Genomic DNA, 115,343 nt, shown 5'->3' on the forward strand with positions numbered 1-115,343 from the left:
GGCGTGGTGGAGCCGTTGTTGAAATACCGGCCTTTGTTTACGTGATATCTAACCCGTTAGACGGGGACAGTGTGTGGTGGGTAGTTTGACTGGGGTGGTCGCCTCCAAAAAAGTATCGGAGGCTTCCAAAGGTACCCTCAGCACGGTTGGTAATCGTGCGTAGAGCGCAATAGCATAAGGGTGCTTGACTGTGAGACCTACAAGTCGATCAGGAACGAAAGTTGGGTATAGTGATCCGGTGGTTCCGCATGGAAGGGCCATCGCTCAAAGGATAAAAGGTACTCTGGGGATAACAGGCTGATCTCCCCCAAGAGCTCACATCGACGGGGAGGTTTGGCACCTCGATGTCGGCTCGTCACATCCTGGGGCTGGAGAAGGTCCCAAGGGTTGGGCTGTTCGCCCATTAAAGTGGCACGCGAGCTGGGTTCAGAACGTCGTGAGACAGTTCGGTCCCTATCTACTGTGGGCGTTAGAAGCTTGAGAGGACCTGACCTTAGTACGAGAGGACCGGGTTGGACGAACCTCTGGTGTATCGGTTGTGGCGCCAGCTGCAGTGCCGAGTAGCTATGTTCGGAAGAGATAAGCGCTGAAAGCATCTAAGCGCGAAACTCCCCTCAAGATGAGGCTTCTTTTAAAGGACGTCAGAGACGATGACGTTGATAGGCTGCAGGTGTAAAGTTAGAGATAGCATAGCCGAGCAGTACTAATTACCTGTAACTTTCCAGGGATCTCCTAAGGATCCAGTCTTAATGTACTTATGATTATTTTAAATCTGAAGTTTACTTGTGTGTTTGATATGTCAAAAGATATTGGTGTCAGTAAAAGAACTGACCAAGAGTTTATGGTGACTATAGCGAGGGGGATCACCTTTCCCCATTTCGAACAAAGAAGTTAAGCCCCTCAGCGCTGATGGTACTGCAGTTAAATGTGGGAGAGTAGGTCATCGCCATTTTATTATTTAGAACCCTGACAACTAAAGTAGTCAGGGTTTTTTTATTATAGTTCAAAGAAAGACCAGACCCTGACATTTATCGTCATGGGTCATCGCCATTTTATTATTAAGGAGCCTTGTCTAAACAGATGAGGCTCTTTTTTTTGCTCTATCCTACCAAGACGACTGATCTCCACTCTCGCTCTCACACCCACTCTCCAATCTACGCCCTCCGTTCTCCTACCTTTATTCACTCTCACACTGTTCTCCACTCTTCGTCCTCTGTTCTCCTTCCTTCTTCCGCTCTCACTCTGTTCTTCACTCTTTGTCCTCTGTTCTCCTTCCTTCTTTTATTCCTTCCTGTTTTCAAATAAATTTTTAATGCTTCCTTTCTTCTTAATAGAAATTTAGTTTTATTCTAAATTCTAACTAATAAACTATTATGAGATTACTATTATTCATAGCCTTTTTGTCTTTAGTGTCATCCTGTAAACCCGGATCATCTGAGGAGAAGCAAACGAATTCTTCCGATATAGAATTTTCTGCAGATAAGTTTGCCAAGGATATATTAATAATTGACACGCATATAGATTTACCATATAGGATATCAAATGAGTCTAAAGAAATAGATGTTTCTAAGGATTTTAATACCGGTCATTTTGATTACCCGAAAGCAATTAATGGGGGATTAAATGTTGCTTTTATGTCTATTTATACACCCCCCTCTCTTGATGGTAATGAGGCATTTCAAGCTGCAAATTCACTAATTAATCTTGTAGATAGCATTTCGGAAAAATTTCCTGGCAAATTTCAACTGATTTATGGCCCGGATGATATAGTTAATAAATTTGATAATGAAATTATTTATCTGCCTCTGGGAATGGAAAATGGTTCTCCGATTAACAATGATCTAGAGAACCTTGTGCATTTTTATAATAAAGGGATAAGATACATTACCCTTTGTCACTTTAAATCAAATGAAATTTGCGACAGTAGTACAGATGATATACAGCCTCATGGAGGGTTAAGTGAGTTCGGGTATAATGTAGTTAAAAAAATGAATCAGCTTGGCATTTTAGTAGATGTGAGTCATGTATCAGATGAAACGGTAGAAGATGTCCTTGAAATTACAAAAGATCCGGTTATTGCATCGCATTCAGGGTGCAGGCAGTTAACTCCTGGTTTTCCACGAAATCTTCCTGATCATCTGATAAAAAGAATAGGAGAGAATGATGGAGTTATAATGGTTAATTTTGGTTCTATGTTTCTGAACAGCAGTTCTGCAAGTAACGCCAATAAAATGTTATCTATTCTTAATGAAAGGTCAGTTGAAGTTGGTTCTGACGAAGGAAACAAACTAATGAAAGAATTAGAGAAAGAATTACCTATTCAAAGTTCAGTGGATGATATTGTGGATCATATAGATCATATAGTTAAAATAGCCGGGATTGATCATGTTGGGTTCGGATCTGATTTTGATGGTGTTTCTTATTTGCCTGAAGAAGTTAAAAATGTATCGGATTATCCGGTAATAATTGAAGCATTGAAAACCAGAGGATATTCTAATACTGATATAGAGAAAATCTGTGGTAAAAATTTCCTAAGAGTATGGGAAAAAGTAGCTAATAAATAGTGGAGTCTTTTTTATTGATTAAATTAATATAAACGCCTTCTCAAATGTCAGAATTCAATTTGTTGTCTAGTTTATTTTACAGGATTATTTCTATTAAAAGTTTATTTGTTATTGTTTTTAGTCTTAATTCAATTGTCGGATTCAGTCAGGGCAGTAATGGGTCTGATGATTCCAGCTCAGCTCTTTTAGACATAAAACTTCTCAAAGACAGTAATCTTGGAATTTTCGTAGAAACAAATGTCAATAGTTTTGTTTGTGAGTTTAGTGATGAGGACACTTATAAAGGCACCCTGTTTAAGGGCACAATGGAAAATAGTGATGAAGTCGAAGTATTATTTAAAAAAGGGGGAATAAAGCTCCCTGTTAATAAGTTTGACTGTGGTAAAAATATGATGAATAATGACTTCAGAGAATTATTGAAGTCTGATAAGTATCCCAATATTAAATTAGAATTTATAAAGGCTTTTTGGTATGACCAGGATAACCTAAATTCCAAAACTGATCGTAATAAAGAAATAGGTTATTTTATCATTAACCTCACAGTAGCTGGTAAAACACAAAAGGAAAAAGTTCCCATTTATACAACCGAAACTCAAGCAGGCCAGTTGAAATGTACGGGTAGAGTAAGAATAAATATGAAGGAATTTGGACTGAAACCACCGGTCAAGTTTTTAGGGACAGTTAAAGTAAAGGAACATATAGAAGTTCGATTTAACCTTCACTTTATCAGATTGTAAAAACCGTAACTGATTATCTTTTTCTCCGGAAATCTTCCTTTTTAAATTTTATGATAATAAATCTTTATTGTTAATTGACTTTTGAATAATAAAAGGTTTATTTCGTGTCTGATTTTTTTAAGGAGTATCAAACTATGAAGAATTTTTTAAGAGTAAGTCCTTTAACAGGATTATTATTCCTATTGCTGATTTTTACCAGCTGTACTGAGGAAAATATAATTGTTCAAGAGCAACCGCAATCTGAAAGCCCTTTAGTAGGAGAATGGAAAGTTACCTCAATTGTCTATAATGAATATCAGGCAACTTATGAGAATGAGGAATTATTGTATGATTTCGAATTCTCAGGATATGCTTATGATCTTGATTATAATTTGAAATTAAATGCAGACGCAACCTATGAAAGTTGGGGCATTTATAGCTGGGCATCTTCTAATGACTTTGGAACTAGCTATCAGGAAAATATTGAATTTGAACTGGTTGGCAAATGGTTACACGAGAATGATCGTTTTACTATGTCAAATGCAGATGTAGTTACCGTTTATGATGTTATTGAATTAACTGAGACTGAATTATTTTTAAAGGTGGAGCAAACCAGGAAAGGTGCTTCGGAAGGAGTGACAAGAGAAGTTCATTCTGTTAATGAGATGACATTGGTTAGGAATTAATTTATAAAGAGAGACAATGAAATTTATAAATAAGACGCTTTTAAGTCTAATAGCAATAGTTATTATTACATCCTGTAAACAGGAAGAAATTATAACTTATCCGAGTTCTGATGAACCATTAGTTGGTCAGTGGAAGGTTACGGAAATGAATTCATTAAATACAGTTGAAATTTATTACCAGGGAGTTTTTCAAAATGGCCAGGTAGTGAATGGAGAGGGGATTAATTTAGAATATTATTTCGATATCGAAGAAAATCCGAATGATTTAATTACTTCAGGGAGTTATGGAATGCAATATTCTGATAACATTGATCAATATACTATCCAGGGGATCAGTATATTCAGTTCATCTCAATGGGAGCATGTTGGTGACTCTTTGATCTTTCGCTCTGGAAGCGAACGAAAGGCATTATTCATTGAAGAATTAAATGGAAATACCATGAAATTATTTGGAGAGGAAAATCTCTACACTAATACTTTTGGTTATGACTTTTATGAAAATGCTAAGGTCAATTACACGTTCATTAAAATTAAATAATCTTAACATGAAAAAATATATTTTACTTTTTGCTGTATTAATGGCTTTCATTTCATGTGAGAGTACAGAAGTCGTTGAAGACACAGAATTCAAGATTGTTGGTGATTGGAAATTGACAGATTTCAATTATGAAATGACCCAGATAAACATACGTGATGTATTTGGGGAGATCAGACATGATACTTCCATGGCTTTTATTGAAGTTTTTGATGATAGTCTTATAGCTGAATTTAAGTATAATCCACAATTCTTAGTAGAATCCGGTGATGCTTCGTATGTTTATACCCGAATATATTCTGATGGAGATATAACAAAAGATACGGTACATTACGAAAATATAATGGCTGGCGGAGAATGGAATTATGTAAATAATGAACTCCATTTGTGGATAGATGATGATGTGAGGATTGGTACTGTCAGTTTTAGTGGTGATAAAATGTTTATTGATGTTGATATGGAAAGTAGTACTGATATAGATGGTGACTATGAGTACAAAAGGGAAATTCTTCAATTGGAATATCAGGAACTATAAAAACATAAAAATTTAACTAATCAAAAGGCCTGAAATTGATTTCAGGCCTTTTTTATTTAACATGTGATGTGAAAAATCTCAGTTTTATTTACCTGCAAAAGTTGATTTCGAATAATGTTGTTTTTAATCCCAGGATATATTAACTAAAATGAAAGTCTGGTAAAAAATATTCGATCTTTTTATATCTTGTTGTTGATAACCAAAGGGATTTTAGATATAGTTTGTTTAAGGATTTTAGCATAATATTTCTAATACTGGCTTTTATAGCTGAAGTGATTGGTACTATCGGAGGCTTTGGTTCATCGGTATTTTTTGTGCCTATTGGAAATTTTTACTTTGATTTTTACACTGTGTTGGGTCTTACAGCAGTATTTCATTTATCGAGCAACCTATCGAAGATCGCACTTTTTAGAAAGGGCTTAAATAGACAACTACTGATTTACTTAGGTATTCCATCTGTATTATTCGTTATAATTGGAGGGGTTTTATCCGATAAATTGGATACTACGATTTTAAAAATTTTATTAGCGGTCTTTCTTATCTCTCTTTCCACTTTATTTTTAGTTAAAAAGGAATTAAAAATTGAACCTACTAAAAAATCTTCTATTGCCGGAGGTGCCATTTCAGGTTTCACTGCTGGATTAGTTGGTACAGGGGGAGCGATAAGAGGCATTACTATGAATGCATTTAATTTAAAAAAAGACGTGTTCATAGCAACCTCTACAATGATCGATCTAATGATTGATAGTACAAGAACGATAGTCTACTATAATAATGGATATATTAAAAAAGAAATATGGATTTATATTCCTTTTTTATTTGTAATAGGCTTTGCAGGAACTCACTTAGGGAAATATTTGTTAAAATTCATTCCCCAGGAAAGGTTTAAAGTTATTTCTTTAGGGTTAATTCTTTTAATCGGGATAGTAACTGGATTAAAAATAGTTCTATGACTATTTACCAACTGATTATTAATTAACTCATTGTTGTGGAATGCAATAGATATTAAAAAAGGTCCGAGTTTAAACTACCCGAACCTCACTTACACAGTTTTTTAGATACTACCCTAAGATGATAGCCAAACCTTCTATTAATTTTTAATTATATGAACATTAATTTTTCAATACGTCCTTATTAGTTTTTCTTATTTCTTTAATAGTCTCTTCAGTTTGTTTGATCTTTTCACTTGAAGTTTCACTATCGTCTGAAGATTCTTTTAAAACTTTTTTTCTTTCTTCAAGCTTTTCTTTTAAGGATCTTATTTTTTGGTCGACAGTTTTAATTTCTTCTTCTTTTTCTTCGTATTCACGATCAGAAATTTCTCTGCTACGTCTTTTCCTTTCAAGAATTTCTTTAGCTTCTTTTATATTATCTTCAGTTTCTTCTATTTCTCTTTCAGCCTCATCAATTTCTTTTAAGGCTTTCGCTCTCGCTTCTGCTGCACGTTGTTGTCCAAATTCCCTGCCGCTTAGATCTCCTTTATTTTTACCGTAAGCATTACCTTTATTAGATTTCTCTTTTTTGTCCTGTTTGTCCTGCTTTTCAGTTTTATCTTTTCCTTTTTTATTCGACTTCCCCTGGGCCAATCCATCAGAAACTGACAGGGCAGTAATTAATAATAGAAATACAAGTATTTTCTTTCTCATGATATTAGTTATTTAAATCTTCTAAAATTTCGCTCGATTTTTGTTTAAGATCCGTTGCTTCCTCAGAAATTTGAGTGGCTACCGAATCGATCTCATTAATTTCTGTTATCGAGTCCTGATCGATCGCTACAGGCTCTTCTGCTTTTACAGAATCCTCTGAGCCTTCTTCAGATTCAGTAATCGTGTTACAAGCAAAGACTAAACTCAAAAATAAAGCACTTAAAAAAATATTCTTTTTCATAAAGCTATGTTTTTATTTCAAGGTGTAAACATTTAATTTAAATTGCAAAAAGGTGTTATTTCACTTTGGTTTTATAATGTAAGATTTAATTACATAGAGCTAAATATCGCGAATCGAATATATGCAATTTTTATATCCTGCAGTCTTATGGTTTTTATTTGCCTTATCAATACCGGTGATAATTCACCTGTTTTCATTCAGGAGAGCTAAAAGATTAAAATTCAGTAGTTTAAAAAATTTAAAGCTTGTTAAAAATCATTCAGACACTAAAAATAACCTGAAGAAAATTTTAATTCTCATATCAAGGATTCTTTTCTTACTACTTTTGGTTATATGTTTCGCAGGACCATATATCCCATCAGAAACTGATAAAAAGAAAGGTGAAAGTGTCGTAATATTTGTAGATAATTCACCTTCGATGACAGTTGAAAGTGAAGATGGTATTCCCTTGATTGACAAAGCTGTAGGAATTGGTAACGAGATTGTTCAAAAATATGACCCTAACACTGAGTTTTATATTGTAACCTCCGACCATCCGTTTAACAGGTACAATAATCTTGGAAAGGAAGCGGCATTAGAATTTTTATCTTCTATACAGGTAGCAGCGAAAAGCGAAAAAATTTCTTCGCTTGTTGATTCCTTTGGTGACCCTGAGATTGGAGAATCAGATATTTATCTTATTTCTGATTTTCAGAATCAATTTTTGATACACAAGTGGAGGTTGATAATCAGAATTTTATTTTCATACCCTTGCAATATGGTCCAGTTGCCAATATTTCTATTGATAGTTTATATCTTACCGAACCTGTTTCGGGCATTGCTGATGAGATTAAGATGAATGTTGATATAACGAATTATGGAGATGAAAGTAAAGAGAATATTCCTGTAAGAGTTGAACTAAATGGTAGTCAGGTTGGTGTTACAGAAATTAACCTCAGTGCTAAGACAACTGAGACAATTACTTTTGACATTAAAACCAAATTATTGGATATTAATAAGGGTCGGATCGTAGTTGAGGATCTCCCTGTCAGTTTCGATAATGAGTTTTTCTGGTCTTTAAATAAATTATCTACAGTTAGTGTCAGTGTAATTTCTGAATATAAGAAATCCGTATTTGACGCTTTATTTGATGATAATCAGCTGTTTAATTACAATTATTATTCGTTTGGAAATATTGATTATCAGAATATAAATTATTCAGACTTACTGATTGTTAATGGATTAACTGAAATATCTACTTCTCTATTATCATCCATACGTTCGAGGTTATCAGATGGAGGCTTTGTACTGGTTATTGGAGGAGAATCCACCGGCGTGTCATCACAAGTAAGGCAATTTTTATCGCAATATGGGTTCACAGAGGTAAATATTAATGAAAAAGTATTGGTTGAAAAGCGCTCATTTGATAATCCTTTTATGGAAGGGGTCTTTGAAAATATTCCTAAAAACCTGGATGTACCATGGGTAAAACCTAAATTGAGATGGAGACCTGCTGAACCGGTAATAACTTTAAATAATGGAATGACATTATTCGGAAGAGCCGAAATCCAAAAACCATTATATTTTTTGAGCACATCTCTTGAAGATTCAATAACCAATATTCATAATCACGGATTATTTCTTCCTATGTTATATAAAACAGCATTTTATAGTAGTAATGCAATGCAGAATCTTTATTACAAAATTGAAGAAACAGATGAAGGAATATCTTTTGACTGGCAAACTGAAAGGGATGATATTATAAAATTATCCAATGACGAAAATGTTATAATTCCGGAAGTGAGATATAGTGCAAAATCTGTCTCGATCTTTCTTCCACTGGAAGCCGAGATTGGTCCAGGTCATTATAAGGTGATCTCTGGAGAAGATATTATCAGAGTATTAGCATTAAACCTGGGAGGGGACGAAAGCAATCTTGAACAGATAACTTCAGATTCATTAAAAGTTTTCTATCCCGATCAGGAGATTCTGACAGATCCGGACATGGCTAAAGTCAGAGCAACAATTGATCGAATGGATTATGGTCAGGATATCTGGCAGTGGTTTTTAATAGGATCTTTAATATTTTTGCTTATTGAAATCATATTAATAAGAATGATTTAAATTTACCTGCATGAATTGGCTTATAAAATCAGCATTTTTAGTTTTTCCGGGCCACAAGTATCACCGGAAAGAAATAGATATTTTAATTAGTAACGGAAAAATTAAAGAAATTGGGGATAAGATATCTGCGTCTTCTGAAGCAAAAGTTATCAATGCCAGAGATAAATTTCTATTTCCGGGGCTGGTCGATTTCAGAGCTGACTTATGTGATCCCGGGCTAGAGCATAAGGAAACATTAAACTCGGGAAGGGATGCTGCTGCAGCAGGCGGTTACACCCACGTCCTGGTTATTCCAAATACAAAACCTCCTGTTCAGACCAAAAATGATGTTAAATACATCCTTGGAGGAAATGATTCTTCGTTAGTTCAGTTATACCCCATGACTGGTGTCTCGAGAGATCTTGAAGGGGAGGAACTTACGGAAATGCTTGATCTGTATACTGCAGGGGCGAAAGTTTTTGGGGACGGTGATAAACCTGTATGGAATACGGATATTTTAGTTAAGTCTTTACAATATCTTCAGAAAGTTGATGCATTGTTGGTTAACAGGCCATGCGACCAATGGTTGTCAAAATTCGGGCAAATGCATGAGGGTGTTAATAGTACCCGCCTTGGGATGAAGGGAATTCCTGTTTTGGCTGAAACATTAATGGTAAGACGCGATATCGAATTACTGAAGTATGCCGGAGGGAAACTTCATTTTTCTACAATATCCAGTAAAGAAAGCGTCGATCTTATTGCTGAGGCAAAAAATCAAGGCCTTAATGTCTCCTGCGATGTAGCGATACACAACTTACTTTATACTGATGAAGAAAACATGATGTTTGATTCAAACTACAAGGTGGATCCACCTTTGAGATCAGAGGAAGACAGGAAGGCTTTAGTAAAAGGTGTTAAAGAAGGTATTATAGATTGTATTGTTACTGATCACCATCCTCATGATCCGGAATCAAAAGACCTGGAATATGATCTGGCTGACTTTGGGGTTACAGGCCTCCAAACAGCAATTTCCGAAGTATGGAAATTAAAAGAGGAGATTGAAGGGGATAAGATTATAGAAGCAATGTCACTACAGCCCAGAAAACTAATGGGGCTCGATGAAATCAAAATAGAGGAAGGAGAAGTTGCTGATCTGACTTTATTTGATCCGGAAGAGATTTGGGAATATAACGATGAAACAAATAAGAGTAATAGTAAAAATCATCCTAGATTTGGAGAAAAAATAAAGGGGAAGGTAAAAGCTGTTATTTTTGGTAACAACATTTTTCAGGATCAAAATTAAAAGATGATAAAATTAGCACTAAGATACGGGGCATTTGCTATCCTGATCACTATCATTTCATTTACTGTACTTTTTTATACAGATCAAAAGCCATTTATAAACTTTAACACCATTTTTATTGATGGTTTATCATTTTTGGTTTTGATCGGAGTTGCCACTTACGAATTTAAGAAATACAGACAAGGTGGTGAATTAAGATTCTGGCAGGGAATGTCTATGGGAATGATCATATACATTATGGCTGCAGTAGGATTCTCAGCATTTCTTTATTTGTTTATGGCATATATTGAACCTGAGGCACTAATCAATTATAAAAAGGAATCAATTGATTTTTATAATAGAACAGCTGAGATGTACCCGGATAAATATTCATCTGAGCGGAGAGCAACAGATCTGGCCAATATCAATGAAGTAACGATAAGTGGGATAGTATTTAAAGAGGGAATAAAAAAATTACTACTTGGATTGCTAGTCACCCCAATTATTGCAATTTTTATGAGAAAATAACAATCTATAAACCTAAATCAATTAAAATGAAAGACACATTTATTTCAGAAGGCGTTAAGGACGGTGTGATTATCGGACTTATTTTTACATTATTGACAGTTATAATCTATGTTGTTGATTTATCTATGTTCGGTACGATGTGGTATGGACTTGGTCTGTTCGCTTTGTATATTTTCCTCTTAATCATATTTAATTCCCGCTTTAGAAATGGAATAGGAGGGTATTGGAGCTTTGGAGAAGCGTTCAAATATAACTTTTTTTTATTATTAGTAGGAGGTATCATTAATACGATCGTAGGAATTGTATTATTTACAGTAATAGATCCAGACGCTCCAGCAATGATTGCAGAAAATACAGTTGAATCTACGATTAGCATGGTTGAAAAATTTGGTGGTGATGCCAGCCAAATGGAAGGTGAACTTGATGAAACATATAATAACACATTAGAGCAATTTACACTTTCCGGGCAACTAAAAAGTTTTGGTTATTCGATATTAGTATATGCTGTAATAGGAGCTATATTTGCTGCCATATTTAAAAAGAAAAAACCTCAGGAGGACTATATATGACAAACGGAAAGGATATCGATGTATCCTTGGTTATTCCGGCTTATAATGAATCAGAATCCCTTCCAGAACTCGTTGAGTGGATAGACAGGGTGAATGAGGAAAATAGCCTGAAATATGAAGTTATTATAATCGATGATGGCTCCAGTGATAACTCCTGGGCTGTCATCGAAGAATTATCTGATAAAAATGATTCCATTAAAGGAATTAAATTTAATAGGAATTATGGTAAATCAGCTGCCTTAGACACTGGATTTAAAGCAGCTATAGGTGAAGTAGTCATAACCATGGACGCTGACCTTCAGGATAGTCCCGATGAAATTCCCGGTCTTGTATCTATGATTCGTGATGAAGGGTATGACCTTGTATCAGGATGGAAGAAAAAGCGACATGATCCCATAACTAAAACTATCCCTTCAAAATTTTTTAATGCGGTAACTGCAAAGATCTCCAAAATTAAGCTCCATGATTTTAATTGTGGATTGAAAGCTTATAAAAACGAAGTAGTTAAATCACTTGAAGTTTATGGGGAGATGCATCGGTATATCCCAGTAATAGCTAAATGGAAAGGCTTTAATAAGATTGGTGAACGAGTGGTACAACACCGGGCCAGGAAGTACGGTGAAACAAAATTTGGGATAGAAAGATTTGTCAATGGATTTTTAGACCTTCTTTCTATCACTTTTGTGATGAAGTACAAAAAGCGACCCATGCATTTTTCGGGACAATGGGTACTTTATCGTTTATGGCTGGGTTTTTTATTACTTGTTGGGTGATTTTTGAAAAGCTATACACCGTTTGGTTTACTCATAAAGTAGCAAGAGCAGTAACCGAACAACCATTATTCTTTTTAGCATTAATAGCCCTGGTTATTGGTGTTCAGCTTTTTTTAGCTGGTTTTTTAGGAGAAATGATTACTCAAACTGATCGGTATAAAAACGATTATTTAATTTCGGAGAAAAAAGGATTTGAAGAAAGGGAAAATGTCTGATAACAGCAGGTTTTACTCTCTGATTATCCCGGTTTATAACAGGCCAGGTGAAGTTGATGAATTATTAGAAAGTTTAACAAAACAGGAATATTCTCACTTTGAGGTTCTGGTTATTGAAGATGGTTCTTCTGATCCATGCGATCACATAATAGAAAGGTATACAGATAAGCTGGATCTAAAATATTTCACCAAGGAAAATGAGGGCCAGGGCTTTACTCGAAATTATGCATATGAAAGAGCTTCGGGAGACTATTTTATAGTTTTTGATTCTGATTGCATCATTCCTTCACATTATTTAAAAACTGTGGACGACCATCTCAACACATATTGGCTTGATGCATTTGGTGGACCAGACAAATCGCACCCATCTTTTAGTGATGTTCAAAAGGCGATTTCTTATTCAATGACTTCCCCATATACAACCGGAGGGATAAGAGGAAGCAAGCAACATGCCGGAACATTCCATCCCAGAAGTTTTAATATGGGGATCTCAGCAGATGTTTGGAAGAAAACTAAAGGATATGTGATAACCAGAATGGGTGAAGACATTGAGTTTAGTATTCGAATAATTAAAGCAGGTTTTAAGGTTGGTTTGATAGAAGATGCTTATGTCTATCACAAACGCAGAACGGACTTCAGACAATTTTACAGGCAATTATTCTTTTTTGGAAGGGCAAGAATTAATATCGGTAGGTTTTATCCGGGAGAGATCAAATTTTTTCATTTATTTCCAGTGGCTTTTTATCTGGGGATACTTATTTGGTTGATCGTTTTTCCATGGTTTTTCCCCAGTCTTTTCATTTTTGGAGCGGGAATGATTTTAGCCTATTACTTAATTATCTTTATGGACTCCTACTTAAAGAATGAAAAGAGTCTGAGTATTGCATCAAAATCAGTGGTTGCTTCTTTTATTCAATTATTTGCCTATGGGAATGGATTTTTTGTTGAATGGATCAAATTCATAAAGAAACCATATAGCGGATAGTTAATCAGGTTTAGTACAGAGATAAATAATTTCTTCTTCCGGAAGAGCATATTTTTTTACAAGATCTTGATCAAGCTGTTTCGGATAGGGTATTTCTTTTACCTCAAATCCTCCTTTTTTCAACCTTTCACCATAATCTAGTCCATAAATTCTGTAATGATCTGACTGCTTGAAGTGCTCTTCGCGATCTTTGGGATCTGTAATCTCAGGATCTTCATACGTATCCTGCATGTTCATATCCTGTGGAGACTGTAAAATAGCCCATCCTCCGGGTTTTAAGACTCGGTAAACCTCCTTCATAGCATGAATGTCATCGGGAATATGTTCCATTACATGATTGCAAAAAACCATGTCAAAAGAATTCTCCTCAAATGGAATTTCATTGATATCCATTTTTACCTTAGCGAGAGGTGACTCGAGATCTCCTGTGATATATTCAAGGGATTCAATTTTTTCAAATCTATCTATGAAGCATAATTCCGGAGCGATATGTAAAAGCTTTGCTTCCTCCGAAAAAAAATCAGTTTCGTTTTTAAGATAAAGCCATAATAATCTATGTCTTTCTAAAGCAAGGCAATTAGGGCATAAGGCATTTTTTCTGGGAGGTTTTCTACCATAGGGTACAAATTCTCTAAAATTCGAATCACACACCGGGCAGGTTACATTATTTCCTATATAAAAAACCTTCATCATTCTAAGTGCAAAATGACTGAAAAGCTGAAGGTGTTTTCTTGGTACTTTCCTTATGACAAAACTGATAATGTGTTTAACCATTCTGCAAAAATATAAATCAATGAATTATTATATGGGTTTTCATTGTTATTTTTATTTCTTTTATTCTTTATTTTGTTTACAAAACAAGATCCGAATATGATAAGGGATGCAGGTATATCAAAAAGAGATAATGTAATCAAGCAAGCAACCAGGCTATTTAGAGAAAAAGGGTATGCCTCTGCTTCTATGCGTGACCTGGCCAAAAAACTTGGTATTGAAGCTGCAAGTTTGTACTCACACATCAAATCGAAAGAAGAGATTCTTCAGCATATTTGCTTCGAAAAGGCAGATGCTTTTAATGAAAAGCTAAATGAACTCGAGGAAATTAAAAATAATAACGAAAAAAGGCTCGAGCAATTTTTGATAGGTCACGTAGAAGTATTACTTTCTGATACAGATAGTAGTGCTGTATTTTTAAATGAATGGAAGCATTTAAGTGAACCGCACTATTCCAGGCTGAATAAGATGAAAGATGAATATGAGTCTAAACTGATTGATATCTATAGAGAGGGAAAGGTAGAAGGAAAATTCATCGACCTTAATGAAAAATTGAGCGTTTTAACCATGCTATCTTCTGTCAACTGGGTGATCAATTGGTACAGACCAACAGGAACTTTAAACCCACATGAACTGGCCAAAGCTTTGGCTCACCGGATCATACATGGAATAATGACAAAATAATATGGACGTAAACGAAATACTTGACTCGAGTGCAATGAAGCTTGCTAAAAAGCAGGCAACCAAAATAGCAGCTAGTAAAAATAGATCTGCGAGACTGGCAGGACTTGCTTTCACCAAAATGGATAAGGGCTTATTAAGTAAAGAGACCTTCCAGGCTATTAAGGGTGATTTTTTAGCTGCTTTGAGGATGATCAGGGCTTATGCTAAGAAAGACTATAAGAAGATACCAACGAAATCTCTAATTGGAATTTTAGCAGGAGTGGTATATTTTGTAATGCCGATAGATTTTATTCCGGATTTTATTCCTCTGATTGGATTTGCAGATGATATCGCCTTACTCGCATGGATTTTTTCTAATTTTAAAAATGATATCGATGAGTATCGTGCCTGGGAACAAGGTCATGAATACGTCGATGCAACTAATTAACCATTAATTTTCCTAACCTTTTTTACTACTTTGAGTATATAAGTTGTAAATACTTGTTTAAACAATGGAAGAGTTAAAGGTAATTAACAAGCAGCTTATAAAAAGTGCAATGTCATTTGAGGAGTATTTTGAATTATCAAAAAAGCTCGTTGATGAAAATCGAACTACCGGTAATAATCAATCTGAGGGGATGATTGAATATACCAGACTGAATTTTAGCCGGATGAAAAAGTGGATTAGAACCGGTGATTTGGATGATTCGTTAAAAGAGACTATAACAAAATTAGAAAATCCGGTAACCTGGCTAATTTTGGTTGAGCCATGGTGTGGAGATGTTGCTCAAAACCTGCCTTTTATAAAGAAAGCAGCTGAATTAAATTCGAATATTGAGCTTAAAATAATATTAAGAGATGAGAATCTTGAGGTGATGGATGAATACCTCACAAATGGAGGTAGAGCCATTCCTAAAATGATTGCTTTAAACAATGATCTGAATGAATTAGCGACCTGGGGTCCACGTCCGAAGTCCGTTCAAAAAATGCTTGAGAAAGGCAAAGCCAGTGGTGATTTCGATTACCAGGCATTTGCGATTTCTGCTCATACCTGGTACGCTCAAAATAAAGGAAAAGAATTGTCAGAGGAGCTTAATGCCTTTGTTAAAAAGCAGATAAAATAACTTTTTTAATAAAATACTTATAACCGTCATAACTCTGACGGTTTTTTTATGGATTCACTTACACAAGCATTATTAGGTGCAACAGTTGGAGAAGCTGTACTTGGAAATAAGATAGGTCGTAAAGCTTCAGTTTTAGGTATCATTGGAGGAACCTTGCCCGATCTCGATGTATTGGTCCAATCCTCCATGTCAACTGTCGAGGGAGTGCTGTTTCACAGAGGTCCATCCCACAGTATTACTTTTGCACTTATTACCTCCTTGCTTTTTGGTTGGATAGCTTTAAAATTGCAGAAAAGAACTTCAATTTCTTATCAGAATTGGTTCTTATTTTTCTTTCTGGTAATATTTACGCATCCATTACTTGATGCTTTTACTAATTATGGAACTGAAATTTTGTGGCCATTTCTAGATGCCCGGGTTGCATGGAAAACGATCTTTGTTATAGATCCATTATATTCTATTTGGTTATTGGCAGGAGTTATATTTCTGCTTTTTTATGGGAAAACAAATAATTTTAGAAAGAGGATTGCACTATGGGCGCTAGCTTTATCTTCCTCATACTTGTTGCTCACGGTTTATCATAAATACCATGTCGATAAAAAAGTAACTGAGTACCTTGAAAGTAATAGTGAGCCTTATGAACGGATTATGACTGTTCCTTCGCCTGTTTGCAATTGGTTGTGGACAGTAGTTATTGACAAAGGCGATCATTATCAGGCTGGATATTTCAGTATGCTGATCGCTGAACAGGATTTTAGAGATTCTGTTATTCCGAAAAATTCACCAGCGGAATGGATGAAGGATAAAGAAGAGTTAGCGGGACTGAAGCATTTTTCAAATGACTGGCTTCAATATAAGAAAAGCGTAGATGGTAAAACAATCGTTAATGATATCCGATTTGGACCCATGCTAGGTTGGTACAATCCTGATTCAGGATTCATTTTCTCTTTTGAATTTGAAAAAGGGGAAAACGGTATTATAGTAAAACAAAACCAAAAACAACCTGAAGGAAAAATTAAAGAAGAGTTAGGTAAATTGTGGAGTAGAATATGGTCGACTGATATAAATAAATGATTTATGACTAAAAAAACTGCTTTAATTCTCGGATCTACCGGTTTAGTTGGTGGAATATTACTTGAACAAGTACTCTCTGATGATACTTATAAAAAGGTTATCTCAATTGTCAGGAGGCCTTCTGGTAATAAACACAAGAAATTGCAGGAAGTGGTTGTTGATTTTTCAAAATTGGCGAAAGAGCTGAAAAAATATTATGCCGATGATATCTTTTGCTGCCTGGGTACAACAATTAAGAAAGCAGGGTCACAGGAAAAGTTTATTGAGGTGGATTATGATTATCCCATGGTGGCTGCAAATGCATTAAAACGATCAGGCTCTATGCAACACTATCTTATAATCACAGCATTGGGGGCAGATCCTGACTCCAGGATTTTCTATAATAGAGTTAAAGGTGAAGTTGAAAGAGACCTGAAAAGGGTTAATTATGCTTCTACATCGATATTCAGACCTTCTTTATTATTAGGAAACAGAGATGAAAACAGGCTTGGTGAAGATCTGTTCAAAGGATTTTCAAAAGTATTTGGATGGATATTTTCAGGGCCATTGAAAAAGTATAAACCGGTTAAGGCTGAGAAAGTAGCACGGTCAATGATTAGCCGTGCTCAGCAAAATGTTGATGGTATAGAAATAATAGAATCAGAACAAATACAGAAATATTAATTTTTTATGAGAGCAACAATTCAGAGAGTAAGTGAATCCAGTGTAAAAGTTAATGGAGAAATTATCGGGGAAATAGGAAGTGGACTCATGGTTCTTTTAGGAATTGAACAAGAGGATGGTACTGAAGATATTGATTGGCTTGTTAGGAAGATTTCTAATTTAAGAATTTTTGATGATGAGGATGGAGTAATGAATAAAAGCTTGCTTGATATCAGTGGAGAGTTACTCCTCATTAGTCAGTTTACATTGCATGCTTCCTACAAGAAAGGCAACAGACCATCATATATAAAAGCTGCAAAGCCAGACCAGTCTGTTCCATTATATGAAGAAAGCATAGCAGCATTTAAAAAGGCATTGGGGAATGATAAAGTAGAAACTGGTGAATTTGGAGCAGATATGAAAGTTTCTTTAGTAAATGATGGTCCGGTTACTATAAATATGGATACTAAAAATAAGGAATAGATGACTGATCAGAAAAACAATATATCCTTAAAACAAGTACAGGATGAGGTTGATTCCTGGATAAAGGAATATGGTGTCAGATATTTCAATGAGCTGACCAATATGGCAATTCTAACTGAGGAGGTAGGAGAATTGGCCAGAATTATTTCCCGGAGATATGGTGAACAATCAGAAAAAGAATCTGATAAGGATAAAGATCTTGGTGATGAGATGGCAGATATTATATGGGTTTTAGCTTGCCTTGCCAATCAAACAGGAGTAGATCTGGAGGAAGCATTCAAAAAAAACATTGTAAAAAAGACGAAAAGAGATAAAAACAGGCATAAGTCCAATCAAAAATTGTTATAACAATAATCTTTTTATCGCTAAATCTCGTTACGAAGAATTAAATAATGATTTTAATAAAGCTCGGACAGCTCAACAGTTATGAGTAAAACATTAAAGAGAACCACAGCAGTGATTATAATTATTGTACTTGCCGTGGTGTTTATAATATTCCAGAAAGATATAATTTCCGGAAATAAATCCAATCAGCCAGAATTAAAGGCCGGTTCATCCACATCCAGGGCAGCCCGAAAAATCCCGGTTAATTATATAATTGCAGAAGAAAAGCTGTTTAAAAATCAGATAGCAGTAACAGGGAAAATACTTGCTAATGAATCAGTAGAATTAAGGGTTGAAAGAGGAGGAAAGGTTGACAAAATTCTTTTTAAGGAAGGGGATTATGTAAGAAAGGGACAATTGTTATTGGCAACAAATGTTGACGATCTCAAGGCTCAACTTTCCAAAGCTCGATACAACCTTGAACTGAAGGAGCAAACTGAATATCGACAGGATGAACTTCTTAAGCGAGAGGCGATAAGTCAGGAAGAATATGATCTGGCATTAACTGAATTAAATACGGCAGTAGCTGATGTTCAATTACTTAAAGCTGAAATAGCCAAATCGGAAGTGAGAGCTCCTTTTAGTGGATATATAGGTTTAAGATATGTCAGTGAAGGAAGTTATATTTCTCCGACCACTCCAATAGCAAGTTTATATAGTTTAAATCCTGCTAAAATTGAATTCGCACTTCCCGCTAAATATATTGGAACACTTAGTAAGGGTCAAAGCGTAGATTTTACTGTTGAAGTTTCTGATAAGACATTCGAAGGAGAAGTTTATGCAATTGAGCCTGGTGTGGATCCTGCAACCGGAGCTACAACTGTGAGAGCTGTTGCAGCCAACGAAAATAAAGAATTAAGACCAGGGCAGTTCACCCGGGTAAATATAAATCTTGAAGCGAGGGAAAATGCTATTCTGGTACCAAATCAGGCTGTAATTCCAGAGCTTGACGGACATAAGGTTTATTTAGTAGAAAATGGTAAGGCATCAGTACAAAAGGTAAATATAGGTATACGAACTCCGACCGAAATCGAAATCATGTCAGGTCTGAACAAAGGAGACAGCGTGATCACTACTGGTTTATTACAGATCAATGAAGGAACTCCTTTGGAGTTGAAAAACTAAATTTTTTATGGCTAGTCTTTCGAGTATAAGTATAAACAGGCCGGTGCTCGCAATTGTGATGTCTTTGATGATCATCATTTTTGGAGTGATTGGGTTTAACCTTTTAGGAGTTCGGGAATATCCCAGTGTAGATCCACCAATCATCACAGTATCTACCAATTATGTAGGTGCAAATGCTGAAGTGATCGAATCTCAGATCACTGAACCTTTAGAGGAAGAGATAAATGGTATTTCCGGTATTAAGAAATTAACTTCAGTGAGTCGTGATGGGCGTAGTACTATCACCGTTGAATTTGAATTGGGAGAGGACCTGGAAGCTGCTGCCAATGATGTGAGGGATAGAGTAGCCAGGGCAAGAAGAAACATACCGGCAGATGCTGATCCTCCTACGGTGATTAAAGCTGATGCAGATAGCGAGCCCATCGTATTTTTAAATCTCAAAAGTGATGAGCGATCACTATTGGAACTATCTCAAATAGCTGAAACAACATTTAAAGAACGTTTCCAAACTATTCCCGGAGTCAGCCAGGTAGATATATGGGGTGAGAAAAAATACTCTATGCGTCTCTGGATGGATCCGGATAAGCTTTCTGCTTATAATATTACTCCTTTAGATGTTTATAGTGCTGTCAGCGAGCAAAACGTTGAACTTCCTTCAGGCAGGGTAGAGGGTGTTTTCTCAGAACTATCGGTTAGAACACTGGGTCGCTTAACAACCCCGGAAGATTACAATGATCTGATCGTAAAAGAAACTGAAAATTATATTATTAAGTTCCGCGATATTGGTCATGCAGAACTGGGACCTGAAAATGAAAGAACCATTTTAAAAAGAGATGGTATTCCGATGGTTGGGGTTGTATTAAGGCCACAACCAGGATCAAATAACATTGAAATTATCGACGAATTTTATGATCGGTTACAATCCCTTAGAAAAGATATTCCGGAAGATATCGAATTGGGTATTGGCTTTGATGTAACAGAGTATATTCGCGAATCGATACAGGAAGTAGAACAAACAATTGCAGTGGCCTTTACACTGGTTTTTGCAATTATATTTTTCTTTTTACGAGACTGGAGAACAACTATTATTCCGGTAATAACCATACCTATTTCTTTAATCGGGACATTTTTTGTAATGTATGCAGCCGGATTTTCTATAAATGTTCTTACCCTTCTAGGTATTGTTCTGGCCATCGGACTGGTGGTGGATGACACTATAGTTGTGCTGGAAAATATTTATAAGAAGATAGAGGATGGTAAGGCACCGCTGGAAGCAGGCTTCGATGGAGCAAAAGAAATTTTCTTTGCTGTAATTTCTACAACGGTAGCACTTGCTGCAGTATTTCTGCCTGTGATCTTTCTGCAGGGATTGACAGGAAGGTTGTTCAGAGAGTTTGGAGTTGTAGTGGCATCATCAGTTATCATCTCATCTTTTGTTGCTTTGACACTTGCTCCAATGCTCTGCACTAAACTACTCAAGAAAAGAGAGGAAAAGGGATACTTTTATCGCAAGACTGAAAAGTTTTTTGTGGGTCTTAACAGGCTATATAATCGTTCTCTGGAATGGTTTATGAATTATCGCCTGTTAGGACCAGTAGCTATTGTGTTATTGGCAGGATTAGGAGTAATTATTTACCTGGATTTACCTTCGGAATTGGCGCCATATGAAGACAGAAATGGGTTCAGGATTTTTGCTGCAGGGCCTGAAGGCACAACTTTTGAATACATGGATAATTATGTTGATGACGTGATAGACCTTGTTGAAGAAGAAATTCCTGAAACTGATGCGATTATTTCGGTAACATCTCCAGGATTTGGTGCGACATCATCGGTTAATTCAGCCTTTTGGAGAGTAATATTAGTTGATCCTGAAAACAGGGAGAGAAGTCAGCAAGAGATTGTGGATAGTTTTACTCCAAAGGTAAGTCAACTTACTGCTGCTCGTCCTTTTGTTTCTCAGGAACAATCAATCGGTGGCGGGGGAGGTGGCCAGCCAATTCAATATGTAATCCAGGCAGGAGATATCTACCAATTAAAAGAGGTAATAGGTGAATTTGTGGATAAAGCCAAGCAGCGTGAGGAGTTTGTTTATGTAGATGTGAATCTGAAATTTAATAAACCTGAATTGACTGTAAAGATAGATAGAGAAAGGGCACAAACATTAGGAGTGTCAGTCAGAGATATTGCTCAAACATTATCTTTGGCTTATTCAGGACAGCGGTTTGGTTATTTCATAATGGAAGGCAAGCAATATCAAATCATCGGCCAGATGAGTGAGCAAAACAGAAATGAACCTGTAGATCTGAGGACTTTATATATCAAAAATAATAAAGGAGAATTGATATTACTCGATAACCTGATTCATGTGGAGGAAAGTGCTACACCCCCTCAGTTATTTAGATTTAATCGATATGCATCAGCCACCGTATCAGCATCATTAGCCCCTGGAGTTACTATCGATAAAGGAATTGATGCGATGGACGAAATAAAGGGCGATGTGCTCGATGAACGTTTTACGACTAGTCTTGATGGACAGTCACTCGAGTTTATGGAAAGCTCAAATAGTTTGATTTTTGCTTTTCTATTTGCATTAATTCTGATCTATCTCGTATTGTCAGCACAGTTTGAAAGCTTTAGAGATCCTATAGTTATTATCTTAACTGTTCCTCTAGCGATGGCAGGCTCACTTGGAGCGCTGTGGTTATTTGATGAAACATTGAATATTTTCAGTCAGATCGGAATTATAATGCTAATCGGACTTGTAACTAAAAACGGTATTTTAATTGTGGAGTTTGCGAATCAGAAAAAGGCCTTAGGGATGGGAGTGAAAGAAGCCATAATTGAAGCAGCAGAAGATAGGTTCAGACCGATTCTTATGACATCACTTTCTACGATTTTGGGAATCCTGCCAATTGCACTTGCTTTAGGAGCAGGATCAGAAAGCAGGGTATCTATGGGTATTGCGGTAATCGGTGGATTGATCTTTTCAACGATTCTTACTCTTTATATTATTCCGGCAGTCTATACATATCTTACTGGTAAAGAAGCCAGAGTTTCAAGAATGTAAATTGAATGAAGATGAAAAAAGTTACATTAATCATAATACTCTCAGTCTTAGTGGGACTTTCCGGGATGATGGCTCAGGAAAGATATGCCATAATTGATTCGACAGATTTCGAAGAATTATCACTGGGTGAAGCAGTTAGAATAGGTCTGGAAAATAATTATAATCTTAAAATAGAAGATAATTTCCGGGAGATAGCTTCTAATAACGTGACTTTAGGAAATGCTGGGTTCCTGCCTACAGTTGATGGTAATGCCAGCATGAGATGGAGTAATGAAGATGTAGAACAGCAGTTTGTAAGTGGTGATTCTCAAACCAGGGATGGCGCCAGAAGTAATACGGTTGATGCCAGCATTGATGCTGAATGGATAGTTTTTGACGGGCTTGGTATGTTTAAAAGATACGAACAGCTTCAACAGCAGGAAATGACCGCAACCTATAGTTGGAAAAATAGTGTAGAATCTACCTTATACCAGATCGCAGAGTCCTATTATAATTTAAGATATTCTGCTGAACAGCTTCGGGTTTTAAAAGAAACAATGGAGATCAGTCGTGCCCGAATCAGAATTGCTTCTGATAAGTATGATGTCGGGAAAACTTCAAAAACTGAATTACTAACTGCTCAAACTGACTACAATGCTGATAGTTCGGCATATATTAATCAGCTTAACCAATTACAACAAGCAACGATCAATTTGAATCTATTACTTGGTCAGGATTCAGAACGTCAATATTATGCGTCAGATTCAATTAATGCTATTTCACTTTATTCTTATGAGAATCTGAAGGAAGAAGTTTTAAAAAACAATAGTTTGTTAAAACAGGCTGAGTCCAATAAAATAGGGACTACTTATAATGTGGAAATTGTAAGATCTGAAAGATTTCCCAGAGTAACTGCATTTGGTAGTTATGGTTATAGCAGGCTGGAATCACAAGCAGGGTTTTTATTGAGTAACCAGTCCACAGGATTTAATTATGGTTTACGAGCTACTATCCCGATTTTTAATGGGTTAAATATTAATCGCAGAGAACAAAACGCGAAAATAGAAAAAGATAATGCAGAGCTAAGTTATGAGCAGGTCAGATTAGAAGTTATTGCGGAATTTGAAAGAACCTATAGTTCCTATCAAAGAGCTTTGGGATTGATCGAACTGGAAATGGATAATACATCCATTGCTAAGGAAAATATTGAAATTGCTTTTGATCGCTATAAACTGGGGAGATCAACATTTCTGGAATTACGCGAAGCTCAAAAAAATGCAGAAGATGCAAAATTAAGACTTTTAGATGCAGCTTTCGCAGCTAAAATATTAGAAATCCAACTAAAAAGACTTAGCGGAAATATTTTGGAAGAGAGGGAGCGTATCAATTAAGAAAATTCCTGTAGAAGATTCTTTTAAACATAGATTTCAAAAATGGCATTTGCGGACTACTGAACATAATTTTAACTTCTTCTGAGATTTTAGTTCTTTCATCTAGAAAGTCGAATATTTTTACCGGGTTATTCTTTCTAAATAGCGAACTGAAAATTTCCGCTCCTTTTTCGTTGTTATCAAACAATACATCAATGAGAAGCATGTCGTAATATCTGAATCTGTTTTCATTCGTTTCAATATTATCACATTTTCCTTCCAGATACTTTATAATATTGGTTGTATCCTCATTTATACGTTTAAATGTAAAACCTGTAGAAGCTTTGGTGCTTCCACCTTGAGTACCGATGTTAATTATTTTATTATCTGTTACCTTTTCAAAAGGGAAAGTTGTCATCGGAATGGCTCCTTTTTCTTTTTCTGAAATTGTATATTCATTTATCCCTAAATCGTCGGATATATACTTTTTTATTTCATTTTCGTATTCTTCTTTTTTTAACAATTTAGGTGAAAAGAGGGTATATTCTACCAGGGCTTTATTTCTTGAGAATGGCAATACATACATGAATCGGGTATTCTCTTTTTGAGCGACAGAAAAATCCATAAAAGTTACTGAGGACTCATCAAATTTATCTTCCTCTGTTTCTATTACCCAGCCAATAAAATGTTGTAAAAGTAAAGGGTATTTTTTACTGTTTTTTACCTCTGAAAAATCAGGTATGCTATTGAAGATAATATCAGCCGTGAAAGTTGACCCATCAGAAGTGGTTGCTTTAGCCGTATTTTGATCGGTATTTAAAGATTCAATTTTTGTATTTAAAAACTCAACGTTAGCATTATTATTGATCCTCGATTTAATGTGTTGATAGAAATCAATACCACGGATCATTTTATATCTGTACGGGTTTAAATTAAACTCCATGCAGGAATGGGAATCTTTAAACATCGCTTTTCTCCAGGATTTGTATATTATTTCATCCCAGGGGCCAGTTCCTTTTTCCCAAAAGCACCACGTGCGGTCATTTTCCGATTTATCACTTTTATCAATTATTAATACAGACTTTTTATTTAAAACCGGGCTATCAAGAATGCGATTGACCAGCACAAGACCGGCTGCACCTCCACCGGCAATAATAAAATTATAATGCTTTTTCATGCGACTACATTTAGGATAACAAAAAATAGTGTTTGAATAACTAACACATTGTTCGCAACATAAAAATTCTTACTGAAATTTGATTTTTGAAAGATAATTTGGGCTAAAAAGGAAATAGAAAACCATCCAATATAATTTTGAACCTGAGCAACTCCTGCATCAAAAAACCAAAAGTCAACCTTAGGGGCGACTGGTTCAATAAACAGGTCTATACCTGTCATAATCAAGGCACCGGTAATTGCTCTGATCCATGGATTAATTATCATATAACTGGTTAAAACGGCAGTACAATAAGTTAAAATAGCCCAGTTAATGCCAATAATAGGGGGGACCCCTCCAATCTTAGGACCCAAATTAGTGCCATAATGGTAATCTCCGAAAATAAGTCCATAATTAACTCCTAAGTATTCAGCGATAAAACCAATAACAAATGCAGCACTTAGGCAAGAAAAGGTCACCCTGTCTTTACTGGGTAATGCATAAATAATTATTGCAGTGGTCAGTAATATTGTAAACGGAGTAAGGTCTAGAAATAATTCTCTCCATGGTGACATTATACCAAACACACCGGCGATGTGAACCAGGTACAAGAAATAAATGATAAACCTGATTTGATTACTGTTCTTTATTTCTTCTTTAGCTTTCATTTTTCGACCAACGATGAGACAATTTTAGCACTCTGCAAACACAAAGGAATTCCACCACCGGGATGTACGCTTCCACCACAGAAGTAAAGATTTTTGATCTTGTTGGAAAAATTAGGGTGACGCAGAAATGCCGCATTTCGGTCATTACTACCAGCACCATAAAGAGCACCCATATAAGAACTCGTTTTTGATTCAATCGTAATGGGGGTAAGCATTTCTTCTGTTTCTATTAACTTTTCGATGTCTGTATCAAGAAATTTATTTAATCGACTAATAACTTTCCTTTTTGTAATAGAAATCATTTCTTCCCAGTTCTGACCAGAATTAGGCGGGACATTTACCATTACAAACCAGTTTTCGCATCCCTCAGGAGCGTGATCAGGATCTTCTTTTGAAGTAATGTTAATGTATATCGTCGGATCATCAGGAACTTTTTTGTGATCGAAAATATCTGTGAATTCTTTCTTATAATTTCCAGAAAAGAAAATATTATGAAGGTCCAGCTCAGGGAACTGGTCCTTTATTCCCCAGTAAAAAATTAAAGCGGAGCTTGATCTTTCCTGCGACAATGTTTTTTCAGGTGCCTTTTGGTCAGGTATTAGCTTTCTATATGTTGGTACAATATCCATATTAGATACTACAAGATCTGCATTGTATTCCTGATTTTGGGTTTTAATTCCTTTTGCTAATCCTTCTTTACATATAATTCTTTCAACCGGACTATTAAACTGGAATTTGACACCTTTTTTCTTTGCTAAAGCATAAAGGGAGTCTGTGATAGAATACATTCCTCCTTCGGGATAAAAAGTTCCTACATTGAATTCTAAATGTGGGATCATCGACATGATTCCCGGTGTTTTGTAGGGAGAAGAACCATTGTAGGTGGCGTAACGATTAAATAACTGGACCAATCTTGGATCTTTAAAGTGATGCCTGTTTACTTCGTCTAATGTATCGAACAGATCCAGATTTTTTGCACTGGCTATCGCTTTAAGTGTTTTAAAGTTTAAAAAAGAGTTCACTTTATGAAGTGATCTTTCCAGGAAAAGAGGTGAGGTTAATTCGTACTTCCGTTTACTTTTATCAAGATATTCAAGAACAGATTTAGCATTTATTTTAAAAACCTCAGTTATTTCGTCAATAAATTTATCCTGGTCATCCCAGGCAGTAAATTTAGTCCCGTCATCAAAATAGTATTGACAGTGGATGTTCTTTTTATAGTATTTGAAATTTTCATCTGGCTTCTCTCCTGAAATTTCAAAAAGCTCATCAACTAAAGATGGTAAAGTAAATAAAGATGGTCCTGCATCGAATGTATAGCCATTAGATTCGAGTCTCGAAAGCTTACCTCCAGGTGAATCATTTGCTTCGAATACACTTACATCATAGTTTTTGGCCTTAAGTCTGATTGCTGTGGCCAATCCCGCGATACCCGAACCAATAATAATTGCATTTTTTGACATAATTTCGAAACGAATTTATTGACTCATTGTTTCAGGGTAGCTTTTCTGGAATATTCTTCAAGAGTAATTGAAGGTTTACCCAATTCTTTCCAGGTTATTTCAGATTCAAATTTTTCCGGGTATTTATTCAGGGCAGTCAGGATTTTATATATGTAATTCATTTTCGAAGAGAAAAGAGATAAGAACCATAATAATCTGATAGGCATTTTCTTTATGCTAAGATCTTTTTCAGATAAGTTTTTTTTGAAAATCTCAGCTGCTTGATCAGCCTTAAATGCTTCCAGACCCTGGACAGGGTAGTGTTTGTTCTCATTAAGGAGCTTTTTGAAAGAATAGGCAACTTGCTTGCCATAATCCGAACCTGCAATGAAGTACATTGGATGTTTCGATTCCCCGGCAAGCATGATCTTACCATCCTGAACATAGTCACCTTTATCAAAATTTTCCATAAACGAAGATGGATAAAAAATAGTAAAGGGAATTCCACAAGTTTTAATAGAATTAACAGCTTGCTCTTTTATATCAAACACCCACCAATGAAAACCGGATGATTTATTATGATTTTTCACTAATGAAGAGCAAAGAGCAATTCTCTGAACACCTGCGATTTTAGATTTCTTTATTATACTATTCAGGCCATCTCTTTCAGCAAGCCATTGGTTTTTCTTATCGTTGGGTTTTACACTGAGGTTTATATAAACCCCTTCAGCACCAACAAGAGTATTTTCAATGTCTTGTTCGTTTTTTAGATTTCCGGAAATGAATTCAACAGAATGAGGAAGTAATTTTTTAGCCTTTTCAATATCCCTGACTAATGCCCGAATATGAAAACCTTCATTTATTAACTCTTTTACTACCGGGACACCGAGCATGCCAGTTGCCCCGAAAACTGCGATAGTTTTGATCATGATTATAACTTTGCAGGAAGTTATCGCTAAAATATTATATTATCAAACAGGGATGTGAGTTAAGAAGAGTAAAAGAAAAAGCCTTCTGAATAATTCTGCAGTATGAAGAGAAGTTTACCAATATTTTATTACCGGGTAAGAATTTGTTTCAGAAGGCTTTCGTTAAATCTAAACCTATTTAAATGTAGAATATTTTAAAACTTCTCACATCACCTTATTAGGGGGATATTTTATTGATTTTTATCCCTTATTTGTGGGTTAAATAGGTTTTAAGGTTGTTAATACTCATATCCATGATTCTTTTTCTGGACTCATATGCGGCCCAGGCCATATGAGGGGTAATAATAATGTTGTCTAAATCTAATAGAGGATGATTTTCTTGTGGAGGCTCATTTTGGAGGACATCAAGTGCTGCCCCAGAAATAGAATTTTTATCCAGGGCTTTCTTTAAATCTTTCTCATTGATTAGTCCGCCGCGAGATGTATTTATCAGGATGGCAGATTCTTTCATTTTGTGGAAGACTTCTTTATTAAAGCATTCCTTATTCTGATGAGAAAGGGGGGCATGTAAAGAAATTACATCGCTTTGAGAGATGAGTTTATCAAAACCGACAAATTCATGATTAGTCTCCTTTTTTGACCTGGAATGGTATATAACATTCATTCCGAGTGATTCAGCTATTTTTGCTGTTTGCTGACCAATATTGCCATATCCATAAATCCCCATTGTTTTATCTTTCAATTCAATGACAGGACCGATGGTATAAGAAAAATCACTTTGAGCAGCCCATTCGTTTCTTCGGACACTAAGATTATGGCCTGCCACTTTGTTAGTTATGGCTAGCAGTAAAGCGATAGCATGTTGTGCTACACAGAACGTACCATAACCCGGAGTGTTTTTTACGGTAATATTTTTTTCTTTGCAATAGTCAAGATCTATGTTATTTACACCTGTAGCAGTTACGGCAATGAATTTAAGTTTTGGTAATTGCCTGAGAATATCTTCTGTGAGTTTTGTTTTATTGACCACAAGGACATTTGCATGTTCACACTTAGAAACAACTTCTTCATCTGGCAAGTGATCATACACGGTAATGTTTCCAAATTCTTTCCATGGATCCCAATTGAGATCGCCGGGATTTAATGCTCTTCCATCTGTCACCACAATAGTTAAGTTGTCAGTCATAAACATTATAGGAATGGAATACGAATTTACATGATCTAAAAAAGAAAAGGAGGGTCGCAAGGAAAAGAATCATCGTAGCAGCAACCAATGCCTGATGCTTTGGCTCATAATATCTGATATCATCTCTTTTTTTGATCAGCTTGAAAAAAGGTTGCTGGTCAAAAAGAAAGACATCAAAAAAGAACTTAGTTCTGTCCAGAAACTCATTGAAAAAGATCTTTGTATTGATTTTTCCCTGCACTGATATGCTTAGTGGCAAGATTTCATAATATCTTGCCATTATCACCAGTTTGTCCAGCAAATATTTATTTCCTACGAAAATCACCCGTTTATTTCTATTATGATCAATAAAGTTAATTAATCCATCATACAGGGTTTTGTCATCTCGGTTAATAGTAATATATCGTTCCCTGACTCCCGTTTGCCTGGAAATTTCTTTAGAAGCATAATTGGTAAACGTTGAATCCGTGAGGGAGTCGCTCATAATGTAAAAATATTTAACATGACCACTATCATAAACATTTACTGCTGCATTAACTATTGATCTGATATTATGCCATGTTTCTTCATCACTTTCACCGAGTCCTTTTTTTATAGTAACCACGGTAGGATATCTTCCAGCTTTTAATTCTTTATATTCATAGCTTTTTTTGACTTCATAAGCCATTAGGGTGAGATTACAAAAAATTAGAATTGCACCAAGGGTAAGTACTGAAACAGTAAGCTTATGTAAAAGCCAGAATCCAATGCGTTTCGACTTTTTATTCGTAAGGATATATTTTTTAAAAAACAATTCTGTGAAAATCGATATTAGCGACCATAGCAGAGTGATTCCACTTAATATTGCCACAATAGCAAGATGATTCCAAGAGTCAGCATATTGCGAATAATCGGCTATGCCTGACCAGATAGTAAAATCATCAACCATTTCTGCAGGAACAGTTGAAATAGTATCACTGGAATAAAGAATCACCAAAAGTAAAAACGTTGTGGTGAGGATAAATACCAGGTTGACGAAAAAATTTAAAGCTATTTTGGGCAGATCGGACATCTGACTATTAAAATTAAAAATACGTTTTCGCTAAAATATAACTTTTTATTTAAAGTGTTTAATAAATCATAGCATCTCATTTGCGAGATTGGCAAGCTCTGATCTTTCTCCTTTTTCAAGTGTAACATGAGCATACAAAGGATGATCTTTTAAGCGATCGATCAGGTAACTCATACCATTACTTTGAGAATCAAGATAAGGAGTGTCAATTTGCCTGATATCACCTGTAAAAATAATTTTGGTGTTTTCTCCGGCTCTCGTAATTATTGTTTTGATTTCATGAGGAGTCAGGTTTTGAGCTTCGTCAATAATAAAGATAATATTAGAGAAAGACCTTCCGCGTATATAAGCCAGCGGAGTGATCATCAGCTTTTCTTTGTTGACCATTTCTGTGATCCTGATAAATTCCTTATCTGTTTCATTCCATTGATTTTGAATGAATTTAAGGTTATCCCACAGGGGTTCCATATATGGGTTTAACTTACTTTTAATATCTCCCGGCAAATACCCGATGTCTTTATTAGAGAGAGGCACAATAGGTCTGGCCAGGTATATCTGTTTAAATTCGCGTCTTGATTCTAATGCTGCAGCTAATGCTAATAGCGTTTTACCGGTACCGGCAATTCCCTGGATGGAAACCAGCTTAATTTCCGGATTCAGAATAGCATGCACAGCGAAAGTTTGCTCAGCATTTCTTGGCTTGATACCATATACAGGCCTTTTTTCAACTTTTTCGAGGCATTTTGTTTCCGCATTGAAATAGCATAGTACTGAGCCGGAATCACTTTTTAAAATTGAAAATTCATTATCCACCGGTTTCTTATCAAAGATATCTTCCCAAGGGATATGTTCATTTTGATGAAGTGCATCGATATATTTATTATCTACATTTTCATAGATTTTTTTTCCGGTGTATAAAGTATTCAGATTAGATACTTTCCCGGTTTCGTAATCTTCAGCGACAAGTTCCAGTGACTTGGCTTTCAGTCTTAAATTAATATCTTTTGTAATAAATATAACCTGCTTATCGCTTTCTGATTCCTGTAGTTTTAATGCAGCATTTAATATTTGATGATCGTGTTTATTATCGTTAAAAATTCTTAGTGCGTTAACCTTGCTATCAAGGTCCATGAGTACTTTAAACTTTCCCTTTTTAGAACTCTTTCCCGGCTGGAGAGGTATCCATTCATCAAGTTTATGACCTTTGGCAAGTCGATCCAGCAACCTGATAAATTCTCTTGCTTCAAAATTCAATGAATCATTTCCTTTTTTGAAATTGTCCAGCTCCTCCAGAACAGTGATCGGAATAGCGACATCGTGTTCTTCAAAGTGCATGATAGCATCATGAGCATAAAGGATTACGGATGTATCAAGGACAAATACTTTTTTAGGGGAAGATTTCTTTTTAGCCATATGGAAAGGTTAATTGTGTAAATCAATAGCTTTCCAATTAAGATAGAAAAAGAGGTAGGAAAATTATATTAATAATATATCTTTTTTTTATTTAAGGGCTTTCTCGTTAGCCAGTTTTTGGTCAGCTAATTTGAAAACATCCTCTTTATCAGAAGGATAGACCTCCAGGACCCCTGCGAGCACAAGAGTTACTAAAATTTTGGAAGCCGGCACTTTGGGTAAACCGGCTTCTCTCATATATCCTTTAAGTGTGATTTCATTAAATTCTGCTAAATAATTCAATAAAATTCGCTCATTCTCACCATACTCAAACCATACATCTCTTTGCTGGCTTTGTTTGCGGATGATTTCGAGAACCTCTCTGCTGGCCTGTATGCTACGGTCATCAACTCTGACATATGCTCTGCCAAATTTTTGTCCTGGTTTCTCTAGGGCATAGTGGGGTTTTTTCCTGCTTTCCTGGATGTCATAGGAAAGGATTGTTTTTTGATCTCTTGTGACGATTGTCTCCAGGGTAAAAGAAAGCTGTGGGCGGATAAGCTTTTTTATAGCTCCTTCCATTTCGTAAATATCTTCATCCGGATATTTTAATCCACTGATTTCTTTTTCATCTGAGACACCAATGAGTACTTTTCCTCCTGTAGAATTAGCGAAAGCCACCATTTCCCGAACAATTTTTTCAGGATGGTTAACTTTTTTCTTGAATTCAATATGCTGACCTTCTCCCTGCCGGACAAGGTTTTTCAACGTCTTAAAGTCCATTTTTTCTAATTACCAGGTACTCAAAAAAAGAGATTGCAAATCTAAGGCAATAAGATTAATTAAATATCGTCATCTTCAAATTTATCAAAATCGTCAATGCTAAACATACTGCTAAGGAGATCTCCGAATGAATGACCACCAATAAGTTGCTTTTTGCTTAGCATACTGTATTCAGCTAAACCGTGGAGGGCAAACTCCATGAACAGATGCTTTTCTGTTTCACCAATATCTTTTATGTTGTCTTCAATTAGTTTTTTAAGACCGGGAACTTTTTCAAGTGTTTCTTTGTAATCCTTTCCGGAAGCATTGATCAATAGATCAATTTTATTTCCACCTCCAAACCATTCAGTGAGTGATTTGTAAGGATTACCTTCCTTTAATTTTCTCGTTTGTTCAGGATCTGGAAAATACTCAGTAAACTGGGTTCTGATAGCTTTGCCAATCAGGTTTTGAGCAACAATTCCGGGACCTTCCTGCTCACCTTCATAAACCAGCTCCACTTTTCCAGTGATTGATGGTATAATTCCTGAAAGATCTCCTATTCTGGCCGTGACCTGATCTTCACCCGACTTTAATCGTCTTAATTCTGCAGTACTGGCAAGGTTTTCAAATGCAGTTATTGTTAACCTTGCACTGACGCCACTTTTTACATCTACATATTCGCTTTGTCTTGCTTCAACAGCAACTTGTTCAACTAAATCTTTGATAAGCTCGGGTATAACAACTTTTTGTTGTTGATCTACCGAAAGCTTAGCTTCCTGAGCAGTAATATGTTTGCTAATATATATTGATTTAGGATAGTGAGTGATTATCTGACTACCAATTCTATCTTTTAAAGGTGTAACTATACTTCCCCTGTTAGTATAATCTTCCGGATTAGCAGTAAAAACAAATTGTATGTCGAGTGGTAATCGAAGTTTAAAACCTCTGATTTGTATGTCACCTTCCTGAAGGATGTTAAATAAAGAAACCTGTATCCTTGCCTGTAGGTCAGGGAGCTCGTTTATTACGAAGATTCCTCTGTGTGACCGTGGTATGATACCAAAATGGATTACTCGTTCATCAGAATACGGTAGTTTAAGTGAAGCTGCTTTTATAGGATCGACATCACCAATCAAATCAGCAACTGATACATCGGGTGTAGCTAATTTTTCACTATAACGTTCTTCTCTGCTTAACCAGAATATTGGAGTTTCATCACCATGCTCAGCTATTAAATCTTTTGCTTTTCGACTTAGTGGTTGCATGGGATCGTCATTCATTTCGCTACCAGCAACTACAGGGATCACCGAATCGAGTAATTTGACCATTTGCCGGGCAATTTTTGTTTTTGCCTGACCTCTTAATCCTAAAAGATTAATATTATGTCTGGATAGAATAGCCCGTTCAATCTCCGGAATAACTGTTTCTTCATATCCCCAAATACCTTCAAATACATCTTCCTTATTCCTTAGCTTTATGATTAGGTTTTCTCGTAACTCATCTTTTATTGAACGAGGTTTATAGCCGGCTTTTTTAAGTTCGCCAAGAGTATTTATTTTCAATAGCTCATCATGAGCAAGATCGAAATACGACATAGTGGATTTTTTTTAAAACTGTTTACGTTTATTTCTTCTATAATCCTCAAAAATCAGGTCACCCAATCCTTTGAGGCTCGAGTAATATGCGTTACCCTGGTTTGCCATTGTAAATTCTCTGACAAACTCCTGAAGCCATGGATCTGAAGCGATCATAAATGTGGTGATCGGAATATTTATTTTTCTACATTGTACAGCGAGGTCCAATGTTTTGTTAAGAATCTTTTTATCGAGACCAAAACTATTTTTATAGTATTTGACACCAACTTTCAGACAGGTAGGCTTACCATCGGTAATCATAAAAATCTGTTTATTCCTATTCTTCCTTCTTCTGAGAATATCCATTGCCAGCTCAAGTCCTGCAACGGTATTGGTGTGGTAGGGACCTACCTGTAGATAAGGGAGATCCTTAATTTCAATTTGCCAGGCATCATTTCCAAATACAATAATATCAAGCGTGTCTTTTTTATATTTGGTTGTGATCAGCTCGGCTAAAGCCATTGCTACTTTTTTGGCCGGTGTGATTCGATCTTCTCCATATAAAATCATTGAATGGGATATATCGATCATAAGGACTGTGGAGGTTTGAGTTTTATACTCATTTTCTACCACCTCGAGGTCACCCTCTGTTAGCATGATGTCACCGAAACCATGATTAATTTGAGCATTTCTGAATGACCCTGTAAAATCAATTTGATCAGGTGTGTCGCCAAACCGAAATTCTCTTTTGTCTGTTCCTCTTTCATCTCCCTGGCCGCTATGTGGAGTGTGATGATTTCCGCTACCACTTTTTTTCAGTTTCCCGAAAATTTCCTCAAGGGCATTTTTTCTTATGGATTGTTCAGATTTGCCTGTTAATTCAATTTTTCCTGATTGATTATCTTCCGTGATATAGCTTTTTTTCCTGAGGTCTTCTATAAAATCGCCCATACCGTATTCATCATCGGTGAGATTGTGATGCTTGTCCAGATTATTCATCCAATTAAGGGCTTCTGAAACATCACCGGAGGTATAAACCATCAATTCTAAAAAGATCTTTAAAAGCTGATCGAATTTTTTACCCCCTTGCTGAGGATCAGGTTTATAGTCAGAAAATCGATATCCTAGCATAATCAATTACTTTACTTAGATTAAACTAATAAAAATCTTAATAGTTACAACAGGATAATTAATATTCTAAAAATGTTTAAAAAGCATCAAAACCTTATATCACTTTGTAAAAAGTAGAATATTCCTTTAATTAGAATATATTTTTTAACATTTTAGCGTTTTAATTACGACGTAAATAAAAATTTTTGTTTAATTCTGGTCTCATACATTAGGATGAGACGTACGACAAATACCTTAAGAAATGAAAAGAGTTAAAAAAGTAGTAGCTTTCAGTGCAGCAGTAGCATTATTTTTTGTAAGCATGAGTTGTACTCAATATACTTGCCCTACTTATACAAAAGTAGATACTGAGAAGTCAGTAGAGAAAACTGTTGATGCTTAATTAGACCAAAATCTGTTAGGGTCAGGGTATTTGAACCCGAAATCCCATTCATTCATTAGTTTTTTACCGGAGATCGTGCGACTTTCAGGAGTTAATTTTTTACCTGATGGTGGTAGTTTGACTGATTTGCTGTGAGCGCTGTTTTGTATCACTTCGTATTTTGGAGGGTGTTCAGGCGCAACCACATTGTAAATTCCACGATGATCTTTTTGGATTCCTTCAATGACCACATCGATCACATCATCACGATGGACATAATTTACAGGAGTTGGATCGATATCAAGTATATCTTTTTTTAAGTAATATTTAGCCAGATACCTGTCATACCCCATCAAACCTCCCAGTCTCAGAATTAAATTATTTTCAAAATTTTCCTGTATTAGTTTTTCCGCAGTTCGGATGATATTTTGTTTATCTGATTCTAGCTCAAAACCACTATCTTCAGTCCATTGCCCTTCATCGTGAGGGTAAATACCAATTGAGCTAAGTAAAATCACTTTGGATAATCCGGGGCTTAATAGTTTTAACTGTTTAATTATTTCCCTGATCGATTCGAGATATAATTTTCCCTTACCCGATTTTGTCCCAGCGGGAATTGAAATTACCAGAAAATCATTCTCTGTGAAAAAGCGTTTATTTACCTCATCAGGTAAATTCATTAAGTAAGGGGTAATGCCAGCGTTATTAAGGATGGTAATTTTTTCATCATGTCTGACAGAGCCTTTAACCTGGTAATTATCTATAGATAGTTTTTTACCAAGAGGTAAGCCAGTCCAACCACAACCTGCTATCGCTACTACCGGGCTATTTTTTTTCAACTGTACCAAAAATATGATCCCAGAAGGGAGAGGTCACCCCAAAATTAACTTTGTCGTTGTAATGATGAACCAGGTGATGTTTCCACCAGATCTTCAGAAAGTTTTTTGGTGGTTTGTAAATATGGGTTATGGCATGAATAACCAGATACCCGGCATAAGCCAGTAAAAATCCTGCAAGAAACGAAAAGCTATAGTCATTTAATATCAGTCTGAATAACAAGAATAATACAATTGCTGTTATCACACTCATAATAGGGGGCATAGCCAGAAAAGATCTTTGCTTAGGGTACTCATGATGAAAAGTGTGTCCTTGTTTTAACAACGAGTCAGTTTTAGCATGATAGACTTCTTTGTGAACCACGTATTCAACCAGGGTAAAGACAAAGATACCAACAAAGAATAAACCGATAGTGGTAGTAGCTGGTATGGATGTAGTACTAGTTGCATATACCAAAAGTCCGATCGATATAATTACAAAAATCGATATTGGTACAGCAATGTGAGATTTCCTTAGTCGTTCGAGTACTGGATTTTCGAACATTTTTGCAGATTGCTGGTGCTCATCCAACTTTCTGGCGGTTTTAGCATTATCATTCATGCAGTGGTGTTTGATTGATGTATTACAAATTTATACAGCAGTTTTTTTATTCAAAAACCGTTCATAAAAAGATTCGTATTTTGGCAATATATTTTTTATTTCGAATTCCTTTGCTCTGTTAAGAGCATTCTTTTTGAAGAGACCCAGGTTTTTTGGATCAAGAATTTCGAGTGCTCTTCCGGTCATCGCCTCAATATCTCCAACATCACATGTAAATCCGGTAACGCCATTTATATTAAGCTCAGGCAATCCTCCGGCATTTGTACTTAAAACGGGTACTTCGCATGCCATTGCCTCTAATGCAGCCAGACCAAAACTTTCTTTTTCACTTGGCATTATGAAAAGGTCTGCAACAGAAAGTATTTCTTCAACTGCATCAAGTTTCCCTAAAAACCTGATGTCATTACAAGCTCCCAATTCCCGGCATAAACTTTCCGTGTTTGTCCTTTCAGGTCCGTCTCCTACTAATAATAACTTTGAAGGAACAACTTTCCTAATATTGTTGAATATTTTAACCACATCCTGTACTCTTTTTACTTTTCTGAAATTGGATGTATGAATAATTAACGCTTCGTTTTCAGGACAAATTGCCCTTCTGAAATGATCTTTTTTCTGTTTTTTAAACCTATCAAGATCGATAAAGTTAGGAATGACTTCAATTTCTTTAGAAATATTAAAATGAGCGTAGGTGTCTTCCTTCAGGTCTTGGGAAACAGCGGTAATTCCATCAGACTGGTTTATAGAAAAAGTAACCACAGGTTCGTAAGTAGGATCTTTACCCACCAACGTAATATCAGTGCCGTGTAGTGTAGTTATTACCGGAATATTGATTCCTTCAGTTGCTAAGATCTGTTTAGCCATATAAGCGGCAGAGGCATGAGGTATCGCATAGTGCACGTGTAAAATGTCTAATTTTTCATATTTAACGACATTTACAAGCTTACTGGCTAATGCAAGTTCATAAGGAGGATATTGAAATAGGGGGTATGTTTGTATATCGACTTCGTGATAAAATAAATTTTCATTGAAGAAGTCCAGACGAGTTGGTTGCGAATAAGTTATAAAGTGAACATTATGACCTTCCTGTGCCAGCGCCTTACCTAGTTCGGTAGCGACAACGCCACTTCCTCCATAGGTTGGGTAACATACAATTCCAATATTCATGTTTTATGTTTTTTTACAATAAACTTCAAAATTGACCATTAGGTTACAACAATTTTTTAGCTTTTGAACTTTTCATATGAGAATATTGACTCATAAATGACATCCTGGATGCGTGTTCGGATGTCGTTACGCATTAAGGTCCAGTTAGATGCGTCCGGATAAATCCGGTTACTTAAAAATATATAAACAAGATCAAATTCCGGGTCTACCCATACAGTTGTACCGGTAAATCCATTATGCCCGTAAGTTTCGAGTGAACAATATCTGGAGGTCGGAGAATACTTATCATCATCCGCCGGCTTGTCCCAGCCTAATCCTCTTCTGTTATCTTCAAAATGCGTGCTTGTAAATTCTTGTATCGTAGACTGACTTAAATACCGGTTGCCACCATAAATACCCCCATTTAGATTCATTTGCAGTATTACTGCCAATTCTTGTGCAGTTGAGAAGAGCCCGGCATGGCCGGCAACGCCTCCCATCAAAGCTGCTCCTTCGTCATGTACCAGCCCATGAATCTGGGTTTGCCTGAATTTACCATCATAAGCGGTTGGAGCAATTATTTCCTTATTTAGTAAAGTAGATGCTATGTACTTGGTAGTTCCCAGCCCCATTGGGGTATAAAAGTTCTGGTAAAGAAAATCCTCAATAGGTTGATTAATTATTGTCTCAACCAGCCGGTGCATGAATATGAATGTGAGGTCACTATATTTGTAATCATACCGACCATTTTTTTCTTTCTCATATCAGACTGTATAGTCCATTGCCAGACACTATCTGGTAAAGATTTATGACCATATATCCTGTCTGATATCAATAAAGGAAATTCTTCATTAGGCCGGTCTGTATAAAGTTCAGGTATCAACCTGTTATTATTCATTGTCTTTACCCAATAAGGAATATAGGATTTCAGGCCTGCCTGGTGAGAGAGCAGGTCTTTTATTATGATATTGCCTTTGTTGGTATCTTTTAATTCGGGTAAATATCTTGATAATTTCGCATTAATATCAATCAGTCCATAATCGTGAAGCAACATTACAGCCTGAAGTGTAGCGACTACCTTGGTCACAGAAGCAATATCATATACTGTTTCTGTAGTAACAGGTGTTAAGGAGTCGTAGGTCATGTATCCATATGCTTTTTCATAAACGATTTTGCCGTTTTTTGCTACAAGTACCTGGCATCCTGGAGTTGCCTGGGTTTGAATAGCTTCTTCAGCGATATCATCTATTTTTGTCAGGACCCTTGAGTCCATCCCGGCATTTTCAGGAATATCAAATCCCAGTCTGTTGAGTGTAGCGGAATTCAGACCAATTCCCTGGATAAACTTGGAAGAAGCAGTGACCGGTAATCTTCCTTCAGCCTCCATTGCTCCAAATATTATTTGTGGTGCTATTTCCTGGGTAATCGAATTGTTTTCATAAGCGCATAGCACACTTTCGAAGTCTTCAAAGAGCTTAAGTGAATAGGGTGTGCCAAAGACAGTCAGGATCACCTTTGTTTCTTTTGCAATACTTTTTATTAACTCAAGGTGGTCAGGATATACACCAAAATTTGACCGACTTCTATCGTTGATGTCGTGGTACCCGATAATTACGATATCATATTGAGTGAGTTCGTTCTTCAAACCACTAAAAAGAGTATTTCCTCTTCCATTTTCAGGTAATTGATAGTGGTCTACCTGGGCATATTTAGATAAATATTTCTGGAATGTGTTTTTTCTCGAAGGGCCGACCACCAAAGAAGCGATCTTTTTATTTTCAAGTTGTTTAACCGGGATACTTCCTTTATCATTAGAAGCTACCGTCATCGCTCCTGAATAAATTCTCCTGCGAACTTTAATTGCTTCACTACTGAAAAGTTTCTTTTCCAGATTGTCCATGTTGGCTGGTTTGTAATCATTTAAACCAACCAGGTATTTAGCCTTGAGAATTTTTTTAACACTATAATTAATTCTTTCCTCAGATAACGCTCCTTTTTTGATTGCTTCTTTGATCTTTTCAACTCCTATAGAGACATCTTCTGAGAATAAAAGAACATCATTTCCTGCTTGAAGTGCTTTAACTTCCACTTCACCGGGCTGATAAAATTTAGCGACTCCCTGCATGTTCAACGCATCGGTTATTATCAACCCATTGAATTTTAATTCTTCTTTTAGAAGGTTTGTAACCGTGTTTTTAGAAAGGGTAGTTGGTGTATTAAGAGATGCTTCCAGTTCCGGTACTTGCAAATGGGCAACCATCACACCTTGTGCACCTTCGTTAATTAGTAATTTGAAAGGAAAAAGCTCAACACTATCTAACCGATACATGTTGTGTTTAATTACAGGCAGGGTCAGATGTGAGTCTTTATCCGTATCGCCATGGCCGGGGAAGTGTTTGGCTGTAGCGATGATTTTATTATCCTGAAGACCCTTCATGTAGGTCATACTTTTAAGTGCAACATTCACCCTGTCTTCACCAAAAGCTCTTTTGCCTATCACAGGGTTAGCCGGATTGTTATTTATATCTGAAACAGGAGCAAAATTTATATGAACACCAACTGTCTGACATTGATGGGCAATTTCTGCACCCATATCGTATATATGCTGATTTTGACGTAAAGCACCAATGGTCATCTGCTTAGGGAAGGTGAAAGTCGAATCAAGACGCATGCTGAGCCCCCATTCATAATCGGCTCCTATAAGCAAAGGTACATTTGCTTTTTCCTGCAGTCTATTGAGCATATTGATTTGCCTGCCAGGACCACCTTGCATAGTTATTAGTCCACCGATATGATTTTCTTCTACCAGCTTATCCAGATATTGCTGATGACTTTGTCCTTTATTGGAATAGGCAGCAACCATGAAAAGCTGACCGATCCTCTGGTCAGGAGAAAGGCTGTTAAAAACACTGTCAACCCATTTATCCTGTGCCTGAACATCGTCGGCCGCAAGAGGATCCTGGGCTTTGGTAAAAAAAATAGTTAGCAGACTTAATAAAAAATACAATCGGAACTTTTTGCTCATGGTGGCGTTTTACAAATTATGTATTCAACAAATTAAAAACTAGATTTGTATTTTGTGAATTTAGTTAATTGAAATCGTAGAAGAGAAATCTTTTACCTAAATTTATTATCTAACGTAAGTGTTTGGAAAGGATTATGGCAAATGTCCCTTTTTTTGGTAAGAAAAAGCCGAGATATAAGCGTTTTGACTATCAGCCCCGTATATACGACCCTGTAAAGGAAAGGATAGAAAACAAACGAAAACAGTATCTGGCAGACCTTCAGAACCCTCATGTTTCTAAAGACCCTGAAGACAGAAAAGCCTTCAGACAGCAGCTAGAGGAGAATTTGCGAAGGCATAAGCGAAATGAATTGAAAGCTCAAACATTACGTTGGGTGATCGTATTGTTATTTATTGGCGTGGGTTACGCCTGGTTAGAATGGGGCAATATTGTTTTTTATTATTTAGGATGGTCAGCTATTCCTATTTATCTTATTTACAGATTTAGAAACATTTTTAAAAGTAAAGAATAAGCATGTCAGATGTAATTCAGCTGCTTCCAGATGCAATAGCAAACCAGATTGCAGCAGGAGAAGTAGTTCAGCGTCCCTCATCAGTAGTTAAAGAGCTTCTTGAAAATTCTATTGATGCCGGAGCGGATCATATCACTCTTCGTATTAAAGATGCCGGTCGGGCGCTAATCCAGGTTACCGATAATGGGTGTGGTATGACTGGGACTGACGCAAGAATGAGTTTTGAAAGACATGCTACATCGAAGATCAGACAATCTAATGATCTTTTTAATATCAAAACGATGGGTTTTCGTGGAGAAGCTATGGCATCGATTGCTGCGGTTGCACAAGTAGAGATGAAAACTCGTTGTGAAGGAGAAGAATTAGGTACTTTAATATGCATTGAGGGTTCAGAAGTTAAAAAACAAGAACCGGTGGCCTGCCCTGAAGGAACCACTACTTCAGTGAAGAATTTGTTTTTTAATGTTCCTGCCAGGAGAAATTTTCTGAAATCTAATGCGGTGGAGATGAAGCATATCATTGAAGAATTTCAACGAGTTGCTTTGGCTCATTCTGAAAAAACTTTTGTTCTATATCAAAATGATATGGAGCTGTTTAATCTTTCAGAAGGTAAGCTGTCTCAGAGAATAGTTGGTATTTTCGGTAAAAAATATCAACAACAACTGGCTGCATGCGAAGCTGAAACCGAATTTGTATCTGTAAAAGGATATATCGGAAGGCCGGAAAGTGCCAAGAAGACTCGTGGTGATCAGTATTTTTTTGTGAATAACCGGTTTATTAAAAGTGCTTATCTAAATCACGCTGTTACCAGGGCCTTTGAACAACTTATTCCCGAAGGGAGTTTTCCGTTTTTTGTGTTGTTTATGGAAATAGACCCTAAACACATTGATATAAATGTACACCCAACGAAAACAGAGATAAAACTTGACGATGAACGAGCAGTTTATGCTGTCATTCACGCGGCTGTTAAACAAGCATTAGGATTGCATAACTTCAGTCCGTCGCTGGACTTTGAAACTGATGTAAATTTTGATGCCGCTGCAGAACAGAGAAGTTCAGGAACAAGAACCTTTTCCTCAGGAATAAATAACTTTCAAGGAAACAAGCCTACTAAAAGGGAGAGTAATAATCTCAAAAACTGGGATAAATTGTTTGATTCAGCTCAATCAGAGGCTATTCCAAAGTTGACTGAGGAGGAAAGGAAGCTACAAGGAGACCTGAGAAGTTCAGCATTAAATTTTGAAGAATTTGAAGAGGAAGAACAAAGTGAAGAATCCAGTTCATTAACATTTGAAAGTAAAGCTTCTTCCAATTGGAATCAGAATGAGGAGAAGTATGAGGGCGCTTCGACCTTTCAGCTCCACAATCAATATTTAATCACACAGGTCAGATCTGGTATGATGCTGATCGATCAGCAGGCTGCTCACGAACGGATTTTATTTGAGAAATATATCGTTTCAGCTGAATCCGGAAATGCGGGGAGTCAGCAATCATTGTTTCCACAGACGATGGAGTTAAGTCCGGGTGATTTTTCTCTATATCTTGATCTTGAGGATGAAATACTAAAGCTTGGATTTGAAGTGGAGGTGTTTGGAAAGAATGCATTGATTATCAGAGGGATTCCTTCTGATCTGGCTGACAGGAGTGAAAAAGAAATTTTTGAAGGATTGCTGGAACAGTATAAACATTATCAGTCAGATCTTGATTTACCTGTTAGAGAGAAGCTTGCACGATCACTAGCTAAGAGATCTTGTGTGAAAAAAGGTAAAGTGATGCAAAAAGAAGAATGTGAATCGTTAATTAATCAGCTTTTTGCCTGTAAAAATCCTAATTTCACTCCTGATGGAAAGACAGTATTCAGACTTCTTTCACTTGAAGAAATAGCACAATTGTTAAACAGATAATTATATGTTTGGACGGTTAACACCTGTTGTTAAGAACCTGTTACTGATCAATATTTTGATCTTCATATTGGCTAATGTCATTAATTCCTATTTCGGAGCTGATATAAATAATTTCCTTGGACTTTATTATGTCAGGTCAGAGAACTTTGAGCCATTTCAGTTTGTTACTTATATGTTCACTCATGCATATGCCGATCCGAGAGGAGGATTTTATCTTTGGCACCTATTCGGAAATATGCTTGCACTTTTTATTTTCGGGCCAAATCTTGAGAGAACCTGGGGAGCAAAGAACTTTTTGATCTATTATATGGTTTGTGGTCTTGGAGCCGGATTAATACAGACTGGTGTAATGTATGCGGAAGTAAGGCCAATAGAAGAGGGATATAATGAGTTTATTAGTCAGCCGACACCTGAGAACTTTGATTATTTTGTTCAGGAACATGTGACCCTGGATTATTATGTCCAGGATATGGGGAATGGATATGGAAGGAAAATAGACCGCGTAAACATATTTGATCTAAAGAATGAATGGTCGGAAAATCCGAACAACCTGGAATTAAGAAAAACAGCGATAGATGTTGCAAGGATAGTTTATGAAAGGTATGCCAATATCCCGACTGTCGGGGCTTCAGGAGCAATTTTTGGTATCCTGTTAGCATTTGGAATGCTCTTCCCAAACGTAGTATTGATGTTGTTATTTCCACCAATACCGATAAAGGCAAAGTATTTTGTCATGTTTTATGGGGCTTATGAGTTATATTCAGTATTCCAGGCAGCACCAAATGACAATGTCGCTCACTTTGCTCACTTAGGAGGTATGCTTTTTGGGTTTATTATGATCAAATACTGGAATCGTTACGTATAAAAATATAGTTAATAAGATTAAGAATTATAATGTTAAATTCATTTGTAGATGATTTTAAAAATGCATGGAATCGGCCGAATAATGCCGTGATGCAATTGATATTCATCAATGTCATTGTGTTTTTGGCTATGGCAGTGGTGACGGTTATTACCAATTTATCAGGGTTTGGAGAATTTGGGAATACCTTTCTTGTAGAGCTTTTTTATATTCCCGGAGCATTCTCGGAATTCATTACACGCCCATGGACAATTATTACTTACGCCTTTGCACATAACCTGAGAGATATCTTTCACATTCTGTTTAATATGCTTTTCCTCTATTGGTTTGGAAGACTGATTACAGAATATTTGGGTAGTGACAGAGTAATTAGTATTTATATAAATGGTGCGATATTCGGTGCGATACTTTATCTTCTGGCCTATAATTTTGTTCCCTTTTATATTGAAAGAACCCCAATTCTGGGAATGATTGGTGCGTCAGCTGCAGTAAATGCCATAATGGTTGGAGCTGCAACACTTTTGCCTAATTATACTTTTCACCTGTTGCTTTTAGGGCCAGTAAGAATAAAGTATATAGCTGCCTTCTTTGTGGTTGTATCATTTATCGGATCGGTAGGAGATAATGCCGGAGGAAATGTTGCTCATCTCGGGGGTGCATTTATGGGATGGCTTTATGTAAGTCAATTACAAAAAGGCACCGATCTGGGAAGATGGGTTTATGCGATAATTTCCTTCTTCAGAGGTTTATTTAAACCAAAGCCGAAAATTAAGGTAACCTATAAAAAACAAAGTGCTAAATCTACCGGTAGCAAACGAAGTTCGACTACTTCTACTTCTTCAGGTAATGCATCCCAGGAAGAAATTGATAGAATTCTGGATAAGATATCCGAAAAGGGGTATAGTTCACTTTCCAAGGAAGAAAAGCAAAAGTTATTTGACGCTAGCAAGAAATAATTTTCATGTCATTTAAGTTACAATCTCAGTATGAGCCAACAGGTGATCAGCCGAAAGCCATAGAGCAACTCACCGAGGGCATTAACAATAATGAACCTGCACAGGTATTGTTGGGTGTAACCGGATCGGGTAAAACCTTTACGATGGCCAATGTAATTCAGAATGTAGACAAACCAACATTGGTACTATCACATAATAAAACTCTTGCGGCCCAGCTTTATGGAGAATTGAAGCAATTCTTTCCCGATAATGCTGTAGAATATTTTATATCCTATTATGACTATTATCAACCTGAGGCTTTTAATCCAGGAACCAATGTCTATATCGAAAAAGATCTTTCGATAAACGATGAAATTGAAAAGTTGAGATTGAGTGCAACCTCTGCTTTATTATCCGGACGCCGGGATGTTATTGTTGTAGCTTCTGTAAGCTGTATTTATGGTATTGGTAATCCGGAAGAATTCGGGAAAAATGTCATTAAAGTAGCTGTTGGTGATCGAATACCGAGGAGTCAGTTTTTATATGCATTAGTCGATATTTTATATGCCCGTTCGGAGACTGAATTCACACATGGAAAATTCAGGGTAAAAGGAGATACAGTAGATATTTTCGTGGCCTATGCTGATTTTGCCTACAGGATAATTTTCTGGGGAGATGAAATCGAGGAAATTCACCGCGTAGATCCCGAAACTGGGAAAAAGATCGCTTCAGAAAACCGAATCACAATTTTCCCGGCTAATCTGTTCGTGACCGGAAAAGATGTACTTCAACAGGCAATCAATGAGATTCAGAATGATATGGTCAAGCAGGTTAATTACTTTGAACGCGAAGGCCGGTTCCTGGAAGCTAAGAGATTAAAAGAAAGAACAGAATTTGATCTTGAGATGATCAGGGAGTTGGGGTATTGTTCGGGTATAGAAAATTATTCCAGATATTTTGACCGCCGGACCCCAGGTAGCAGGCCTTTCTGCCTTTTAGATTATTTTCCTGATGATTACATGATGGTCATTGACGAGAGCCATGTCACTGTGCCGCAGGTGAGAGCTATGTGGGGTGGAGACCGATCACGTAAAGTCAATCTTGTAGAACATGGATTCAGACTACCCTCTGCAATGGATAACAGACCATTGGATTTCAACGAGTTTGAAACCATGATAAACCAGGTAGTGTATGTTACTGCTACTCCGGGAGATTATGAATTACAAAAGTCTGAAGGGGTAATAGTCGAGCAATTAATTAGACCGACTGGGTTACTGGACCCGAAGATTGATGTCAGGCCAAGCGGTGACCAGATCGATGATCTTTTACATGAGATTATCGAGCGAATCAAGATGAAAGACAGGGTATTGGTGACTACTTTGACTAAGAGAATGGCTGAAGAGCTGACCTTATTTTTAGAAAGGGCTAATATAAAATGCCGGTACATTCATTCAGAGGTTAAACCACTTGACAGAGTAGAGATTTTAAGAGAATTAAGATTGGGTATTTTCGATGTACTTGTTGGTGTAAACCTTTTGAGAGAAGGACTTGATCTACCGGAAGTTTCATTAGTGGCAATTTTGGATGCTGACAAAGAAGGCTTTCTGAGAAATCAGCGTAGTCTGGTTCAGACTATTGGCCGTGCAGCAAGAAATGTCAATGGTAAGGTGATCATGTATGCAGATAAGATTACTGCGAGCATGCAAACGGCGATTGATGAAACCGACCGTAGAAGAACTGTTCAGCAAGAATATAATGAGAAGCATGGCATTACACCACAAACAGTAGGACGTGAGCGCGAACAAGTCTTGAGTTCTACAAAAGTTGCCGATGCTAAAAAAGGAACGAAAAAATATTATTCCGGTCCTGAAGAAACATCAGTGGCGGCTGACCCGGTTGTTCAGTATATGAATAAAGAACAGCTTGAAAAGCAAAAGACTGCGACTATGAAAAAGATGGAAAAAGCTGCCAAAGATCTGGATTTTATGGAGGCTGCCCGTCTCCGTGATGAGATGATGGAGCTTGAAAAATTACTGGCTGAAAAGAAATAATGTTGGTTGAGTTCGATTTTCTAACTATTTTAAAGAAAATCGAAATTCTAATCATGAAAAGACGTAATTTTTTAAAGAACAGCCTGTCGGGATCAGTTGCAGCCGGGGCTTTAAGTATATTGCCAGGTAGTCAAATTCTGGCTTCGGAAAACCAGCAATCAAATTCCTCAAAGAACAAGTATAATAATTTTGAATTTCTCGAATGGGATATCGCCCGTATGCGGCGGTCGATGGAAAGTGGAGACCTGACATCTTATAAGCTTACTAAGGCATACTTAAAGCGTATAGAAGAGTTAAATCATAATGGGCCGAATTTAAAAGCGGTTATCGCTGTAAATCCCAAAGCGGAAGATCAGGCCAGGCAACGAGATGCAGAAAGAGTAGCGGGAAAGACGAAAGGTCCGATGCATGGAATTCCCGTTTTGATCAAAGATAATATTAACATTTCAGGCATGCCGACAACAGCCGGGTCTCTGGCGTTAAGTAATCACACCCCTGATAATGCTTTTATAATTAATAAGCTCGAGGAGGCCGGTGCGGTGATCCTTGGTAAAGCAAATCTTAGTGAATGGGCAAATTTCAGATCAGTAAGATCCTCTTCAGGATGGAGTGGAGTAGGAGGTCAGTGTAAAAACCCATATTCTCTGGATCGTTCTCCATGTGGTTCAAGTAGTGGAAGTGGTGTTGCCGTGGCAGCAAATATGTGTGCGGTTGCTATTGGTACAGAAACCAATGGATCGATAGTTTGTCCTTCGGGAATCAATGGAATTGTAGGAATAAAGCCCACAGTTGGATTGTGGAGTCGAGAGGGAATCATACCTATTTCTCATACTCAGGATACAGCCGGACCGATGGCGAGGACAGTTTCTGATGCAGCAGTATTGCTGGCAGCATGTATGGGGAAAGATTCAAGTGATCCGGCAACCCAGGAGATGGCAGATGACATGAATTTTGATGATGCCCTGGATGAGCTTTCATTGAAAGATGCCCGCTTAGGGGTGGCAAAAAACTACATGGGTAAGCATAAAGAAGTTGATGCTGCTATGGAGAAATCGATATTAGCAATGCGGGAAGCCGGGGCACAAATAATTGAGATCGACAATATTCTGGGCGATGATATTGGAGATGCTGAAATGACAGTCTTGCTTTATGAGTTTAAAGACGGATTAAACAAATATTTGAAAACCTATGACGCTCCTTATAAATCTTTAGCTGAATTGATCGAATACAATAAGAAAAATGAATCCTCCGAATTAAAATGGTTTGGTCAGGAGATCTTCGAGATGGCTGAGAAAAAAGGATCGCTTAAGGAGCAGGAATATTTAGACGCTCTTGTAAAGATCCGGACAAATACTCAGAAAAATGGCATCGATAAATACATGAAAGAACATGATCTGGATGCGATAATCATGCCTACAAATGCTCCGTCATGGACTATTGACTTACTGCTTGGAGATCATGGGTACGCAGGATCATCAGGCGCTGCAGCAATGTCGGGATATCCGAATATAACAGTTCCTTCCGGAGATATTCATGGTATGCCTATTGGTGTTTCATTTGTTGGAAGAGCCTGGTCGGAGAAAAAACTGATTGGATTAGCCTATGCTTTTGAACAGCTAACAAATAAACGCATGATACCCCAATATCGAGCTTCCGTAAGTGCTGAATCGGAATCCTGATTATTTAAGAAGATTATAATTTCGATATTCCCAGATATGATAGCCGGTTGTTTTTCGAATGAATCGTTTAAACTTTTCTTTGAAAGATAATCGGCTATATGTTATGTCGTGTTCAAATTTCCAATTCTTTCTTTCGATCCGGTCATGCATTACTTTTGGGTGTGAACCTTCAAAATGATCAAGGGCATCAATTCTTGAATAATCATATCCTTCATCAGTGACGTGCTGTTCTTTAGCTTCCGATCCCCTGTAGAGTTTTACAAAGTTCTCTCTTTTTGCCAGCATTTTTTTTGGCTCCTTCACCCAGCCATAGTGATAGATGAAAGCATCGATCAACTTGACATTCAGCTTTTCATCGTCGTTTTTTCTAAAGCCCTGGGCATCACGGTAAGAATAAATGGATGCATCATTTTTGATCACCCTTATTTCACGGCGGTACCAATTAGAAGAAGTGCCTATATAATCGTAAGAAGCATAAAAATGCAGGTAATTAAATAGCAGGCCATCGACTTTTGGATCATCTTTCCATTTTTCCATAGCCTTTCGGACTTCCGGAATGTATTTCTCATGCATCACTTCATCACCCTGTATATAAAAACACCAATCGCTATCTTTAGATACATTTTCAAAGGCCTTATTTGTTTCAGCTGCCAGTACTTTACCTCCTGCTGCAAGTGAATGATCCCATACAGTATCAATAATCTTTATTTTCGGGTCTATATTTTCTATTAGTTTCCGGGTTTCGTCCTGCGAGTCTCCAACCGCTACGACTACTTCATCACATAAAGGAAGAATAGATTTTATTGCCTCTTCGATGGGGTAGTCAAATTTGATAGCATTTTTTATGAAGGTAAAACCCGAAACTTTCATTTTATCTCAATTTTAATTTTTTCATTGCCTTAAGTAACATTGCCGCCGAATGTCTGAAATGATGATCACGTTCAATTTTTTTCTTTGCCATGTGACCGACCATTTGTCCCATTTCGGGATCATTTTTTAATTCACGGATCATTGAAGCAATTCTCTCTGCTGAATTTTCTACTGCAAGTATATCCCTGCCGGGCGTAAATACCTCTTTTAAGGCTAATGAATTTTTAGAAATTATTGGCTTTCTGCATGCAGCATATTTAAACAGGTCTTTTGGGATGCCCAGGTTTGATTTTTTAGAATTTCCGAATATACCCAGGCAAACAGAAGAGTAGTTGATTAGGAGGTTGAGTTCCTTTTCATCTTCAAAATTGATCAGGTTAACATTTCTAATGTCATTATCAGTTATGTATTTAATTATTTTTGTTTGTTCACTATTGACACCCGTAAGATCGAACCTGATATTTTGACCTTTTAAGCTGGCAGCAGCATCTAAAATTAATAAGATACTGTCCAGGGGGTATTTTCAATAATTGTCATCACCCTAAAAAATTCATCCGGCAGCAAATCGTTAAGTGGATGATAGGTAGAAGCATCTACACCAAATGGCACAACAGAGATCTTTCTTGCTTTAACTCCCATTTTTTGCATGAAGTACCTTTTGTACTGCTTAGTTTCTGTGAATACCAGGTCAGCGTATTTAAAAGCCCGGTAATCCTTGTAATAATGTTTAGCTGCTCTTGGGTATAGGGTATAACTTCTTTCTTATCGTAGACTTTAGTGAGAAAATTTGAAATCTCCGGATCAAACAATACCGGTGCATAGCTTATTTTTTTATCTGTTTGACATTTGAATGAGTGAACCCGGGAAGAAAAACGGCATCTACATTTCTTGATAATAATGCTATCTTTTTAGCAAGATCAACTTTTAAAGATCGGTAGGGTAATTCTATAATTTTGACCCCCAGTAGTTTGAGGCCTTTAATCAGGTTTTTTGTTTTTTCATGATCTTTATGATAAGCTCCAGTTACAAGTATTTTCATTGAGTATCATTTGGGTTATAAATTCAATGATCCGGATATCGATCATAATAATATAATACTTTTATTTGACGATGACTCTTTTTAAGGAGTGCTTACGATATTTTTTCCTTAAATAATTCAATATGAATTGAGATGAGTCCTATCGAAAATTAAATCATTATTAATTACACAGAAAACTCGGACAAGAAATGTGAAATGTTAATAGTAAAATATATTTTGCGTGCGGATTAAATCAAAACAGTCATGAAAAGAATATTATTTTTTGGGTTATTTTTATTTTTAGGGTTGTCAGCGTCAAAGGCACAAAATACAGGTTCATGGATGCTCCATGGAGGGCTTGATGTCATTAAAACAGATAATTATGGATTATTTGAAAAAGCCCAGATTGGTTTAGAAGCTAATTACTTTGTCAGGAATAATTTCTCTGCTTCAGGAGGTGTTGAGATTTGGAGAAACACCACCAGAGTGGCATTGGGAATGCGATTTTACCCTGTGCAGCCGGTATATATCAGATTCAGAGGGCTGATCGGAGATAACTCTGATGCAAACCTCGGTTTTGGTTATGCGCATCCGATTGGGGGAAATTTAAAATGGGATTTTATCGGGGACTATTATTTTGACCAGGGCGAGTTTGCAATTCGAACAGGATTAAGTATTATTCTTTAAATAAGAAATTATAAAACCGGCTAACAGCCGGTTTTTTTGTGATTCTGAGATTTCTCACACCCCAATACCCATCATCCTGTCCAGTGATCGGTATTGAATGGCCTCTGCTAAATGAGCTGGTTTAATGGTTTCACTTTGATCGAGATCGGCAATCGTTCTGGCTACTTTAAGTATTCTATCATAAGCCCTGGCAGACAATCCGAGTCTTTCCATGGCAGATTTTAGTAATTCTTTGCCTGTCTCATCAACGCGACACATTTTTTTAATCAACTGGGAGGGCATCATGGCATTATTGTGAATTCCTTCCATATCCTTAAATCGTTCTAACTGGATATGCCTGGCAAGGAGTACTCTCTCACGAATCGACTGACTACTTTCCGCTTTTCTCTGGGCGGTCATTTCATCAAAAGAAACCGGCGTTACTTCAATGTGAAGATCAATTCTATCGAGTAGCGGACCACTGACCTTGTTAAGATATCGTTGCACAGCCATTTCCGAATCAGGATGTTCTTCCTCGGGATTATAAAAGTCTCCAGATGGGCTTGGGTTCATCGAAGCGATAAGCATAAAGTTTGCGGGAAAATCTACAGTTGCCCTTGCCCTTGAAATGGTTACCGTTCTTTCCTCTAAAGGCTGGCGCATCACTTCTAAAACTGTTCTTTTAAATTCAGGAAGTTCATCGAGAAACAAGACTCCGTTATGCGCCAGGGAAATTTCTCCTGGTTGAGGGTGACCACCTCCACCGACTAAGGCTACATCGCTAATTGTATGGTGGGGTGACCTGAAAGGCCGGCTATTTAGCAATGAGGTTTTTTCTCCGAGTTTACCTGCTACAGAATGAATCTTAGTTGTTTCCAGGGCTTCGCTCATGGTCATAGGTGGCAGAATCGAAGGCAACCTTTTGGCCAGCATGGTTTTTCCTGATCCCGGAGGACCAACCATCAGGACGTTATGGCCTCCTGCAGCTGCGATTTCCATTCCACGCTTTATGTTTTCCTGTCCCTGAACATCAGAAAAGTCTACGCCATATTCATTGTGGTTAGTGAAATATGCATCATTGGGATCGACTTTTATTGGTTCAATTTTTTGAAAGCCTTCAATATGGTCAATAGCCTGTTTAAGGGATTGCACTGGGAGAACTTTGATGCCTTCTACAATAGAAGCTTCGTGGGAATTAGCTTCCGGAAGCATAAAATATTTAAACCCTTCGTTTCTGGCCTGGATACATATTGGCAATGCTCCTTTGATTGGACGGAGTGAACCATCAAGAGCGAGCTCACCCATAATCAGGTAATCTTCTAATTTATCGGCAATTATCTGACCTGAAGACTTCAGCATCCCCATGGCGATGGTCAGGTCGTAAGAAGAACCCTCTTTTCGAATATCTGCAGGGGCCAGGTTTACTACTACCCGTTGTCTGGGGAAATAATAACCATTGTATTTGAGTGCCGCTTCAACTCTTTGTTCACTTTCTTTTACCGCATTGTCGGGGAGGCCGACCATAAAAAATTTATTGCCTTTCATTACGCTCACTTCGATCGTAATAGTAACGGCTTCCACGCCATGAACTGCGCTGCCATAACATCTTGATAACATGTGTATTGGTTTTGGTTGAAATAGTAAATTCCTTACTGAATGCTAATTAACAAGATATTTTTAAATAAAGAAAATAATTCTGAATAAGGTTACGGTTTGGAGTATGTTTTATGGAAGTAAGCAATATATAAATATTGCACTTGTTTAAACCTTTTAATTTAAATTGAAAATTAGTGCAAGAATCGGTAGTTTAAGAAAATTATGAAATTACTTTATCTTTGTTTTTTTATTATTTTTTAATGTTTTAAGGAATTAAATAGTCACATCGGATATTTTTAACGTCAACTATGAAAAGCCTGCTAGCTATTGTCCTGTTTATTGTAGCCTTTAAAGCTAATGCGCAACTGACTATGGAGCCTTCTGTATATTTTGATTATAGTTGGGATTTGGGCAATTATGGAGGCCGATCATTTTCATTAAATTATATAACTGAGAAGGATTTATTTTTTCAGATTTTCTACAATGAATATTACCGCTTGCCAATCTGGTATAATAATCCAAATGCAAGTATTTTCTCTTTTATCACCATTCCTCCAGAGAAGAATTTTAATAGTGGTGCTGCTTTTGGCAAAGTATTTTATTTAAATAAAATTGAAACTATCAGATTCAATCTTGTAGGAGGAATTGGGTTCTCTTTGTTAAAAGAACCAGAGTATTCTTATAATTCTTCGAGTGATGTGAGGTATTTTGAATCTTCTTCACTGGCAGTTTATTTTAATCCCCGAATTGAATTTCCAGTCTCAAGGTATATTGGTTTTGGTATAGGATCAAGAATGACCGCTACTTCAAATAGATATTATTTTGCCTTCACATCATCTGTTATTTTTGGTTCTCTCAGGGTAAAAAAGGATAAAAGAAAATTGAAATAATAGCTTGTTCTATTTCTAAACGAATAAGGTTTTTTAGTTTAGTATTTACCCGACTTTTTATTTTTCAGGTAGCGAAATCTCAAAATCAGGAAAACTACACCGAGTAGTAACGAGGCCTCAATGATCATTGCTGAGGTGGAAGAGAAAACTTCTGGCAGATAACTTAGAATATTGATATACATGGTGAATTGGTTTATGGGATATATTACTATAAAAATAAAAAAGCCTGACAATGTCAAGCTTTCTTATTCTTGTTATTTTTAATTTGACTATTGCTTTTCAGTACAGAAAGGAACTCCGAATGTTCCGTTTACAAAATTATCGTCGTCAAGTTTTACGGTAATAATGCCGGTTACCATTTGCTTACCTTCATCAATTTCGAATTTCACCTTACCATCTCTGACCATCTTATTTTTATTATTTTCCGAATCGTAAAGTGTGATATTATTGCCAGTCAAGGCAAGGTCATACTCTCCTGCTTCAGGAAGGCTAATCATCACTTTATCTGCATTAAGAAATTGGTTACATTCTTTTTCAGGGGCAACATTAAAGAGAGTAATACTAATTTTCTCTTTACCAAAAGACGTTCTTTTCTTTGCCATTCCCCCTTTTATAACCCAATCACTACCATTGATCTTACCTGAAGCAGGACTGTCAGCATATGTTAATGTTGTTGGTTTTACATACTTAGCGACTAGTGCATCAAGTGCTTCTTTTCTTTTTTCATCGGGATTTTCTGTAAAGACTTTTTTCCAGTCGAAGTAGAATTCATAGAATTCAGCGATATCTTCTTCTTTCTGCATCTTTGCCGGGATAAATTTAAGGGTGCCATTTTCTTTCCCAACAACAAACTCATATCCTGAATACATGCTTTCCTTATCTTCCTTCAATTTGAGAATTGTTTTATCATCTTTTTCAATAATTGAATATTCAGGCATTTCACCAAAAGGAGGCATGGCTTTAAACCCAAAGATTTGAAATACCATAAATGAAATTCTGTTATCACGGTGTTTTTTAAGTGCATCCTTATACTCAGCTTGAAAATTATCAAAACCGGTTGATTTAAACTCTATTATTAATTCAGCCAGGGCTTTTGTACCTTCTTCCGAATATGAGTCCTGGGTAAGTAACAGTCCCTGTAGTTTTTGGGTGTTCTGGTTTTTAACCGCTTCAGAAGCCTCGCTAAATAGTTGATTATATTGCTGTGCTTTTACACTGGTTAAACAAAGAAAAAATAGAATTAATGTTGAAATTCTGGTTTTCATTAAAGAATTATTTAATAGTCATAAAAAAATTGAATAGTTGAAATTCTAATATTAAAAAACAGGAAATCACTTACAATAATGAATCATGATCCTGCAGACATCGATTTCTCTATTTTCTGGATCAGTATATGAATGATCTTAATGTGGATTTCCTGGATTCGGTCAGCATATCCATGGTGTGGTACTCTGATTTCAATATCCGCTCCACCGGCCAGTTTTCCTCCGGTATTTCCACTTAGTATAACCACCTTCATGCCTTTGGCTTTAGCTGCTTTAGCTGCCTCAATAACATTCCTGGAATTACCGCTGGTGGAGATTCCTAAAAGGATATCATTTTGCTGACCTATTCCTTCTACGAAGCGGGAAAAAATAAACTCAAATCCAAAATCATTGCCGACACAGCTTATATGACTGGGATCTGATATAGCAATCGCAGCCATGGCCGGCCTGTTATCCCTGTATCTTCCCGATAACTCCTCGGCAAAATGCATGGCATCGCAATGAGATCCGCCATTGCCACAACTGATTATCTTTCCTCCATTTTTAAGGCTTTCAGACATCAGGTCAGCTGCTTCTGCGATTTTATTAAGTAAGTCTTCGTCAGATAATACTTTTTGTAAAGTGTGTAAAGCTTCTTCCAGCTCTTTTTTAATATCTTCGACCACCTGGAAATTATTGATTTTTTGTTTCAGAATCAGAACTTCCCTGGCTTTTTACCTGCTTGGATTCTTCAGCCAGGTCAAACATCTTGGCTTTTAATTCTGTTTTTTCTTTATCGAGTTTGGAGATCTTTTTGTGTTGATCCTGCCAGAATTTTAAGAATAAAACAATATTCACAAGGAATAAAACCAGTCCTAGATATGCTCCCGGTTTGAACAGGTAATCATATTTTAGAAGGTTTAAAAAACTATCACCTGTAGCTACTGTTGCAGCTATAATTACCGCTATATGAAATAGCAGGTAAACAATAAAAAATCCGATAGTAAATTTCTTCATCATTATTCAATGCTTCAGTTCAAGGGTCAATATACTATCATATCATTTAAGTTACCACCGATACACTAAGATTTTACGAGTTTTAGCTACTCATGAAGACTCTGCATCTCTATCAGTTTGGCATATAACCCCTTTTGTTCTAATAAGGATTCGTGATTACCCCTTTCAATTATTCGACCTCTTTCAATAACAAGAATCTCATCAGCGTGCTTGATCGTACTCAGGCGGTGAGCAATAACAAGGGATGTTCTGTTTTTCATCAGGTTTGTAAGCGCTTCCTGCACTAGTTTTTCACTTTCAGCATCAAGTGCTGATGTTGCCTCATCAAGAATTAAGACTGGAGGGTTCTTGAGAATGGCTCTTGCGATACTCAACCTTTGTCTTTGTCCGCCGGATAGCTTAGTTCCTCTCTCACCAATATTCGACTGATATCCATCATCTAATTTTTCTATGAACTCGTGGGCATTTGCAATTTTTGCTGCAGCGATAACATCCTCTTCCTTTACATTATTCATTCCGAAGGCGATGTTGTTAAACACCGTGTCATTAAACAGGATAGATTCCTGCGTCACGATACCCATTTGAGCCCTGAGGCTTTCGATCTCGATATCTTTAAGGTTGACACCATCTATTTCGAGTTTACCTTCTGTAGGGTCATAGAAGCGCGGTAAAAGATCGGCAAGCGTTGATTTACCACCCCCGATGGACCGACAAGTGCTACTGTTTTACCTTTTTTAAGTGTAAAAGATATATTGTCAATTACTTTTTCAGTATCGTATGCGAAAGATACATTATTATAGATGATCTGATCTGAAAAAGAATCTATCTCAATTGCATCAGGCTTATTTTTTACCTCATTTTCGGTGTCCATTAACTCAAAAATTCTATCCGCGGAAACCAGTCCTCTCTGAAGACCTGAGATCGCATTATTTAAGGACTTGGCCGGATTTAATATCTGACTGAAAACAGCAAGGAAACCAAAGAAATCAGATGCTTCCAGACCACTGTCGCCGTCGAGTATCAAGGTTCCTCCGATCATAATGATGATTGCAACAACGGTAACTCCCATGAATTCAGAAGACGGACCTGCCAGGTTATATCTTTTGCTAAACTTCCAGTTATAAAGGGCGTAATTATTTACTTCTGATTTGAATTTAGAGTTTATATATCCTTTGGCATTAAACGCTTTGATTACTCTCATTCCGGAGAGAGATTCATCTAAAATGTTCGCCATTCTACCCAGAGTAGTTTGAGTGCCGATTGCCTGCTTTTTTAACTGTTTTGAAATCGTACTGATAATGATACCGGATACAGGTAAAAGAATCAGACTGTATAAAGTCAGTTTAAAACTTATGCCAAACAAAGTACCGAAATAAACTAAGATGATTATCGGCTCTTTAAAGAAAACTCTTACTGAATTGACAATACTATTTTCAACCTCCTGAACATCCGAAGTGATCCTGGACATGATATCACCTTTGTGTTCACTAGTGAAAAACCTACGTGAAGGCCAGTTACAGAATTAAATATTGATGTTCTAAAGTTTTGATAACATTGACTTTAGCTTTTTCTACTGTAAGCTGAGAAATGTACCTGAACAGGTTTGAAAGAAATACCGAACCGATTAAAAGCGTGCAAATGTATTGTAGCGCCCTGAACTTACCGACATTTTCTATGTAGTTGGTCAGGTTGTAGTAAAACAATCCCTTAAAATATTCGACAACACCAACTTCACCCCATTCGGGTTTTTGCCTGAGCATTTCTAATTTATCCTGATCTATCTGGTCAAATAATACCTCCATTATGGGTATTAAAGATAACAGGTTAAACAAAGAAAATATGGTAAACAACAAGGTGCTTATTATGTAAATAGGAGTAAGCCACCCTATTGGTCTGGCATATTGAAAAAGCCTTTTTAATGTCTTCATTCAGTAATTTTGTCAATTCAGGGCTGCAAGTTACATTTTTTAAGCCGCTAAAACAGATTATTCTGTCTTGCAATGTTCCATCTTACAGCAATAGATAACCAGTTTTCGTTTAATTCACCTAAAATCTCATTTTCCTGGTTACGGATAGTATACCCTAAATCCACAAAAAGGTTGTTTTTGGGCATGTAAGTAAGTAGCGCTTCTCCGATAAACAAGGAGTTATTTACACCCTGACCGGTTTCATTATCGTAATTTTGTTCCCTGGTTATATTTGGTTTCAGGATATCACCTCCCCAGTTTCCACCATCTTCATCAGAGCCGAAATCCGAAATAATCCCTGTAAGTGTCAAGTCAAGTCTTGGAATGATTTTGTACCTGGCTATACCAATTAATTCTGTGAAATTCGCTCCTCTGGGATGAGCAAGGGGCTGGCCATAATGGCTGAAGCTTCCGTAACTATCCCTGTGTGAGTACATATATGGTCTTGCGGTATTAAATTCTCCTTGCAGATCGAGGTAAGGTATGCCGAAAGCATCGATATATTTCATACCGACCTGAACGGCATTTTTATTGGCCCACCAGCCATTATTATCTGTGTATTCGCTTAAAACAAATTCATCTAGAGATAATTGCCCATAAAATGAAAAGTGGTTCAGGAAATTCCATTTCCAGTCTAATCCGAGTAGGACATTATCCTGGCTTCCTTCGTTTTGCTCTATAGCACGGTAAAATATTATCGGATTTAAATAGCCTAATTCTATATTGGCACTAGCTGAATCTTCATAGATAACGACTGATTCAAAAAGGCCGATATTTAAAGATTTACCGATGTCGATGCCGAGTCGATGCTGAGCCAGATATTTTTTTGGATACCTTCCACTTCCGGTTAATCCACTTTGATTTCCTTCAATATCTGCGGTGAGTTCTGCGAAGATATTTGTGTAGTTAACCTTCCCAACTTCGGTTTCCAGTTTTAGAAACAGCATTGGAGCTGAAAAGTCTGATAATATCATACTGCGATAACCATTCCCAATGAAAAGCCTGTCGTGTCCAAATTGCAGATTGATCATATCTTTAACAAGATCAAAACTTATATAACCCCGGGCTTCAAAAAAATCAACACCGGTATCTTTGAATTCTTTCCAGAAACCCTGGTTGGGAACAACGATATTTTCATTAATGTATCGATGGATATATGATGGATACCTCGCCTGGTTTTCAGTCAGTGAGGTGAAAAAAGCTACTTTATCACCGATACGGCCTCTTACTTTTACTCCTCTTGTATTTATAAATAATGAACCATCAGTTTCTGTATTTTGATTCATATATGCCAGATGCAGGATAGGATTTACGTGCAGATCGTAATTTTTGCCTTTATCATGCCAAAAGTCTCCCGGAGTTTTGTAAAGAAAGTTAAACAGAGGTTTATCGGACTCTGGGGCTTCATCTGAAATATATTCCCAGTTGTTATAAAGCAACAGACTTGCTGTGACATCACTTTTTTCTGTTGAGTCAGCGACCATATCATAGTAGGCTGTATCGATTTTATCCCTTCGATAGGTTTTCATTGTCGAGTGGAAGCCCGGATATTGTTTTCCGGTTCTGATCTCAAACCGGTCTATCAGGTGGTGCTGATAGTTTCTCCGGTCAAGTCTTATGCTCTGAGCCTTAATTGATATTGATAAAAAGAGAAAAGTCAGTGAAAAGAAAAATACCTGCCTCATATTTGTTATTTTTGCGTGTGTAACGGTAATAATAGCACAATTAAAATTTAATAATACTAAATCTTTGTTTTATTTGGTAAACAAAGTTGATCTAGTTATCTTTGTGCCTCATTTTGAAAAACGAAAGTAATTTAAAGCTTATATAATAATGAAAAAAGATATTCATCCGGACTATAGAGAAGTAGTATTTCAGGACACATCGAGTGATTATTCATTCATGACGAAATCTACTATCAAGACCAACGATACGATTAAGTGGGAAGACGGTAACGAATATCCGTTGGTAAAGGTCGAAGTTTCATCCGCTTCACATCCTTTCTACACTGGTAAGAAATTGTTCGTGGATACTGCAGGACGTGTTGAGAAATTCAACAAGCGTTACAAAAAGAAATAATCTTTTTGATAAAGAAATTAAAGCCTTCGTTAGAAATAGCGAAGGCTTTTTTTATTTAAGCCCTTATGTATTGTCTTGATGTTATTATATTAAAGAAAAAAACTCTAATGAATGACTGGGCAACACAGGAATATCAAATTTATTCTAATGCAATAAGGAAAATACACGAGGCATTCACAAAATATGTTGATAATCCGGATAAGCAGGTTGAAGAACTTTTGTCAGTTGGCATTCATCTGTTTGGGATGGAAAATGCTTCGTATGTAGAGGTGATTGATGATTCTATTTATATAAGAAACATAGCTTCCATAAAAGAGGCGAATGGCAAGGCTCCTCAGAAAGTTTTGCCTTATAAAGATTCAATGGCTGAAGATTCGATGAAATCGGATGAAATTACTATCTATTCTGATTTGACTTTGGATGAAGTTCCTGACAAATATAAAATTTTCCTTGAAAACGATATCCGCTGTTTCATTCATAAACCGGTAAAAGTTTTTGGTCAGAGAAGAGGGCTAATTAGCTGGTCAGGATCACATGCTTTGAAATCTGTTTTACTCGATGATCACCTTAAGGATGTTATACTGTTAATTTCCAATGCAGTAGGAAAGGTCATTGAATTAAAAATTTCATTTGAAAGCAGGCAGCAATACCGTAAAGAACTTCAAAAGCAGATGGAGCAATACCTGGCTTCTGAGGAACTCAATCAAATGGGAGTTTGGTATAGAGATCTCAAAACAAATGTCGTTACTTCTTCCAGTGGAGCATTAAAAGCAGCAGGGATTTATAAGAAAAGTAACAAGTCTATGGATTTTGATGATGCATTAAAATTAATTCATCCTGAGGATCTGCCTGAGTTAGTTAAAAAAAGAAAAGAATCATTTAAAACCGGAAAGGCCTATAGCAGTGAATTCAGATTAATTAATAATGATGAAATTGTCTGGTTATTAATGAAAGGCGAACCTGTTTTTGATGATTCAGGAGAGGTTGTGGCGATTCGAGGAACTATTCAAAATATCGACGAAGAAAAAGCTTTAAAACAGGAGAGGGACAGATATAAATCATTATTAGAAGAATTTGTAAGAAGTAATCCTGTTCCTGTAGCCATGTTTGACACCGAGATGAACTATATCATGGTTAGCAAAAGATGGCTGGAGGATTATGATGTGGATGAGTCCATAATTGGTAAAAATCATTATGAAGTTGTGCCAGGGATTAAAGAGGGTTGGAAAAAAAGGCATCTGGAAGCATTAAAAGGGAAAAAGATGAGTAAGGATAATGATTTTTTTCAATGGCCGGATGGAAGCATCTCTTATATATCGTGGGCAGTCGGACCCTGGTATTATCCCGATAATGAAATCGGAGGTATTATTCTTTATGCTGAGGATGTAACAGAGCTTAAAAAAAATGAGTTAAAAATTGCTGAAATGGCTACTCAGCTATCCGATTATTCAAAGCAACTGGAAAAAAGTAATACTGATCTGGAAAATTTTGCTTCGCTGATAGGTCACGATCTTCAGGAACCGCTCAGGAAAATAAAGGCTTTTGGAGACATGCTTAAAAGAAATAATGAGGAGACTCTGGATGATCAAAGTAAGGATTTATTAGACAGAATGGTCAGCGCTTCTGAGCGTATGCAAAATCTGGTGAATAAACTTTTGGAGGATAGCCGGAGGTCTTCTGGGGAGAAAAGAAAAATGGTTGATCTTTCTTTTGTTATAAGCAATGTGTTGGATGATCTCGAATTAGCAATTAATGAATCAGAAGCAGAAATTAATGTAAATCTTTCAGTGAAGGTATATGCCTCATACCAGGAGTTATATCGACTTTTCCAGAATATTATTTCAAACTCATTAAAGTATCGTGAAAATAGCAGAAGGCTTATTATTGATATGATGCAGGAGGTTGTAGATGATAAACTAAAAATAAAAATTTCAGATAACGGAATTGGGATTAATGTAAGTAATAATAATGCTCTTTTTGAATTTTTTACAAGGGGTAAAAAAGACTCTGAGGTCCAGGGTTACGGAATCGGATTAGCGGCATGTGGTAAAATTATGGATAATCTTGGTGGGGAAATTAGAATTTTGCCTCATCAAAGTGAAGGGACGGCTGTTGAATTGGAGTTTAATGAATTTAAGATAAAAAAGTAGGGGTTGTTATTTTTACAATATTAATAGAAACCTTACATCAGCCTTAAATATTATATTTCCTTGGTATTTGGTACTTTATAAATCATAATATCTGATTAATTTGAGGTGGAAATCAATTAGCGTACATGTCAACTAAAATTCTTCTTATTGATGATGATTATGAAGATTTTTTAATCATTCAGGATCTTCTTCAATCATCAAAACTTAAGGACTTTGAATTATCCTGGAATGACAATTCGGAGGATGCACTCCATTCATTCTGCGATAACAGCTATGATATTTATATTCTTGATTACAGGATTGGGGATCAAAACGGGCTAACTGTTCTGAAGGATGCGATCGATTGTGGGTGTACAAACCCAATCATTTTGTTAACAGGATACTCAAATGAAACCCTGGAAAAAGATGCGATCAATGCCGGTGCTGCTGACTATTTATTAAAAAATGATATTACCGGTGATCAGTTATATCGCTCCATATGGTATTCTATTGAGCGTACGAAACTAGAGAAGCAGGTCTACCTGGTGAGAGAAAGAGCCAAAAGTCCTAATGGGATTCTGATTCTGAATAAAAATAACCAGGTTGTATATGCTAATGAAGCTGCCACAATTTTTCTCAATGCCAATATGAATGAATTGAGTAATATGCATCTTCACTTTGATTTTAAACCTAATCAGAATCACGAGGTGGAAATCACCACCAGAAATGGAGGCCTTGGAGTTGGAGAGATAAGAACGATGGATATTGATTATGAAGGTCAGAAAGCTTCATTAATAACCATCATTGATATAACTGGTCACAAGCAATTACAAAACAATTTGCTCACAGTAAACTCAAGGCTTGAAAAACAAAATAATTATCTTCGGCAATTTGCTTATATAGCTTCTCACGATCTTAAAAGTCCAGTTAATAATATTCTTTCATTATTAGATCTATTAAATATTGAAAGTAAACTTGATGACTCTGAATTAGAATTATTCAATGCATTAAAAAAAGCAAGTAATAAACTGGAGAGATCTATTCAGGAAATGATTATGCTGCTTAAAGACCATAAGGAGGATAGTGAAATTGATGAGAATAAGGTTGATATTTACGAGGTCTACGAAGATATAAAAGAATCAATTTATGAACAGATCGAGCAGTCTGGTGCCCAGATTAGTGTTGATTTTGCGGAATTTAACCAGGTAGGGTACAACCGGGTGCACCTCAGAAGCATCCTGCTAAATTTAATTACCAACGCCATAAAGTATCGAAACCCTGATAAAAATCTGAAAATTGATATTTGTACAGGAATAAAGGAAGGCAGAAAATATCTACAGGTTAAGGATAATGGAAGAGGGATTGACCTGGATAAACACGGTGCAGCGCTATTTGGATTATTCACAAGGTTTAACCGGGATATTGAAGGCTCGGGCATCGGGCTGTATTCGGTTAAATCCATTGCTGAGTCCTATGGTGGGTCAATTGCTGTAAAAAGTACCCCGGGTGAGGGAGCTACTTTCAGGATTTTTCTCCATGATAAGATCAAATCACCAATGAAGGTTTTAGAAACTTAATATTCTTTCTACATCCTTTTATTGTAATTTCTTATAGATTGCGATCAGTATTTTTATTTTTGCTATATGAATATAATACTATTCGACAATCCCACAACTCGAAAAAGGTTATTGCCTTTTACCTTTACACGACCTGTAGCAGAGATCCGCGTAGGAATTCTGACTCTGGCAGATAAATGGAGTAAAAGACTCAATGAGAATATATCCTATCTTACTGAGTCCTATCTCTCTAAAAAATTCCCACTTCTTACCAGTGAAGAAAATATTTATATTGATGGAGCAGTTTGCCCTTCAGAAGCACTTATCAGGGAAATCAAAAAGCTTGATTATAATCGAGGATTAAAAATTGGAGATTCGGTTATCGTATTTAAGAGCAAGGAAAAATTTAATACCTGGGATTCTATCAATGATCAATTAGATGCCTGTGAAGAATATGGTGAAGAAATAGAAGTGATCGATGTTTCATGGAAGATTTTTCAACGCAACAGGGCTCAACTGGAACTAGATTTTGTTTTACTTACCGAAGGAAGAACCTCAGCTGAGATAAATGATCCCCATACTGTTGTTTATGGTAAAGAAAAGATTTTTATTGAGGAGGGAGCAGATATTAAATCGGCAATCATCAATGCAGAAACCGGTCCTGTTTATATCGGAAAGAATGCAACTATTCAGGAAGGTGCAATGATCAGAGGGGCTTGTGCCATTCTTGAAAATTCTCATGTGAATATGGGAGCAAAACTCCGTGGCGATAATACCATTGGACCGTATTGTAAAGTAGGTGGTGAAGTCTCTAATTCTGTATTTATAGGGTATTCAAACAAGAGCCATGATGGGTTTCTTGGAAACTCAGTAATCGGGGAATGGTGTAATATTGGAGCAGACTCAAATAATAGTAATCTCAAAAATAATTATGCTAAAGTTAAGATCTGGAGCTACGACCGTGAAGGTTTTGTAAATACAGAACAGCAATTCTGTGGTTTGATGATGGGCGATCACACCAAATGTGCAATAAACACAATGTTTAATACCGGAACAGTAACAGGTGTTTCTGCAAACATATTTGGTGCAGGATTTCCTCGTAATTTTATCCCTTCATTTTCCTGGGGTGGACCACAGGGAGTATCTACTTTCAGTATCAAAAAAGCTTTTGAAGCAGCAAATATAGTCTATGATAGACGAGGTAAAGAATTTGATGATACTGAAAAAGAAATATTAAATCATATTTTTGAAGAGACGAGTAAGTATCGAAATTGGGAGAAATAAAATATGCAGTTTAAAGATATACCTGGTTTTAACGACGAAAAAGCGGCCTTAATTCAGGCGGTAAAGAATAACCATCTTGCCCACGCACATATGTTTGCAGGTAAACAGGGAGGTGCAAACCTGGCTTTAGCAGTAGCTTTTGGTCAGTTTATCAATTGCGAAAATCGATTAGAAGATGATAGTTGTGGAGAATGTGGCAGTTGCAGGCAATTCAGTCAGTATACACATCCTGACTTGCATTTCATTTTCCCAACAGGAGGAACAGCAAAACTGGCATCAAAAGATGCCGTAAGTAGTGCATTGATGACCGAATGGAGGTCGTTTTTGAAGGATAATCCCTTTCCGGCTCTGAATGACTGGGCCGCATTTTACGGAGGTCAGGATAAACAACTAAGTATTTCAAAAGAAGAAGCCAGAAATATTGTTAAAAGCCTTTCACTTTCTACTTTCGGCGCTGGTTATAAAGTGATGATCATATGGTTGCCCGAATTTCTGCACCCATCGGCAGCTAATGCCATATTAAAAATATTAGAAGAGCCACCGGGTAAAACAATATTTATCCTGGTATCATGTGATCTCGAGGCAATTCTACCAACTATTCTTTCAAGGACCCAGATATTAACTGTGGGTAATTTTAAAGAGGAAGAACTTAAGGAGCTTCTCGTAGCAAAAGGAGTAGGTGAGGATCAGGCACATCAGCTTGCCAGAATCTCAGAAGGAAATGTCAGTAAGGCCATATCCTATATTGGACAGGAGGATCAGGATACCCATAAACTTTTTCAGGAGTGGATGCGAACTTGTTATAAGCGAGATTACTCCGAATTGGTTTCCTGGGCTGACCGGTACCAGAAACTTGGTAAAATGAATCAGAAAAGCTTGCTGGAATATGGTTTGCACATGATGAGGGAAAGCCTTATAGGAATCAGTGGTGCAGAAGAATTATACAGGATGTCCGGTAGTGAAACTGATTTCATAAAGAACTTTCAGAAAATATTAAGTGCTAAAAAGGTAGAGCGGGTATATGAATTGCTTAGTGAATCTCTATATCATATAGAAAGAAATGTAAATGCCCGACTGATGTTTTTAAATTTATCATTAAATCTGGTTAAAGCATTAAGGTGAAAGAGGTAGTAAAGATAGTAACGAGAAAGAGTCAGCTGGCAATGTGGCAGACTAATTATATAGAAGACTTGCTAAATGAAGCCGGTTTTGAGACTGAGATTATTAAACTTGACACAATAGGGGATAAGATTCTCGATGTCGCAATAAATAAAATAGGGAGTAAGGGAGTTTTTACAGAAGAGTTAGAGGCAGCACTATATGCTGGAGAGGCACATATCGCAGTTCATTCAGCAAAAGATATGCCCAGCTCGCTACCTGATGGACTTGAGCTTATAGCTTTTACTAAGAGAGAAAAGATGCATGATGTTCTGGTTTCAGATAAGGATATTGATCTGACAGGCAAGCTGACTATTGGCACATCATCTACCAGGCGGGTTGCTATGCACAAGCGTTTCAATCCTCATTTTAACATTGTTGATATGCGAGGCAATTTGCAAACGAGAATTGGCAAGATGCGCGATGGTCATTGTGATGCCCTGCACTTAGCTTTTGCAGGGGTTCATCGAATGGGATACGAGGATTTGATCAAACATCATTTTGATCTTTCAGTTTTTACTCCAGCTGTAGGACAAGGGAGTATTGCCATTGAAGCAAGCACTTCCCTTAATCCTGAACTTAAACAAAAGATCATTGAGGCAGTAAATGATACAGATACCCATGCTTGTTTAGCTGCTGAGAGAGCTTTTCTGAAAAAATTAGAAGGGGGATGTAGTGTTCCGGTTTTTGGTTTGGCATCTCAAAATGGAGATCAGATATCTTTACGAGGAGGTATTGTCAGTCTGGATGGGCAGACCATGATAGATGATGAAGTCACCGGTAGTATGTCTGAGAGCAGGGAATTAGGTGAAAAATTGGGCGATATGCTGATAAGCAGAGGTGGTAAAGAATTATTAAACGAAATTAAAAGAGGACTCTAATATGAGGATAAGCAATCTATCTCTTATCATATTGTTTTTATTTAGCCTGTTTAGTGCTTGTGACGGACTTTATGAGCAGGAAAACCCGGTCGTTGTAATGCATACAGAGTTAGGAGATATGAAGTTTATCCTGTTTGACGAAACAGAAAAACATAAAGAGAATTTTGTCGAGCTGGCAAAGGAAGGGTTTTATGATAAAACCAGCTTTCATAGAATTATCAGTGAGCAAATGGCTCAGGGTGGTGATCCAAATACTAAAGATGAAGATCGGTTTAACGATGGTATGGGTGGGCCTGGCTATAAGTTACCTGCCGAAATATTTCCTGAGATAATTCATAGAAAAGGAGCTTTGGTTTCAGCCAGGATAATTGGTAAGGACCGCGAAGAAAGGTCAGCTCACGGATCGCAGTTTTTTATTGTATACGGGAAAAAATGGAATAATTCCATGCTGGATAGCCTTGCTACAGCGAGAACTCGTGAACAGCAAGATTACTACATAGCCAAATTTTTGGGAGATTCTGTAAACACTGAGATTCGGGACAGGTTAATAGAACTTTCAAACAAGAGAGATTCTTCCAGGTTTAAATCAGTTACAGATTCTATCAGGGAGGAAGTTATCGCTCGATATGATCTCGTACCGATAGAATATTCTACTGAAGCCAGGACAGTCTATGAAACTCATGGTGGGATGCCGGAATGGGACGGAGAATTCACTGTATTTGGACAACTGATTGATGGGTTTGATACTTTTGAAAAATTAATGAATGCCAAAACCGGACCCAATGGTAAGCCAGAAGAAGACCTGGTAATCAGTGTGGAGATTTTTAATGAAAATGAAATTGCATTACCGGAAAATTATAAGAAGTATTTACCTGATGAGAATTAATTTATTTAGTCTTTTAATCTTATTTACTTTTCTTTTATCTAATTCAGAAATCACAGCTCAAAAAAAGAAAAAGAAAGATGAGCTGGTAAGAATGCATACTCCTTACGGGGAAATGCTTATTCTTTTATATGATGATACTCCACTTCATAAAGAAAATTTTTTAAAGCTGGTAAAAGAAGGTTTTTATGATAGTACTACCTTTCACAGGGTTATTAATGACTTTATGATTCAGGGTGGGGATCCTAATTCTAAAGATTCAATTAAGGGAAATGATGGTTCCGGAGGGCCTAGATATACCATCGAATCAGAATTTGAAGCAGGACATAAACATTTTAAAGGTGCACTTGCAGCAGCGCGAAAAGGAGATAGGGCAAACCCGGAAAGAGCAAGCAGCGGTAGTCAGTTTTACATAGTTGAAGGACAAAAGGTAGATTCTCTACAGTTAATAAAGCTGGAAACAGATAAGAACATGAAAAATTTGTTCCGTATCATGTCTGAAGTGGCTAAGGAGCCGGGAGCTGACACCTTAGCTATTAAATATCAGGAATATAGAGACGCGGGGGATTATGCCGCATTTGAGGAATGGTTGCTAAGTATAAAACCGGCGCTTTTAGAATATTCTGATAAGTATTACGAGGTTGATTATTCAGAATTAGATATAAAGCGATATCAGGAGTTTGGAGGAGCACCCCATTTAGATGGTGAATACACAGTTTTTGGTCGGGTAATCGATGGATTGGAGGTAATTGATAAAATCAGTGAGGTAAAGACTAATTATAGTGACCGCCCTGAAACAGATATAAAAATAGCAGTTGAAGTAGAGGAGTGGAAAAGAAAAAAACTGATAAAAGAATACGGAGATATTTATAATTAATTAAGCATGTCATCAAAAAAAATATTGATAACCGGATCAAATGGCCTTTTGGGTCAAAAGCTTGTTGCTCTTCTGGCTGAGAATCCCGATATAGAGCTTATAGCTACCTCCCGTGGAGAAAACAGGATTAAACATATCGATTCAAGCAGTTATCAATATGAAAGCCTTGATATCACAAATGAGAGTGAGGTCGAACAGGTTATTGGTAAGTACAAACCTGATGTGGTAATCCATGGCGCAGCGATGACAAATGTAGATCAATGCGAACAAAATCCGGAAGATTGTCATAAACTGAATGTTGATGCAGTTAAATATCTCACCAGTGCCAGCTCTGAAATAAATGCATTTTTTCTATTTCTTAGTACTGACTTCATATTCGATGGATCGCATGGTCCATTACTGGAAACTGATATTCCAAATCCGATTTCTGTATATGGCCAATCAAAGCTTGATGCTGAAGAAATTGTGATGTCTTATCCCCACAAATGGGCAATAGCCAGAACTGTTCTTGTCTATGGATTAACTCCATCGATGAGCAGGTCGAATATAATATTGTGGGTTAAAAAAAGCCTTGAGAATGGTGAGAAGATTAACGTTGTTACTGACCAGTGGCGAACACCAACATTGGCAGAAGACCTGGCTAAAGGCTGTACATTGATCGCATTAAATGAAGCTGAGGGAGTGTTTAATATTAGTGGTGAAGAGATGCTTACTCCATATGATATGGCGATGAAAACAGCTGAATATTTTGCTCTTGATAAAACCCTGATTAACAAAGCAGATGCTTCAACATTTTCCCAGCCGGCTAAAAGGCCTCCAAAAACCGGTTTCATAATAAATAAAGCAAAAGATATACTAGGATATGCCCCGCATTCCTTCGAAGAAGGGATTTCTATTTTGGATAAACAATTGAATGAACTAAATTCACAGGATGGTTGATTTTTTTATTGAGGAAGGATTTGACGGTTGGTTAGATAATGTGTTAGCACCAATAACTAATAAAGTCAATGACATCGTACTTTTTAGCATACCTTTAACAGATTCTATTGAAATCCCGGTTGTTGTGGCATTGCTGCTAATATCAGCAGTGTTTTTTACAATTAACTTCAGGTTTATCAATATCGGCATGTTTAAGCATGCCATTGATGTAGTCAGGGGTAAATATGACAATCCGGATGATGAGGGTGAAGTTAGCCACTTTCAGGCTTTGACTGCTGCACTATCCGGTACTGTCGGTATCGGAAATATTGGTGGTGTGGCTATCGCCGTGTCGACCGGGGGGCCTGGAGCGACATTCTGGATGATCCTTGCAGGGATTTTTGGGATGACCACCAAATTTGTAGAGTGTACCCTGGGTGTTAAATACAGAAATATTTATCAGGACGGTACCGTTTCAGGTGGACCGATGTATTACCTTCAGAAGGGATTGGCAAAGAGAAATTTACCTAAACTAGGCCGGTTTCTGGCTGTGTTTTTTGCAATTGCATGCGCCGGAGCTGCTATTGGTAGCGGAGGTCCTGCACAGGTAAACCAGGCAACTGAACAAATGATCTCCATCACCGGTGGTGAGAATGGCTTCTTATATGGAAACGGATGGATGTTTGGCCTGGTGATGGCTGGAATCGTTGCGCTGGTAATAATAGGTGGAATTAAAAGTATTGTTAAAGTAACGGAGCGTATAGTGCCTTTTATGGTAGGTATATATTTACTTGCAGCAATTGTCGTATTATTTGCTCATGCAGGAGATATAATTGGAGCTATTGGTACGATCATATCCCAGGCCTTCACATTAAAAGCAGGAATAGGAGGGTTTGTCGGAGTGATGATCGTCGGATTAACCCGTTCCGCGTATAGCAATGAAGCAGGTCTCGGATCAGCCTCAATTGCTCACTCAGCTGTTAAAACTGATGAACCACTTTCAGAGGGCCTTGTAGCCTTGCTCGAACCCTTCATTGATACCGTTGTAGTTTGTACAATTACGGCTCTCGTTATTGTCGTGACTAATAATTATGACCCCAATGCAACTGAAGGAATAAGTCTGACAAGTAAAGCGTTTGGTAGCGTCATAACATGGTTTCCGTATGTGCTTTCCGTTGCAGTAATCCTTTTTGCCTTATCGACGATGGTTGCCTGGGCGTATTATGGATTGAAAGCGTGGACATTTTTGTTTGGAGAAAACAAAACAGCAGACCTCATTTATAAGGTGCTGTTTTGTGTTGCTGTAGTCATCGGTTCCTCCCTCAGTTTGAAAGCTATGTTCTCCCTGGCGGATGCTTTGGTCTTACTTATGGCTTTTCCAAACCTAATTGGTTTGTATTTCCTCTTCCCCGATGTGGCCAAAGAAGTGCGTTCATATAAGCAGAGGCTTCGCGATGGAATTATTAAAAAAATGAAGTAAGCTGGAGAGCTACTTCGCCGTCAGCCAGTGTTTTGCTTTTTCTGTATCAGTGAAAACCTTTACGTCTGATCCGGTAATTCGAACTAAAAAGTCAATGACATAGGCATCTAAAGTGTTTAATGCAATTATTGCCCTGGCTTTTACATGAGCCCGGTATTTAATTTTTAACAACCTGAAAAACGCATTAAAAACCGATTTTCTCGAAATGGTCGTCAAAACCAATGCTGATTTCGGATCACAATATTTTAAAAAGGCATCTCGCTCGTTGGAGCTTTCCAACCCATTGAGGTTCAGGTCTTCCTGGACGATCAATTTTCCGTTGTGTGTAATTAGTTTTATTGCTGACATAGACAGGTGGTTTTATTTCAATGTTACCCCCATTTTTTATCAATTTCCTGTCAGCAATGCGGCAAAACTTACCGATATGTGATATATTTCCTGTTTTATGAAATGTTTTTACACTTCATTTAAAAATTGTCTTTTTCTAAGGAATAGATCTTTTTGATAACTTTTAATCATGCATAAAGTATTGGTTTTCAGGTTTGTAGCTAGCTATTAAGGTCGGGAGCTTTAATTGTGTAGAGGATTGAGGCAGTATAGCAGCCATGCTTAAATTGAATAAATTTGAGAATTTTGAAGGTAAACCCCCAGGTAATAAATTTTAGAAAATTCAAAAATTTTGAGGTTTTGAATCTTTTATGAAGATGATTTGATGATAATTAAAAAATAATCTTACATGATTAATCGCACAGAATTCTTTCTGAAGAGTCAATGTCGGAGGTTTCTTCTTTTAGCAATTTCCCTTTGTTATTAACATATTTGATTAATCTGTAACCAGCATCTTCATAATCTTTATAAGCAAAAAATACTATCTCTTCTTTACTACCTCGAAATTCGATTCCCGTAAAGTCAAGTTGTTCGGTGGTTACACTGTTTATCGAGGAGGCGGCTCCATATCCATTTTCAGTTAGAAAAATAGCCAGCCGCTCATTATTATCATTATTAAGGTCATGAATTCTAATCGTTTTAGCTACCAATCCTACTGAATCATCTTGAATTATATCCCATAATGTCCATCTGAAATTATTTTTAATCCAAACTGTAGAGTCATTCCATGATTTTAAGTCTTCTGCATCAGAACGGTAAAAAAGCGATCCGTCGGTATTAAGTATATAGTGATATCTCCCGAACTGTGTGATCACCCTGGTTCCGTCTTTAACCGGAAGTTTTGAATACCTTGGCGCTACAACTTTATAATTTTTAGTATTTATCCAGCCAAATTTTCCATCTCGAACTACGACCAGGTTATTTTCATCTAGTTTTTGGAATCCATCGTAATTACCAGGAAGAAGTGTTTTACCTCCAAGGGTTTTAAGCATATAGTTTCCCGAGGTAAACATTATCGAGATAATCGAATCGCTCAGTATTGAGTAGCTCTTTCCATCTCCACTGAAAACCTGATCTCCGGCAGCATTATACACTACTTGTCTTCTGCCTTTATAAGATATCAGGGCCTGATCATTTTCTTTTTTACCGGAGGTGGAGATCAATTTAAAGCCCGTACCTGAGGCAAAAGTCATAGATTCTTTGTTGTTAAAGTAAACTACCGGTTTTTCATCTGTTAAAGTAATCAGAAAGTTTTCACCCAGAATATATGAAGAGTCTATTTCAAGATTTAAGGGAGCTGACCACTTTTTATTGTACACGACTGTGCTCGTGTCATTTTTAGCCAGTAGCCATTTCTCACTATTTACCAGTTTGTTATACGGGTCAGTATAATTTTGCATGTTATCATAAGCGAGTCTGTAGCCCTGTTTATCTTTAACTACTATACCAAAAGGAGTGTCATAGATCTTATTTTCAGCTGGCGATTTTAACCACTGCAGGTTTTCATTGAGCACACCAAATTGCCTGTTCTCATTTTCTATAATTAGCGTCGAATCATTAGCCAGTTCATAATCGTATACGTTTCTGATCCAGGGAAAAAAATCCGTTTTAATCTTAGGCAACATCGAGACGTGACTCACTCTCAGTTTGTCATCTGTTTCATGAAATATAAAGTCCTTTTCAGAGTAAAGATCTCCATCTTCGATTGTCATTAAAAGAGCACCTAGGAGGGATCTGAATTCTATTAAGCCCGATTTTCTGGCTGCAATAAAATTTTTATGAGGAAAGAAAATCTCATCGTAAATGGGAGGAAGAATGATAGAACCATCAGAAAGTAAGAGACCGCTTTTCCCATTTTGAACAAAAGAAATGTAGGCAGGCGAAAGTTCATTAATATCTTCTGAAGGCCCACGGAAAACAAAATTTCCGGAACGATTGACAACAGCTGTAGCTTCACCTATGTAACCAATAATATATTTTGATTTATACCCATTACAATTATCAGATGATTCCAGTCGATCAAAAATTGGCGGTACAGTATATACGCCTTGAGAATTGATCAACCCGATTTTTTGGTTTTGTGCTATGGGAAATAACAAATCAGATTCAGAAGCTTCGTCATAGTGTGATTTGACGATCAATTTTGCTTTTTGAGCAGATTTAAGTTCCGGATATTCATTTGCCAGATAGGCCAGCTTTTCTTTAGAACCAGAAATAGTAATTAGGTCCGTTAGTTTGTTTTCAACCTCCTGCTTATATGGACTATTCGGATTTTTTCTCAGGAAATTTGCGTATTCTTCTTCTGAAAATTCGGTAAAGTGCTGGCTAAAAGCTAGATCAGCCTGGCGTCTTTTGATATTGCTTATGTATTGGCTATTTGGGAACCACCTCTTGAAATTATTGTATGCAGAGTCGGTATGAGTAGCAATAGCAGTATTATAAGCCCAGTCTTCCCAAAGATTTTTTGCCTGTGAGGCATAGGGTTGGGTATTGTGAATAGTAAGAAAATTTAAAAACCTGTTTTGAGAATGTGGAGGGTTTAATTGCTCATAGGCCAGGGAGTCGATTCGGATTTTCAAGCTATCGGGATGAACTTCTTCACTAAGTTTAGATTCTTCAGTAGCGATGTTGAGGTACTTGCTCAACATTGATGCTGCACTATCCAGGTAATTGAGATTTTCCAGATGAACCCACTGAAGATAATAAGCTGTGGCAAGTTTAGTTTCGGGATCGTCGGGATCCTTTTCATTTATTTTCAGGACATAGTCTTTTGCCTTGGCTGTATCGGCTTTTTCGACCAGTTTGAAAATTCTGTTTTGCGCTGAAACAGAAAAAGATAGAGTAACAAGTAGTATAAAAAATAGCTGGCGTATCATCATTCTTGGTTTAAGATTCGATGAAAGGATAAAGCTAATATTTTTAAGATAATAATACGATAAATTGCAATTAAGCTTGCGAAAATGGGGTAAGAATACAGATATTTACTCCGAAAATACTATTTGAATTTGTTCGGGGCGTAGCGCAGCCCGGTTAGCGCGTTCGTCTGGGGGGCGAGAGGTCGCTGGTTCGAATCCAGTCGCCCCGACAATGAAAACCCAACATGGAAGTGTTGGGTTTAGTTGTTTAAAGGCACAAGCCAAGTTATACTTGAGCTTGTGCCTTTAAACAACTAAACATTCCCGCGGTAGCGGGAAGAGGTTTTCATTAGCAACACCCCACCCCTGGATGGCCGCCAGGCAATCCAGTCACTAAAGCTCCATTTGAGTATTTAATTCACAGAGAAATATATCGCGGTAGCGGGGATACTGGATCAAAATAATTTTCATGAAACAGCCTTAAAATTAAATATTCTTATATTCGCGTTTGAAATGAATGAAAAATTCGCTTTATGACAACTGCACAAGAGAATTCTTGCGCCAGGTAGAGAACAGGGATTAATCATTGTAGAATGACCGAGTCACAGACTCTGCATTTCATATAAAAGTTTGAAGTTGTCCTGCCGAACACTCCAAACAGCGGGGGTATAATATTTATTCTTATATTTAGATTTTAAATTAGGTGAAAAATTTAATTAAGGTCATTGGGAAAACAGGAACACTCCAAACAGCAAGGGTAGAAAAAAAGAGCTGTAGAAAAAATCAGATGGAAATTCAAAGATTGAATCATGGTAATTGGTAACCCAAATTCTTTCGCAATAAAAAGTGAGGTAACAAAAAACACTAACTTTACCTTTGGTAAGGTAGAATTAATATTAGATAATTTTAAAATAGGATATTATGATGAAGAAGTGATTATTGGTTCATTTATTCATCAATTAAACAAATTAAAATTTTTACCTGTTTTACAGCTTAAGTTTGAAAATGATCTCGAGGGTCTAATAAATAAAGTATATCAAAATGAAGATGGTGAATACGATTACACAATGTTAAGCTTAACAGAATCTTTTGATGATTTTCTAATTAGAGCATTTAGAGTTGAAGATGAAATTTGCATTATTTGGCAATTATATGAAGATCCTTTTCATAACTATCCTAATCAGGGTGAAATGTCAAAATTACATCTGAAAAAAGTTAAATTAGATGAGTTTTTAAATTTTATTGATGAATTCAGTGATTGGTATGAATCACATAATTGATATTTAAAGCTCTGATTATTAGAATAAGGTACTGAACATATATCAAGATTGTTACATCCTATAGATAGTCTTTTACTCGCATGAGTGTCTTTTTTGGGATAATGTGTCTCGATAAAAAACTATTTCCCATATCATTGAGGTAGATTCCGAAGTTGTTTGACAGGAGATTTAAGTGGAAATAAAAGGGTCATTAAAAGTGGAATGGTAATAATAGTCATACTTTTTTTGCTACACTCGCCAGGAGGAGTTTACCATAGTAATTGTCGATTAAAAGAGAATCATGAAGAAATTTTTAATAATAAGCTTAATCTCAATTTTTCTGATAAGCTCCATCCTATTAATAAGGGTTAAGCCAACATTTTACTTAGGAATTCCAAATCCATCTGAGTCAATAGATTTAACTCTTTAAATAGATGATAATATTATTTATAATGATAGTTTAAAATTTTACCCATGGAAGTATATTGTATTGGAGGAAAATATGAAAATTGGATTTCATAAATTATCAATTTCTTCTAAAGCTGCAGATTTGAAAGTTGAAGAGGAAATTTTCATTTTAGTAAATCAGCATATTGTAATTGAGTATTTCCCAAAAGAATCACTGGACTATAAAAATCGGTTCTTTATTAGAAATAGAATTTTCCCATTTCATCCAGATTAATGATTAACTGTAAATTCATAATGCCTTTTTTAAAAATATATACCACCAAAACCAGTATAATTTTTATTCTCCTTCTTTTGAGCAATTGGGTGAAAGCACAGGACTGCCAAAACCTGACTCCTCAGGATTTGAACCAGATACAAAACTATGCCGAAGCTATCGTGCCTATTGTTTTATTCAAATTACATCCTGCTCCAGCAAATGATGATGAACGCCAGGAAAGACTCGACTCTCTTAATTTCCATGATTACACGGCCTATGTAGAATTGCTCAACAATGTCGGGGCTTTTATCAATAATACTTCTCAGGAACAACAGGTTTGTTTTTATAAAATTGCTGATAATACCACCGTTAATTCATGGATTAGCTTTATTTATCGGAAGAATGCTCCGACCAGCGAGTCACTGTCACCGGAATTTCAAAAAGGAATTGGCATTCTGGCTGAAATCAACCAGGGGGTAATTGATCCGTTTCGTTCTACCGAGCAATACCTGTTGACTGTTAAAGGACTCCTGGCATACACTTTCGCAAAAGAAAAAGCAGGGGGTAGAATCCGAATGTTGCTGGGACCATCTTTATATTATTCGAAGCAGGAGGTAGATGTTTTTCTCACCACCAGGGCGGAAGTGCGTATCTTTGATATTAAGGCAGATCCGGTATCACTTGGAACTGTTAAATTCTTGTTAGAAGGAAGTACTGATCTAGATGGGCTTTGGATTGCTGGTCCGGGTATCGGACTTGAGTTTCCTCAGTTTGGTATTCAATTACTTCATCAATGGCGTACCGGATCAGCAAGTAATCAGTTAGAATTGGGTATTTCCTACCGGTTTTTAAATTAATCAGATCATGAAAAGAGCTTTAATTACAAGTGGTGGAGGGGCAAAAGGTGCTTTTACTGTCGGTGCGCTTTCTTATATCTTTGAAAATAATCTGGGTGATTTTGATATCATTAGTGGTACCAGTACTGGTTCGCTTATTGCGGTGTTTGCAGCTATAAAGGATATTGAGACACTGAAAGATGTTTATACGAATGTTGTAGATGATGATATAATTGCCAGAACAAACCTGGTACGACAGCTTCAACAAGGTGAACCATATCTATTGGAGACCTATCCACTGAAGCAACTTATTAACGAGAAAGTTACAGAAAATGTCTTTCAGCAAGTCATGAGTGGGAATACAACTCTTTGTCTGACCGCGGTTAGTCTTCAAACGGGGAAACCCTATATTTTTACTACCAAAGATATAACTGTCCCTGATGGATATGAAATGAAAATGATTGAGAGCTTATCTGAACTAAAAGATGCCATGTTAGCAAGTAGTAGTCAGGGAGGATTTTTACCGCCTGTTAATGTTGATGGCAAACAAATGGTGGATGGGGGCCATTGGACGGTTGTTCCCTCGGCAGCGGCTGTCGCACAAAATCCTGATGAAATTATAGTTCTAAGTAACAATCCTCGCGATCTGTTTCCGGGTGAATCTCAATACACCAGTGTTATAAATACAATTTTACGGGTTATTACTATTTTTCTGCATCGGGTCAAAACCAGTGATTATAAGGTCATTGAAGATTATATAGAGGAGACTGGTAAAAAAGTACATTATATTGAGCCTGACACAAACCTCGATGAAGAAAACCCCACAGGTTTACGTTTTGATAGGTTTTTGATGACGTTATGGCGAAGTCAGGGTGAGCAAAAAGCCAAAGAAGTGTTTTCAGAATCCTCTGACGGAGGTGGTCTAGTCACTTAAATAATCATATTTTGAAAAATACTCCTATCTTTTAACTTAAATAATATTGTAATTTAAAGGTCTGAAAAACCTTTAAATGATAAACCTTGAGCCTTATGCAGCTGAAATCGATATTTGTAGGAAAACCAAAGGAGGTGATGTATAATGGCAAAATCATTTCTACAGGGATATTTAAAAACGAAATTTCAGGTGCTGTCAAAGTAAATAAATACAACCTCGAAGGTGATAAGCAGGCAGACCTGACTGTTCATGGAGGTGAAAATAAGGCCGTTTATGCCTATCCTGTCGAACATTATGAGTTTTGGAAAAAAATAAGGCCTGATCTCCAATTTGAGCCAGGTGTTTTCGGTGAAAATTTGTCTGTTTCGGGCCTGTTTGAAGGAGAGGTTAATGTTGGTGATCAATATAAAATTGGTACAGCAGTTCTATCAGTAACCACGCCCAGATTACCTTGTTTTAAGCTGGGTATTAGAATGAACGATACCAAAATCATAAAGGATTTTATGGATGCTGAGCGTAGTGGATTCTACTTTAAAGTAATTAAAGAAGGTGTTATTAATCCTGGAGATAAAATCGAACTGATACATCAGGACTCATATGGCCTGACTATTTGTGACCTGGTTAAACTTCATACAACCGAAAAAACTAACAGTGAATTGTTACTAAAGGCAATTGAAGCTCCTGAACTTCAAGATGACTGGAAAGAAAAATTTGCTGAAAAGCTAAATGAGCTTAACTAAAAGGAGTTTTCATTCATTAATATTAGATTCAATGGATTTTAAAATAAAATCCATCTCCTCTAATAAAGGTTGGTAGTGAGATTCTTCGGTAGCCAGGCTCGTTAATATGAATATGAGCAGGTTATTTTCAAATTCTTTGTCAGATAAAATATCAAGGTTGCTTATGTTGTTTTTTCTTGATTGAATGCCTAAGTCTCCTTTTGAAATCCCGGAATCGTCAAAAACTCTCATAATACTATAATTTTTTCTAAAAGTGTCAAGAACACTTTTTCTTTGTTCTGCCAGATCATCTTCTTGTTTAGAGATATCTTCAATAGTTGAAAGGTAATTTGTCAATTGAATTCTCAGATTGTTATCCGAAATATCTCTTAAGCTCCCCGAATTAATCATTTCATACAAAAGAGAATTATTCGGGTTAAAAGAAATATCGTATGCAAAAGAATTAAAAAGAATTAGCGAAAAGTCTTTTTCATTTATTTTTATGGAAGAGTCATTCATCAAATTTACAAGATCACGAGCTCCCAGATAATTAATTCGATTAACCCTGATTAGTTCACTGAGTTTCCTTTTACTCGTGGTGAATTCTTTTTTTAGTCCTTTGAGATATAGTTGTTCTTTTCTGGCTTTATCATAGCTTATATTTTTGTTATTAATTGCCAAGGCGATCAAGATCCCAATTACCAATAATACAATTTCACCCAAAGCATAGGAAATATACTTTTTCAGGTTCTTACCATCGAGTAAATTTTTTCTTATCGATCTGAATATCCTCATAATAATCAATTATAATATCTAAAATTTCTTATCTGCTGACTACTGAATATATTTTTGTTTCTTTTAGTTTCCCTCTTAAAATAAGAGTGTCAACATATCGGGAATTTACTTTTTCGGGTAAGCTTGACAGTAATTCATTTGAAATCAAAAGATCTGAATCATATTCGTTACATAGCGATTGAATTCTGGCGGTGGTATTCAATACGTCCCCAGTAAAAATTATCTCTTTTTTTAAAGCACCTATCTCACCTGTGGTTACCTGACCTAAATGGATACCTGCCTTAAAGTCAGGTATTACATCAAATTTTTTTAAAAATTCGTCATGCTTAAATTGAATATGTTTTTTGATATTCTTAAAACATGTAATACAAGAATTATTAATGAGTCCTTCTTTCTTTTTCCAGGAAACTACCACTTCATCACCAACATATTGATATACCTCTCCATAAGAATTGATAATTGAGTCGCTCATGGCGTTATAGTACATATTCAGTAGATCAAAATATTTTGTATCTCCAATTTTTTCAGCAATGGTAGTTGAATTTTTCATGTCGAGGAACATAAAGATTCTTTCTTCAGCTTTTGGAGAATGATACTTACCTGTAAAAAAGTTCAGTAATACCTGGTGTCCTAGATTTTCACTAATAGCAGCATATAGCAAGCTCAAAATAAGTTGAAATGAGAGTTGTATCATTGTATTTAAAAAGACAATACTTTGGAAGAAAATTAATGTTCTAAACCATATTTTGGGATCAAATAAAGACCTTTCCATTTCAATTGCAGAGGCAATTGGATAGGCTAAGCCGATTATACCCAGCATTAAAGCCAGGTAAATGAAAAACTTATAAGTAACTTTTTTTAAGAAGCTATAATTTTTAAAACGTTTTTCAAGTAATATTAGCTCGGTAATTCCTACAAGAATTCCTGCTAAGGTGACAGCTATGCTTGCGAAAATAAAAACTGGCAAGGTTAAGTTGATAACGGAATCAGATTGAGGGTTTTGATTTTCAGTTGCAAGGCTTTCTACTAAAAGAAAAATCCAGCCAGTGATAAGCCAAATTATTCCGAAGGGGATAATTCGATGCAGGTTTCTTTGTTGCTTAGGATTCAAAGGCATCGTAATGATTATAAAATTACATGTCTAAAATACATAAAATTGCTAAAATCTTAATTAGCTTAAAAACAAAGTGTTACAGTATATGTGGGGTAGTAATAGAGCTATTTATGTAACACTACTTATCAGATGATCATATTCAATGATTGAGCAGGCAATCATTCTTAAAAGGATACTTGTATATAGATTTTATATAGTTGGGAAAACGTAGGTTAAATGTGACTGGGAGATATATGGATTACAAATCCAAGGATAATGCTTCTGGATTTCAAATCCAGAAGAGCAATTATTTTAATTAACCAACTTTTCATTTTCTACTGCCAAAGTATGAATATGCTGTTCGACATTTGTAATGTCGTACTGTTATCCATGGATCTATGATCCGGATTTTTAAAGTGATTTTTAATTTGAAGATAGATTTTAAATCAATTTATAAAATGGTTATTTAACAAAGGCTCCGAAATTCGAAGCCATTGATATAATTTCTAATTACCTGTGCCAAAATCTGCATCTTCTTCAATTTCAAAAATCTTGAGCATGTTTTTAGCTAGCGGATCTGGCACTTCTGCCACGAATGCATATTTCCCGGGTTCCAGATCTACCTTAAAATAACCTTTTTTCCCTGCAGGCATATCTTGTATTCCCCCTAAGAATTTTCCAGGTGCCGGTGTTTCCAATCCTTTGATGTCTACCCAGTTCATCCAGGAATTGATCTCAGCAATCTCTTCTCCATTTTCGTATTTTACTAAATGTACATCGTGCCCAAGGAAATGTGAATATGACGTCTGATCAATAAATTCTACTCCGATAGTTTGTTCACCGGGAACCAATTTATTCAATATATTTATTCCACCTTCCTGGGATATTTCCAGGCTTACGTCAGCTTCAGGTTCTTCAGCCGTATTTCCAAGATCCTTAACAATCATGCTTTCCTGCATAGGATGAAACATTCCATCTGTTTTAACATAACATTCAATAACATAAGTTCCAGGCTCGAGATACAATGTCGACTCAGCACTTTCTCCAGGTGATACCAGGCCAACGCCTCCGTAATAAATAATATCCCCAAACCACATGGGTAATCTTTCAAATTCAGCAAAGCCCTCCTCGGTATTTCCTTCTCTAATAAGCAAATAAGCGTCATTAAATACAGGAGGAACTCCGGCAGTGAAATCTTCAAATGTAATCTGCTCACCTTCATGAACCGGCATTCTGTCGATTAGCATAAAATGCGTCCAGGTCGATTTATTGGTATACCTGAATGTTGTCCAGCCGGATGGAACTTCCTCAGGAAGAATAAAATTCATTCCTGTAGTAGTCACTTCTACTATATTTACAGGAGGTTCTTCCTCTAGCATTGATACCTGTTCAGTGCTGGTACTTTCAGAAACAGAAGATTTGCCACAACCCGCTAATATCAATAAGTAGGATAAAAGCATTGTGGTGTTTAAAGCTCTTGCTTTCATGATTTATCGATTGATTGATGAGCTATTAAGATAGGGAAAGATCTGACAAAAGGAAATGTTAATAAATAAGAAAGTCAAAACTCTTTTTGGAACTAAATCATTAAGTACTTGTTATGTACTTACAAATTTAAATTGCCATAATAAGAGATGAGTCAATTATATGATCCGGATATAAATTACCGAAAACATCCTGAGAAATATCGAATAGGTTCCGGTGAGAAAGGCGTTCTTACAGTAGAGCCATACAAATCAGAAATTTTACCTCACTGGAAATTTAAGACTCCTAAGGAAGCGAAAAAGTCGGCTGATAAAATTTTTAATCTGTTTGAGGATTATCTTGAAAAAAATGATTTTGTCGGGGCTGATATGGCCAGGAAGTTTTTGCGTATGGGCATGACAAGAGCTCGCAGATATGCCCGGCATCCCAGTGGAAAGAAATATGACGAGGATGGCAATGAACTCCCGGTAGAGCTGGATGAAGAAAAACAAAAATCTTCAGATATTTTTAAAGGCAAATGGGAAAAAGCTAAAGAAAATCCAACCTATCAGAAACTTAAAGACCAACACAAAGAAAAATATTATTAGAACTTCGCAACCTGTAAAAGACTAGTAATCTTTTCATATTTTACTTCGATATTGAAGATATTCATAACTCGGATTTTTCACTTCCAGGGTCTAATTAAAGTCCGGACTCCGGTAAATAAGTACGGACTTAAGGAGTGAAATTGCTTTTAGTTAACTTATAAAGTACTTTTCCATCCTCAACTACCCCGATCTGTACCACTTTACCTATTATTTAAACTTTTTAATTAACCCCAGTTAATCATGAAACAATTAAACCTTGCATTGCTTGTCATTTTCCTTTTATTTCTTGGCGCTTGTGATGATGAAGAGGATTCCAGAAATCGAATTGTCATCAGTCCGGGGCCTGATGCACAGGCAGAAGTACAGACAGCCTTTATTGAAGTTACCCCTGGAACTGATATTATCTTCGAAGCAGGAACTTACAATTTTACTAATCAGCTCTCTATTGACGATAAGAATGATATAAGAATAATTGGTGCAGGAAGAGAGGAAACCATTCTGAATTTTTCACAACAGACAGATGGAGGAGAGGGATTGCTAGCCACAAATTGTGAAAATATACTTTTTCAAGACTTTACTATAGAAGATACTGAAGGAGATGCATTAAAAGCAAGGGATTCAGACTTTGTTACATTTTTAAATGTTGGTACAGTTTGGAGTGGTACTCCGGGTACTGACAATGGTGCTTATGGATTATATCCTGTTCTTTGTACTAATGTTTTGATCGATGGGTGCTATGCTTATGGTGCTTCTGATGCAGGTATTTATGTAGGACAAACCACCAATGCTGTAGTGAGAAATTCGACGGCTGAAGGAAATGTTGCCGGAATTGAAATTGAAAATACCATCAATGCAGATGTTTACGGTAATACGGCTACCGATAACACTGGAGGGATTCTAATATTTGACTTACCGGGCTTAAGCCAATACGGAAATACCTGTCGTGTATATAATAATACTGTTAGTGATAATAATAGATCGAACTTTGCTCCTGAAGGAAATGTTGTTGCTGAGGTCCCTGCGGGAACTGGTATAATGATGCTTAGTACAAGAAAAGTGGAGATTTTTGATAATGATCTTCTTGATAACATGTTTGCTAATATTATTGCAGCAAGTTATCTCATTATAAATGATAATCCGGGTGATCCCGATTACGTGGCTTTCTGGAATGAGATTTATATTCACGATAATACATATAGCAGAAATGGCACTTATAATCAAAACCAAAACCAGACGGCGATGTGTATTAATACTTTCATCGAAACATGGAATGAACTGGAGCAACCAGATATTCTAATCGATGGCATTACCGGCGGAGCTTTTTGTGTTCAGGAAACACCGACACCTTCATTTATAAATGTTGATGCATTTAATCTTGATACTTCGGATTGTAGCGGAACTGCAAAAACTGACCTTTCAATTTACGATTGTGTAGGAGAAGCACTACCCGCAGTTTCATTCGATCCATATGGATCAAGTCTTTAAAATCAAATAGTGTGTGATGATGATTAGATTGTTGAGCGTATTGATTTTAGTTGGGATTATAGCTGTTGGTTGCAGTGGAGATGAATCTGAAACCTCACCGACCGGACCCCGTTTCCCGGAATCACAAGTATTTGAAAAACTAAGCGATTATAGATTGTTTGAAGGCTCCCTGTCCGACTTGAAACCAGTTGAGGGAGTTCTTCCCTATGATCTAAATTCTCCGTTATTTACAGATCATGCTTCGAAATTTAGGTTTGTCTATGTTCCAAACGGAGATGTTGCATCATATGATACTACTGATGTTCTGACCTTTCCGAAGGGAACCATCCTGGTTAAAAATTTTTATTATACCCTGCAATCAGGAGAAGACTTTATTATCGAAACCCGATTATTGCTTCATCAAAGTAGTGGATGGAATTTAGAGGTATACGAATGGAATGATGAACAAACTGAAGCCTACAGAAATATAGTCGGAAATACTAAACCCCTTTCATTTGTAGCAAATGGGCAATCGTATACAGTAGATTATGTGATTCCCAATAAAAATCAATGTAAAAACTGCCACGCTAGGGGCAATGATGAAAAACCAATAGGGCCTGTTGTCCAAAACCTCAATAAAAACTATTCCTATTCTGACGGAGTAGAAAACCAGCTCACAAAATGGGTGGAAGCTGGAATATTAGAGCAACCAAATCATTCAGAAATCCCTGCCTGGGCCGATTATACAGATGAAACCAGAAGCCTGAATGACAGAGCGCGAGTTTACCTTGAGGTAAATTGTGCTCATTGTCATCAGAAAAATGGTTCTGCATATAATTCCGGTTTATTTCTAAATTATTACAACACGGATTCTTTAAGTCTTGGGTTTAATAAGACACCGGTAGCAGCAGGAGCAGGCTCGGGAGGATTGGATTATGTAATCGTGAAAGGAGATGCGGATGCTTCCATACTGCATTACAGAATGAATTCTACCAGTACCAAAGTGATGATGCCTGAACTTGGCAGAACCTTGATCGATGAGGAAGGTGTAGCATTGATCAGAGAATGGATAAATAGTATAGAATAAAAACTTACTTGAATTTAGAGCAGAATTGAATAGGGAGGCAAAATAATTGCCTTCCTTTTTTAATGATCTAGAAAATAATAAATTATTATAGAATTTTTATCAGAGCAGTCTGAGTAAGGCTGATTTTTAAAATTAAAAGAGACTACCTTTCGATAGCCTCTTTATCTATTAATTAAACCAAACTATTCCTTCTTAGGATAATCCCGATATCACACCATCATTATTAATGTCAATACCTTCTGCGGCAGGAGTAGCGGGAAGACCAGGCATTCTCAATATATTTCCTGCTATTGGGATTAAGAATCCTGCACCTGCAGCGATTTCAAATTCACGGATGTTTATATCGAAATTCTTTGGTCTGCCCAGTAACTTTTCATCATCTGAAAGCGATTTCTGAGTCTTTGCGATGCAGATGGGTAATCTGCTAAAACCTAACTCCTCGAATCTATGTAATTGCCTTTTAGCTTTATTAGAAAGGATCACATATTTGGCACCATAGACAGTTTGACAAACTTTTTCTATTTTTTCTCTCGGGGAATCTTCCAGGTCATACGTGGGTATGAATTCTGATTCACATCTTTCAGTTGCTTTCACTACTTCTTCAGCAAGATCTAACGTTCCCTCGCTACCTTTGGTAAAACCATTGCTTTCTACAAAAGGTACATTACAGTCAGCACAAGCCTTTTTAAGAATAGATATTTCTGCATCAGTATCAGATTCAAATCTATTGATACAGACAACTGCAGGTAATCCGAATCCGGTGATGTTCTCCACGTGTTTCCTCAGGTTTTCTTTTCCTTTCACCACTGCCTCCAGATCTTCTTCTTTTAGGTCAGAGAGAGGCTTTCCTCCATGATATTTTAATGCCCTGATGGTCGCAACTATGACGACAGCTTTAGGTGAAATTCCTGCATTTCTGCATTTGATATTAAAAAACTTTTCTGCTCCCAGGTCAGCACCAAATCCGGCTTCAGTTACCACGTAATCGGATAATGACATTCCCATTTTTGTGGCGATAATACTGTTTGTGCCCTGGGCGATATTGGCAAATGGTCCACCGTGAATAATGGCTGGAGTGCCTTCTAAAGTCTGAACGAGGTTTGGCTTAATCGCATCTTTTAATAAGGCGGCCATCGCTCCCTCAGCGTTCAGATCACGGGCAAAAACCGGAGTGTGATCAAAAGTATCTCCAACATAGATGTTTCCCAGGCGTTCTTTTAAGTCTTCAAAATCTTTACTGATACATAAAATAGCCATTACTTCTGATGCAGCAGTGATATTAAAACCTGTTTCCATGGGAATACCACCGGATTTACCTCCTAGGGCAGTGACCATTTTTCGCAAAGCCCGATCGTTCATATCCATGCTGCGTTTCCAAAGTACGGTGCGCGGGTCAATGCCTAAACTTCTGGTTTTACTTTGTATATTATTGTCAATCAAGGCAGCTAATAGATTATTGGCTTTTTCTATCGCAGAAAAATCACCGGTGAAATGAAGGTTGATATCCTCCATAGGAACAACTTGTGAATATCCGCCTCCGGCTGCCCCGCCTTTGATCCCAAAAACAGGTCCTAATGATGGTTCTCTCAATACTACCGTAGTCTTTTTGCCTATTTTAGAAAGTCCGTCTGCTAAACCAATTGATGTAGTCGTTTTACCCTCACCGGCAGGAGTAGGAGTAATCGCTGTAACCAGGATTAGGTTGCTGCTATTGATCTTATGCTTATTGTTTAGTTCTAGAGGTAACTTAGCCTTGTATTTACCATAATGTTCCAGGTCATCTCTTTCAAGTCCCAGGTTTGATGCTATATCATCAATATGTTTTAATTCGCAATTTTGTGCAATTTCTATATCTGTGAGCATGTATTTCAGGTCTTTTTTGGATTTAACTCAAATTAGCTCTACTTGATCGATCCTGGTAAGTCAGATATTAGGGATTCGACTGACTTTTATCATCCTTCGTAACCCTTGGAAGGGTATTTATAACCAAGTTTGGTATATTACCCTAGTCCCTCATAAGGAATTATCATCTATTTTAGCTACACATTATTTTAACCCCTAACCATGAAAAGTATAATATTTTTATTCCTGCTTATTCCAAACCTGATCTGCGGACAGAATTTTTTACATACGAGTGGTAAAAAAATCATTGATAAAAACGGTGATAAAATTATACTCAGAGGAATCGGCCTGGGTGGATATATGCTTCAGGAAGGTTACATGTTAAAAGTTCCTTTTTCAGGTCAGCAGTATGTTTTTAGAAATCATGTGGAAGAATTGATCGGGGAGGAGGCAACTAAAGAATTTTATACAAGGTGGTTATCTAATCATGTACAAAAAGCAGATATTGATTCACTAAAAAAATGGGGTTTTAATTCTGTTAGGCTACCTATGCATTATAACCTCTATACATTGCCTTTAGAAGATGAGCCGGTCAAAGGTAAAAATACCTGGAGGGAAACTGGGTTTACATTGACAGATTCACTTTTAAGCTGGTGTGCGGATAACGAAATTTATCTCATTTTAGATATGCACGCTGCACCTGGTGGACAGGGACATGATCTGAATATATCAGACAGAGACCCTTCAAAACCGTCGTTATGGGAAAGTGAAGCCAATCAGAAAAAACTGATCGCTTTATGGGGAGAGTTGGCAAAAAGATATAAAGATAACCCATGGATAGGAGGATATGACCTGATTAACGAACCCAACTGGCGTTTTAGCGAAACGGGACATAAGCACGGGATAGATGAGAAAAATAATGCTCCAATTAGAAAACTTATGATTGAGATCACTGAAGTAATCAGACAGGTAGATCAAAATCATATAATCTTTATTGAAGGGAATGGATGGGGAAATAACTATACCGGTATTCTTCCTCCCTGGGATAAAAATATGGTTGTAAGTTTTCACAAATACTGGAATTATAATCGTACAAAGGACATTGAGGCTTTCTTAGAAATTAGAGATCAGTATAATGTTCCTGTTTGGTTAGGAGAATCAGGAGAGAACTCTAATGTCTGGTTTCGCGATGCGATTAAACTAATGGAAGAAAACCAGATTGGGTGGTGCTGGTGGCCATTGAAGAAGTTGGGTAGTAATAATCCACTTGAAATTAAGATGAATTCTGGTTACCGGGAAATAATAGAATACTGGAAAGGAGAAAGAGAAAAACCTGGCGGGGATAAAGCGACTGAAGCTTTCATTCAGTTAGCTGAAAATACAAAAATTGAAAATAATATTGTTCATTACGATGTGCTTGATGCAATGTTCAGACAGGTAAATACAGATAGTGCGATTGCTTTTTCCGATCACCTGGGAGAGGTAAATAAAATATTGGCCGTTGATTATGACCTGGGGCCAATAGGAAAAGCATATTACGATGAAGATTATGCCAATTATCATGTTTCCACTGGTGGTGAGCGTCAACCATGGAATAAAAGCAGATTTTATAGAAATGATGGAGTAGACATATTTAAAACCAATAGCGGACAATTTTTTGTTGGTGATTTTGTGAAAGATGAATGGCTTTTATATTCCATTGAAAAAGAGAAAAATCAGAATTATGATTTAAGTCTGATTTTAAGATCTCCGGAAACCAAATCTGTGGTTGATGTTTATATTAATAATCAATTGATTAAAAAGATAAATATTGAGAAATCAGATAATTTTCAATCTTATATTATTGGTTCTTTAGAACTTAAGGAAGGGCTGAATAAATTGAAAATATATGTTAATGAAGGTGATTTAGATTTTAAAGAAATGAAATTCAAATCATCAAAGCAATGATTATTTATCATGTGTGATTTTAATATCCGGCATCTTTTTCCCATAGGTACTAAGTCCGTCTAAAGCATTTTTCATGGATATTGGATGGAGTTCAAAACCTTTTTTTTTAAAAAACCTGAGTTCACCCGCATCCATCCTCGGAGCGTCCGGAACAAAGACTGAATAGTAATTTTGATCTGAATCATCAGTAATAAACGCGATCCGATAAAAGTTATCTTCTCTTAATAAAATTGCTTGCCAGGGTTCTTTAATTGTATCGTCTTCAGAAATAAATCTAAATTTGATAATTTGCAGAAAGGGGAATACTCTTAATAAGAAGCTTTCGGTACCAGAACCCCAGCTTTTTAATAAGCCTATCTTTATTAGATAGCCGGCTACATAAGAAATGATAAAAATGACGAGAATTAAGGATATAGTTGCTGCAATTGCAGCGCCAAACATGGAGTCAATACCTGTGATAGAAGTAAACCATTTTGCCAAAGGAGTAATTAGGCCTACTGTTTTACCTAAAATTATGATGATAACAGTTAATGGAATAAGAAAAAGTACTCCACCAAGGAGTACTTTTCTGGTTGTTTTCTTTACGATCTTCATATCCGCATTCTTATTGTCGTGGTAGCCATTTGTATTAAGTTAACAAATAACCCCTTTTTTGATAAGAATGAGACAGTTAATCGTTAATCTATGGACGAATTGACTTTTGAATCATGACCATTCAGTTCAGCCCCGTTAGAATGAGCATTATTGTCTAAATAATCAGTCAGATCAAAAGCAAACTTCATTACTTTCTCTGCCTGTCCTAATTCGTTTCTAAGTAGGGTATAGGCTCCGTATAAAATTACTTCATTTCCAAGTTTATCTATTCTTTCGAATTTTCCACTTTTCGTAATTCCATTGCCCAGGTCTTTCCAGAATTGCTCATATTCAACTGAATTGCCCATTTCATCTTTTACGAAAATTCTGTGGTGTTTCCCCTCGATTTCATGAGGATCATATTTCATTAATTGACAAAAAGCATCATTTGCATTTATAATAGTGCCATCGGTGGTGAATTCAATCATTCCAATATTACTGTTTCCGATTGCCATTAATTGTTCTTCAGCCATAGTTGATTTACGAGTCATTTCTTCCTGTGTGGCTTGAAGTTCCTCCATATTTTGCCTCATTTCTTCTTCTTGAGCCCTCAACTCTTCTGTTTGTTGTTGAGAAACCTGAAGTAGTTCATTAGTTTTTTTAGTCAACTGTGAAGTACTTATTGATGAAGCAATCGTTTCACTTACTCTATCAAGAAATTTATGATGTTTAGATCTAAATTCATTTAAGGTGGCAATCTCGAGAATTCCGACTATTTCCTGGTCGGTCTTGATTGGCATTATAATGATTTCTCGTGGTTCTGCAGATCCAAGTCCTGAAGTTATTTTTACATAGTTTTCAGGGATTTCTTTCAAATGAATTTTTTCCTTCTCCAGGAAGCATTGTCCTGCCAGGCCTTCACCAATTTTGATTTTTTTATCGACATACTTTTTCCTGTCATAGGCATAACACCCGGTTAATTCAAGATCTTCTTCTGTTTCCATGTCAAGAATAAATAAAGCTGACTGGTTAGCTTCCATATAATTAACCATAAATGAAACAATCAGATCTGATAATTCTTCAACATTATTAATCTTTGATCTAACTATATCGCTGACTTTAGCGATTCCTTCTGTAATATATTTTTCTTCTCTTTCCCTTTTAGAGCTTTCACTGATGTTATCTCTCATATTAAGAAGAGCCGTAGCCAGAACATCATCTTCATCCCCCTTAAATTCGATATCTATATTACCATCGGCTATTTCGTTAGCAAAATTTATACTTTTCTGAACACTTTTATCTTTCCTCTGCAATTCAAGTATGTTGTCGGCATTATCCTTTGTTGTTTTTTCAAGATTATTGGCATAAACAGCCGCTATAATAATTCCCACAGCATATAATCCGGCATGGAATAGAAAAGTCTGAAAATCCATGTAGTCCAGCTGGGTGAAATATATCTGCTTGTAAGATTCAATGTTCTCTGTACTTCCCAGATATTGTATATAAGCAAAGGAAGAATGGTGAATGACTACAAATAGAAACTGAGGAATAAATGCATATTTATTTTGATAGGCTATCAAAACTATTATTGCAATGAATGCAGTAAAGTGCATTTCAAACAATCCGTGCATTTGATAGATAAACTGAGCCATGAATATTCCGGCTACCAAACTACCAATATATTGATTTAGCCTTGTTTCCTTGAAGAATATTTTGGAACTATAGTACATCATCAGATTTATCAGTCCAACTCCAAATCCTACCAGGTAAGTGTCATATATAAAGGCCAGGCCAACACCGAAAATAAAATAACCGATTAGTAGCGTTTCTAATACGTAATTAGACTGCTTATATATTCGTTCAAAAAATGGTTTATATTTAGTTTGCATATTTTTTCAGGTTAATTCTCGTTTGAAGGGAGTTCACATCCATAGGATATATAAGCCAATTCCGGAAAATGTGGAGGCTTCTTATTTGTTAGCATGGCTTCAACTGCTAATTCTGCAAAGCGAGTGTTTTTTGAAGTACAAAAGCGAGCCTTATTGTAATTACCTTTATAAAATACTCTTCCGTTTTCGACAATTACAGCTTGAGGGGTGCTGTATACACCTAGTTCATTAGCTATTTTGCCATCCTTATCAATAATGGTTTCTATACCCAGATCATATTTTTTTTTAAATTCCTGTAGTTTATTTGATTGTTCTTCCTCTATAACAGCTATAAATTTTACAGAATCTTCGTTTTTTCTCACAATGCGTTTAAACTCCTTAATATTAAAGCGCGAGCACGGGCATTCGCTGTTATAAAAATGAAAATACACTCTATTACCAGTACCTGCCAGATCAAGTTTTACAGAATCTCCCTGTTCAACCATCTTTAGATCGATTGGCTTTGGTGTAGGTAATAAAAATCTATATTCCTGTCTGTAAAAAATAATCGCTATGACTGTGAGCGAAAAAGTCAGCCATAAAGCAAAAAATAACTTCTTCTTCATTTCATCTCTCCTTTATGATGAATAATTTTAAATACTTAAAAGTAAACACAATTGACTTTGTGAATGTTTATGACATGTAATGACATAAGTTGGGTTGAGTGATTATTGTAGAATATCTTTAAATCATTATTAAAAATCATCTATTAATTTACGATAGCTATAAACACCTTTAAAAGTTAAATTTATATTGGATAATTACTTTTCAGATGGATCAACTTGTTATAAATGTACATTGTGCTTAAAAAATCAATATTTTGGTTTAAAAAAGGCCTTAACTTTTTTGAATATTTACCTGCTCAAACTACCAAATAATAGAATTTTTAATTGGAGTAATGTTTTGGTAGGAATTCAAAATAATTTAATTGAGAGAATTAAATTTTCAGGAAAGCATTCAATAAAAATTTGATTAAGCGGAAAAATTTAATTTGATAAAACCTTCCATTTTTAAGACTTACCAGAGACTTATTGTTCCAGTGGATATTTATCGGATTTGTGAATTTGCAATGATTCCGATATTTGAAAAATAACCTTAGGGGCAATTTTGAATGAGGGTTTCCGATAATGTTACAATAAACTTCATTGCCTTTGCTTTTAAGTTTAATAACATCTCCGGAAAAATTTAATAAAAGGTCACAATTTTTAATTGTCATTTTCTTTAGTTGAGATGATCAATTTACCATTGAATTCCCAATTAGTCTTCTCTTCTGATCCAACCTCGGTAGGAACATCGATTTTAAAATTTTTAAAATCGTAGGTTATTTCAGCGTTTCTGCCAGTTAGCTTATCATAAAGACCACCTGCTAGTTCTGGCCAGCTTTGAATATTTGTGTTTTGAGCCATAATTAATTATTTGATTTATAATTCAACATTCGATTAATTCTAAAATACAAGGTAATTCACTACTCCAAGTACCCAAATAAGTGTCCAGCAGATAGTTCTGACAAGATTCACTTTAATAAGTCTTGATCCAACACTTCTTACATCACCTGATTCAGTCATTTTATTATGCAATGGAACTGCTGAAAAGAAGGTGTTTGCCCAAACAACTAAAACCATAGCCAGGCAAACTAAATTGATAATGTTTGGATCTCTGAAAACGAAATACACAATTATACCTAATTGCGTAATCATTAACGGAGCTACTAGTGCGGTTATTCTGGCTACATATTTACTGTGCCAGGTGCTGACCTCATTTTGACTCATATACTTAAACCCAGGATAAACAATAATCTGGGTTAACCAGATGAGAATAAAAAGGCCGAAATCAATAATCATTCTAACGATTTCCATGTCATCTAAACTTTATATCATTCATTATGTTTCGTAAATATGTTAAATTTTAGAACTGCTAATAATCCAAATAGTTCGACCTGGGTAGTATTTTTACATGGGGCAGGAGGGAATATGGACACCTGGAAATATCAATGGGAGGCTATTGAGCCTCATTTTAATTTGCTGGCAGTAGATCTAAGAGATCATGGAAAAAGTAAAAATATAAGCCCCGAAAAAGACTCTTACGATTTTGCATTAATAGCCACTGATATTCTGGAAGTGATAGATCATTTGAAAATCAAAAGTGCTTTTTTTGTGACTCTTTCTTTTGGTAGTGTTTTAATGCAGGATTTAAGTATGAGACGACCGGAGATGGTTAGTGGAGCAGTTCTGGCCGGAGCTATTTTTAAAGGAAATTTTTTAATCAAGGCATTTGTTCATTTGGCAAGGTTTTTCAATTTATTTCTAAGTTACAGTCAAATGTACAGCCTTTTCTCTTACTTGCTCATGCCTAAAAAAGAACATCAAAGATCAAGAAGAATTTACAAAATTCAGGCCACAAAAATAGGTTCAGATGAATACATGAAATGGCTTGGGCTTTATTCAACTTTCTTTTCAACCCTGGAAAAATTTAGCGGGCAGAAAATACATTATCCTACCCTGGTAATTATGGGGTCTGATGATTTCGTGTTTTTGAGTGCCGCACAAGAATTTACAGATAATCAGGAAAATGCTAGTCTTAAAGTGATTTCAAATGCCGGCCATATTTGCAATATTGATCAGTACAACAAATTTAATGAGCTTTTAAAATCATTTCTGTTCTCACAAGAATTTATTAGTCAAAAAGCAGATAGTTGATTAAACGGTTTTGAGTATATTTTTATAAATTATATACTTAACTCACGACCACATTGATTTGCTGAATCTACGAATTTTATTCATCGCATTTTTGAACCTGTATTCTATAGATGTTTCTTCGCAAAGCTCTATCATGTATCAGGATATCAAAAAATCTGATTGGTTTACTATAGCAGGAGGATCTTATGGAAGAATCGGAATTGGCTGGACCCCTGATATTTCATCTGTAAGTGGTAGAAGGCTTAATTTAAGCAGAATGGGAAGTATTGGAGGCCGGATGGAAGAACAGGATTACCTGGAAATCGGTCTCGCTTTTAAAATGGAACCATTTAAACAGACCAGGGATTCCATAGAGATAAATGTTCAACTGAGAGCAGCTGTCTTTACTCGTGGAGCGGCTTATTTTGGTAGTAGCAGCACTTCAGGTTTTAATGGATTGACACTCGTTTTGCCGGAATTATATGTTGAAGGCAAAAATGTGTTTACCAAAGACCTCAATATCTGGGTGGGTAATCGTTTTTACAGGGGCAATGATGTTCACATGGCAGATTATTTTTATTTCAATGATCATTCAGGGCAGGGGGCCGGAATTGAATATAAAAAATCGCGATTCAATGTTATTTTCGTTTCTTCCTCGGATACAACTTCTACAGTCCCTCCATATTTTTATTTGAATTATTTTACTGGTACCCCAAGTCTGGAGATCAGAAATCGAATTGTGTATGCTTTAGAACAAGATCTGCAACTAGGAAAGCATTCATTAATTACCTTTTTAGGGGAATATCACAGAATAGGAGATCCTTCGGACAATCCTGCTGTTCAGGGCTCATTAGAATCTTTCCCGGGAGATTATGGATGGGTTATCGGAGCAAAGTATCAACATAATGTGCTTCCATACGAATTTCTAAGAGATGGATCTTTTAATCAATTTGCCATTAGATATGGTAGCGGAATTGCAAACGGAGGCGATGGTGGTAGCTCAAGAACATGGGAGACATTTGGAGCCGTTGATACTACTAATTTTCAATTTCGGAATGCTTATTCCTGGCATATAGTTAATCATTTCCTGCTTGATTTTTCTGATAAATTTAGCTTAAATGGCTATGGTATTTTTAACTATAACCAGGGAGCAGCAAAAACAAAAGGCGAAGCAGAAACATATCTGGGAAAGGAAGTATTTAACAGAAAAAAAGATCTTACTTTCGGGCTAAAGGGTGTTAATTATATCACTGACATTTTTCACTGGCAAACTGAGATCCATTATAGTCAACGTCAGCAAGGGACATCCTCATGGTACCGGGTAACAAAACTAAGTTTTGTACCCACGATCGCACTTAGAGGTCAAAGGTCTGTATGGTCAAGACCACATATCAGGTTTATATATTCTATTGCCAGATTTAACCAGGCAGCACAGCAGGATCAGTTCTCCCCATTTCTTCAATTAACAGGGCCCAAAGAATGGGGACATTTCTTTGGTGTCAGAGCAGAGTGGTGGACCTGGTAGGTCTTATTAATTATTAAAATATCAATAATTTATCGTCAATTAAGAAAATTTATTATTTTGTAATAGAAAAAGTCAGTTGAAATTAATTGTTTCTACAATAGTTCAGTCTAAATGATCAGGTACGCAAGTTTTTTTATTATAACCTTATTTTTCAATCTTACCCTTCTTTCCCAGGATGAAGCAATAAGTGAAATTAGATCTAAAATTGAAGAAAGTTTTGATCATATTAATAACATAAAATCTCTTATAAAATCTGGTCCCGAAAGTAAAGATAGCCTTACATTATACTCAAACAGATTATTGGATATTCAGGATGGTCTTGTAAATGAGATTGATCGGTTAGATGAGATAGAAAAGGATTTTGAAAACAGATTAAGAGAGTTGGGCCCTGAACCAGCTGAAGGAGAAATGCCTGAAGCAAAAGTAATCTCTAAACTTAGGGACAGCCTGGAAACAAAGATTAGCAATACTGTTGAATTAAAGCAATCAGCAATACTGCTTAATGAGCAAATCAGCCAACTTTTAGTCGATATTGCCAAAAAAAAGAGCGATATATTCATCGACGCCCTGGGAAATAGAAGTAAGTCAATTTTATCACCTGATTTGTGGGTTGAAGCATCCAGAGATTTTCCGGTAGTGGTAGATAAAATCGCTCACTTTTTTAATCAGTGGGCAGATAGCTTAAAAAAAGGCAAAAATTACAAAGCAACAATCATGATATTAATGACGGCTTTTATCTTGATTGTGATAGTCTTTTATCTAGTGTCAAAGAATAGCATTTGGAAACGAATAGATGGATATTTTGAAAAGGGTGAAGAACTTTCTCTTATAAATAGAAAAAGGAGAGCAGCAGTTAAAAGTTTTTCTGACCTATTATTATTGACTTTTGCCTTTATTTTACTCTATTGGATAGGTAAAGAGTTTAATTTGATCACAGTTTATAATAAGCTCTTCTTTTTAAGATTATTTTTTGGAATTACAGCATCAGTTTTCTTTATAAAATACATTCGAAGTGCATTCTCTCCTTCCAATGATAAGTGGCGTATTGTTAATTGTAATAATGAATACGCCCGACAAATTGTATTAATCGGCTCTGCAATATTTATTTTATTCATTTTTGAAAGAATCCCGACTACTGCTATTGAATTGGTTCACGAAATAGGGGAGGACCTTATACATGTAATTTCAGGATCACTGGGCATTGTAATACTTGTTCTTATTTTTATGCTTACCAGGAAAAAGATATGGATCAATACTATTAAAGATTCATCTGAAGAAGATTCACATGGGCATTTAAAAATACGATATGAACTTTTGAGGAAGGGGTTCAGGTTTGCCACTATTATTTTGATATTAGCCATTTTACTGGGATATATTAGATTCAGTGCATTTATGGTGGACCGGTTTGTGCTACTTTCTTTTTTCGTGGCGTTTGTAATATCTCTTCGGCATTTAATGATTTGGGGAATCTATAGTCTCCAAAAAGGAGAAGAAGACACTAATCATTCTGATATAGATAGTGAAGATCAAAAAGGGGACTCAGTTTATTTCTGGACACGAATAATTGTTGATATTTCGCTCCCGTTTTTAATCCTGCCACTTTTATTAATATTATTGGGCTTTGATAAATTAAATATACAACGTATTTATTCATATTTTGAATCTGATATCCATATAGGAGCCGTATCATTTTCAGTTACAAATTTATTATATGGTTTTTTGGTTTTTATTATAGCCATTGCTGTCGTCAGATGGATTTCAAAAATGTTTGAACGAAGAATATTAGGTTCATCCCATTTTGACCCGGGTCTTCGAAATTCGATGATGACGTTAGCCAACTACGTCGGGATGTTAATAGCTGTAATTCTTGCTCTGTCAACAATAGGTATAGACTTTTCCAAGATAGCACTAATTGCAGGTGCACTTTCAGTAGGTATTGGTTTTGGCCTGCAAAGCATTGTATCTAATTTCGTTTCAGGGTTAATTCTTTTATTTGAAAGACCTATTAAAATCGGAGATTGGATCGTTGTGAATTCCGGGCAGGGATATGTTAAACATATTGGTGCCCGGGCCACCCAGGTTCAAACATTTGATCAGTCAACCATTGTAATTCCTAATTCTGAATTGATTTCAAATTCGCTTACTAACTGGTTTTATAATAACAGGAGAGGAAGAGTTATAGTACCGGTGGGTGTTGCCTATAGTTCAGATCCAGAAAAGGTAAAAAATATTTTGATTGAAGCGGCTTCGGAGCATCCGGCAGTTTTGAAAATACCACCGATAAGTGTTTATTGGAGTGATTTTGCGGATAGTTCGTTAAATTTTGAAGTTAGAGCATTTATAAAAAATTATGATGATGTTTTATCGGTAAAGACTGATATCAGGTTTGCTATCTTTTCAAAGTTTAAAAAAGCTGGTATTACCATTCCGTTCCCTCAAAGAGATGTCAATTTTTTCCCGCAAGAAGATAAAGAGAGTAAAAATTCTTCTAAAATAACACCCCATAAAAGAACCAAAGGAACTAAAGGGGAATAATTACTTCAGCATATCAGGAGTTACCACTGTTCGGAAACCAAGGTGATCTGATCCGGTATCGATACTAGATGGCATTCTCGCAGATATCCTGTAACTGGCGCAATATGAAGAATGACAAAGAAAAGACCCGCCTTTGATTACTTTTACTGGTTCATAAGGTCTGTCAGGATCAAAATATTCCTTTGCTCCAGTTGGGTTACTCAAAACAGCTGATGTATTTATTGCTTTATAATAGTCTCTGTTGTACCAATCACTGGTCCACTCCCAGACATTTCCGGCCATATCGTATATTCCCGCCGAATTTGGAGGGTATGATTTTATTGGTGATATGTATTTGAACCCATCTTCAGATTCATTTTTTGTTGGGAATCTACCTTGCCAGGTATTGGCCATGGTTGCAATTTTTTATCGTCATTTCCCCAGGTATATGTGCACATCGTTAGAGTACCTTTTGCAGCAGCTTCCCATTCAGACTCCGTCGGTAATCTACGGTTTGCCCATTTACAGTATGCCAGGGCATCCTCATAGGCAATATGAACTACAGGATAATTTTCTTGATCATTTATATTACTATCAGGCCCATATGGCTGCCTCCAGTTTGCTCCTTTTTTCCATTCCCACCATTGAAAATAGTTGTTCATATCGGAGACATTTTCAACTTCTTTATTAAAGATTAATGACCCCGGCACCAACATCGAATCAGGTGGTTTTGGAGTTCCTGGTGGGAGGTTTTTCTTCATTTCCTCCCAGTTAATAGGTCGTTCTGCTACTGTGATATAGCCGGTTTCGTCGACGAATTTTTTAAACTGCTTGTTTGTAACTTCATGCTTATCAATGAAAAATCCATCAACATAAACCTCATGTGCGGGCTTTTCTCTTTCTAGCGCAAATCCATCATCAGGAAGGGCTCCTTGCTTAAACTTTTTTGCAGGAATCCAAACCATCCCTTCCGGGGTAGGAACAGGTGGAGAAAAATCAACGACTTCACTATTTTTGATTTCTCCTTGCTGATTATTCTCTGCCTGACATGCAATCAGAAAGATTACCAGAATCATATAAATGCTAATGTTTTTCATCGAGGAAGGTATAATTCTATTAAAATTAAATAATTACAATGAAATTATATTTCTTCTAAAAGTTTTTTCAACCTGGAAAGAGCCTCTTTTCTGGCTTGAGCATTTTCCGGCGAAGCATCGGGCGCCTGTCCTGCCCGCATAAATCCATGACCTGCTCCTTTATAAATTTCAGGTTTATATGTCTTATTATATTCATTCATTATCTCTTTCGACATATCTATTGTTGAATTGACCCGGTTATCATTTCCTCCATAAAATCCATAAACCGGGGCAGATATATCTTTATAATCCGCAGGGTCTTTAGGGCCCGTTCCATAAAACACAAAGAATGCCTCTACTTCATCCGTATTTGTAGCAAATCTGAAAGTTTGTGAGCCTCCCCAGCAAAATCCCATAACTGCTACTTCACCGTTGGAAGCTGGTATTTTTTTAGCATACGAAACTACTGCTTTAAGATCATTAGTTATCAATTGAGGGCTCAATTCATAAATTGCTGATCTCGCAGCATCACTGTTTTCAAAATCAGGAGTATTACCACCATTGGGAGCTTTACCTGTTAAGAAGTCCGGAGCGATAACTATGTAACCCATTGCAGCTACCTGATCTGCCATACTTCTGGCCCAGTCATTCAATCCTCTGTTTTCATGGATCAAGATTATAACCGGTGCTTTTTCTGAAACTTCCGGATAAACAAGGAAACAGGAGATAGATTCATCCCCATAAGAAACGGTAATATTTTCCTGATGGCGAGGAGAGTTTTCAAGTTGTTTGATCGCCCAGTCCTGTGACTTTATCTGAATTAAATTAATAGTTAAAAGAATAAGAAAGACAGCGGTGTTTTTCATGGTTAATAGATTGGTTTACATGAATATAACTATAAAATCCACAAAAGAATAATTTGTATGATACTTTGCCTTGTATTAATTGACCACCTCAAATGGCTGGCTTATTTCATTACCATTTTCATCAACTAATGTCAGAAGGTGGACCCCAGCCGAGGTGTGTATACCCATTTTATGGTCTCCGGTGGTAAATCCAAGAAATTGATTATCCAGATGCCAAAAGACTTTAATATCAGCATCTCCATGTGCAGCCTCAAAAATAGTTTCACCAGTATTTCCGGCTTGCTCTCTGGGGATATGAACCTTGGTGAATTTTTCCGGATAAATAAGATCAAAAAACTTAGTTACATCTTGTGCATTGCAATCTTCAATAAATGGAGGGGCTGTTTTATAATTCGGATTAAAGCGTTTGTAATAGTATGCCTGGACCGGAGGTAAAATAAAGTATGATTTAGTTACCATATTTGAAATTTCGTAGCAGCTGCTATTGACACGATATTCTTCCTTCTGATCTAATTGGATATTTTGGTGTAAATCGCATTCTTTTGTGACTGCAAGATATTCTGGCAAACTTTCACTATCGATTTCTGTACAATTTTCAGCTGCAATCATTCCGCTTTTTTGACAAACCACTTTACTTATGCCAAATGGTTCTCTCAAATTAAGTTGATCATCCAGGAGATCGAAAACTTCAAACATCAAAGGGGCTGCAGCTTCGACTCCGGTTAAACCTGGGCGGCCTTCGCCATCTGCATTTCCGATCCAGATGCCCACTAAAAAATTGTCAGTAATTCCGATCGCCCAACCATCTTTGAATCCATAGCTCGTACCGGTCTTCCACGCAACTGATTGGGAAGAATTAAATTGTTCCCAGCCGGCTTCCTGCTCAGGTCTGTTCAGGTTTTTCATTGCATTAAGGGTAAACCATATAGATGGAGCTTTAATTTGACCATCTGGGTTTAATTTTATCTCGTTCAGTATTAACGAGTCAGCTTTATCATAGTAATTACTGTGAAAATCGAGATCGCTATATCCCTTATTAACCGGTCTATTGTAATAATTATCCAGGGATCTTTTCATTCCTGCGTATGCACCTGTTATTTCCCACAATGTAGTTTCAGCACCTCCAAGTATTATTGACAGACCATAATGACTGGCTGGTTTGTCAAATGACTTAAAACCGATTTTTCTTAAATTATGGTGAAATTTTTCATAACCATAATCTACAAGCAGATGGACAAAAGGAACATTCAAACTACTTGCTAATGCTTCGTCAGCAGGAACTGCACCCCGGTATTGTTTGTCAAAGTTTTTAGGAGCAAATCCATTGTAAAAAAGGGGTACGTCAGGGACTAGTTTTTCGGGTGTAATGAGTCCCTCATCTAACGATGCTGCATATAAAAATGGCTTAAGTAAACTTCCCGGACTTCTTCTGGCTGTGATAACATCTACATGCTGCCCGTGTGATCCCGAATTTTTGCTATTACCGACGTAGGCTAATGTGCTTCCGTTCTTAACATTTAAAACCAATGCAGCAGCATTGTGAATTTCATTTGACGCCATTTTATGACTATACCTATTGACAATTTCTTCAACCTTTACCTGAAGAGAGGCAGATAAAGTTGAATGAATATTATTTCCAGACTTTCCTTCTTTAATCGACCGGTATAACAAATGATACCCATGATCGGGGAGGTCATAGATTTCTGCCGGGATTATCTCTTCTTTAGCAAGAAATAATTCTTCATCAGACATGAATCCCTTTTTCGCAAGTTTTGAAAGTAATCTGTTCCTTTTAGAAATCAGTTTATCCTGATTTTTACCCGGATATATATTTGATGGTTCATTGGGTAAAATTGCAAGTGTAGCTGCTTCAGCCCACGAAAGTCTGTAGGGTGGCCTGCCGAAGTATTTCCAGGAGGCTGAGGTGATACCGACAATATTACCTCCAAAAGGAGCATTGTCAGCATAGAGTTTTAAGATCGTTTCCTTAGAGTAAAAGAGATCTAATTTGATAGCAGCCAGTATTTCTATGGCTTTCTGGATTAATGTTCTTTTTTTATTTCCATAAGCCATTCTAACTACCTGCATAGTTAGAGTGCTACCTCCTGATACTACCTTTCCAGCTTTATAATTTTGCCATACAGCTCTGAAAATAGATACAGGATTTACACCCGGGTGATAGTGATAATATTCATCTTCAAAAATTCTTATAGCATGTTCAAATTTTGCGGGTATTGAATCTGATGAAGGAAATCTCCATTGTTCGTCCTCTGCTATACTGGCGCATAATAAGTCCCCCTCTGAGGAATAAAGAACTGTTGAATTTGGAGTATCAAAAACAGGATCGGGAATCGGGATTAATAAAATAACGATTACCAGTGCAAACATGAGATAGATGCCTGCTCTGATAACCTTGTTTAATTTTTTTTTAATCCCTGTTTTCATTCTTTATTCAGCTATTACCTCAACCCACTCTCCACCTGTCGATCCAAATACTGAATTGTCATACATTGCTTCAACTTTTACCGATGGCTTGTAAAATCTACCACGGTAAGCTGCATTTAAAAGCACCTCAAATTTCACCTTTTCATAAGCCCTCAGGTCAAAATAATGCATTGTCCGGTCATCGCGAATATCAATGTAATCTGCTTTTGAATTTCCGTTATCTGAGCCATCGAGTCGGGTATTAATTATCTCCCAACCTGAGGGAAGGATTTGTGTCAATGCCATGTCTTTATAGTTACCTTTAATTCCCGGATTGGTTATTGTCACTACGGCAGTGAAATTTGTTCCCTGTGCTAGACTCTTAGGGTTAATTGCATTTCCATCCATATCATAATAATCAACCTTGAAATCAATGTTGCGTTCTGATGCTTCTTCCTTACCTTCTACAGGTGTCCCGGTTCGGATAAGTCGCGCATAGATTGGAGCATTGCCTTTATTGTTGATTTTGATATTTTGAGAATCATCAACTTTTTTTATTGCTACCTGGTTAATGAAATAGTCATTGTTTACTGCTAATTGATCACTGCCGGTAATGATTTCTGCATTTACCGGTTTATCTATATCAAATCCCTGGACGTACTTAGCTATTGCAATAAAACTGTAAGCAGTAGTTTGAGTACTCATCCATCGGCTATTATCACCCATTTCTTTTGCAATATCCATCAGAAGTAAAAAAGCATCTTCTTTTTGGTCTAACCTGACCAACGTTTCCAGGATCATTGCCTTATCCCTTGTTCTCGAGCCAAATGTATAGTGCCTTCTTTCATCAGATATTTCAATGTTTTGAGATAATCCACTGATCATATTTTTTCCCTGATCTTTATATCCAGCCACAGCATATGCTAAAGCAAGTCGCCATTTTGCTGCAAGGCTGATAGAATTATCTTCTTTCATTCTATTCATCGCACCCAGGGCCGGAGATCCGGTTAATGCAAGTGTATATAACCTGTAAGCCTGAGTCAGATCAGTATCATTATCGTCTTGCATTCTTCCCCAGGATCTGGCTTTAGTTTTCTGATATTTTTCCCATGAATTCAGAAGATTATCAGGCACCATGTATCCGGCCTTTTTTGCTTCGATCAAGAAGTGACCGGCATAATTAGTACCCCAGTTAGATGCATAATTACCACCCGGCCAATAGGCAAAACCTCCGGTTGATACCCTGAAAGATTTCATTCTATCAATTCCGGCCTCAATATTTTTTTGGATTTTCTGTTTCTCTTCACCTGATAATTCCGTCAGATCATCCAAATATAACTGAGCAAAAACAGCAGAAGTGGTTTGCTCGATACAGCCATGAGGGTATCTTACCAGGTATTTCATGCGCTGTTCAATGTTTAATGGGGGCATTGTACTGATTTCGATAGAACCAGTATTATTTCCTTTAATTCCAAAAGGAGTATATTTTGTTGACCAGCTTTCTCCCGGTTTAATTACTTGATCTTTAACATCAGTCATCAAAGGATTTCGGGCGATGACATTCATTTCAATGTCATATTCAGCACGAAGGCCTGAACCCGTGGCTATTACTTGAACTTTTCCGATGCCTGTTTCATCTGTTGCTTCAAGATCAAAGTATATAACTTTATCACTGGCCTTGGAGAAAGAAACAGATTTATCAGAGGTACCTGAAACTTTAAGGTTACCGCTGGTTTTTACTTTTATATTAACAGCACCCAGATTCTTTTTAAGTGCAAAAACGTTAACAGGCAGTTTCATTTTTTCCTTTGGACCTGCAACTCGAGGAAGTGTGGCAAGAACCATTAGTGGCTGTTTAACCGGGGTTGTATTCTGTGCATGGCCGTAGGCGCCATCTTCAGCACCAATCACCATAGTTCTGACACTACCAATGTATTGAGGCATCTTTACATTGTGGTTTGCTGTTTCACCTTCCTCAAGGTAAAAAGGACCTAAAACCTTAACCACCGGTTTGAATCTGTTTGCTTCATTATTGTCTTTAGCTTTTAGTAATCCGTCACCACCAACAGCTAAGAGATGAAGCATTTCGCCTGTAAAGGCTCCCATAACATCATCATAAATATCCCAGGTTTTGATACCTAAAGCTTCACGCGAATAAAAGGAATTCCATGGTTCCGGAGTCTTGAAATTCGTAATATCAAGTAGTCCTTCATCAACAACAGCGATCGTATATGCCATTGCTTTTCCATTTTTCTCAGAAATTTTTATATCAAATTTTTGTTGGGGTTTTATTTCTGAAGGCATCTTTATCTCTGGCTCAAGAATGGTATTATTATTTACCACCTTAATTGATTTCACCCCATACAATCTTATAGGTAGATCGTTTTCTTTCTGACCATGAGGCTGGATCATCGTAAGATGAGCATATATATTCGGAGCCATTTTTTCAGTTGCTTCAAATTCGACCCTTGTCTGACCAGATTCAGTTTCAACCCAAAATGTTTCCAGAATCTCACTTCCCGTTTCCAGACTGACGAGAAGTCTGTTACCTTCAGTAGATGGAATTTGTAATGAAACGTTATCTCCGACATTATATTTATCTTTATCGACAGCGAAATCCAGCATTGCTTCACCACCAAGCTCTCCTCTTTGGCCTTTTCCTGCCCATCCAGGCCAGTCAATATACACCACCTGCCCAGCTGAATGACCTGATTCTTTGTCTGTTATCTTGATAAAATATCTTCCCCATTCCGGTTTGTTCACTCTCAGATTGTAAACAGCTCTCCCATTAACCGTACTTATTTTTTGAGTGGAAATAGGTTCATTATAACTCCTGCCTATATAATTACTGATGTTTTCATAGGAATTATCCCACCACCATCTCCATCTGAGTTTATATACAGAAACAGTCAGATCTTTTCTTGATACCGGGTTGCCTTTGGAATTTACTGTAGCAACCTGAACTTTATGGTCTTTGTCGGTCAGTAGCATCCCTCGCTTATCACCCTGAGGAACTTTTATACCTACAAAATGAGTGTATGGATAATAAGGAATTGAAGTACTGCTAATACTGAAATTCCCACCCTCTTCATAAACCTTACCATAGAAAATCGCATTTAAAGCACCAGGCGCATTTTTGTTCTCACCTAATTCTACTTTGAGTTTTGTGTAACCATTGTTATCGAGGGTTCCTTCAAAAACTGGTTCTCTGTTTGCATTAAAATCTTTTGATTGGTCGTCAAATTCATAGTTAGGAAACTCTTCGAAAGTAGTATTAGTTGGTCTTAACAGCAAATCAAATTCTGCATCCAGATTTCTAGCTGTTGCTCCTGTCAACCATTTTACATTGAGGTCTGCTGTAACCAAATCATCATCAGCAGTAAATCTTTCCTGATCAAATTTAAGGTCGATCTTCAATCGGTTTGGTTTGATGGTTTCAATTTTGACCTGCTTTTGGAAAACGGCACCACCTACTTTGGCTTTGGCTGACCAATTACCAGTCGGAGCATCTTTTTTGGTATCGAAATCAAACCTGTATATTGGTCCGATACTGTTAGAACTAACTTTTTTGTACGTTAGCTGTCCGGCAGGATTATACAATTCCATAATTACCGGATGATTTTCATGAAGGGTTTTGGATTTATCTTCGATGATAAAATGGAGATGGACAGTATCACCTGGTCTCCACACTCCTCTTTCTCCATAAATAAAACCTTTCAGCCCTTTCTGAACATTTTTTCCGGCAACGTTGAAATTGCTTAATGACAATGCACTTCCATCATCCAGTTTTAAGTATCCTTTTTTATTTTCTTGTGATGCGACCAGAGCAAACGGTTTACCGTCAACTTTTAGTAAAACCTTTCCGTCAGAATCTGTATTTCCAGAAGCTATGACCTGTTGTTGGTAATCATAAACATCGATTTTGACATTGCTTTGAGGTTCTGTATCTAAAAGGTTAGTGACAAACACAGAAAGATCACCTCCGTCTCTTTTCTTAGCAATTAACCCAAGGTCTGAAGAAAAAAGCATTTTACTGACTGTTCTTCTTCGCCCATAGTAAGAATCGCTACAAGGGTTATCTCTTTGTGACCAGTCATATCCCGGTGAATAATAGCTGTCGTAATAATCCCAGTATGATGACTGTTCTTCACCATCCCAGTCTTCGGAAAGATCTTCCATGTTGCCATTTTTGGATTCTCCTTCACAGAAATAAAGTGAATGCGACTTTCTGAAGCCAATATTGATCTGGTAAAAAGCTCCGGGCTCAGCTTTAAAGACTTCTTCAAGGTTTAAAGTAAACTGATTCCAATTATTCAGATCGGTTACGCCACTGGCTTTTAGTGAGATTGTTTTTCTAGCCACAGGCCGCCCTACCCGATTTAATTGTCTGTCACCTCCAAGGCTATTTACCTGAAGGTATTGTAGCATGTTATTTTCAAAGATCCTGACAATGGTAACATCGACAGCTTTTAAACCAATTGCTTCAAAAGGCAATACCAGGTTATCTGAGTTTGGTATGATTGACTTATCACTGCTATTTACCAATTTAACTTTAGGCTTAGCCTGGGTAAATTTTAATGTTTTAGTAAATGTATTGGCAAGCCTGATCCCATTAATGTTTTTTATACCCTGATTTACTGTGAGAGTAATATCATCTTTAGGCTGGCCACTTGGATAAACCTTTATTTCGTTTAAATCTACCACCAATCTGGGGTTTTTATTGGTGTTTGATAAACTTATTAACCCTAATAAATTCTGTTTGCTATCCACTGGTTCAGTAAAAAGGATTGAAATATAGCTTTCATCTCCACGAATTATTTTAGCAGAAGAAACCTGGAAGTCACCTTTTTCAGGAATAGCCACATCAAATTTCATTTTCTTGTCAACACCAATAGCACTTCCATCGATTTCGATATTTACTTTATCATCTGCACTATTTCTTTTTGCATTCTCAACTGTGAAAATATGTTCTGTAGAATTCTCAGAAGTTGTAAACGAAACATCTAATTCGTTTCCGTTTTGGGTTGCTTCTATAGTTTTTTTCAGGTCTTCTAATTTAACTATGTCAGCGGTATTAATAACTCCATTGATCTTAACTTTTGATAGGTCTGATTGATCGTAATATTTGAATCCTCGGATTGAAGCTTCATAGTTTTGTATGAATGTCTGGAAGATGAATTTAAATTCTTCTTTATCTGATTCGATCTCAGTGAATATTTTGCCCAAATCAATAGTTGCTTTATATTCCTGGTCATAAGGAAGATTAGCTTGTGGTTCGAATACTAAGGTGTTGTTATTTTCAAAATAAGATTTGCCATCGATAGAAGGAGAGAAGCTAAAAACATCAGAATTCAATTCCTCAATAAGGCTATCAGGGAAAGACTTGGCCAGGCGAACTTTAATATTACTCCCCACCGAGATCACTCCTCCGGTATAAGAGTTTATATAATCGACAAATAACCCTTTTTGACTACTAAAATCATCACTATTTTTGTTGCATCCTAAAGTCAGGAAAAGGGCACAGAGGAGCATTAATACTTTTTTCATACTTATTATTAAATGGGGACCTGAATTATGGTGCTTAAAAACTCAAAAGAAATCTGCGATCAATAGCTTTCAGTCCGGTTAAAAAATCTTGTACTAACTAATTAGAATAGTTGATATTAACTATAATGCAATATAATATTCATTTCAATTATGAATCAAATAATTGAGATAAGAATTATTACACCATAAAAAATATTACGGAAAGTGATTAAGAGTTCTTCCGGAGAAAAAGATTCAACCTAATTAGGATGTTTTTATAATTGATCAGGTCAGTCCCTGCTCGATCATGGCATGTGCAACTCTGGTAAATCCGGCAATGTTTGCTCCATGGACATAATTTGTTTTCTTAAATCCATATTCTTCAGCAGCTTTTGTGCAATCTTTATGAATGGTATTCATGATATTCATCAATTGCTTATTTACTTTTTCGCGGCTCCAGCTTTCTCCCATACGGTTTTGAGTCATTTCGATACTTGAAACAGCGACACCTCCTGCATTAGATGCTTTACCCTGTGCGTACATAACATCTGAATCTTGAAATACCTGAACACCTTCTTTTGTAACAGGCATATTAGCTCCTTCTGCAATTAACATTATATTGTTGTTGACCAGATTTTCAGCATCTTTTTTATTTATTTCATTCTGAGTAGCACAAGGGAATGCACAATCTGCTTTTATATCCCATAGAGGGTTATAATCCTCATCGTCTTTATTCTCGTGATATTCTGCGTTTGAATAATGTTCAAGATATTCTTTTATCCGGCCCCGGTCCTCATTTTTGATTTTCATAATTACCTTCAGCTTATCTTTGTCAATACCCTCTTCATCATAAATGAAGCCAGAGGAATCTGATACTGTCAACGGTTTTCCACCCATTTCGATGATTTTTTCAATCGCATGCTGGGCTACATTTCCGGCACCGGAAACCAGGCAATTTTTTCCTTCTAAAGAGTCATTTTGAGTACTCAGCATATTACAGGCAAAATAGATTAATCCAAATCCTGTTGCTTCAGTTCTTACCCACGAACCACCCCAACGTACATTTTTACCCGTAATAACTCCTGCAAATTCATTTCTTAATTTTTTATATTGCCCAAATAAAAACCCAATTTCCCGATTGCCAACTCCTATATCACCGGCAGGGATATCCGTAAATTGACCCATATGCCTAAATAGTTCATTCATGAAATTTTGGCAAAATCTCATAATCTCTTCATCTGATTTTCCTTTAGGATTAAAATCTGCACCACCTTTGCCACTACCTAAAGGCATTCCCGTGAGAGCATTTTTGAATGTCTGTTCGAAAGCAAGAAATTTTAATATCGAATAGTTCACGGATGGATGAAATCTAAGACCACCTTTAAAGGGACCCAAGGCACTATTCATTTGTACTCTATATCCTCTGTTAACATGTATTTCCCCGTTGTCATCCAACCAGTTTACCCTGAATGATATCAATCTTTCTGGCTCAGTCAGACGCTCGAGAATTTTGTATTTTCTAAAGATATCCTTTTTTTCAAGCACCGGAGTCAGTGATTCAATCACTTCATCTACAGATTGAATGAATTCGGGCTGATGAGGATTCCTTTCTTTTATATTTGAAATGATTTTATCAACAGACATGGTTATTAATTAGAGTTACAACTTATTATATAATAGAATTTACACATTTTTGTTAGAAAAATATGTGGTTGTGGCGATAAAGTAATTAGGTGCCAAAACAAACAGGCTGGTTAAGCCTGTTATTAGGTTTGAAATCCTAATTAATATTAAAGCTTAGATAAATAGTAGTTTGAATCTGAACTATTATCTTGATGCTAATTGTTCTGTTAAATCTTTAATTTCATTAAGACTGGTAGTGGATATGCCCTCTAATAGTTTCCCATCTCTATATATAGCATAATAGGGGACTGCATAAACACCAGCTTTTAATCGGGCTTTTGGACTTTCAGGAGCATTCATTTCAGCTACTTTATAATCCTGGAATTCTCCATCAGAAACAAATTTATCGAATGCATTCTGGGTGGATTTACATGTTCCGCACCATTCTGCAGTAAACCTGATTAATAAGTTTGGGTGTTTTTCTATTTCTTTTTCGAATGAAGTATCGGAGATGCTAAGTTTATTCATCTAAATATATATTTGTTTTAAATATGTACTTACTAGGGCGACATTTGTTTCAACAAATGTTATTTAATTTTAATTTCTCCATTTAATGCTATTAAAATTAAAGTGAATATTGATTAAATTATATTATAAGACTTTGTAATCTATGAAATGGAAAGGACGCAGAACCAGTAGTAATGTCGATGACAGGCGTGGTAGATCATTAGGAAGAGGCGGATCATTAGGATGTGGAGGAATAATTATTATTCTCTTATTATCCTGGATTTTTGGACTTAATCCACTTCAACTTTTTGAGGCATCATCCGGAGTAAGTTCATTGACAGTTGAAAATAGATATGAAACAACTGCAGAAGAGAATGAATTAGCAGAATTCACAAAAGTAGTTTTAGCGGATACTGAAGATGTCTGGAATGAAGTGTTTATGGAGGAATATGGAGAAGATTATCCTGAGCCCACATTAGTTCTTTTTACTGATCAGGTTCAATCTGGTTGTGGTTTTGCAGGAGCAGCCACTGGCCCGTTTTATTGTCCTGCAGATCAAAGAGTTTATATTGATCTTAGTTTTTATAATGAACTTCAAAATCGATTTGGTGCGCCCGGAGATTTTGCCATGGCATACGTAATAGCTCATGAAGTAGGTCATCATGTGCAAAATTTACTTGGATACACAGATAAAGTACATAGCCAAAGAAATCGGTTAAGTCAGAAAGAATACAATAAATTATCAGTAAGGCTAGAATTACAAGCTGACTTTTTAGCTGGATACTGGGCGAGAAGAGCAGATGAAATGTTTGACATTCTAGAACAAGGAGACCTTGAAGAAGCGATCAATGCAGCGAATGCCATTGGAGATGACAGGTTACAAAAGCAAATGCAGGGCAGGGTAGTTCCTGATGCATTCACTCATGGAACATCAGAGCAACGTATTAGATGGTTTAAACGTGGTTACGAATCGGGTGATCTATCCTACGGAGACACCTTCTCAACTAATAAATTATAAGAATAATTGAGCGAATTCTTCCGGTATTTGAATTGGCTTTCGTGTAGTTTTATTCAGGAGACACCACGTAGTTATTGCTTTTGCAGCCAACTTATCGTTACTATATATTTCTACAGATCTTTTGGATAATGGACCTTTGATATTTATTACTTTCGTTTTGGTTTTGACAATATCATCGGCAAAAATTTCTGATTTATAATCGATCTCATGCCTTAGCACAACCCATAAATATTCTAACTGCATTTTACTGGAAGCAACAGTTTCCCAATGTGATTTGGCAGTTTCCTGTACCCATTTTAGATAAATGATGTTATTAACATGTCCCAATTCATCAATATGGCCCGGTAAAACTTTGATATTCTGAGTGTATTCTATCATTATTATTAATAATTTACTTTTGCATAACATTAATTAACTCAGCTAAAAAATGAAATTAAAAAGATGTTTTTTCCTGATAATCACATTCATGTTTTTTATTTCCTGTATAGAGAAAACTGATGATTCAGGGCAATTTTCAGATAAACCAGAAGTTGAACCTACAATAATTTTCTTAACAAGACATGCTGAGAAAGATACGTTGAACAAGGATCCGGAATTATCTAAGATTGGTATAAAACGAGTTAAGACTTTAACCTCAATGCTTAAAAATATTGAGTTTGATGCCATTTATTCAACTGACTATAAAAGAACTATCCAAACGGTTAAACCACTAGCTGATTTAAATAGCCTGGTTATCATGCAATATGAACCATCACCAAGTAATGAGAATTTTTCAGCCAAACTGAAAGAAGATGAAAAGGGAAACACTATACTCGTATCCGGTCATTCAAATACTATTCCTTTTCTGATCAACGAACTAATTGGAGAAGATAGGTTTCAGCAATTTGAGGACGATCAATATGGAGATTTATTCATGGTATTATTAGATGGAGAAAAAGTCAAAATATTACAGTATTATATTCCTGTGGTTACTGATTTTAAGGATTCAACTTTTCAAAATTATAATTAAAGAAAATTAAACTTTAAATTTTCGCTTTTCTCAATCTTTTAAAAGTTATAACTTAAAATCTATTTATTATATTCTGAGCTTGTTGATTGTTAAATAGTACAATGTTTTGATTTAAATATCAGATTTTTTTTTGTAAAAAGAAGATTACATATTAATTTCCATGCCTTAAAATCAATAACATTGATATTTAACCAGCTATATTGTTTATGATTTTTGAGTTTAAATTAGAAGGAGAAGATACATCAGTTTATGTTTTGAGTGCCAGACTGAGGATGGATTTCTTAAAGCAAAAATTGGGTGATGATTTTCAAGTAGTCAATAAGGATGATGAAATCGGATTGATACTTCACTATGAGGCTACAAAATTTGCAAAAGATAATTTAAGTTTAAATGGATTCGGTTCCATTAACTATTGTTTAAATGGCGAAGAATCATCAGAAAGGATCTATAAAATACAAATCCTGAAATAGCACAGAATTTAAAATAGATTAATAGTCATCATTATTATAAGTAGATAATGTTCATTAATTTGCGCACTTAAAAATTTATAAGATTATGAACAAGCAACTATTTAAAATCACCGCTCTAACATTATCATTATTATTTGTCTTAGTATCCTGTGGAGGAAGTCATTCCGACGTAGTAGAAACTGGTACTTATTCAGGTACAATTGAAAAAGTAAATGCTGATGAAGTAGAAATCTACGTGAAGACTGATGATGATAAAACATTAGAATTATATTTTACTGATGATACACAGTTAATGAAAGATGGAGAATCTGTTGATTTTTCTATGCTTTCTGCAGGAACTTCTGTAACTGTCGATGTTGAGAAACAAGGTCAGAAAGTTGTACCTATATCAGTAACTATTACCGATTAATATGGCAGAAGTACCGGGAATGTGGAGGCCTGAATTGTGGCATCCATTGACTGTTCACTTACCTATTGGTTTAATTGTTATTGGATCTATTTTAGGGCTTTGCTCTATGATTCCACAATTAAATCGAAAATTTTCGTTTTTAACATCTGCTTCCAAATTACTCCTATTTGCAGGCGTGCCGTTCATATGGTTGGCCATCTGGACGGGGAACGAAGCCTATGAAATTGTAGGGAGAGATTTATGCGATCCGACAGTTAAAAACGACCATGAATATTTTGGGTACTTTTTAGGTTGGTCATTTACAATCGGGACTATATTATTTTTCATATCCGTGGTCTTCAACGATCCTCTTTCTAAATATGTGAAAATAATATCAGCAGTAGCACTTTTGCTTTCATTATTTTTTACTGGATATGTGGGGCATTTGGGAGCAAAACTGGTTTACCAGCAGGGAGCTGCGGTTTACCAATCAAGTGAAGATTGTAAAGAATTCGAATAAAAAAGGAGCGTTTTTGACGCTCCTTTTTTTTACTTTATTAAATCTTCGAAACAAACTCATTAACGGATTTTCTCGATCTGCTACCTTGTTCTCTTTCTTTAAATGGGTCCTCTAAATTATCTGGCTCATCTGGATATCCCAAAGCTATAAAACATACTGGTTCATGGTTTTCATCAATACCTAAATTTTCGATCGTTTTGTCTTTGTCAAATCCTGCCATCATATGACCTAATATTCCCATGTTTACAGCTTGTAATAACATAGTAGTATTTGCAGCTCCCGTATCATGGAAATAATGAGCGTTTGGTTTATTATTTCTGCTAAAGGTTTTTTTAGCTATACTTAAAATGAGGACTGGGGCATCTTTAGCCCATCGGTTTCCTTCCATCAGGCAATCTGCTAGCTTATTAAAACCTTCCGTTCCTTTATGTGCATAAATATATTCCCATGGCTGCTCATTCCTGCTACTTGCCGCCCATGATGCAGCTTCAAAAAGATTTGTCAAAGTTTCATCACTGATCGAAAGATCTTTAAAAGACCGCGTGCTCCATCTGTTTTTAATAACATCTAATACCGGGTAAGTAGTGTCAGCAATTTTTTCTTTATGTTGTGATATATCTATTTTTTCTAAAGCTTCCATAATTACGATAGTTTCATTGGTATGTCCATAACAAGAATCTCAGAATCCTGGCTTGCTTTTATATTAAAATTTTCAGTGTCCCAGATTCCTACAGCATCTCTTTTACTTATTTTTTCGCCATCTATTTCCAAATCACCTTCTAACAGGAATAGGTAGGCACCATTATCCTTTCTTTTAATTTCGTAAGAAAGATCTTTGCCTTTTTCCAGTGACGATAAACTAAACCAGGCGTCCTGGTGAATCCAGACTCCCTCATCGTCTTTATCAGGAGATAAGACCTGCTGCCATTTATTAATTCTATTTTCTTTTTAAAAGATTGTTGATCATATCGGGGTTCAACATCTTTCTTATT

At 36.5% G+C, this 115,343-nt stretch carries 110 protein-coding genes, 1 tRNA gene, 2 rRNA genes and 1 pseudogene (2 of these 114 only partly in view); 62 read left to right on the forward strand and 52 right to left on the reverse strand.

Annotated elements, in window-relative coordinates; genetic code table 11:
• The 8 genes from DCC35_RS04845 to DCC35_RS04880 all read left to right on the forward strand — a co-directional run.
• Nucleotides 1-726, forward strand: a 23S ribosomal RNA gene (locus tag DCC35_RS04845) (it extends 2,164 nt beyond the left edge of the window).
• Nucleotides 727-840: 114 nt separating this feature from the next.
• Nucleotides 841-952: ribosomal RNA gene (gene rrf, locus DCC35_RS04850) — 5S ribosomal RNA — on the forward strand.
• A gap of 421 nt (nt 953-1,373) precedes the next feature.
• Complete coding sequence (locus DCC35_RS04855; RefSeq protein WP_137089721.1) at nt 1,374-2,564, forward strand: dipeptidase; 1,191 nt, start codon at nt 1,374-1,376, stop codon at nt 2,562-2,564.
• Between the two features lie 44 nt (nt 2,565-2,608).
• Nucleotides 2,609-3,301: a YceI family protein gene (locus tag DCC35_RS04860; protein ID WP_137089722.1), complete on the forward strand. Its 693-nt coding sequence runs from the start codon at nt 2,609-2,611 to the stop codon at nt 3,299-3,301.
• Nucleotides 3,302-3,435: 134 nt separating this feature from the next.
• Entirely contained in the window at nt 3,436-3,966 is a 531-nt protein-coding gene (locus tag DCC35_RS04865) for a lipocalin family protein (RefSeq protein ID WP_137089723.1), read from the forward strand.
• Nucleotides 3,967-3,982: 16 nt separating this feature from the next.
• The gene (locus tag DCC35_RS04870; RefSeq protein WP_137089724.1) at nt 3,983-4,504 is read left to right on the forward strand and encodes a hypothetical protein; all 522 of its coding nucleotides are present in this window, start codon (nt 3,983-3,985) and stop codon (nt 4,502-4,504) included.
• A 7-nt stretch (nt 4,505-4,511) separates the two neighbouring features.
• Nucleotides 4,512-5,036, forward strand: a complete 525-nt coding sequence (locus DCC35_RS04875; RefSeq protein WP_137089725.1) for a hypothetical protein — start codon at nt 4,512-4,514, stop codon at nt 5,034-5,036.
• Nucleotides 5,037-5,257: 221 nt separating this feature from the next.
• Nucleotides 5,258-5,989, forward strand: coding sequence for a sulfite exporter TauE/SafE family protein (locus DCC35_RS04880; protein WP_137089726.1), 732 nt, complete (start codon nt 5,258-5,260; stop codon nt 5,987-5,989).
• Nucleotides 5,990-6,148: 159 nt separating this feature from the next.
• Here DCC35_RS04880 and DCC35_RS04885 read toward each other — a convergent pair whose 3' ends face one another.
• Together DCC35_RS04885 and DCC35_RS04890 are read right to left on the reverse strand one after the other, a co-directional pair.
• Nucleotides 6,149-6,682, reverse strand: coding sequence for a hypothetical protein (locus DCC35_RS04885; protein WP_137089727.1), 534 nt, complete (start codon nt 6,680-6,682; stop codon nt 6,149-6,151).
• A 4-nt stretch (nt 6,683-6,686) separates the two neighbouring features.
• Nucleotides 6,687-6,923 (reverse strand): hypothetical protein, encoded by a 237-nt coding sequence (locus tag DCC35_RS04890; protein WP_137089728.1) that lies wholly within the window; start codon nt 6,921-6,923, stop codon nt 6,687-6,689.
• Between the two features lie 121 nt (nt 6,924-7,044).
• Here DCC35_RS04890 and DCC35_RS04895 point away from each other — a divergent pair, with 121 nt between their 5' ends.
• From DCC35_RS04895 to DCC35_RS04925, 7 genes and pseudogenes are all read left to right on the forward strand, one after another.
• Entirely contained in the window at nt 7,045-7,761 is a 717-nt protein-coding gene (locus DCC35_RS04895; RefSeq protein WP_137089729.1) for a BatA domain-containing protein, read from the forward strand.
• Nucleotides 7,674-9,026 carry a CARDB domain-containing protein gene (locus DCC35_RS04900; protein ID WP_137089730.1) on the forward strand — a complete coding sequence of 451 codons (1,353 nt, stop codon included), beginning with the start codon at nt 7,674-7,676 and terminating at the stop codon, nt 9,024-9,026. The genes DCC35_RS04895 and DCC35_RS04900 overlap by 88 nt, the downstream gene beginning before the upstream one ends.
• 10 nt (nt 9,027-9,036) lie before the next feature.
• Nucleotides 9,037-10,308: a dihydroorotase gene (locus DCC35_RS04905; RefSeq protein ID WP_137089731.1), complete on the forward strand. Its 1,272-nt coding sequence runs from the start codon at nt 9,037-9,039 to the stop codon at nt 10,306-10,308.
• A gap of 3 nt (nt 10,309-10,311) precedes the next feature.
• Nucleotides 10,312-10,815 (forward strand): DUF4199 domain-containing protein, encoded by a 504-nt coding sequence (locus tag DCC35_RS04910; protein WP_137089732.1) that lies wholly within the window; start codon nt 10,312-10,314, stop codon nt 10,813-10,815.
• A 26-nt stretch (nt 10,816-10,841) separates the two neighbouring features.
• On the forward strand, nt 10,842-11,384 hold the full coding sequence (locus DCC35_RS04915) for a DUF4199 domain-containing protein (RefSeq protein ID WP_137089733.1): 543 nt from the start codon (nt 10,842-10,844) through the stop codon (nt 11,382-11,384).
• Nucleotides 11,381-12,372, forward strand: a pseudogene (locus tag DCC35_RS04920) (glycosyltransferase family 2 protein). The gene DCC35_RS04915 and the pseudogene DCC35_RS04920 overlap by 4 nt, the downstream one beginning before the upstream one ends.
• Nucleotides 12,365-13,357 (forward strand): glycosyltransferase, encoded by a 993-nt coding sequence (locus DCC35_RS04925; RefSeq protein ID WP_137089734.1) that lies wholly within the window; start codon nt 12,365-12,367, stop codon nt 13,355-13,357. Before DCC35_RS04920 ends, DCC35_RS04925 begins: the two are co-directional and overlap by 8 nt.
• Here the strand turns inward: DCC35_RS04925 and DCC35_RS04930 are convergent, their stop codons facing one another.
• Nucleotides 13,358-14,131, reverse strand: a complete 774-nt coding sequence (locus tag DCC35_RS04930; protein ID WP_137089735.1) for a class I SAM-dependent methyltransferase — start codon at nt 14,129-14,131, stop codon at nt 13,358-13,360.
• 96 nt (nt 14,132-14,227) lie between these two features.
• On the opposite strand from DCC35_RS04930, the gene DCC35_RS04935 reads away from it, so the two are divergent.
• The 10 genes from DCC35_RS04935 (at nt 14,228) to DCC35_RS04980 (ending at nt 24,060) form a co-directional block, all read left to right on the forward strand.
• Complete coding sequence (locus tag DCC35_RS04935; RefSeq protein WP_137089736.1) at nt 14,228-14,812, forward strand: TetR/AcrR family transcriptional regulator; 585 nt, start codon at nt 14,228-14,230, stop codon at nt 14,810-14,812.
• A gap of 1 nt (nt 14,813) precedes the next feature.
• A complete protein-coding gene (locus DCC35_RS04940; protein ID WP_137089737.1) occupies nt 14,814-15,239 on the forward strand; it encodes a YkvA family protein in 426 nt (141 codons plus the stop codon).
• A gap of 64 nt (nt 15,240-15,303) precedes the next feature.
• Entirely contained in the window at nt 15,304-15,915 is a 612-nt protein-coding gene (locus DCC35_RS04945) for a thioredoxin family protein (RefSeq protein WP_137089738.1), read from the forward strand.
• 48 nt (nt 15,916-15,963) lie between these two features.
• Nucleotides 15,964-16,989 (forward strand): metal-dependent hydrolase, encoded by a 1,026-nt coding sequence (locus tag DCC35_RS04950; protein ID WP_137089739.1) that lies wholly within the window; start codon nt 15,964-15,966, stop codon nt 16,987-16,989.
• A 3-nt stretch (nt 16,990-16,992) separates the two neighbouring features.
• On the forward strand, nt 16,993-17,652 hold the full coding sequence (locus DCC35_RS04955) for an oxidoreductase (RefSeq protein ID WP_137089740.1): 660 nt from the start codon (nt 16,993-16,995) through the stop codon (nt 17,650-17,652).
• A gap of 6 nt (nt 17,653-17,658) precedes the next feature.
• Complete coding sequence (gene dtd, locus DCC35_RS04960; RefSeq protein ID WP_137089741.1) at nt 17,659-18,114, forward strand: D-aminoacyl-tRNA deacylase; 456 nt, start codon at nt 17,659-17,661, stop codon at nt 18,112-18,114.
• Complete coding sequence (locus DCC35_RS04965) at nt 18,115-18,462, forward strand: nucleotide pyrophosphohydrolase (protein ID WP_137089742.1); 348 nt, start codon at nt 18,115-18,117, stop codon at nt 18,460-18,462.
• Nucleotides 18,463-18,540: 78 nt separating this feature from the next.
• Nucleotides 18,541-19,623 (forward strand): efflux RND transporter periplasmic adaptor subunit, encoded by a 1,083-nt coding sequence (locus DCC35_RS04970; RefSeq protein ID WP_137089743.1) that lies wholly within the window; start codon nt 18,541-18,543, stop codon nt 19,621-19,623.
• Nucleotides 19,624-19,630: 7 nt separating this feature from the next.
• The gene (locus DCC35_RS04975) at nt 19,631-22,690 is read left to right on the forward strand and encodes an efflux RND transporter permease subunit (RefSeq protein ID WP_137089744.1); all 3,060 of its coding nucleotides are present in this window, start codon (nt 19,631-19,633) and stop codon (nt 22,688-22,690) included.
• An 11-nt stretch (nt 22,691-22,701) separates the two neighbouring features.
• A complete protein-coding gene (locus DCC35_RS04980; RefSeq protein ID WP_175402715.1) occupies nt 22,702-24,060 on the forward strand; it encodes a TolC family protein in 1,359 nt (452 codons plus the stop codon).
• Here the strand turns inward: DCC35_RS04980 and DCC35_RS04985 are convergent.
• The 10 genes from DCC35_RS04985 to DCC35_RS05030 all read right to left on the reverse strand — a co-directional run bounded on the left by DCC35_RS04985 (nt 24,053) and on the right by DCC35_RS05030 (nt 35,333).
• Nucleotides 24,053-25,216, reverse strand: coding sequence for a lycopene cyclase family protein (locus DCC35_RS04985; RefSeq protein WP_137089746.1), 1,164 nt, complete (start codon nt 25,214-25,216; stop codon nt 24,053-24,055). The genes DCC35_RS04980 and DCC35_RS04985 overlap by 8 nt on opposite strands.
• Entirely contained in the window at nt 25,213-25,863 is a 651-nt protein-coding gene (locus DCC35_RS04990; RefSeq protein ID WP_137089747.1) for a carotenoid biosynthesis protein, read from the reverse strand. Before DCC35_RS04990 ends, DCC35_RS04985 begins: the two co-directional genes overlap by 4 nt.
• Nucleotides 25,860-27,326: a 1-hydroxycarotenoid 3,4-desaturase CrtD gene (gene crtD / locus DCC35_RS04995; protein ID WP_137089748.1), complete on the reverse strand. Its 1,467-nt coding sequence runs from the start codon at nt 27,324-27,326 to the stop codon at nt 25,860-25,862. Before crtD ends, DCC35_RS04990 begins: the two co-directional genes overlap by 4 nt.
• A gap of 23 nt (nt 27,327-27,349) precedes the next feature.
• On the reverse strand, nt 27,350-28,234 hold the full coding sequence (locus DCC35_RS05000) for an SDR family oxidoreductase (RefSeq protein ID WP_137089749.1): 885 nt from the start codon (nt 28,232-28,234) through the stop codon (nt 27,350-27,352).
• Between the two features lie 247 nt (nt 28,235-28,481).
• A complete protein-coding gene (locus DCC35_RS05005; RefSeq protein ID WP_137089750.1) occupies nt 28,482-29,420 on the reverse strand; it encodes a D-2-hydroxyacid dehydrogenase in 939 nt (312 codons plus the stop codon).
• Nucleotides 29,413-30,471 carry a hypothetical protein gene (locus tag DCC35_RS05010; RefSeq protein WP_137089751.1) on the reverse strand — a complete coding sequence of 353 codons (1,059 nt, stop codon included), beginning with the start codon at nt 30,469-30,471 and terminating at the stop codon, nt 29,413-29,415. Before DCC35_RS05010 ends, DCC35_RS05005 begins: the two co-directional genes overlap by 8 nt.
• A gap of 66 nt (nt 30,472-30,537) precedes the next feature.
• Nucleotides 30,538-31,884, reverse strand: coding sequence for a PhoH family protein (locus DCC35_RS05015; RefSeq protein WP_137089752.1), 1,347 nt, complete (start codon nt 31,882-31,884; stop codon nt 30,538-30,540).
• A gap of 87 nt (nt 31,885-31,971) precedes the next feature.
• Nucleotides 31,972-32,646, reverse strand: coding sequence for an AlbA family DNA-binding domain-containing protein (locus DCC35_RS05020; RefSeq protein WP_137089753.1), 675 nt, complete (start codon nt 32,644-32,646; stop codon nt 31,972-31,974).
• 59 nt (nt 32,647-32,705) lie between these two features.
• Nucleotides 32,706-34,223, reverse strand: coding sequence for a P-loop NTPase family protein (locus DCC35_RS05025; RefSeq protein ID WP_137089754.1), 1,518 nt, complete (start codon nt 34,221-34,223; stop codon nt 32,706-32,708).
• Nucleotides 34,224-34,235: 12 nt separating this feature from the next.
• Nucleotides 34,236-35,333 (reverse strand): vWA domain-containing protein, encoded by a 1,098-nt coding sequence (locus tag DCC35_RS05030; RefSeq protein ID WP_137089755.1) that lies wholly within the window; start codon nt 35,331-35,333, stop codon nt 34,236-34,238.
• Nucleotides 35,334-35,574: 241 nt separating this feature from the next.
• Here DCC35_RS05030 and DCC35_RS20590 point away from each other — a divergent pair, with 241 nt between their 5' ends.
• Complete coding sequence (locus DCC35_RS20590) at nt 35,575-35,715, forward strand: hypothetical protein (protein WP_175402716.1); 141 nt, start codon at nt 35,575-35,577, stop codon at nt 35,713-35,715.
• Here DCC35_RS20590 and DCC35_RS05035 read toward each other — a convergent pair.
• From DCC35_RS05035 to DCC35_RS05055, 5 genes are read right to left on the reverse strand one after another with little or no spacing between them, the layout of a single operon-like run.
• On the reverse strand, nt 35,712-36,533 hold the full coding sequence (locus DCC35_RS05035; RefSeq protein ID WP_175402717.1) for a Rossmann-fold NAD(P)-binding domain-containing protein: 822 nt from the start codon (nt 36,531-36,533) through the stop codon (nt 35,712-35,714). The two genes, DCC35_RS20590 and DCC35_RS05035, sit on opposite strands and share 4 nt — an antisense overlap.
• Complete coding sequence (locus DCC35_RS05040) at nt 36,520-37,131, reverse strand: sterol desaturase family protein (RefSeq protein ID WP_246070147.1); 612 nt, start codon at nt 37,129-37,131, stop codon at nt 36,520-36,522. Before DCC35_RS05040 ends, DCC35_RS05035 begins: the two co-directional genes overlap by 14 nt.
• A gap of 30 nt (nt 37,132-37,161) precedes the next feature.
• Nucleotides 37,162-38,295 carry an N-acetyl-alpha-D-glucosaminyl L-malate synthase BshA gene (gene bshA, locus DCC35_RS05045; protein ID WP_137089757.1) on the reverse strand — a complete coding sequence of 378 codons (1,134 nt, stop codon included), beginning with the start codon at nt 38,293-38,295 and terminating at the stop codon, nt 37,162-37,164.
• A 56-nt stretch (nt 38,296-38,351) separates the two neighbouring features.
• Entirely contained in the window at nt 38,352-38,978 is a 627-nt protein-coding gene (locus tag DCC35_RS05050) for a serine hydrolase domain-containing protein (RefSeq protein ID WP_137089758.1), read from the reverse strand.
• The gene (locus DCC35_RS05055) at nt 38,954-41,299 is read right to left on the reverse strand and encodes a glycoside hydrolase family 3 N-terminal domain-containing protein (protein WP_137089759.1); all 2,346 of its coding nucleotides are present in this window, start codon (nt 41,297-41,299) and stop codon (nt 38,954-38,956) included. Before DCC35_RS05055 ends, DCC35_RS05050 begins: the two co-directional genes overlap by 25 nt.
• Nucleotides 41,300-41,433: 134 nt before the next feature.
• Between DCC35_RS05055 and DCC35_RS05060 the strand changes: the two genes are divergently transcribed.
• From DCC35_RS05060 to DCC35_RS05085, 6 genes are read left to right on the forward strand one after another with little or no spacing between them, the layout of a single operon-like run.
• The gene (locus DCC35_RS05060) at nt 41,434-41,811 is read left to right on the forward strand and encodes a hypothetical protein (protein WP_217495915.1); all 378 of its coding nucleotides are present in this window, start codon (nt 41,434-41,436) and stop codon (nt 41,809-41,811) included.
• 2 nt (nt 41,812-41,813) lie between these two features.
• Nucleotides 41,814-43,715 carry a DNA mismatch repair endonuclease MutL gene (mutL, locus tag DCC35_RS05065; protein WP_137089761.1) on the forward strand — a complete coding sequence of 634 codons (1,902 nt, stop codon included), beginning with the start codon at nt 41,814-41,816 and terminating at the stop codon, nt 43,713-43,715.
• Nucleotides 43,716-43,719: 4 nt separating this feature from the next.
• On the forward strand, nt 43,720-44,580 hold the full coding sequence (locus tag DCC35_RS05070; RefSeq protein WP_137089762.1) for a rhomboid family intramembrane serine protease: 861 nt from the start codon (nt 43,720-43,722) through the stop codon (nt 44,578-44,580).
• Nucleotides 44,581-44,609: 29 nt separating this feature from the next.
• Entirely contained in the window at nt 44,610-45,533 is a 924-nt protein-coding gene (locus DCC35_RS05075) for a rhomboid family intramembrane serine protease (protein ID WP_137089763.1), read from the forward strand.
• Between the two features lie 5 nt (nt 45,534-45,538).
• Entirely contained in the window at nt 45,539-47,563 is a 2,025-nt protein-coding gene (gene uvrB, locus DCC35_RS05080) for an excinuclease ABC subunit UvrB (protein WP_137089764.1), read from the forward strand.
• Nucleotides 47,564-47,616: 53 nt separating this feature from the next.
• Nucleotides 47,617-49,242: an amidase gene (locus DCC35_RS05085; RefSeq protein ID WP_137089765.1), complete on the forward strand. Its 1,626-nt coding sequence runs from the start codon at nt 47,617-47,619 to the stop codon at nt 49,240-49,242.
• On the opposite strand, the gene DCC35_RS05090 is transcribed toward DCC35_RS05085, so the two are convergent.
• The 4 genes from DCC35_RS05090 to DCC35_RS05100 all read right to left on the reverse strand — a co-directional run bounded on the left by DCC35_RS05090 (nt 49,243) and on the right by DCC35_RS05100 (nt 51,151).
• On the reverse strand, nt 49,243-50,112 hold the full coding sequence (locus tag DCC35_RS05090; protein ID WP_137089766.1) for a glycosyltransferase family protein: 870 nt from the start codon (nt 50,110-50,112) through the stop codon (nt 49,243-49,245).
• 1 nt (nt 50,113) lies between these two features.
• The gene (locus tag DCC35_RS22015) at nt 50,114-50,626 is read right to left on the reverse strand and encodes a glycosyltransferase (protein ID WP_137092594.1); all 513 of its coding nucleotides are present in this window, start codon (nt 50,624-50,626) and stop codon (nt 50,114-50,116) included.
• Nucleotides 50,608-50,751, reverse strand: a complete 144-nt coding sequence (locus tag DCC35_RS20595; protein WP_175402718.1) for a hypothetical protein — start codon at nt 50,749-50,751, stop codon at nt 50,608-50,610. Before DCC35_RS20595 ends, DCC35_RS22015 begins: the two co-directional genes overlap by 19 nt.
• 184 nt (nt 50,752-50,935) lie before the next feature.
• A complete protein-coding gene (locus DCC35_RS05100; protein WP_137089767.1) occupies nt 50,936-51,151 on the reverse strand; it encodes a hypothetical protein in 216 nt (71 codons plus the stop codon).
• 243 nt (nt 51,152-51,394) lie between these two features.
• On the opposite strand from DCC35_RS05100, the gene DCC35_RS05105 reads away from it, so the two are divergent.
• Nucleotides 51,395-51,817: a hypothetical protein gene (locus tag DCC35_RS05105; RefSeq protein ID WP_137089768.1), complete on the forward strand. Its 423-nt coding sequence runs from the start codon at nt 51,395-51,397 to the stop codon at nt 51,815-51,817.
• A 54-nt stretch (nt 51,818-51,871) separates the two neighbouring features.
• Here the strand turns inward: DCC35_RS05105 and DCC35_RS05110 are convergent, their stop codons facing one another.
• Nucleotides 51,872-53,413, reverse strand: a complete 1,542-nt coding sequence (locus tag DCC35_RS05110; RefSeq protein WP_137089769.1) for a YifB family Mg chelatase-like AAA ATPase — start codon at nt 53,411-53,413, stop codon at nt 51,872-51,874.
• 287 nt (nt 53,414-53,700) lie between these two features.
• Between DCC35_RS05110 and DCC35_RS05115 the strand changes: the two genes are divergently transcribed.
• The gene (locus DCC35_RS05115) at nt 53,701-54,282 is read left to right on the forward strand and encodes a hypothetical protein (protein WP_137089770.1); all 582 of its coding nucleotides are present in this window, start codon (nt 53,701-53,703) and stop codon (nt 54,280-54,282) included.
• A gap of 269 nt (nt 54,283-54,551) precedes the next feature.
• Here the strand turns inward: DCC35_RS05115 and DCC35_RS05120 are convergent, their stop codons facing one another.
• The 7 genes from DCC35_RS05120 to DCC35_RS05140 all read right to left on the reverse strand — a co-directional run bounded on the left by DCC35_RS05120 (nt 54,552) and on the right by DCC35_RS05140 (nt 60,195).
• Entirely contained in the window at nt 54,552-55,547 is a 996-nt protein-coding gene (locus DCC35_RS05120; RefSeq protein ID WP_137089771.1) for a hypothetical protein, read from the reverse strand.
• 83 nt (nt 55,548-55,630) lie between these two features.
• Nucleotides 55,631-56,212, reverse strand: a complete 582-nt coding sequence (gene lpcA, locus DCC35_RS05125; RefSeq protein WP_137089772.1) for a D-sedoheptulose 7-phosphate isomerase — start codon at nt 56,210-56,212, stop codon at nt 55,631-55,633.
• Nucleotides 56,213-56,219: 7 nt separating this feature from the next.
• Entirely contained in the window at nt 56,220-56,546 is a 327-nt protein-coding gene (locus tag DCC35_RS05130; RefSeq protein WP_137089773.1) for a hypothetical protein, read from the reverse strand.
• An 83-nt stretch (nt 56,547-56,629) separates the two neighbouring features.
• Nucleotides 56,630-57,247 carry an ABC transporter ATP-binding protein gene (locus DCC35_RS21750; RefSeq protein ID WP_317129012.1) on the reverse strand — a complete coding sequence of 206 codons (618 nt, stop codon included), beginning with the start codon at nt 57,245-57,247 and terminating at the stop codon, nt 56,630-56,632.
• Complete coding sequence (locus DCC35_RS21755; RefSeq protein WP_317128988.1) at nt 57,172-58,011, reverse strand: ABC transporter ATP-binding protein; 840 nt, start codon at nt 58,009-58,011, stop codon at nt 57,172-57,174. The genes DCC35_RS21750 and DCC35_RS21755 overlap by 76 nt, the downstream gene beginning before the upstream one ends.
• 46 nt (nt 58,012-58,057) lie before the next feature.
• Nucleotides 58,058-58,471 carry a hypothetical protein gene (locus DCC35_RS21760; RefSeq protein ID WP_317128989.1) on the reverse strand — a complete coding sequence of 138 codons (414 nt, stop codon included), beginning with the start codon at nt 58,469-58,471 and terminating at the stop codon, nt 58,058-58,060.
• A 47-nt stretch (nt 58,472-58,518) separates the two neighbouring features.
• Complete coding sequence (locus tag DCC35_RS05140; RefSeq protein ID WP_137089774.1) at nt 58,519-60,195, reverse strand: hypothetical protein; 1,677 nt, start codon at nt 60,193-60,195, stop codon at nt 58,519-58,521.
• A 148-nt stretch (nt 60,196-60,343) separates the two neighbouring features.
• Between DCC35_RS05140 and DCC35_RS05145 the strand changes: the two genes are divergently transcribed.
• The 10 genes from DCC35_RS05145 (at nt 60,344) to DCC35_RS05190 (ending at nt 71,755) form a co-directional block, all read left to right on the forward strand.
• A complete protein-coding gene (locus DCC35_RS05145) occupies nt 60,344-60,589 on the forward strand; it encodes a type B 50S ribosomal protein L31 (RefSeq protein WP_137089775.1) in 246 nt (81 codons plus the stop codon).
• Nucleotides 60,590-60,696: 107 nt separating this feature from the next.
• Nucleotides 60,697-62,739 carry a PAS domain-containing sensor histidine kinase gene (locus DCC35_RS05150; RefSeq protein WP_175402719.1) on the forward strand — a complete coding sequence of 681 codons (2,043 nt, stop codon included), beginning with the start codon at nt 60,697-60,699 and terminating at the stop codon, nt 62,737-62,739.
• Nucleotides 62,740-62,864: 125 nt separating this feature from the next.
• Nucleotides 62,865-64,295, forward strand: coding sequence for an ATP-binding response regulator (locus DCC35_RS05155; RefSeq protein ID WP_137089777.1), 1,431 nt, complete (start codon nt 62,865-62,867; stop codon nt 64,293-64,295).
• A gap of 66 nt (nt 64,296-64,361) precedes the next feature.
• Nucleotides 64,362-65,558, forward strand: coding sequence for a GlmU family protein (locus DCC35_RS05160; protein ID WP_137089778.1), 1,197 nt, complete (start codon nt 64,362-64,364; stop codon nt 65,556-65,558).
• A 3-nt stretch (nt 65,559-65,561) separates the two neighbouring features.
• Nucleotides 65,562-66,680, forward strand: coding sequence for a DNA polymerase III subunit (locus DCC35_RS05165; protein ID WP_137089779.1), 1,119 nt, complete (start codon nt 65,562-65,564; stop codon nt 66,678-66,680).
• Complete coding sequence (hemC, locus tag DCC35_RS05170; protein ID WP_137089780.1) at nt 66,677-67,597, forward strand: hydroxymethylbilane synthase; 921 nt, start codon at nt 66,677-66,679, stop codon at nt 67,595-67,597. The genes DCC35_RS05165 and hemC overlap by 4 nt, the downstream gene beginning before the upstream one ends.
• A gap of 1 nt (nt 67,598) precedes the next feature.
• Complete coding sequence (locus tag DCC35_RS05175; protein ID WP_137089781.1) at nt 67,599-68,483, forward strand: peptidylprolyl isomerase; 885 nt, start codon at nt 67,599-67,601, stop codon at nt 68,481-68,483.
• On the forward strand, nt 68,473-69,357 hold the full coding sequence (locus DCC35_RS05180; RefSeq protein ID WP_175402720.1) for a peptidylprolyl isomerase: 885 nt from the start codon (nt 68,473-68,475) through the stop codon (nt 69,355-69,357). Before DCC35_RS05175 ends, DCC35_RS05180 begins: the two co-directional genes overlap by 11 nt.
• 6 nt (nt 69,358-69,363) lie before the next feature.
• Nucleotides 69,364-70,296 carry an SDR family oxidoreductase gene (locus tag DCC35_RS05185; protein ID WP_137089783.1) on the forward strand — a complete coding sequence of 311 codons (933 nt, stop codon included), beginning with the start codon at nt 69,364-69,366 and terminating at the stop codon, nt 70,294-70,296.
• Complete coding sequence (locus tag DCC35_RS05190; protein WP_137089784.1) at nt 70,289-71,755, forward strand: alanine/glycine:cation symporter family protein; 1,467 nt, start codon at nt 70,289-70,291, stop codon at nt 71,753-71,755. The genes DCC35_RS05185 and DCC35_RS05190 overlap by 8 nt, the downstream gene beginning before the upstream one ends.
• A 9-nt stretch (nt 71,756-71,764) precedes the next feature.
• On the opposite strand, the gene DCC35_RS05195 is transcribed toward DCC35_RS05190, so the two are convergent.
• Together DCC35_RS05195 and DCC35_RS05200 are read right to left on the reverse strand one after the other, a co-directional pair.
• Entirely contained in the window at nt 71,765-72,103 is a 339-nt protein-coding gene (locus DCC35_RS05195; RefSeq protein WP_137089785.1) for a hypothetical protein, read from the reverse strand.
• A 392-nt stretch (nt 72,104-72,495) separates the two neighbouring features.
• Nucleotides 72,496-75,021, reverse strand: a complete 2,526-nt coding sequence (locus tag DCC35_RS05200) for a tetratricopeptide repeat protein (RefSeq protein ID WP_137089786.1) — start codon at nt 75,019-75,021, stop codon at nt 72,496-72,498.
• A gap of 131 nt (nt 75,022-75,152) precedes the next feature.
• Here DCC35_RS05200 and DCC35_RS05205 point away from each other — a divergent pair.
• The 6 genes from DCC35_RS05205 to DCC35_RS05230 all read left to right on the forward strand — a co-directional run bounded on the left by DCC35_RS05205 (nt 75,153) and on the right by DCC35_RS05230 (nt 79,430).
• Nucleotides 75,153-75,227: transfer RNA gene (locus tag DCC35_RS05205), tRNA-Pro, on the forward strand.
• A gap of 579 nt (nt 75,228-75,806) precedes the next feature.
• Complete coding sequence (locus tag DCC35_RS05210) at nt 75,807-76,277, forward strand: Imm42 family immunity protein (RefSeq protein WP_137089787.1); 471 nt, start codon at nt 75,807-75,809, stop codon at nt 76,275-76,277.
• 481 nt (nt 76,278-76,758) lie between these two features.
• Complete coding sequence (locus DCC35_RS05215; protein ID WP_137089788.1) at nt 76,759-76,938, forward strand: hypothetical protein; 180 nt, start codon at nt 76,759-76,761, stop codon at nt 76,936-76,938.
• Nucleotides 76,939-76,958: 20 nt separating this feature from the next.
• Nucleotides 76,959-77,777: a hypothetical protein gene (locus DCC35_RS05220; protein ID WP_137089789.1), complete on the forward strand. Its 819-nt coding sequence runs from the start codon at nt 76,959-76,961 to the stop codon at nt 77,775-77,777.
• A 7-nt stretch (nt 77,778-77,784) separates the two neighbouring features.
• Complete coding sequence (locus DCC35_RS05225; protein ID WP_137089790.1) at nt 77,785-78,690, forward strand: patatin-like phospholipase family protein; 906 nt, start codon at nt 77,785-77,787, stop codon at nt 78,688-78,690.
• A 95-nt stretch (nt 78,691-78,785) separates the two neighbouring features.
• Nucleotides 78,786-79,430: an MOSC domain-containing protein gene (locus DCC35_RS05230; RefSeq protein ID WP_137089791.1), complete on the forward strand. Its 645-nt coding sequence runs from the start codon at nt 78,786-78,788 to the stop codon at nt 79,428-79,430.
• 9 nt (nt 79,431-79,439) lie between these two features.
• On the opposite strand, the gene DCC35_RS05235 is transcribed toward DCC35_RS05230, so the two are convergent.
• From DCC35_RS05235 to DCC35_RS05245, 3 genes are all read right to left on the reverse strand, one after another.
• A complete protein-coding gene (locus DCC35_RS05235) occupies nt 79,440-80,204 on the reverse strand; it encodes a DUF6090 family protein (RefSeq protein WP_246070150.1) in 765 nt (254 codons plus the stop codon).
• 28 nt (nt 80,205-80,232) lie between these two features.
• A complete protein-coding gene (locus DCC35_RS05240; RefSeq protein ID WP_137089792.1) occupies nt 80,233-81,321 on the reverse strand; it encodes an adenylate/guanylate cyclase domain-containing protein in 1,089 nt (362 codons plus the stop codon).
• Nucleotides 81,322-81,803: 482 nt separating this feature from the next.
• Complete coding sequence (locus DCC35_RS05245; protein WP_137089793.1) at nt 81,804-82,784, reverse strand: hypothetical protein; 981 nt, start codon at nt 82,782-82,784, stop codon at nt 81,804-81,806.
• Between the two features lie 147 nt (nt 82,785-82,931).
• On the opposite strand from DCC35_RS05245, the gene DCC35_RS05250 reads away from it, so the two are divergent.
• The 3 genes from DCC35_RS05250 to DCC35_RS05260 all read left to right on the forward strand — a co-directional run bounded on the left by DCC35_RS05250 (nt 82,932) and on the right by DCC35_RS05260 (nt 85,920).
• Nucleotides 82,932-83,369, forward strand: coding sequence for a DUF4385 domain-containing protein (locus DCC35_RS05250; protein WP_137089794.1), 438 nt, complete (start codon nt 82,932-82,934; stop codon nt 83,367-83,369).
• A 240-nt stretch (nt 83,370-83,609) separates the two neighbouring features.
• Nucleotides 83,610-84,854 (forward strand): parallel beta-helix domain-containing protein, encoded by a 1,245-nt coding sequence (locus tag DCC35_RS05255; RefSeq protein WP_137089795.1) that lies wholly within the window; start codon nt 83,610-83,612, stop codon nt 84,852-84,854.
• A 16-nt stretch (nt 84,855-84,870) separates the two neighbouring features.
• Nucleotides 84,871-85,920, forward strand: coding sequence for an SO2930 family diheme c-type cytochrome (locus tag DCC35_RS05260; RefSeq protein WP_246070152.1), 1,050 nt, complete (start codon nt 84,871-84,873; stop codon nt 85,918-85,920).
• Nucleotides 85,921-86,112: 192 nt separating this feature from the next.
• Here the strand turns inward: DCC35_RS05260 and DCC35_RS05265 are convergent, their stop codons facing one another.
• Entirely contained in the window at nt 86,113-87,783 is a 1,671-nt protein-coding gene (locus DCC35_RS05265; protein WP_137089796.1) for a formate--tetrahydrofolate ligase, read from the reverse strand.
• A 201-nt stretch (nt 87,784-87,984) separates the two neighbouring features.
• Here DCC35_RS05265 and DCC35_RS05270 point away from each other — a divergent pair, with 201 nt between their 5' ends.
• The gene (locus DCC35_RS05270) at nt 87,985-89,709 is read left to right on the forward strand and encodes a cellulase family glycosylhydrolase (protein ID WP_137089797.1); all 1,725 of its coding nucleotides are present in this window, start codon (nt 87,985-87,987) and stop codon (nt 89,707-89,709) included.
• Here DCC35_RS05270 and DCC35_RS05275 read toward each other — a convergent pair whose 3' ends face one another.
• From DCC35_RS05275 to DCC35_RS05295, 5 genes are all read right to left on the reverse strand, one after another.
• On the reverse strand, nt 89,710-90,303 hold the full coding sequence (locus tag DCC35_RS05275) for a DUF502 domain-containing protein (protein WP_137089798.1): 594 nt from the start codon (nt 90,301-90,303) through the stop codon (nt 89,710-89,712). It lies immediately after the preceding gene.
• Between the two features lie 83 nt (nt 90,304-90,386).
• Nucleotides 90,387-92,171: a GAF domain-containing protein gene (locus DCC35_RS05280; protein ID WP_137089799.1), complete on the reverse strand. Its 1,785-nt coding sequence runs from the start codon at nt 92,169-92,171 to the stop codon at nt 90,387-90,389.
• An 11-nt stretch (nt 92,172-92,182) separates the two neighbouring features.
• On the reverse strand, nt 92,183-92,776 hold the full coding sequence (locus tag DCC35_RS05285) for a TlpA family protein disulfide reductase (protein ID WP_137089800.1): 594 nt from the start codon (nt 92,774-92,776) through the stop codon (nt 92,183-92,185).
• Nucleotides 92,777-93,415: 639 nt separating this feature from the next.
• Nucleotides 93,416-93,616, reverse strand: coding sequence for a hypothetical protein (locus DCC35_RS05290; RefSeq protein WP_137089801.1), 201 nt, complete (start codon nt 93,614-93,616; stop codon nt 93,416-93,418).
• Between the two features lie 39 nt (nt 93,617-93,655).
• On the reverse strand, nt 93,656-94,066 hold the full coding sequence (locus DCC35_RS05295; RefSeq protein WP_137089802.1) for a hypothetical protein: 411 nt from the start codon (nt 94,064-94,066) through the stop codon (nt 93,656-93,658).
• A 39-nt stretch (nt 94,067-94,105) separates the two neighbouring features.
• On the opposite strand from DCC35_RS05295, the gene DCC35_RS05300 reads away from it, so the two are divergent.
• From DCC35_RS05300 to DCC35_RS05310, 3 genes are all read left to right on the forward strand, one after another.
• Nucleotides 94,106-94,906, forward strand: coding sequence for an alpha/beta fold hydrolase (locus tag DCC35_RS05300; RefSeq protein ID WP_137089803.1), 801 nt, complete (start codon nt 94,106-94,108; stop codon nt 94,904-94,906).
• 58 nt (nt 94,907-94,964) lie between these two features.
• Nucleotides 94,965-96,410, forward strand: coding sequence for a carbohydrate porin (locus DCC35_RS05305; protein WP_217495916.1), 1,446 nt, complete (start codon nt 94,965-94,967; stop codon nt 96,408-96,410).
• A gap of 111 nt (nt 96,411-96,521) precedes the next feature.
• Entirely contained in the window at nt 96,522-98,945 is a 2,424-nt protein-coding gene (locus tag DCC35_RS05310) for a DUF3772 domain-containing protein (RefSeq protein ID WP_137089805.1), read from the forward strand.
• Here the strand turns inward: DCC35_RS05310 and DCC35_RS20815 are convergent, their stop codons facing one another.
• From DCC35_RS20815 to DCC35_RS05345, 7 genes are all read right to left on the reverse strand, one after another.
• Entirely contained in the window at nt 98,946-99,338 is a 393-nt protein-coding gene (locus DCC35_RS20815) for a formylglycine-generating enzyme family protein (protein ID WP_137089806.1), read from the reverse strand.
• Nucleotides 99,263-100,021 (reverse strand): SUMF1/EgtB/PvdO family nonheme iron enzyme, encoded by a 759-nt coding sequence (locus DCC35_RS05320; protein ID WP_137089807.1) that lies wholly within the window; start codon nt 100,019-100,021, stop codon nt 99,263-99,265. The genes DCC35_RS20815 and DCC35_RS05320 overlap by 76 nt, the downstream gene beginning before the upstream one ends.
• Nucleotides 100,022-100,065: 44 nt before the next feature.
• A complete protein-coding gene (locus DCC35_RS05325) occupies nt 100,066-100,866 on the reverse strand; it encodes a dienelactone hydrolase family protein (RefSeq protein WP_137089808.1) in 801 nt (266 codons plus the stop codon).
• Between the two features lie 75 nt (nt 100,867-100,941).
• Nucleotides 100,942-103,311 carry a penicillin-binding protein 1C gene (pbpC, locus tag DCC35_RS05330; RefSeq protein WP_137089809.1) on the reverse strand — a complete coding sequence of 790 codons (2,370 nt, stop codon included), beginning with the start codon at nt 103,309-103,311 and terminating at the stop codon, nt 100,942-100,944.
• 3 nt (nt 103,312-103,314) lie between these two features.
• A complete protein-coding gene (locus tag DCC35_RS05335; RefSeq protein ID WP_137089810.1) occupies nt 103,315-108,837 on the reverse strand; it encodes an MG2 domain-containing protein in 5,523 nt (1,840 codons plus the stop codon).
• Between the two features lie 264 nt (nt 108,838-109,101).
• On the reverse strand, nt 109,102-110,460 hold the full coding sequence (gene gdhA, locus DCC35_RS05340) for an NADP-specific glutamate dehydrogenase (protein WP_137089811.1): 1,359 nt from the start codon (nt 110,458-110,460) through the stop codon (nt 109,102-109,104).
• Between the two features lie 183 nt (nt 110,461-110,643).
• Nucleotides 110,644-110,967, reverse strand: a complete 324-nt coding sequence (locus DCC35_RS05345; protein ID WP_137089812.1) for a thioredoxin family protein — start codon at nt 110,965-110,967, stop codon at nt 110,644-110,646.
• A 142-nt stretch (nt 110,968-111,109) separates the two neighbouring features.
• Here DCC35_RS05345 and ypfJ point away from each other — a divergent pair, with 142 nt between their 5' ends.
• Nucleotides 111,110-111,964, forward strand: coding sequence for a KPN_02809 family neutral zinc metallopeptidase (gene ypfJ, locus DCC35_RS05350; RefSeq protein ID WP_137089813.1), 855 nt, complete (start codon nt 111,110-111,112; stop codon nt 111,962-111,964).
• Here ypfJ and DCC35_RS05355 read toward each other — a convergent pair.
• Nucleotides 111,959-112,342, reverse strand: a complete 384-nt coding sequence (locus tag DCC35_RS05355) for an acyl-CoA thioesterase (RefSeq protein ID WP_175402722.1) — start codon at nt 112,340-112,342, stop codon at nt 111,959-111,961. The genes ypfJ and DCC35_RS05355 overlap by 6 nt on opposite strands.
• Before the next feature lie 49 nt (nt 112,343-112,391).
• On the opposite strand from DCC35_RS05355, the gene DCC35_RS05360 reads away from it, so the two are divergent.
• From DCC35_RS05360 to DCC35_RS05375, 4 genes are all read left to right on the forward strand, one after another.
• Complete coding sequence (locus tag DCC35_RS05360; protein WP_137089815.1) at nt 112,392-112,973, forward strand: SixA phosphatase family protein; 582 nt, start codon at nt 112,392-112,394, stop codon at nt 112,971-112,973.
• Nucleotides 112,974-113,179: 206 nt separating this feature from the next.
• Nucleotides 113,180-113,443 carry a hypothetical protein gene (locus DCC35_RS05365; RefSeq protein ID WP_137089816.1) on the forward strand — a complete coding sequence of 88 codons (264 nt, stop codon included), beginning with the start codon at nt 113,180-113,182 and terminating at the stop codon, nt 113,441-113,443.
• Between the two features lie 85 nt (nt 113,444-113,528).
• Nucleotides 113,529-113,852: a hypothetical protein gene (locus DCC35_RS05370; protein WP_137089817.1), complete on the forward strand. Its 324-nt coding sequence runs from the start codon at nt 113,529-113,531 to the stop codon at nt 113,850-113,852.
• 1 nt (nt 113,853) lies between these two features.
• Nucleotides 113,854-114,351, forward strand: coding sequence for a DUF2231 domain-containing protein (locus tag DCC35_RS05375; RefSeq protein WP_137089818.1), 498 nt, complete (start codon nt 113,854-113,856; stop codon nt 114,349-114,351).
• A gap of 37 nt (nt 114,352-114,388) precedes the next feature.
• On the opposite strand, the gene DCC35_RS05380 is transcribed toward DCC35_RS05375, so the two are convergent.
• The 3 genes in view from DCC35_RS05380 to DCC35_RS05385 are tightly spaced (at most 2 nt apart) and all read right to left on the reverse strand, a layout consistent with a single transcriptional unit that may run on beyond the window.
• Nucleotides 114,389-114,991: a nitroreductase family protein gene (locus DCC35_RS05380; RefSeq protein ID WP_137089819.1), complete on the reverse strand. Its 603-nt coding sequence runs from the start codon at nt 114,989-114,991 to the stop codon at nt 114,389-114,391.
• Between the two features lie 2 nt (nt 114,992-114,993).
• The gene (locus DCC35_RS21765; protein WP_317129013.1) at nt 114,994-115,233 is read right to left on the reverse strand and encodes a pirin family protein; all 240 of its coding nucleotides are present in this window, start codon (nt 115,231-115,233) and stop codon (nt 114,994-114,996) included.
• Nucleotides 115,131-115,343: the end of a pirin family protein gene (locus DCC35_RS05385; protein ID WP_317128990.1), read on the reverse strand. Its footprint extends 366 nt past the window's final position; the window shows 213 of its 579 coding nt (coding positions 367-579); its start codon lies beyond the right edge, outside the window; the stop codon is at nt 115,131-115,133. The genes DCC35_RS21765 and DCC35_RS05385 overlap by 103 nt, the downstream gene beginning before the upstream one ends.

Source organism: Mangrovivirga cuniculi (assembly GCF_005166025.1).
Taxonomy (GTDB): Bacteria; Bacteroidota; Bacteroidia; order Cytophagales; family Cyclobacteriaceae; genus Mangrovivirga; species Mangrovivirga cuniculi.

Excerpts from the sequence above, each read along its gene's own strand:
- DCC35_RS05075 (WP_137089763.1), top strand. The coding sequence starts at position 44,610 with ATGTTAAATTCATTTGTAGATGATTTTAAAAATGCATGGAATCGGCCG.
- DCC35_RS05280 (WP_137089799.1), bottom strand. The coding sequence starts at position 92,171 with ATGCAAACTAAATATAAACCATTTTTTGAACGAATATATAAGCAGTCT.
- DCC35_RS05270 (WP_137089797.1), top strand. The coding sequence starts at position 87,985 with ATGAAAAGTATAATATTTTTATTCCTGCTTATTCCAAACCTGATCTGC.
- DCC35_RS04965 (WP_137089742.1), top strand. The coding sequence starts at position 18,115 with ATGACTGATCAGAAAAACAATATATCCTTAAAACAAGTACAGGATGAG.
- DCC35_RS05055 (WP_137089759.1), bottom strand. The coding sequence starts at position 41,299 with ATGAGCAAAAAGTTCCGATTGTATTTTTTATTAAGTCTGCTAACTATT.
- DCC35_RS05195 (WP_137089785.1), bottom strand. The coding sequence starts at position 72,103 with ATGTCAGCAATAAAACTAATTACACACAACGGAAAATTGATCGTCCAG.
- DCC35_RS05335 (WP_137089810.1), bottom strand. The coding sequence starts at position 108,837 with ATGAAAAAAGTATTAATGCTCCTCTGTGCCCTTTTCCTGACTTTAGGA.
- DCC35_RS05150 (WP_175402719.1), top strand. The coding sequence starts at position 60,697 with ATGAATGACTGGGCAACACAGGAATATCAAATTTATTCTAATGCAATA.
- DCC35_RS05380 (WP_137089819.1), bottom strand. The coding sequence starts at position 114,991 with ATGGAAGCTTTAGAAAAAATAGATATATCACAACATAAAGAAAAAATT.
- DCC35_RS05040 (WP_246070147.1), bottom strand. The coding sequence starts at position 37,131 with ATGAATGATAATGCTAAAACCGCCAGAAAGTTGGATGAGCACCAGCAA.
- DCC35_RS04980 (WP_175402715.1), top strand. The coding sequence starts at position 22,702 with ATGAAAAAAGTTACATTAATCATAATACTCTCAGTCTTAGTGGGACTT.
- DCC35_RS05005 (WP_137089750.1), bottom strand. The coding sequence starts at position 29,420 with ATGACTGACAACTTAACTATTGTGGTGACAGATGGAAGAGCATTAAAT.
- DCC35_RS05180 (WP_175402720.1), top strand. The coding sequence starts at position 68,473 with ATGAGAATTAATTTATTTAGTCTTTTAATCTTATTTACTTTTCTTTTA.
- DCC35_RS04875 (WP_137089725.1), top strand. The coding sequence starts at position 4,512 with ATGAAAAAATATATTTTACTTTTTGCTGTATTAATGGCTTTCATTTCA.
- DCC35_RS04925 (WP_137089734.1), top strand. The coding sequence starts at position 12,365 with ATGTCTGATAACAGCAGGTTTTACTCTCTGATTATCCCGGTTTATAAC.
- DCC35_RS05070 (WP_137089762.1), top strand. The coding sequence starts at position 43,720 with ATGTTTGGACGGTTAACACCTGTTGTTAAGAACCTGTTACTGATCAAT.
- crtD (WP_137089748.1), bottom strand. The coding sequence starts at position 27,326 with ATGTCAAAAAATGCAATTATTATTGGTTCGGGTATCGCGGGATTGGCC.
- DCC35_RS05160 (WP_137089778.1), top strand. The coding sequence starts at position 64,362 with ATGAATATAATACTATTCGACAATCCCACAACTCGAAAAAGGTTATTG.
- DCC35_RS05220 (WP_137089789.1), top strand. The coding sequence starts at position 76,959 with ATGCCTTTTTTAAAAATATATACCACCAAAACCAGTATAATTTTTATT.
- DCC35_RS20590 (WP_175402716.1), top strand. The coding sequence starts at position 35,575 with ATGAAAAGAGTTAAAAAAGTAGTAGCTTTCAGTGCAGCAGTAGCATTA.
- DCC35_RS05245 (WP_137089793.1), bottom strand. The coding sequence starts at position 82,784 with ATGAAAGCAAGAGCTTTAAACACCACAATGCTTTTATCCTACTTATTG.
- DCC35_RS05355 (WP_175402722.1), bottom strand. The coding sequence starts at position 112,342 with ATGATAGAATACACTCAGAATATCAAAGTTTTACCGGGCCATATTGAT.
- DCC35_RS05230 (WP_137089791.1), top strand. The coding sequence starts at position 78,786 with ATGCAGCTGAAATCGATATTTGTAGGAAAACCAAAGGAGGTGATGTAT.
- DCC35_RS04905 (WP_137089731.1), top strand. The coding sequence starts at position 9,037 with ATGAATTGGCTTATAAAATCAGCATTTTTAGTTTTTCCGGGCCACAAG.
- DCC35_RS05275 (WP_137089798.1), bottom strand. The coding sequence starts at position 90,303 with ATGAAGATCGTAAAGAAAACAACCAGAAAAGTACTCCTTGGTGGAGTA.
- DCC35_RS05375 (WP_137089818.1), top strand. The coding sequence starts at position 113,854 with ATGGCAGAAGTACCGGGAATGTGGAGGCCTGAATTGTGGCATCCATTG.
- DCC35_RS04915 (WP_137089733.1), top strand. The coding sequence starts at position 10,842 with ATGAAAGACACATTTATTTCAGAAGGCGTTAAGGACGGTGTGATTATC.
- DCC35_RS05265 (WP_137089796.1), bottom strand. The coding sequence starts at position 87,783 with ATGCTCACAGATATAGAAATTGCACAAAATTGCGAATTAAAACATATT.
- DCC35_RS05200 (WP_137089786.1), bottom strand. The coding sequence starts at position 75,021 with ATGATGATACGCCAGCTATTTTTTATACTACTTGTTACTCTATCTTTT.
- DCC35_RS05110 (WP_137089769.1), bottom strand. The coding sequence starts at position 53,413 with ATGTTATCAAGATGTTATGGCAGCGCAGTTCATGGCGTGGAAGCCGTT.
- DCC35_RS05260 (WP_246070152.1), top strand. The coding sequence starts at position 84,871 with ATGATGATTAGATTGTTGAGCGTATTGATTTTAGTTGGGATTATAGCT.
- DCC35_RS04955 (WP_137089740.1), top strand. The coding sequence starts at position 16,993 with ATGACTAAAAAAACTGCTTTAATTCTCGGATCTACCGGTTTAGTTGGT.
- ypfJ (WP_137089813.1), top strand. The coding sequence starts at position 111,110 with ATGAAATGGAAAGGACGCAGAACCAGTAGTAATGTCGATGACAGGCGT.
- DCC35_RS20815 (WP_137089806.1), bottom strand. The coding sequence starts at position 99,338 with ATGGCCAATACCTGGCAAGGTAGATTCCCAACAAAAAATGAATCTGAA.
- DCC35_RS05250 (WP_137089794.1), top strand. The coding sequence starts at position 82,932 with ATGAGTCAATTATATGATCCGGATATAAATTACCGAAAACATCCTGAG.
- DCC35_RS05115 (WP_137089770.1), top strand. The coding sequence starts at position 53,701 with ATGAAAAGCCTGCTAGCTATTGTCCTGTTTATTGTAGCCTTTAAAGCT.
- DCC35_RS05190 (WP_137089784.1), top strand. The coding sequence starts at position 70,289 with ATGGTTGATTTTTTTATTGAGGAAGGATTTGACGGTTGGTTAGATAAT.
- DCC35_RS05285 (WP_137089800.1), bottom strand. The coding sequence starts at position 92,776 with ATGAAGAAGAAGTTATTTTTTGCTTTATGGCTGACTTTTTCGCTCACA.
- DCC35_RS04945 (WP_137089738.1), top strand. The coding sequence starts at position 15,304 with ATGGAAGAGTTAAAGGTAATTAACAAGCAGCTTATAAAAAGTGCAATG.
- DCC35_RS05155 (WP_137089777.1), top strand. The coding sequence starts at position 62,865 with ATGTCAACTAAAATTCTTCTTATTGATGATGATTATGAAGATTTTTTA.
- DCC35_RS04950 (WP_137089739.1), top strand. The coding sequence starts at position 15,964 with ATGGATTCACTTACACAAGCATTATTAGGTGCAACAGTTGGAGAAGCT.
- DCC35_RS05010 (WP_137089751.1), bottom strand. The coding sequence starts at position 30,471 with ATGTCCGATCTGCCCAAAATAGCTTTAAATTTTTTCGTCAACCTGGTA.
- DCC35_RS05185 (WP_137089783.1), top strand. The coding sequence starts at position 69,364 with ATGTCATCAAAAAAAATATTGATAACCGGATCAAATGGCCTTTTGGGT.
- DCC35_RS05210 (WP_137089787.1), top strand. The coding sequence starts at position 75,807 with ATGGTAATTGGTAACCCAAATTCTTTCGCAATAAAAAGTGAGGTAACA.
- DCC35_RS05360 (WP_137089815.1), top strand. The coding sequence starts at position 112,392 with ATGAAATTAAAAAGATGTTTTTTCCTGATAATCACATTCATGTTTTTT.
- DCC35_RS05090 (WP_137089766.1), bottom strand. The coding sequence starts at position 50,112 with ATGAAAGTTTCGGGTTTTACCTTCATAAAAAATGCTATCAAATTTGAC.
- DCC35_RS05365 (WP_137089816.1), top strand. The coding sequence starts at position 113,180 with ATGATTTTTGAGTTTAAATTAGAAGGAGAAGATACATCAGTTTATGTT.
- DCC35_RS05290 (WP_137089801.1), bottom strand. The coding sequence starts at position 93,616 with ATGGCTCAAAACACAAATATTCAAAGCTGGCCAGAACTAGCAGGTGGT.
- DCC35_RS05060 (WP_217495915.1), top strand. The coding sequence starts at position 41,434 with ATGGCAAATGTCCCTTTTTTTGGTAAGAAAAAGCCGAGATATAAGCGT.
- DCC35_RS04895 (WP_137089729.1), top strand. The coding sequence starts at position 7,045 with ATGCAATTTTTATATCCTGCAGTCTTATGGTTTTTATTTGCCTTATCA.
- DCC35_RS04930 (WP_137089735.1), bottom strand. The coding sequence starts at position 14,131 with ATGGTTAAACACATTATCAGTTTTGTCATAAGGAAAGTACCAAGAAAA.
- DCC35_RS04935 (WP_137089736.1), top strand. The coding sequence starts at position 14,228 with ATGATAAGGGATGCAGGTATATCAAAAAGAGATAATGTAATCAAGCAA.
- DCC35_RS04865 (WP_137089723.1), top strand. The coding sequence starts at position 3,436 with ATGAAGAATTTTTTAAGAGTAAGTCCTTTAACAGGATTATTATTCCTA.
- DCC35_RS05240 (WP_137089792.1), bottom strand. The coding sequence starts at position 81,321 with ATGCCTTTGAATCCTAAGCAACAAAGAAACCTGCATCGAATTATCCCC.
- DCC35_RS05105 (WP_137089768.1), top strand. The coding sequence starts at position 51,395 with ATGAAAAGAATATTATTTTTTGGGTTATTTTTATTTTTAGGGTTGTCA.
- DCC35_RS04985 (WP_137089746.1), bottom strand. The coding sequence starts at position 25,216 with ATGAAAAAGCATTATAATTTTATTATTGCCGGTGGAGGTGCAGCCGGT.
- DCC35_RS05100 (WP_137089767.1), bottom strand. The coding sequence starts at position 51,151 with ATGAAAATACTTGTAACTGGAGCTTATCATAAAGATCATGAAAAAACA.
- DCC35_RS05145 (WP_137089775.1), top strand. The coding sequence starts at position 60,344 with ATGAAAAAAGATATTCATCCGGACTATAGAGAAGTAGTATTTCAGGAC.
- DCC35_RS04990 (WP_137089747.1), bottom strand. The coding sequence starts at position 25,863 with ATGAAAGCTAAAGAAGAAATAAAGAACAGTAATCAAATCAGGTTTATC.
- DCC35_RS21760 (WP_317128989.1), bottom strand. The coding sequence starts at position 58,471 with ATGAAGACATTAAAAAGGCTTTTTCAATATGCCAGACCAATAGGGTGG.
- DCC35_RS20595 (WP_175402718.1), bottom strand. The coding sequence starts at position 50,751 with ATGGGAGTTAAAGCAAGAAAGATCTCTGTTGTGCCATTTGGTGTAGAT.
- DCC35_RS05320 (WP_137089807.1), bottom strand. The coding sequence starts at position 100,021 with ATGAAAAACATTAGCATTTATATGATTCTGGTAATCTTTCTGATTGCA.
- DCC35_RS05120 (WP_137089771.1), bottom strand. The coding sequence starts at position 55,547 with ATGAAAACCAGAATTTCAACATTAATTCTATTTTTTCTTTGTTTAACC.
- DCC35_RS05235 (WP_246070150.1), bottom strand. The coding sequence starts at position 80,204 with ATGAGGATATTCAGATCGATAAGAAAAAATTTACTCGATGGTAAGAAC.
- mutL (WP_137089761.1), top strand. The coding sequence starts at position 41,814 with ATGTCAGATGTAATTCAGCTGCTTCCAGATGCAATAGCAAACCAGATT.
- DCC35_RS05130 (WP_137089773.1), bottom strand. The coding sequence starts at position 56,546 with ATGATGAAGAAATTTACTATCGGATTTTTTATTGTTTACCTGCTATTT.
- DCC35_RS05370 (WP_137089817.1), top strand. The coding sequence starts at position 113,529 with ATGAACAAGCAACTATTTAAAATCACCGCTCTAACATTATCATTATTA.
- DCC35_RS04890 (WP_137089728.1), bottom strand. The coding sequence starts at position 6,923 with ATGAAAAAGAATATTTTTTTAAGTGCTTTATTTTTGAGTTTAGTCTTT.
- DCC35_RS05295 (WP_137089802.1), bottom strand. The coding sequence starts at position 94,066 with ATGGAAATCGTTAGAATGATTATTGATTTCGGCCTTTTTATTCTCATC.
- DCC35_RS04870 (WP_137089724.1), top strand. The coding sequence starts at position 3,983 with ATGAAATTTATAAATAAGACGCTTTTAAGTCTAATAGCAATAGTTATT.
- DCC35_RS05015 (WP_137089752.1), bottom strand. The coding sequence starts at position 31,884 with ATGGCTAAAAAGAAATCTTCCCCTAAAAAAGTATTTGTCCTTGATACA.
- DCC35_RS04975 (WP_137089744.1), top strand. The coding sequence starts at position 19,631 with ATGGCTAGTCTTTCGAGTATAAGTATAAACAGGCCGGTGCTCGCAATT.
- DCC35_RS05025 (WP_137089754.1), bottom strand. The coding sequence starts at position 34,223 with ATGTCGTATTTCGATCTTGCTCATGATGAGCTATTGAAAATAAATACT.
- DCC35_RS05030 (WP_137089755.1), bottom strand. The coding sequence starts at position 35,333 with ATGCTAGGATATCGATTTTCTGACTATAAACCTGATCCTCAGCAAGGG.
- DCC35_RS05165 (WP_137089779.1), top strand. The coding sequence starts at position 65,562 with ATGCAGTTTAAAGATATACCTGGTTTTAACGACGAAAAAGCGGCCTTA.
- DCC35_RS05140 (WP_137089774.1), bottom strand. The coding sequence starts at position 60,195 with ATGAGGCAGGTATTTTTCTTTTCACTGACTTTTCTCTTTTTATCAATA.
- DCC35_RS04855 (WP_137089721.1), top strand. The coding sequence starts at position 1,374 with ATGAGATTACTATTATTCATAGCCTTTTTGTCTTTAGTGTCATCCTGT.
- DCC35_RS04970 (WP_137089743.1), top strand. The coding sequence starts at position 18,541 with ATGAGTAAAACATTAAAGAGAACCACAGCAGTGATTATAATTATTGTA.
- dtd (WP_137089741.1), top strand. The coding sequence starts at position 17,659 with ATGAGAGCAACAATTCAGAGAGTAAGTGAATCCAGTGTAAAAGTTAAT.
- uvrB (WP_137089764.1), top strand. The coding sequence starts at position 45,539 with ATGTCATTTAAGTTACAATCTCAGTATGAGCCAACAGGTGATCAGCCG.
- DCC35_RS05175 (WP_137089781.1), top strand. The coding sequence starts at position 67,599 with ATGAGGATAAGCAATCTATCTCTTATCATATTGTTTTTATTTAGCCTG.
- DCC35_RS04940 (WP_137089737.1), top strand. The coding sequence starts at position 14,814 with ATGGACGTAAACGAAATACTTGACTCGAGTGCAATGAAGCTTGCTAAA.
- DCC35_RS04860 (WP_137089722.1), top strand. The coding sequence starts at position 2,609 with ATGTCAGAATTCAATTTGTTGTCTAGTTTATTTTACAGGATTATTTCT.
- pbpC (WP_137089809.1), bottom strand. The coding sequence starts at position 103,311 with ATGAAAACAGGGATTAAAAAAAAATTAAACAAGGTTATCAGAGCAGGC.
- DCC35_RS05020 (WP_137089753.1), bottom strand. The coding sequence starts at position 32,646 with ATGGACTTTAAGACGTTGAAAAACCTTGTCCGGCAGGGAGAAGGTCAG.
- DCC35_RS05085 (WP_137089765.1), top strand. The coding sequence starts at position 47,617 with ATGAAAAGACGTAATTTTTTAAAGAACAGCCTGTCGGGATCAGTTGCA.
- DCC35_RS05345 (WP_137089812.1), bottom strand. The coding sequence starts at position 110,967 with ATGAATAAACTTAGCATCTCCGATACTTCATTCGAAAAAGAAATAGAA.
- DCC35_RS05000 (WP_137089749.1), bottom strand. The coding sequence starts at position 28,234 with ATGATCAAAACTATCGCAGTTTTCGGGGCAACTGGCATGCTCGGTGTC.
- DCC35_RS05225 (WP_137089790.1), top strand. The coding sequence starts at position 77,785 with ATGAAAAGAGCTTTAATTACAAGTGGTGGAGGGGCAAAAGGTGCTTTT.
- DCC35_RS05310 (WP_137089805.1), top strand. The coding sequence starts at position 96,522 with ATGATCAGGTACGCAAGTTTTTTTATTATAACCTTATTTTTCAATCTT.
- DCC35_RS04910 (WP_137089732.1), top strand. The coding sequence starts at position 10,312 with ATGATAAAATTAGCACTAAGATACGGGGCATTTGCTATCCTGATCACT.
- DCC35_RS04885 (WP_137089727.1), bottom strand. The coding sequence starts at position 6,682 with ATGAGAAAGAAAATACTTGTATTTCTATTATTAATTACTGCCCTGTCA.
- DCC35_RS05255 (WP_137089795.1), top strand. The coding sequence starts at position 83,610 with ATGAAACAATTAAACCTTGCATTGCTTGTCATTTTCCTTTTATTTCTT.
- DCC35_RS21755 (WP_317128988.1), bottom strand. The coding sequence starts at position 58,011 with ATGTCCAGGATCACTTCGGATGTTCAGGAGGTTGAAAATAGTATTGTC.
- DCC35_RS05325 (WP_137089808.1), bottom strand. The coding sequence starts at position 100,866 with ATGAAAAACACCGCTGTCTTTCTTATTCTTTTAACTATTAATTTAATT.
- gdhA (WP_137089811.1), bottom strand. The coding sequence starts at position 110,460 with ATGTCTGTTGATAAAATCATTTCAAATATAAAAGAAAGGAATCCTCAT.
- bshA (WP_137089757.1), bottom strand. The coding sequence starts at position 38,295 with ATGAATATTGGAATTGTATGTTACCCAACCTATGGAGGAAGTGGCGTT.
- DCC35_RS05215 (WP_137089788.1), top strand. The coding sequence starts at position 76,759 with ATGAAAATTGGATTTCATAAATTATCAATTTCTTCTAAAGCTGCAGAT.
- DCC35_RS05050 (WP_137089758.1), bottom strand. The coding sequence starts at position 38,978 with ATGCACCGGCTGGTTGAGACAATAATTAATCAACCTATTGAGGATTTT.
- DCC35_RS05300 (WP_137089803.1), top strand. The coding sequence starts at position 94,106 with ATGTTAAATTTTAGAACTGCTAATAATCCAAATAGTTCGACCTGGGTA.